Consider the following 115,343-nt stretch of genomic DNA (forward strand, 5'->3'; position numbering starts at 1 on the left):
AATCGCTGATCCAGCAGATCCGCACGCGCGTCTTGCCTCGCCGTGGCGTATTCGCGATGCCCGACGAGATCATCATCACGAACGGCTGTCAGCAGGCCCTGTACCTGATTGCCGATTTGCTCTGCGACGATGATACGACGGTCGGATTCGAGAACCCGGGCTACCCCGATGCGCGCAACATCTTCGAAAATCGCAATGCGCGGCTGCTGCCGCTGCGCGTGGACAGCAACGGCATCGCGCCGGAGGCACTCGACGATTCGCTTGCTCGTTGCGACTACGTGTACGTGACGCCGAGCCACCAGTGCCCCACGACGGCCACGATGCCGCTCGAGCGGCGGCGCGCGCTGCTCGAGCGCGCGCACAAGCACGATTTCGTCATCGTGGAAGACGACTACGAAAGCGAGAACACGTTTTCCGGCACGCCGCACCCAGCATTGAAGAGTCTCGATACGGCCGATCGCGTCATTTACGTCGGCAGCCTCTCGAAGACGTTCGCGCCGGGACTGCGCTTGGGCTATGTCGTGGGCCCGCGCGAACTCATCCGCGAGTTGCGTGCATTGCGGCGGTTGATGGTGCGCCATCCTGTGGGCTACGTGCAGCGCGCGTTCGCGACCTTCCTCGCCTTGGGACATCACGATGCGTTGCTGCGGCGGCTCGCGCACGCATACCGAGACCGCTCGCAAGCCCTAATGGCGGCGCTCGACGCGCATCTTCCACAAGCGCGCTACGTGCCCATCACGGGCGGTGCCTCGTCATGGGTGGAAGGGCCGGAGTGGCTCGATGCCGAGCGTCTTGCCGCCGACGCGCAAGCCGTCGGCGTACTGATCGAGCCGGGCAACGTGTTCTTTATGAACGACGACAAAGAGGCGCGACGCTATTTCCGCATGGGCTTCTCGGCGATCGCGCCGGAGAAGATCGACGCCGGCGTGCGCGCCCTCGCGCAGTGCGTGGACGCACAGGCGACCGGTATCTGATGGTGCGGGCGCGGGCGCCCGTCAAGACGCGCGCTGATAGTAGATGTTCTGCGGATGACGGGCGTCCGCGAAAAAGAACCAACGTTCGGCGAGCAGCCCGGCATACTGAATGACAAATGCGCCGCTTAGCGCGACGGCCGCCGCGCCCGGTCGCGCTGCCCACACACCCGCCCCGATCAGAACCATCGGCACTGCGAACGCTCCGGCCAAAAAGCCCACCTTGACGACACGCAGCGTATCGCCGCCGCATCCGTGAAAAAACTCGCGCGTATTGAATGCGCTCGCCGTGAAGCCGCGCGAAGTTTGCGTCACCTTGGTATTGCGGATGCCCGTCGCGCTTTGAACCGTCGACTTGGGCTTCAACCGGACGTTGCGCGCAAGCGAAGCGAGGCGTGTCGCGCAGCCCGCGAGCGTCAGTGCGCCGGCGCACGATGCCAGGCCCGCCATAAGCGTCGGGGCGAGCCATGCGGCGCAAGCCGTCGCCAGCGTGCATCCGGATGCGCACCCGAGCAGCACGAAATTCACGAGCGTAAGCGGGCTCGCCCACTCTTGCAGAAAACGGAGACACGCATAGATCATCGCCGTGCAGACGAATAGCGCGAGGCTGGCTGCGGCGGCGAGCGCGCCGATCGTCAGCTCGAGCGCAACACTTGCTCCTACCCAATGCGCCGCGCCGTATGCCGCCGCGAGCGCCAAGAACATGGGCAACGCAATGCATTCGCGCGATAGCCACGACGTACGCCACATCGCGATCGCCCGCCACGCGCGCTCCGGATGGCCGAGGTGGAAAAACGACGCGACGAGGCCTAGGATGCCGAGCACGACCGCCAGCGCCGCACCGCAAACGTAGAACGCCGAAGGCACTTCGAGCCCCAACATCCCCGAAGCGACTTGCACACCGACGAGCGCGAGCAACAGCCCCTGCGCTGCGCCGCACAGCGTAGTGAGAAAAATGACCGAGAAAGCGGGCCGCATGAATAGACTCCGTCAATACCGATAAGGGAACATTTAGCGCGAACCGGCCGCTATCGATGCACCGCCAAGGCCGCGAGATCGATCTCGCCGCGTTCGAAACGTGCTTCGAACGACTCGTCGCGTGCGCTCGCACCGGTGCCGCACCCGCCGCCTTTACCGCAACCGCACGACGATTCGGTCTTCACGCGCGGCAGGTAATGATTCGAAGGCTTCGTGTCCCACTCGGGCATCAGTTGATAGCCGCCGCGTTCGCGAATCGCGCGCGACACGTCCGATTCAGGGTCGTGGATATCGCCGAAGATCCGCGCCGACGTCGGGCAAGCAAGCACGCACGCAGGCTTGCGATCGCGTTCCGGCAGCGCAGGATTGTCGATCCGGTCCGCGCACAGCGTGCACTTCGTCATCTCCTTGCGGCCCTCGTCGAGTTCGCGCGCACCGTAGGGACAAGCCCACGCGCAGTACTTGCAGCCGATGCACTTGTCGTAGTCGACCAGCACGATACCGTCGGACTTGCGCTTGTAGCTCGCGCCGGTCGGACAAACGGGCACGCACGGCGGGTCCTCGCAATGCAGACACGATTTCGGGAGATGAATCGTGTCCGTCATCGGGAACACACCGGCTTCGTATGTCTGCACACGATTAAAGAAGGTGCCCGACGGGTCGTCGTCATAGGGGCGAGCGTCGGTCAGGCTGCCCGCCTCGCCCGACGTATTCCATTCCTTGCAGCTCGTCACGCAGGCATGACACCCCACGCATACGTTCAGATCGATGACCAGCGCCATCTGCGTCATTGCTCGTCTCCCTGTTTGCGGCGTGCGTCGCGCGGCGCCTCGCCGAACGAAGCGGCCCGGCGCAACCGCGCCGCGAATTCGCCCTTGCCCGCGAAATAGGCTTGCACGCGTTGTACGACGTTCGTCGTCCCGGGCATCGGCCGCATCGGCGCGAACTGCGGTAGCGTCGTCGCCGCCTCGGCCTCGGCCGGGTAGATGCGCACGCGCACGTCATACCAGCCGGCTTGGCCCGTGATCGGATCGGAATTGGACATGCGCTCGCCGGTACGCGTATCGCTCGGCAACTCGTCGGCGATGACGTGGTTCAGCAAGAAGCCGCGCTGGGATTCCCCGGCGTCGGGACTCAAGTTCCAAGCACCGGCCGCCTTGCCGATCGCATTCCAGGTCCATACGGTTCCGGGCTCCACCGCCTCGCTATAACGCGCCCGGCAACGCACCTTGCCCCAAGGCGACTCGACATAGATCCAGCCTCCGTCCTCGATCCCCTCGTTCGCAGCCGTCGCCGGATTGACGAACAGATGGTTCTCGCCGTGAATTTGACGGAGCCACGCGTTTTGCGAATCCCACGAGTGATACATCGCCATCGGCCGCTGCGTGATCGCCGCTAGCGGGTAGCGATCGAGATCGGTCACGTCGCGCTCGAGCGGCGGATACCAGAACGGCAACGGGTCGAAATAGCGCTCGATGCGTGCGCGCAAGTGCTCAGGCGGCTGCCGCCCCGCGCGCTTGCCTTGGGCGGCGAGCCGAAACGTCTGCATCACCTCGGAATAGAGCTGGATCACGATCGGCACGTCGAATTTGCGCATCCCGTTCTCGACGGCCCATTGCATATACGGCCCGTTGCAGTTGCGCATGTACTGTAGCGATTCCGGCAATCGATGGTGGTAGACGCAATTGTTCTTCGCGTATTGCTCCCACTGATTCGGGTTCGGCTCGCCCACCACGGCTTTCGTCCCGTCCTTGCCGCGCCATCCGATCAAAAAGCCCGTGCCGGAATCCGGCGCCGTCTGAAAGTTGACGACGAAGTCCGGATAGTCGCGAAACTTGCGCTTACCGTCGGCTGTCGTGAAAGCCGGCAGCTTCAGACGGCTCGCCAGCTCGATCAGCACTTCTTGGAAGGGCTTGCATTCCCCGGTCGGCGGCACCACGGGAACCCGCACCGAATCCACCGGACCGTCGAACTCGGAGATCGGTCGGTCCAGCACCGACATCACGTCGTGCCGTTCGAGGTATGTCGTATCGGGCAAGATCAAATCCGCAAAGGCGGTCATCTCCGATTCGAATGCATCGCACACTACGAGGAATGGGATCTTATACTCGCCGTCCTCGCGTTTATCGACGAGCATCTTACGGGCTTGCCCGGGATTCATCGACGAATTCCACGCCATGTTCGCCATGAAGATCAGCAGCGTATCGATCGGATACGGATCGCCGCGCCAAGCATTCGTAATCACCGAATGCATGAGCCCATGCACTGCGAGCGGGTACTCCCAGGAGAATGCTTTGTCGATACGCGCGGGCGTGCCGTCTTCGTGTACGAAGAGATCGGAGGGCGCCGCCGGCCAGCCGAGCGGCCCCGTGGCGAGCGGCGTATTGGGCTTGATTGCGCCGGGATCGTTCGGCGGCTTCGCGGACGGCGGCGCCGCGCGCGGGTACGGCGCCTTGTGACGGAAGCCGCCCGGACGATCGATCGTGCCGAGCAGCGACATCAACACGGCCATGGCGCGAATCGTCTGAAAGCCGTTCGAGTGCGCGGCCAGTCCGCGCATGGCGTGAAACGCGATCGGCGCACCTTCGACGGTATCGTGCGTCTTTCCCCAAGAATCGGTCCATTGAATCGGCAGCACGATACGCTGCTCGCGCGCGGCCGTGGCCATCTCGCGCGCGATCCGCTCGATCGTGTCCGCGGCGATCCCGGTGATATCCGCCGCCCACTGCGGCGTACAGTGCGCCACTTGCTCGCGCAGCAACGCAAACGAAGGCGCAACGGGCGTTCCGTCGGCCAGCACGTAGCGGCCCTCGAGCGCGGGCCTCGCATCGGCGGCGTGATTCGGCACGGCCCGGTTCGTGACCGCGTCCCACCATAGATGGTCCTGCGGAAAGAGCGTATTGATTTCGGGCACGCCGCGATCGCGCACGAATAGCCCGAACGTGTCGCTCTCTTCACGCAGATCGACGAGCTCTCCCGCATTCGTGAAGCGCTCGACGAAGGCTCGATCGTAGGCGTCGTGCTCGATGAGCTCGCGGATCAGCGCCATGAACAGCGCGCCGTCGGTACCGGGACGAATCGCGATCCATTCGTCCGCAATCGCCGCGTAACCGGTGCGCACCGGATTGATCGCAACGAAGCGCCCACCGGAACGCTTGAATTTCGACAGCGCGATCTTCAACGGATTGGAGTGATGATCTTCCGCCGTGCCGATCATGAAAAACAGTTTGGCGTTGTCGAGATCCGGGCCGCCGAATTCCCAGAACGACCCGCCGATCGTATAGATCATGCCGGCTGCCATGTTCGCCGAGCAAAAACCGCCGTGTGCCGCATAGTTCGGTGTGCCGAACTGCTTGGCGAACAAGCCGGTCAGCGCCTGCATTTGATCGCGGCCCGTGAACAGCGCGAACTGCTTGGGGTCGGTCGCCCGCAGATGAGCAAGGCGCTTGCCCAACATATCGAACGCCGCATCCCACGAAATCGGCTCGAACTGCGCGTCCCCGCGCTCGGTGCCGGCCTTGCGCAACAGCGGCCGAGTGAGCCGGGCAGGCGAATATTGCTTCATGATCCCCGAGGAGCCTTTCGCGCAAATTACGCCCTGGTTCAAGGGATGATCGGGGTTGCCGTCGATATAGCGCACTTCGCCGTCGCGCAGATGCACGCGTATGCCGCAACGGCATGCGCACATGTAGCAGGTCGTCGTCTTGACCTCGAGCTTCTCGTTTTGCGTGCGCGCATGATGATCCATCGTGGCTCCTCTTTCGCGGATAATGTCGGCGCTCGCACCACGGGCGGCGACTTGGTGCGTCTATGCTACGTGCGAGCGGCAGCGGCAAAAAGTCGTATTCGATGATTGAAACTATCGGCTGGCGCTATAGATCGTCGCTGCCCATACGAGACGAGTTCTTGTTCGTCGAGGTGCCTCTTCCGCCGAAGAACGCAAAAATGGATCGATCGCCGCCGTAACGGCGATCGACGAGGGTGCGGTAAGGCGTAACGCGCAAGCCCGTCAGGGCCGTTCGTCGCGCCTGAAATATTGGAGGTAAAGCAGACGCTGCCCGATTCGCCGAAACGGCGCGAACGGATGACCCGGCAGCGGGCTCGTGAAGATCGGTAGCGTTAGATGCGCGCTCTTGCCCGCGATTCGCTCGGCAAGCCGGCGGCCCGCTTGCTGGGAGTACGACACGCCGTTGCCGCCGTAACCGAGTGCGTAATAGACCGACTGTCTGGGATCGGGCTGACAGATACGCGGCATCATGTCGTGACTCACGTCCACCCATCCCCACCACGAGTAGTCGATTTGCACGCCGCGCAATGCCGGGAACTTGCGGGCCATGCCTTCCTTGAGCAAATCCAAGTGCCGAGGATGAGGTGCGTCGCGACCCGTTATCGCGCTGCGGCTGCCGATCTGCAAACGCCGGTCCGGCAAAAAACGATAGTAAAAGCGCAGTGTGCGCGTATCGGTCAGCACTTGCGTCGTGCGGAAGTTGCAGGCGCTAATTTCCTCGTCGGTCAGCACGCGCGTGACCATCGAATTCGAAAGAATCGGCATCACCTTGCTGCGCAACGACGGGTGCAACGTCTGCGCCGTATAGGCGCCCGTCGCAATGCCCACGGCTCGGGCCCGCACGATGCCGCCGGGCGTACGCAGATGGTGGATGCCATTGATCGTTTCCCAGCCGAGCACCGGGCTGCTCGTATGCACTTTTGCACCGGCCGCGCGCGCAAGACGCAGATAGCCGAACGCAAGCTTGGCCGCGTGAATGCCGATCCCTTCGGGTTCGTGCAGCGCACCCGCGGCCTCGTGATCGTTCAAAAACTCACGGCGGAACGTCTCGGCGCTAAGCAGCTCGGACGGATAACCGAACACGTCCTTCCAGACCTTCGCTTCGGCCGCGAGCTTCTCCATGATGCGCGGGCGATGCGCGATCAAGAAATGGCCACCCGGCTGCGGATCGCAATCGATCTCGGCCACGAACGATTTGAAATGATCGAATCCTTGCAGGATTTCCTCGTGCAGCTTCAAGGCGATGCCCTTGCCCCAGCGTTCGACCCACTGCGAACGCGATAGCCGGCCCGATGCGTTTTGCGCCTGTCCGCCGTTACGGCTGCTGCAACCCCAGCTCGTTCGGTTGGCCTCGAGCACCACCGCCTTGATTCCGTGCTCGCGCGCTAGGCACAACGCCGTCGCCAGCCCCGTGTAGCCGGAGCCGACGATCGCCACGTCGACATCCATGTCCTTCGTAACGGGGCCGTCGTCGGGCGGCGGGCTCCCGGCAGTCGCAATCCAGTATGTCGGCGCGTAGTCTCGTCCTTGCCCCGGCCCCGGCGATACGAGCGGGTCGTAAGTCGGATCGTAGCGCCGATCGGCGGCATCGCCCTGCGCGAAACCGCTCGTGGCACGCTCGACTGAGGTGTATTCCATGTACCTATCTCCTGATTGTTCTATTCGATCGACCTTGCGTTCAGGCATCGACGCGGCGATCCGATCTGTCGAGGAAAGTGTAGGTAGGCAGATTTCAGCGAGGTAGAACCAGTGAGGGGTATTCACTTGGACCAGGACGCGTTTAATCGAAACGCGGCGCAATAGGCGCAAAACGTGCCTTCGGCAGTCATCAGCAAAAACCAGCATATCCGCCGCCGGCTTCTTGGCTCACGCTGTGATTTGAAACAAATTGGTTCATTGGCGCCGCCGGTCGCGCGCCGATGCTCGTCGCATCGCAGGAGACCCATGTCCGCCCCCGTCACCGAACCCCTATCCGCGCCGGCCGAGGATGCGCGCGTGTTGCGTGCGCTTGCGATCCTCGAGGCGTTGGCATCGGCCGGGCAACCGTACACGCTGTCGCAGTTGGCCGTGCGCCTGCGCATCCCCAAAGCCACCTTATTGCGGATGATCGAATCGCTCGAATCGCGCGGTTACGTCATGCACGTTCCCGATTCGCGCGGACGCGATCGGGCCATCACGCTCGGGCCCCGCGCCGCGCAATTCGCGCTCTGCACGCTGGCAAACAATACGTTCACGCGCGCGTGCAGGTCGGTTCTGCGCGCGCTCGTCGAAATCCTAGGCGAGACGTGCAACCTGACCGCGCTCGACAACGATGCGGTGCTGTACGTGGAGCGCGTCGAAACGGCCGAGCCATTGCGGCTCGAAATGCGTCCCGGCATGCGGGTGCCGTTGCATTGCACCGCGAGCGGCAAGCTATTCCTTTCGCAGATGACGACGCTGGAACGCAATGCGATGCTCGAACGGCTGACGCTTAAGAAGATGACCTATCGCACGTTGATCGATCCGCGGCAACTCATTGCCGAACTTGAGCGCCTGGGCCCGCGCGGGGTCGGCATCGACAACGAAGAATTCGTGCGTGGAATGGTCGCCGTGGCGGTGCCGGTTCGAGCCGCCGACGACGGACACGTGCTCGCCTCGCTCGCCGTGCACGCGCCGACCGCGCGCGCGACGCTGGACGATTTGCTCGAGGCCGTGCCGCGCATGCGCGAAGCGGCGGCGCGGCTCGCCCCGCTGCTGTCGGTAAGCGAAGGTTAGCCGAGGGCAGTCGCAAAAGCGCAAGCGCAGCCCGCCCCGCCCCTCGAGGCCACCTCTGCCTCAATGCGCGAGGATGCCCATCGCCTGCTTCTTCAACTCGAGAAAATGCGGCTCGAAAGCGACTTGCGGCGTGCGCGGCCGCTCGAGTTCGATGGGTACATCCAAAGCAACGCGCCCCGGCCGGGACGAAAGCACCACGAGGCGCGTGCCGAGAAAAATCGCTTCGTCGATATCGTGCGTGATGAACACGATCGTGCACCGCAACTGATCCCACAGCGCGGTCAGGAACGTTTGCATCGCGCTGCGCGTTTGGGCGTCGAGTGCGCCGAACGGCTCATCCATCAGCAACACCTTCGGCTTCATGACGAGCGCGCGCGCGATCGCCACGCGCTGCTGCATGCCGCCCGAGAGTTGATAGGGCCTGTGCTGCGCGAAGTTTTCAAGTCCGATCGTGCGTAGGATCTCGTTGGACGCCCGGTGTCGTTCGTCCTTCGGCACCGAATGCAGCGACAAGCCGAACTCGATGTTCTCCTGCACGCTGAGCCATGGAAACAACCCCGCCTGCTGAAAGACGACCACGCGATCCTCGCCGGGCTGCGCCTTCACCTCGCCGTCGATAAAGATGTTGCCGCTCGAGGGCAGCGTCAAACCGGCCAGCAGATGCAGCAATGTCGTCTTGCCGCAGCCTGAAGCCCCCAGCACGGTGACGAACTCGCCGCCTTGGAACTGTAGATTGATGTTTTCGAGCGCCGACACGGCGCCGAACGTCTTGTACAGGGAATCGATGACGATATTCAAGGGCCTCTCCTGCTAACCGGGTAAGTCTGCGCATCGATCTTGCCGAGCGGCTGCGCCGCCCGGCCGCTCGAGAAGCGGTTCAATGCGAGGTTCAATGGGCGAGCGACTGCGAATACTGCGGTGCGACATTGTTTTCGAAGCTTGCGGGCTGGCTTTGAATGCGCCCGATCGACTGCAATACCTTGGCCGTGTTAGCGAGCGTTTCATAGGTCGCCGACGTCTTCACCCCCGCGCCCGATCCCATGACCTTCGGCGTCGTTTGGTCGGCACCGGAAAAGAGCTCGTAGCCGGCCAGCTCGCTTTGCGCAACGGGCACCGTGACGCCGGTTTGACGCGCCATCTCGGCGATCGCTTTTTCGCGATCCTTTTGCGTGACCTGATAGCCCGCATCGAGCGCCGCCACGAAGCCGCGTACGAGATCGGGGTGCGCTTTCGCCCAATCGGCATTGGCGATGCAAACGTTATAGCTCGACGCACCGCGCGGCAAATCCCCATCGGTCTTGATCGCCTTGCCTCCCGCCGTGCGCAACGCACTGAATACGGGGTCCCAGACGATCGCCGCATCGATCGCCCCCGTCACCCACGAAGTACGCATTTGCGGCGGCGCCATATTGATTTGCGTGACCGCCGAATACGGCACATGCGCCTCGGCGAGAAACGTCGCCAATTCAAACGAGGCCTGCGAGCCGGCCACGATCGCGATCTTCTTGCCTTGCAGACCGGCCACGTCGTGTATCCCGCTTTCCGGCTTGACGACGATCCCGGCCGCGTTCGTATACCGTTCCTGGTTATAGACGATCGTCATCGGCAAGCCCTGCGCGATCGCGGTGACGAGCGGCGGCACCCCGAGCCCGCACATGAACGACAAGCTATTCGACGCGAGCGCGCTCATCGCCGCGGGCCCCGAGCTGAACAGCTTGTACTGGACGTCGGCATTCATATGATGCTCGAACAGGTGCTCGGCCATCGACACCATGTACGGATCGGCGCCGTTGTCTTCGTAGCCGATGATGACCTGCGGTTTGCTTTGCGCGTGGATAGAGCCGGCGCTCAATGCACAGCCGAGCATCATGACCGCGACGGCGGTTCGGATCGCATATTTCGTTTTCATGCTTCGTCTCCTCAGAGGGTTCGAATCACTCGTGGCCGCGCCAAGGCACGATCCAATTCTCGAGCTTGCGTATCACCAACTCCATGGCATAGCCGATCACCCCGATGATCACGATGCCCAGAATCACCACGGCCACTTGCAATGCTTGTCCCGCGAATTGCACGAGCCAGCCGAGTCCGCTGCTGGCGGCGATCAGTTCCGCCGCGACCAGGCAGGTCCAGGCGACACCGATCCCCACGCGCATCGCCGTGAAGATCTCCGGCATCGCGGACGGCAGCACGATCCTGCGAAAGATTTGCGCGTTGGTGGCACCCAAGGTGCGCGCCACGGCAATGCGCAGCGGCGGCGTGCTCTTCACGCCCGACATCGTGCCGATGATGATGACCGGGATCGTGCCGACGAGAATCAGGATGGCCTTGGGCAACTCGCCGATGCCGAACCAGACCACGAGCAGCGGAATATAGGCGAGCGGCGGCACCGGCCGAACGAACTGCAATAGCGGATCGATGATGTCGAAGACGATTTTGTTGCGCGACATGAGCAGGCCGATGGGCACGCCAATCAAGACGGCCCCGACGAACCCGATGACGATGCGAAAGCAACTGATCAGGATGTCGTCGAGCAACGATTGTCCGCCGTAGCCGTTGCGCACGATCTGGACGAACGCTTGCCAGACCTCCACAGGCGAAGGCAGCGCGAACGGCGGAAAGAAGCCGGCCATCGACACCGCCTGCCAGATCACGACGCAGATCGCAATGACGGCCGCCGTCAACCAATACGAACTCATGCCGGCCCGCGCGCGGCGCAATTTGGGTTTCGGCTCGCTGGACGCTTCTCGGCGCTCCATCGTTTTACCGTGTTCGGGAAGGGCTCTTACTCTCACTGACGTCTCCTGAAGTTCTCGATGCGATGCTCAAGACAACCCACTAAAAGTATAGTCAGCGCGCCCGAGCATCCCGCTCTATCCGGAACCCTCCGCTCGCTTGCCTGCGTGTTCGTTTAGTGAAGGATTGTCAATCAATAAGGTAGCCGGTAGTGCCACGTCAAAGGTTCCGATGGGTCCAGCGCTAAGGCCCGCCCCTGGCCCTCGCCCGCGCGGTTCTCCGCCCGCTGGCCCCACGAAAATGCACGCACTGGCGCTACCTTCGTATACCCGCACCCGTTAACGTCTCCTTATCGGTCGCCCGGGTATCTCGCGTACCCCGGCCACCGCCCGCATCGCGCATTCGACAGGAGACATGTATGACCGACGCATCCCTCGCCCCATCCAACGTCACGGCCAAGACGCTCGCGGCGTTTTCCGACGCCTTTAACCGCCATGACGCGAACGCGTTGATGGGCTTCATGACCGAGGATTGCGTATTCGACGCTGCCGCGGGACCCGAGGTGCACGGCGCACGCTTTGTGGGCCGCGATGCGGTACGCGCCGCATTCGCTGCCGTTTTCGCGAGTTTCCCCGACGCGCACTGGGGCCAGGGGCGTCACTACGTCGTCGGCGAGCGCGGCGTGTCCGAATGGGTCTTCACGGGCACGCACACGCAAGGATGGCGGATCGAAGCCGAAGGCTGCGACTTGTTCGAGTTTCGCGACGGGCTCATCGCGCGCAAGCGCGCGTTCCGCAAGGAGCGCCCGAAGCAGCCAGTTTGAGGGGCCTAGCTTCATATCGCCCCGTTCAAACCGAGCGTTTTGAAACGAATCATTTCATTTCATTCCGAATTCGCCCGGGTCTTCAGGGAATGACTTGACCCGAGTCCGGCACTGCCTAGTATCTGGAACGACCTAGTTCCGTCAAATGACCATCGGAGACACCCTATGAGCGAGCAATCCACCCCCCAGCGAGCAACGGCCAACGGCCCGCAAGACATGACGCCGTCCGAAGCTTTCGTCGAAACGCTCGCGGCCAATGGCGTGACCGACATGTTCGGCATCATGGGCTCGGCGTTCATGGACGCCATGGACATCTTCGCGCCCGCGGGCATCCGCTTGATCCCGGTCGTGCATGAACAAGGCGCCGGGCACATGGCCGACGGCTATGCGCGCGTATCGGGCCGCCACGGCGTCGTGATCGGCCAAAACGGACCGGGCATCAGCAACTGTGTCACAGCGATCGCGGCCGCGTATTGGGCCCATAGCCCAGTCGTGATCGTCACGCCCGAAGCAGGGACCATGGGCATCGGCCTGGGCGGCTTCCAAGAAGCGAATCAATTGCCGATGTTTCAGGAGTTCACGAAATATCAAGGCCATGTCACGCACCCCGCGCGCATGGCCGAATTCACGGCGCGCTGTTTCGATCGCGCGCAGGCCGAGATGGGCCCCACGCAGTTGAACATTCCGCGCGACTACTTCTACGGCAAGATCAAAGTCGAGATTCCGCAACCGCGCAAACTCGACCGCGGCCCGGGCGGCGAACAAAGCCTGAACGAAGCCGCCGAGTTGATCGCCCAGGCGAAGTTTCCCGTCATCATCGCGGGCGGCGGCGTGGTCATGGCCGATGCCGTCGATGAATGCAAGGCATTGGCCGAGCGCTTGGGCGCCCCCGTCGTCAACAGTTACTTGCACAACGACTCGTTCCCCGCCAGTCACCCGCTCTGGTGCGGGCCGCTCGGCTATCAGGGCTCGAAAGCGGCGATGAAATTGCTCTCGCGCGCCGACGTCGTGATCGCGCTCGGCTCGCGTTTGGGGCCGTTCGGCACCCTGCCCCAGCATGGGCTCGACTACTGGCCGAAAGACGCGAAGATCATCCAGATCGATGCCGATCACAAGATGCTCGGGTTGGTCAAGAAGATCTCCGTCGGCATCTGCGGCGACGCGAAGGCGGCCGCCGGCGCGCTCACGCAGCGTCTGGCCGATCGCGTGCTCGCGAGCGATGCCACGCGCGGCGAGCGAGTGGACCAGATCGCCGGGGAAAAAGCCGCTTGGGAGAAGGAGCTCGACGGTTGGACGCACGAACTCGACGGCTACAGCCTCGACATGATCGAAGAGCAAAAGCACGAGCGCACGTTCAACGGCGGCCGCTATCTGCATCCGCGCCAGGTGCTGCGCGAGCTCGAGAAGGCGATGCCGCCGGACGTCATGGTCTCGACCGACATCGGCAACATCAACTCGGTTGCCAACAGCTATCTGCGCTTCGAGAAGCCGCGCAGTTTCTTCGCGGCGATGAGCTGGGGCAACTGCGGCTACGCGTTCCCCACCATCATCGGCGCGAAAGTGGCGGCGCCGCATCGTCCGGCCGTCTCCTATGCGGGCGACGGCGCGTGGGGCATGAGCCTCATGGAAACGATGACGTGCGTGCGTCACGGGATTCCCGTGACGGCCGTCGTGTTCCACAACCGGCAATGGGGCGCGGAAAAGAAGAATCAAGTCGACTTCTATAACCGCCGTTTCGTTGCCGGCGAGCTCGATAACCAAAGCTTTGCGGCCATCGCTCGGGCGATGGGGGCGGAAGGCATCGTCGTCGATCAATTGGAAGACGTCGGGCCCGCGCTCAAGCGTGCGATCGATATGCAGATGAACGAAGGTAAAACGACGATCATCGAAATCATGTGTACGCGCGAACTCGGCGATCCGTTCCGCCGCGATGCGTTGTCCAAGCCCGTACGCCTGCTCGACAAGTACCAGGATTACGTCTGAGGATTGCCGTGAAACCCCTGAACCGCATCATCGAGGCCGCGCGCATGTCGCCGATGCGCATCGTGCTCAGCGAGGCCGAAGATTCGCGTGTGCTCGCCGCCGCCGTTCGGGCGAGCCGCGAGGGGATCGCACGGATCGTCTTGGCCGGTAATCCGGACGCGATCCGCGCAGCGGCCGCGCACGAGGGCCTCGACTTGGAGGACATCGCGCTCGTCGATCCCGAGGCATCGGAATGGCGAGCGCCGTTCGTCGACGAGCTCGTAGCGCTGCGCGGCAGCAAAGGCATGACGCGCGAGCGGGCGGAAAGCGAGGTGCTGAGTCCGCTGGTTTTCGCGGCGTTGATGGTGCGGTGCGGCTATGCGGACGGGTCCGTGGCGGGGGCCGTCCATACGACGGCGGACGTCGTGCGCACCGCGATCCAGTTGATCGGTATCGAGCCCTCGTTCAAGCTCGTATCGAGCTTCTTTCTGATGATGCTGTGCGAGCCGTTCCATCGCTACAAAGGCGGGCTCGTGTTCTCCGATTGCGCGCTCGTCGTCGATCCTGACGCGCAGCAGCTTGCCGAGATCGCGATGGCCGCCGCCGACAGCGCGCGCAGTCTCTTGATGGAAGAGCCGCGGGTGGCGATGCTCTCGTTCTCGACGAGCGGCAGTGCACATCATGCGCACGTCGACAAGGTGATCGAAGCAACGCAGCGCGTCAAAGCGCTGCGCCCCGGCCTTGCCATCGACGGCGACGTTCAACTCGATGCGGCAATTGTCGCCGAGATCGCGGAGCGAAAGATCGAGCACTCGCAAGTGGGAGGACACGCGAATGTACTCGTCTTCCCGAATCTGGACGCCGGCAACATCGGCTACAAGCTCGCGGAGCGAATCGGTGGCGCGAAGGCGATCGGACCGTTGCTACAGGGGCTGAATCACCCCGCCAACGACCTTTCGCGCGGCTGTAGCGCGGAGGACGTCTTCCACGTGATTGCCGTGACCGCCGTGCAAGCCCAAGCGGCGCACGAACGTCGGAGCCATCGTTCCACGGAGCCGCACGCGGCTTGAAGTACTCACCGTGACTAACGCGGCGCGCTAACGGCGCGCCGCGATCCATTGCGCCAGCGCCACCACGCGGCCCATATCGAGCGGCGCGGCGGGATCGAGCGTCGCGCAATCGCGATAAAAGTGCATCGGGTTTCGCCCCAATCCGAGCCCGATGACTTCCACATCGCCCGCTAGCGCTTGCCGCTCCAGCACGTCTTTCAGATGCGCGTCGAGGTAACGCGCACCGCTCGCCTGCACGGTTGCCGCATCCATCGGGCTGCCGTCCGAAATCACGACCAAGATACGGCGAGCGCCGGCGTGCGCGGCAAGCCTCGCACATGCCCATTGCACCGCTTCCCCGTCCACCCCTTCGCGGAACAGATCCGGTTTGAAGAGTGCCGCGATCGACGCGCGTGCGCGCCGCCAACTGTCCTCGGCGCCCTTGAACACCATATGGCAAAGCTCGTTGAGCCGCCCGGGTTGCGGCGGGCGTCCGCGTGCGAGCCATTCGAGCCGCGCGCGACCGCCGTTCCATGCGCCGGTCGTATAACCGAGCACTTCCGTCGCGACGCCGGCTTGCTCGCAAGCACGCGCCAAGATATCGATGAGCATTGCCACCGGTTCGATGTGCGCCTTCATCGAGGCCGAGCAGTCGGCCAGGAAACCGACGATGCAATCGCCGCGCGGACGCATCCGCTCCCTCACGAATACGCGCCGCTCGGCCGGCGAGGCGACGATTTGCGCAAGGCGTCTGCCGTCGATCCGTCCATCGTCCTCGCCGAACGACCACCCGTCGCGCTCAGGAACCGCAAGCGCCGCGCGCAGCACACGCGCAATGCGCACGACGTTGATGCGCTGGGCGGCAATGCGCTCATCGAGCCGTTCGCGGTATTCGCGCAGCAAGGCTTCTCTGACCAGGGTGCTCGCGCGCACCTCTCGGTCGAATCGGGTCGTATAAGCGCGGTAGCTCGGCGCGTCGGCCGGGCGAAGCCGGCTCTCATGCTCTCCCGCGCCGCCCGGCGCCGAGTCGTTGCGCTCATCGAAGTCGAAATCGAAATCGACCCACAACGAAAAGGACGTCAAGGCGTCGAGGGGTTCACGCGCGGCGGCTTCAGTATCGGTCGCGAACATCGCACGTTCGCGCTCGAGCATCGAAGCGACGCACTCGGCTAGTGCGCAGGCATGCGCCGCATACGCCGCTTGATCCTCGCGATGCCGGCGCAGCGCTACGAGCTGCGCCCCGATCGCAGGCACGATGGCCGCGCGCGTGGCCTCGATCACGTCTTGCGTTTCCTCGAGTACGGGCCAACCGGTCACACGCGACCACACGATCTGCACGACGGTATAAACGAGGATGCCCAACTGATCTTCAATGCGTCCCGCACGGCTGTACGCACCCAGCCAACCCTCGAAGCGAAGGCGGAGATTGTCCGCAAGACCGCGCATCGCGGGCGGCGCGAGTGCCTCGCACCGGATCTGCTCGAACAACTCGAATAGGACCCGCTCGACGGGAGCCTCGGGGGACATCGATCGATGCAACGCGGCGTCGGAAAACATGAGCCGCATGGCGGCGCCGTCGGCGACGCCGCGCAGTGCCGAGAGACGCTCCTCGAACGCGTTTGCGCGCACGTGCGGCGCGTAAAGCGGCAACGGTCGCGACTGTCGGCAAAGACAGCCATCCCGATAGTGCAATGCGCGATCGCCCGAGAAGGCACGCACAACCGCCGCGCACAGCGCCTCGTTGCGCAGCGCGACGCCTAGGGCATCGGTCGCGTCGCTCATACGCGAGGCGACGGTGCACGGCCGTCCGATTCGCGTTGCACCGCATCCGGCTGCAACTCTGCGCCGAAGCATCGCTGATACAGTTCGGCGACGATCGGCCGCTCGGATTCGTCGCATTTATTCAGGAAGGTTAGGCGAAATGCGAGCATGGGATCGCGAAAGATCAGGCTGTTCTCCGCCCAATCGATGACCGTTCGCGGCGACATGAGCGTGGAAAGATCGCCCGTGGCAAAGCCCTTGCGAGTCAACGCCGCCATGCCGATCATCGCCTCGACGAGCGCCCGGCCCGCGTCGTCGGCCATGTCGGGCACGCGCGCGAGCACGATGCCGGCCTCTTCAAGCGGATCCAGATAGTTGAGCGTCGCAACCACGTTCCAACGGTCCATCTGCGCGTGATTGAGCATTTGCGTTCCGTGATACAGGCCGTTCAGATTGCCGAGGCCGACCGTGTTCGTCGTGGCGAACAAGCGGAAATACGGATGCGGGCGGATCACCCTGTTTTGGTCGAGCAGCACGAAGCTGCCGTCGCGCTCCAGCACACGCTGAATGACGAACATCACGTCGGGACGCCCCGCATCGTATTCGTCGAAAATCAGCGCGACCGGACGTTGCAGCGCCCACGGCACGATCCCCTCCTGAAACTCCGTGACCTGGCGCTCGTCCCGCACGACGATCGCATCCTTGCCGACGAGATCGAGCCGGCTGATATGGCCGTCGAGATTGACGCGCACGCAAGGCCATCTCAAACGCGCGGCGACCTGCTCGATATGCGTCGACTTGCCCGTGCCGTGCAAGCCTTGAACCATCACGCGCCGATTGCGCGTGAAGCCGGCCAAAATCGCCAACGTCACTTCGGCGTTGAAGCGATAGGCCGCATCGATATCGGGCACATGCTCGTCACGCTCGGAGAACGCCGGCACCAGGAGATCGGTGTCGATGCCGAATTGCTCGCGTACCGACACCGTGCAATCGGGCGCCGCCTGCATAAAATCCTTCGTCACGCTTTCTCCCCGCGATCGCTCGATCGCCAAGCCGCTTAACGCCTACTCTCGCAGAGGGAGTCTATCGGCCCCCCGCACCGGTCGATAGGGCCAGTCAGCCGGTTTCGGCTGGTACAGCCGCGCAAGGCGCCTTTTGATCCCGTTTCGATACTTTCCGTTTCAGTTTGGCGACGCGCGGCGCTTGCGCGCTTGCGCGCGCCGCCGCCATCCATGACATTGAGGCGAAAACCCAGAGGGGCTGGTCATGGAACTGGAAGTCGACTACTTGATCGTCGGTGCGGGATCGGCTGGCTGCGTGCTGGCCAATCGCTTGAGCGCGGACCCGCGCAATACGGTGTTGCTGCTCGAAGCGGGCGGCGCCGACACCAATCCGTGGATTCACGTGCCGGTCGGCTACTTCAAGACGATGCACGACCCCGAACTCGATTGGTGCTATCGCACGGAGCCCGACGAAAACGTCGATGGCCGCCGCATCGATTGGCCGCGCGGAAAAGTCCTGGGCGGATCGAGTTCGCTCAACGGCCTGCTGTATGTCCGCGGGCAGCGCGAAGACTACGATCGATGGGCCGAACTCGGCAATCGGGGATGGGGTTACGCCGACGTGTTGCCGTACTTCAAAAAATCGGAGGACCAAGAGCGCGGGGCTGACGCTTATCACGGCGTGGGCGGCCCGCTCAAAGTCTCCGACCTGCGCCTGCGACGGCCGATCGCCGATCGCTTCATCGCGGCCGCGCAGGAAATCGGCATCCCGTTCAACCCCGATTACAACGGCGCGAGCCAAGAAGGCGTCGGCTACTTTCAGCAAACCGCGCACAAAGGCTTTCGCTGGAGCACGGCCAAGGGCTTCTTGAAGCCCGCGCGCGCACGTACCAACCTGCATATCGCCACGCGCGCCCAAGCCTGTCGCGTGCTGATCGAAGGCAATACGGCAGTCGGCGTCGAGTTCATGCGCGACGGCCGTCGCACGATCGCGCGCGCACGTGCCGAGGTCATCCTTGCGGCGGGCGCGATCGGCTCGCCCCAGCTTCTCCAACAATCGGGTATCGGCCCGGCGAACCTGCTGCACCGTGCCGGCGTATGCGTTCATCGCGATCTGCCGGGCGTCGGTGCGAATCTGCAAGACCATCTGCAAGTTCGCCTCGTGTTTCGGACGCGCGAACGAACGTTGAACGACGAAGTCAATCATCCGCTGCGCAAAGCTTGGATCGGCATGCAATACGCGCTGTGGCGCACGGGGCCGCTGACGCTCGCCGCCAGCCAAGTCGCGATCTTCACGCGCTCAAGCCCGGCCGCTACGCGGCCCGACATCCAATTTCACATGCAGCCTTTGAGCGCGGACAAACCCGGGCAAGGCGCGCATCCGTTTTCCGCCTTCACCTCGTCGGTTTGCCAACTTCGCCCTTTCAGCCGCGGCCGGATCGAGATCCGCTCGGCCGATCCGCTCGACTACCCACTCATCCACGCCAACTATTTGTCGGACGAACGCGACCATCCGGTTGTCGTCGGCGCGATCAAGGTCGCCCGCCGCATCGCCGCGGCGCCGTCGCTCGCGCCGCACATCGTCTCCGAGTACGTGCCCGGTATCCAGTACGCAAGCGATGCCGAGTTACTCGATGCCGCCCGGCGATTCAGCCAGTCCATCTATCACCCGGCCGGCACCTGCAAGATGGGCCACGATCGTCTGGCCGTCGTGGACGACCGGTTGCGGGTGCATGGCGTTGCGCGCCTGCGCGTGGCGGATGCGTCGATCATGCCCGAACTCGTCTCGGGCAACACCAACGCACCGGTCATCATGATCGCCGAGAAGGCCGCCGATATGATTCTCGAAGATCGTGACGGCCGTGTCGTATCGAAACCCGAACATATCGAAGCCGGTGCGTAAGGGACAAGCTTAGCGACGCCAACGCAGCGGCCGGCGCAGCGTGTGCCGCTCCATCCGCACGGCGGGCACCGCATCGAGGAACGCGAAGGCGCCGCGCTCGGCCACCCCCTCGCTGCGCTCGCGTTCCTCGTCGGCGTCCACGGTTCGATCGGTATCGATGAACAGCGCCGCCACGGCCCCGATCGCAAGCAGCCCTGCGGAAACGGCGAACGGTATGTTATAGCTTCCCGTGTGCTCGATGAGATAGCCGAAGACGACCGGCGAGAGCATCCCCGCCACGCCGAAGCCGGTGTTCATCATCCCGCCCGCGGTCCCCGCATACTTGCCGGCGATATCGAGCGGCAGCGTCCACAAGACCGGATTGGTGATTTCGAGGAAGAAGAAGGACCCGGTCAGCAGCCAAACCGCAGTCAACGGATCGGCCACCGAAATCATCGGCAGCAAAAATGCGAGCGAGCCGCCCAGGCCCACGACGAGCACGGAACAACGCGCCAGCCGTAGCCGCCCCGTTGCCTTGAAGATCCGGTCTGACACCACGCCACCGAGCGTATCGCCCACGACACCGGCTAACAGCGGCAATGCGGTGAACAGCGCGAGATGCTTGAGATCGAAACCGCGCGACTCCTTGAGATAGGACGGCAGCCAGGTCAGGTAAACCCAAAGCAGCCAGCCGTAGCAGAAATCGACGAAGGTCACGAGCCACATGCGGCGAATCAACTTGCGCCAGGGCGTGACGCAGCGCTTCGCACGTTCGCAATCGCCCATGCGATAGCCGATTTCGGCCGTTTCATCGGACGTAATGCGCCGATTCTGCTCGGGCGAGTTCGTGAAGACGAACAAGTACAGGACGGTCCACGCGAGGCTGGCGATACCGAGCAAGATGAACGCGTCGCGCCAACCGCCCGCCACGACGACCGCCAAGACGAGCGGCGGCGTCACCGCGCCGCCCAAGCGCGCGAAACTGTGCGTGATGCCTTGGGCGAAGCCGCGCTCGCACACCGGCATCCAATAGGTGAACGCACGCGTGGCCGTGGGAAACGCCCCGCCCTCGCCGATCCCGAGCGCGAAGCGCAGCGCCACCAGCATGGCGACGCTGCCAGCAAAGCCCGTGGCGAGCGTCGCCGCGCCCCAGATCAACGAAAGCACCGTCAGCACGAGCTTCGGACCGAATTTGTCCGACAGCCAGCCGCCCACGATCTGCATGGCCGCATACGGATAAGCGAACGCGGAAAACACGAGACCGAGTTGGACCGCCGACAGCCCCATCTCATGGCGGATCAGCGGTCCGGCGACCGCGATGTTGACGCGGTCGATGTAAGAGATGAAATACATCAGACACATCACCGCCAAAATGATATGGCGCGTTTTGACGCGCTGCGCACGCTCTTTCATGCTGGTGTCTCCTACCGTCTCTATCGTTGAGTTTCGTGCATGGCGGCGCGAGCGTCGATGCGTGGCCGCCCCAAAGCGCTCGCTCGTATCAGTCGGGGGCCGGCGCCACCAATTTCAAGCGCTGCACCTTGCCCGACGGTCCGCGCGGCAGCTCGCTGACGAAGCGGATTTCCTTCGGCGTCTTGTAGCGGCCCAATTCGCGCAAGCAGTGGGCGAGCAGTTCCTCGGGGCCGGGCCCGCCTGCTCCGCTCGCCGCACGCGGCACGACGAACGCCACGATCTCCTGGCCATAGGCCGAGTCGGGCACGCCCACCGCGGCCGCATCGAGTACGCCGGGGTGACGCAACAGCGCCTCGTCGATTTCGCGCGGTGCGATGTTTTCGCCGCCTTTGATGATCAGTTCCTTCGAACGGCCGTTGATGTAGAAGTAGCCGTCCTCGTCGCGATAGCCGAGGTCGCCCGTGCGTAGCCAGCCGTCGATCGTGAAGGCCTTGGCCGTCTCGTCGGGGCGCTTGTAGTAGCCGCGCATGACTTGTTCGCCTCTGAGCACGATCTCGCCCGGCTCATTGGGCGCGCATTCGCGCCCGTTGCGATCGATCACCTTCGCCTGCGCGCCCGATGGCAACCCGATACTGCCGATACGCCGCCGAGCCGGTTCGTAAGGATTGCTAAATACAGGCGCCGCCGTTTCGGTCATCCCCATGGTTTCGATGATCGGGATCCCGAAGCGCGACTCGAACGCGCGGTGATGATCGCTCGGGAGCGCCGCCGACGCGCTGCGGCAAAACTTCAGCGCGGACAGATCCAACCCGCTCGGTTCCTCGCCTCCGAGTAGATAGGCGACGATGGTCGGCACGACGTTGATCCAAGTACAGGCGTGGCGGGCCACGTCGCGCCAGAACGTGCGCGCCGAAAAGCGCGGCGTCATCACGACCGACCCTGCGTGAAAAAGCGGCGCGAGCAGCGTCACGACCAAGCCGTTGATGTGATAGAGCGGCAGCGACGCCAGAACCCGATCCTGCGTTCCCAGCCGGTGTTCGTCGCTGATGTTGCGTGCGTTCGAAAGCAGGTTTCCATGGCTTAACAGCACGCCCTTGGGCGCGCCGGTCGTGCCCGAGGTGTACATCAACAACGCGATGTCGCTAGGTCCGCAACGAGGGTCCGATACGTCGGATAAAGCGTGGTCGCCGCCCTCGTGAGCGGTGCATGGGGACAAAGCGGGCAATTCGAGCGCATCGGGCGCGGTATGGACGGTCGCGACCTGTCCGCACGATTCGACGCAGGCCGCGGCCAAGGCGTCCTTCGTTTCGTCGCAAACGAAGATCATGCGGCTATCCGAGTGCTCGACGATGTAGCGGAGCTGCGAGGGCTGGCACAGCAAGTTCAACGGATGCACCACGAGGCCGCTGTACATGGCGCCGAGCAAGAGCGCCGCAGTCTGAATGCCGTTCGGCATGAACACCGAGACGACGTCGCCCGGACTCAGCCCCGCCAGATGAAATTCGGACTCGAGGGCCCTGCAACGCTCGCGCAACATGGCGAAGGTGACAGCGGTACCGCTTGGTTCGTTGCCGTCGCCATCCTCCAAGCCGTTCAGCAAGAACGGTTTGTCGGGATACTGCTTGGCACGCGCGTCGATTAGTGCACGCATCGTCATAGGCGTACTCATCGACCGACCCTCCCGAAATACGCGCCGAGTAGCGCATCGACGTCAGGGACTTGCTCCTTGACCGGATACGCAACGCGCGTCACGTTCAAGTACTGGCGGAACGTCAGATTGCTCGAGAAATTGTTTCGCCCCCACGTCCCGCAGCCCATCGACAGCGAAAACGGCAGTCCGTTGTCGAAGTTGCCGCCCGTCGCGAGACAGTGCGCCTGGTTGACGATGACGCGCGCGACCGGCAACCGCTCGCCCAAGCGGACGGCGAGTTCCGGCTTCGCCGTATGCAGCCCGACCGAGTGGCCCGCCCCCATGTACCCATAGATATTGCGGACGATGCAGGCCGCATCGGTGAAATCGCGAGCTCGATACACCGCCAACACAGGGGCGAGCTTTTCCCCCGAGAACGGATGCTCGGCGCCGAAGCCGTCCTCCTCCACCATCAAAAATCGCGGCTCGCGCGCGGCGACGTCCTCGAGTCCCGCCGTCTGAGCGATCCGCTTCGCACACTTCGCCGTGCAGCGCTCGGAAAGCTTGCCGTCGTGCCACATCGCCGCTTGCAGGCGTGCCTTTTGCGTCGCGTCGAGCAACACGCCGCCGCTGCGTTCCAGTTCGCCAAGCATGGCGTCGTAGACCGCTTCCTCGATGACGACGCTGTTTTCCGACGAACAACTCGTCGCGTTGTCGAACGTTTTGGAGCGGGCGATGTTGTGCGCCGCATCGCGCAAGTCAGCTGAGCGCTCGACGATCGAGGCCACGTTTCCCGCGCCCACCCCGAACGCCGGGGTGCCGCTGGCGTAGGCCATGCGGACGTTCGCTTGCGAGCCCGTCGCGACGACCAGATCCACCTGTTGCATCAGCGCGGCGGTAGCGGCCTTGCTGACCGGCTCCGGGACGATCTGTACGAGCGCCGGGTCGAGCCCGGCTTTCGCGAACTCCGCGTGGATGAACTCGATCAGCAGCGCGCACGACGAATAGCCTTTCGGCGAAGGCGCGACGATCACTGCGTTGCCGCATTTGAGCGCGTTGACGATTTTGTTCGCCGGCGTGGCCGCCGGGTTCGTCGATGGGGTGACCGCGGCAACGACGCCGACCGCCCGCGCAATCTCGACGATTCCTTTCGCGGGATCGCGCGCAATCACGCCGCACGTGAGTTGCCCGTGCAGGTCGCGCAAAAGCCCCAGCGTCTTGCGAAAGTTCTTGCGAAACTTGTCGTCGGCGTCGCCGAGCCCGGTGTCTCGCACCGCCAGCTCGGCGAGCGCGCGATTGCGCGTGGGCTCCATGATGGCCCAAGCGGCGGCCGCGGCCGCCGTGTCGAGCACCGACTGACCGGCAAACTCGAACCTGCCTTGAGCCTCGCGGGCGCGGGCAACGAGTTCGGCGATGCGCTGCTCGATCTTCTCTCGTGCCTGCACGTCGGCGGTTTCGGCTGTTGTAGCCCTAACGTTCATAAACGGCGCTCCGATCGAATCAATAATGAATTGGCGTACTGCCAATCTATTCGGCGCAAGCGCCCTTGCCTGTCCCGTTTCCCGCGCATTCGTCGACAACGACCGACGGCGCAGCGAAAACATCGAATTTCGGGACTTCCCTAAGTCCCGAAAGCCGCGCGATCCGATACACAATGCGGTAACGAGTGGCGCGATCGTCAGAATCGGGAGACGGGATGTCGACATCGAATCAATCGAACGCCGCGGCGGTACGCGCGTTTCGCGTACTGGAGACGCTGGCGCAGGCGGGGCAACCGCTTTCCATGGCGGAGCTCGTCCATGCGCTCGGCCTGCCCAAGCAAACGGTGCATCGCATCCTCGTTCAATTGACCGATGCTTGGCTCGTCACGCGGGGCGCCGGCGACAAACGCTACGAATGCTCGCCGCGCGTGCGCATGCTGGCCGTCAACGTACTCATGCATGCGGGGCCCGCGGCGGCGCGCCATGTGTTGCTCGAGCAGTTGGTGGCGAAGGTGGGCGAGACCTGCAACTTGACGATGCTCTCGGGCAACGATGTGGTCTACGTCGATCGAGTCGAGACGGAATGGCCGTTGCGCATGCACCTACAGCCGGGGTCCCATGTGCCGTTGCATTGCTCGGCGAGCGGCAAGCTATTGATCAGTTTTTTGCCGAAGGACCGGCGCGAAAGGATGATCGAAACGTTGCCGCTGCGCGCTTATTCGGAGCGAACGATCACCGATCGCGACGCGCTGCGCCGAGAACTCGCCGCGACGCGCCGGCGCCGCCTCGCGATCAACGATCAAGAACACCTGCAAGGGCTCATCGCGATTGCGGTGCCGGTCTTGCTCGACCGTAACCGCGCCTGCGCGGCGATCGCGGTGCAAGCGCCGGTCGGCCGCGTGACGCTCGACGATCTGCTGGCATTCGAGCCGGAGCTGCGGCACGCGGCCGAGGAAACGGCGAGAACCTTCCGTGCGTGACGCCGGCTCGTCGCTGCGTTACGACGCGCTCACGGCATGCTCGTCGCCCGAGGCCGCATGTGCGCTGCGGCCACGTTCGATCGCGCGTGCCGAGTAGGCCGACACGAGCGCCGAAAACAACACATAGGCGCATACGGTCCACCACTTGCCGCCGCTCATCTTCCAAAGCGCCGTGGCAATGATCGGCGTCAAGCCGCTCGCGAAGATCCCCGAAAACTGATAGACGAAAGAGATGCCCGTATAACGAACACTAGCGTCGAACAGTTCGGAGAACAGCGCGGCTTCGGGACCATAGACCATCGCGTAGCAAATACCGAACGGTATAACGATCGCCAGCCAAATCAACGCAGTATTGCCCGGATGACGCTCGATCAACCAGAACGCGGGATAGACCGCCGCACCGCACAGCAGCGATCCCCACATATAAACCCGGGCGCGGCCGATGCGATCCGACAGCGCGCCGAACAGCGGAATAAAAAAGCACATGACGAGCGCGGCCATCATGACGCCGACGAGTGCGTCGGTGCGTTCCATCCCGATGTGTTGCGTGAGGTAGCCGATCGAGAAGACCGCGAAGATATTGAAAAAGACGCCGTCGATGTAACGTGCGCCCATGCCGACCCACAACTCGCGGCGATAGTTCGCGAGCATTTCGAGGCACGGCAGTTTCGCCTCGCGGCGCGAGCGCTTGAACGCCATGAATTCCGGCGTTTCCATCACTTTCAGGCGAATGTAGAGGCCGATCATGACGAGCAACAGCGAGGCGCCGAACGCGAGGCGCCAACCCCATGCGAAGAATGCGCTTTCGGAGAGCAGATGCGAGACGGCCGCGACCATGCCGGAGGCCAGGCATAGGCCGATCGACAAGCCGATCTGTGGCAGGCTCGCGTACAAGCCGCGCTTTTCAGGCGGGGCATACTCGTAGGCCATCAATACCGCCCCACCCCATTCACCGCCGAGTCCGATACCTTGCAGCACGCGCAGCGACAGGAGCGCGATCGGCGCCCATATGCCGATCTGCGCGTAGGTCGGCACCAACGCGACACCGGCGGTCGAAACACCCATGATGAACAGCGTGAGGATCAGCGCCGACTTGCGGCCGATGCGGTCGCCGAAGTGTCCGAACAGGACGCCGCCCACGGGGCGCGTAACGAATCCCACGGCGAACGTGGTGTAGGCGAGCAGCGTGGACACGAGCGGATCGCCGCTCGGGAAATACAGCTTGTTGAAAATGATGCCGGCCACTACGCCGTAGAGAAAAAAGTCGTACCACTCGACCGTCGCGCCGATCACACTGGCCAGTGCGACGCGGCGAATCATGCGGGAATCGATACGGGGATCGGATCTCATGAAACGGCTCCTCCAATGGATGTCCGTATTCGTGGGCCCCTTGGTCGTCTCCTCCGGGGCAATGGTCGTCCCGGGCGGCGAAGTGTGGCTGAGCGCGACTCGGTCGGTTCTTTCTATGTACCGAGCCGAAATCTAGGCTTCAAGAGAAAACGGGAAGCGCAATCCGTTATGGGACAAAAGAGGGAAAACTGTTTCAGTTTGGAAAGCGCGAGGACGTGGCGGCGCGGCGCCTCGCCGCGCGATAACGGCAAGGCGCCCTTCCTGCATGTTCTAGCGATTACGAGTGAGTCGCGACGATCTTGCGGATGACGTTGTTCAACGTATCGGCCACATAGACATTGCCGGCCGCGTCGACATTGATGCCCTCGGGATCGTAGAACGAGGCGCTCGCGCCCTGGCCGTTCGTCATCCCTTGCGCGCCCGAGCCTGCAAGCGTCGTCACGTTACCGGCCGCGTCGATCTTGCGAATCAGGTTGTTTCCGCTATCCGCGACGTACACGTTGCCGCTCGTGTCCAGGGACACGCCGGACGGCGCGCTAAACGATGCGGCCGTGCCTTGCGCATTGACGGAACCTTTAGCGCCCGAACCGGCGAACGTCGTCACGTTGCCGCTCGCATCGATTTTGCGAATCACGTTGTTTCCGGAATCGGCCACGTAGAGATTGCCGCTCGCATCAAGGGCGAGCCCCCGCGGCGACTTGAACGAAGCGGTCGTACCCAATCCGTTAGCGGATCCTTGGGCGCCGGAGCCCGCAAGCGTGGTCACGTTGCCGCTCGGATCGATCTTGCGGATTAGGTTGTTGCCCATGTCGGCCACGAATACGTTTCCGCTTGCATCGACGGCCAAGCCCGTCGGGAAGTTGAACGAAGCGGCGGTGCCTCGTCCATTGGCCGCCCCCCCAGTGCTCGAACCCGCGAGCGTGGTCACATTGCCGTTCGGATCCATCTTGCGGATCAGGTTATCGCCCGAATCGGCGATATAGACGTTCCCGCTAGCATCCACGGTGAGCCCATTCGGAAAATCGAAATGCGTCGTCGCCGCCAGCGTCGTCACGTTTCCGCTCGCGTCGATCTTGCGGATGAGATGGTTGCCGGTATCGGCCACATAGGCATTGCCCGCCGCATCGACGAATACACCGCACGGGTCGTTGAAGGTCGCTACCGCGGCCTGCCCGTTCGCGGCCCCCCACGTACCCGTTCCCGCGAGCGTCGATACTTGCTCCACCGTGACGCTCGCGGCCGGCGCGCTTCCCGAAGAAGCGCTAACGGACGAATTGCCGCCGCCGCATGCGGTCAGCGAAAACGCGAGAACAGCCGCCGCGGCGAATTCGCCGGCTCGGCGCAACGAGGGATGAGTGCGCATGGGGTAATGCTCCTTTATGCATCGAATAAACGGGGCTTCTCTCTATTGCGCCCCGATGGACTTTATAAACGCACCCGCGTTCATCCATACGCCGCTCGATATAAATCGAGGACATAACGAATTGCAATCGCAAGGGTGCTGCTTTCGGAAATGCTCGATTCGGCCGCACGCCAGCCGGATCGACAACGTCAGGTGGGCACGCGCGCACGCGGCGTATCGATCCGCCGCGACCGCTGGCCTATAGGCGCGCGATGTCCGCGGCTTTTGCGTATTAAGGTATTGGAAAGCTTGCCGATGAAGCCGTCGCATTGCGCGACGCATCGAACGATTGGTCTACCGCTTAGCATCTATCTACGCCCCGGAATGGCATTGGGTCATTAACGGTCTCACGGACACTTTGTAAGAGTTCTTCGACTCATTTGGTGCCGAATATAGCACTGCGCGATATGCCCCGTGTACGGCTTCGTCAAAAACGATACGCGCTCGACAATCGGGGATTGACAAACTGTGAGCGAGCCGTATTGGTCGCACTGAAAAGCCGCCCTGCCCTAGAGGGCGCGATAAAAAAGCCCGGAAACACACGTTTCCGGGCTTGAGGTCCACCAACGAGACAGATGGCGGAGGAGACTACCTTGAGTCGGCGCAGCGCCGACGATGCGGCGCAGCGCGATGAATGGTTTCTAAATAGCCCAGCCGCCGAGGTAGAACGCGACCAACACGATCGCGATCGACACCGTACCGACATTGAGCTTGCGAACCTCGCCGCTGACCAGACGCCCGATCACGAGCGTCGCGAAGCCGAGCATGATGCCCGTCACGATATTGGCCGTCAGCACGATGAAGACCGCGGTGACGAGTCCGGACATGGCATCGATCGTGTCGTCCATATGCAGCTTGCTCACGTTCGAGAGCATGAGCAGACCGACATACATCAGCGCGGGCGCCGTCGCGTACGAGGGCACGAGACCGGCGAGCGGCGAGAAGAACATCACGACGAGGAACAACAAGCCGACGACGGCGGCAGCCAAACCCGTCTTCGCACCGGCTGCCACGCCTACGCTCGACTCGATATAAGCCGCCGCCGGTGCGCCGCCGAGAAAGCCCGAGAAGATCGAGCTCAACGAATCGGCCGTCAACGCGCGGCCTCCATTGATGATGCGACCGGTCTCGTCGAGCTGGCCCGCTTGCCCCGCCACGGCGCGAATTGTGCCGGTCGCATCGAACACGGCCGTCATCACGAGCGCAAAGACGCTCGGCAGCACCGCCACCGACAAGGCGCCTTTGATATTCATCGCGCCGATCAACGAAGCGTGGCCCGCCGAGCTCAGCGAAGGCAGCGCGAACACGCCGTGATACTTCACGCTCGGATCGAGGGCCAAGCCGATCGCCGAGATGCCCACCACGACGAGCAAGATGCCGCCGGGCACGCGGCGCTTTTCAAGGCCGAAGATCGAGGCCAGACCGATTACCGACATGATCACGGGGAACGCGCTGACATGCCCGAGGGCGAGCGGCAAGCCGCCGCCCGGGTTCTTGATCACGAGGCCGACGTCGTTCGACGCGATCAAGAGCAGGAAGAGCCCAATGCCGATACCCGTGCCATGCGCGACGCCCGCGGGCAGATTGCGCAAGATCCATGAGCGTACCCCGGTGACGGAGATAGCCGTGAACACAAGCCCCATCAAGAAAACGGCGCCGAGCGCGACGGCGGGCGAGATGCCCTTGCCGAGCACGAGACCGAACGCGGTGAATGCCGTAAGCGAGATCGCGCAACCGATGGCGATCGGCAGCTTCGCCCACAGCCCCATCAATAGCGAACCGAACGCAGTCGTCAGGCAGACGGCGACGAAAACGGCGCTCGTGTCGAACCCCGCGTTGCCCAGCATGCCCGGTACGACGAACACCGAATAGACCATCGCGAGGAAGGTCGTAATACCCGCGACGATTTCACGACGCTGCGTGCTGCCCTGCGCGGAAATCCCGAAATATCGATCGATGACACCCATATGGCCGAAATCGTCTCTAGCGCCGACGCGGACCGTCGACTGCGCGGGGGTATCACTCATGAGCTTGCTCCTTTATCAGCGTGCTGAAACGGCCTTGCAACCGTCGTCAGGTTTGTCTCGGATCTAGTAGGTTTAGGCTGGTCGGCAACGTCTGGGGATCGGACGGGCGTATGAGCGCCTCATCGCTTCGACACCGTGGCCTGGTCGTTTTAGCGCCATACGACGCGCTCTTTTATCGCCACGTCATTCGCACTTCGCCGTTGCGAAGGTTAGATGAAGGGCCGTGGCCGGCCTATCAGAGGAGGAACATGCAGCACATGTCACAGCGCTTATATCCCCATGAAACCGGGGTTTCATCGCCGCGGACCGCGTGTTTACGCCTAGTGTGAAACCGTGATGACGATTATTTGGCAGTGCCGATCAAACACGCCCGCGAGTGCGGGCGTGCGTGGCCTTGATTTGGAGGGACAGAGTGCGAGTGCGTTACACCGGCGAAGGATTGCGCTCCGCGAATCCTTCCTGGTGCCAATACGGGTACACAGGGCGGACCTTGCTTGCCTCATCGAGTCGTGCGACTTGTTCGGCGGTCAAATTCCAGCCGACGGCGCCTAGGTTCTGCCGCAGTTGCTCCTCGTTGCGCGCGCCGATCAAAACCGTGGAAACGGTCGGGCGTTGCAGCAGCCAATTGAGCGCGATCTGCGCGACGGTCTTGCCCGTCTCTTCGGCGATCGCATCGAGCGCATCCACGACGCGATAGAGATATTCGTCGGGCACCGGCGGTCCGTAATCGGCGGTCTTGTGCAGCCGGCTCACGGCCGGAATCGGTTGGCCGCGACGGATCTTGCCGGTGAGCCGCCCCCAGCCGAGCGGGCTCCAAACGACGGCCCCCACGCCTTGGTCGAGCCCGAGCGGCATCAACTCCCATTCGTAGTCGCGGCCGATCAGCGAGTAATACGTTTGATTCGCGACGTAGCGCGGATAGCCGTGGCGATCGGCCACGTCGAGCGACTTCATCAAATGCCAGCCGGAGAAATTCGACACCCCCGTATAGCGAATCTTGCCCGCGCGCACGAGATCGTCGAGCGTGGACAGCACCTCTTGCACCGGCGTTTTCGCATCGAAACCATGAAGCTGGAACAAGTCGATGTAGTCGGTCTGCAACCGCTTGAGCGAGGCGTCCACCGTCTTGATCAAATGATGGCGAGACGAGCCGACGTTGTTCGGCTCGTCGTCGAACCGAAACGTCGCCTTGGTCGATACGAGCACTTGGTCGCGGCGGCCCTTTAGCGCTTCGCCGAGAATCGATTCCGACGCGCCGCGCGAATAAACGTCGGCGGTATCGAACATCGTCACACCGGCGTCTAGACAGATATCGATCAGGCGGCGCGCCTCCGCGACATCCGTCTCACCCCAAGCTTTGAACAACTCGCCCTTGCCGCCGAACGTGCCCGTACCGAAACTGAGCACCGGGACTGTCAATCCCGACGCGCCGAGATGCCGATATTCCATGCTGCCCCCCTTAACGAAGAACGAGGGGCTAGGCTACCGCAATCGGGGCAAATCTGCTCGCAAGCACTCCGGGAATGCCCTAGGGCGATGCCGTACTGAACCCGCCCTATGCATGGGGGATTTTTCGAAATGTCCGGCGCAATTCCATACGAGGGGAATATGGGGTTTGATAACGAGAGAAACTAATTCGCCCCCGCAATTGGCTCATTCCCTGAAAAACCCGCCAATCGATCTCCCGCCCGGGCGGAGCGAAAGATAGACCACCCTGTAGGCAAAACGCATTACACGCAATTACACCTTGCCGACAGGTTCCGTCTTTCCTATGATCAAAGTCCATCTATAGGGATTTCGTCGAATCCACTGACGGAGTCGCCCATCCGTGCGGCGCGGCCCGCGCGTTCACTAAGGGCGTAGGGAAATGGCAATTCTAAAAAGCGAGCTGACGGGGCAATCATGCTTGCTGAGGGCAACGCATGTCCTCGGCCGCGACGCAACGCGTTGTGACACCGTTATTGCACTTCCCTTCGTATCGCGCATTCATGCCACCCTTCGCTGGAACGCCCCCCGATGGGAATTGCATATTCACGGCCGCAACGGCGCGCTGGTCGGGGGCACATTCGTCGGCGAGGGCCGGCACGTCGTTTTGCAACTCGGCGACGTGATCCATTTCGGCAGCCCAAGCTGCGCGCCATGGCGCGTATCGAATCTCGATGCACCGGCCGACGCCCCCGCGCACGACACGACCGCCGCACTGCCCCGCCTCGCTCAGTTCGAGCCGAGCGCACAGCGAATCGAACTGCACGTGAGCCGCGACGAAGAACATGTCGCGGCCATCTTGCATACGCGCGGCGCGGCGCTCGATCTCGGTATGCGTGCGCATCACTATTGCCTCGTGACGCTTGCGCGCAAGCGCCACGCGGATGCCCTGGCCGGATATGACAACGCGTCGCAGGGATGGGTCGAGCTCGGCGCGCTCGCGCACATGCTCGGTCTCGACCTGTCGCATGTGAACGTTCAGATTCATCGCGCGCGGATGCAATTCGGCGCCGTGCTGACACCCGGCTCGCCGGAATTGGTGGAACGCCGGCGCGGAGGCGTGCGTTTCGGCGCCCTGCCGTTCAGTATCGTGCGCGCCGATCTGCTCGAATGCCAATCGCCCGTGGACGATGCGCCCGGAACCTGGGCCCCGCCGCTATCATTCGCCGCATCCGAAGTCGCGCGCGCCTCGGCGAGCTGAGCCCGCCATGTCTCGTGCTCCCGCCCTCCTAGGCGCCGCGCCAGGACCTGCCGGACCGCTGCCCGCCATACCGGCGCCGCCCGATGCGCCACTCGTCGCCACGCACCGTTACCGGGTCGGCGCGCCGCTCGGCGAAGGGGCCACAGGCGTTGTATACGAAGCCTGGCGTGTCGACACCGGGGAGCGCGTCGCCATCAAGCTATTGCGCGAGGATGCCACGCGCGATGCGGACGAGCGCACGCGCTTGCGCGCGCGTTTCCGCCGCGAGACGCAGCTATGCGCGCGGCTCACGCATGCCCATATCGTTGCATTGCTCGATAACGGCGAGACGTCCGACGGGCGGCTCTTCGCGGTATTCGAACACGTGCCGGGCCAAACCTTGCGCGCAATGCTCGCGGCGGACGGTCCGTTGCCGGCCGAGACCGCGGGCCATTTGATGGCGCAGGTGCTCGACGGACTCGCGCATGCCCACCGCGGCGGCGTAGTTCACCGGGACCTCAAGCCGCAAAACGTGATGGTGACGCGCGTCGACGGCGCGCTCCAAGCCAAGATTCTCGACTTCGGCATTGGCGCGCTGCTTCCGAACGCACAGCTCGGGGACGAGCTCACGCTCACGCGGACCGACGAAGTACTGGGCTCGCCGCAATATTGCTCGCCCGAGCAACTGCGCGGCGAGCCCCCCACGGCAAAAAGCGACCTCTACGCCTGGGGCCTGGTCGTCATCGAATGCTTGACGGGACAACCGGTCATGCAGGGATCGACGGTCGCCGACATTCTCTATCAGCAATTGAGCCCCGTCGACGTCGGCTTGCCGCCCGCCATCGCCGCGCATCCGCTTGGCGCCGTGTTGCGCGAAGCGCTCAACAAAGATCCGAAGCAGCGCGCCGAATCGGCCGAAGCCCTCGCGGCCCGGTTTCGCGCCGTGCATTTTGCCGCGCTGGTCGGTGCGCTGCGCTATCGTCCCGCTCGTCGCCCGCCCGCCGCGTTGACGCGGCAAGAGCCCGACGCGCCCAAAGCGACGACGGAGCCGGCCGCCGAGTGCCGTCAAGTTACCGCGCTTTGCTGTAGCGTCTCGATCGCCGCTGAAGAAGCGGCCGATACGCAAGGCCTGCCAGAAGAATCGCTCGACGCCTATCAAGCGCAATGGCTTACGCGTTGCACCGACATTGCGATCCGGTATGGCGGGCACGCGGCCGGCATGCTCGGCGACTTGCTGCTCTTTTACTTCGGTTATCCGGACGGGATCGATCGCCCCGCTCAACGCGCCTGCCGCGCGGCACTCGAAATGACCCGTCATGCGGCGCAGTCGACCGGGCGCCCCGCGCCCCCGGACACGCAGTCGATATCGGTCGCACCCGACGCACCTGCCATGCGAGTCGAGATCGCCGCCGCGATCCACACCGGCACCATCGCATCCCACGCCGGCACGATGCACGGCGGAATCACGGCGGGTGCCGTCGTGCGCTTGCAGCGGATGGCGCAGCCTGGGCACATCTTGCTTAGCGAGCAGGCCGCCCGGCGCGTCGAGCGCCATGTCGATTCGGTATCGCTGCCGCTTCGCTTCGTGCTTCCCGGCACGCCGCCGCAACCGGTGCGCGAATTGTTGGGCGAGCGCTACGAGCATGCGCCGTTCGACGCCCTCGAGCACGGCGCCGCGCATCCGATGGTGGGCCGCGAGCGCGAATTGGCCGCGTTGATGCGCGCATGGGAAAGCGTGCAATCCAACGTTCGCACGAGCGCCGGCCCACAGCGGATGACGCTCGTCGTCGGCGATGCGGGGATGGGCAAATCGCGTCTCGTCCACGAACTGCGCGAAGCCGTGCGTTCGCGCGGCCACGGCTATGCCGATTGCGCCTGTCTTCCCGATCAGACGAACCACGCGCTAGCACCGCTCCTTCGCTTCGTGAAGACGCGATGGCACCTCGACGTCGAAGACCCTAACGCTAGCGACCCGCTGCTTGCGCTCCAGCATGTATTGCAGCTCGATCAAAGCGAGCAGGCCGCGGCCCGAGCGACGCTTGCGGCATGGCTCGGCCGGCCGCTCGGCGCGGACCTGTCGCGGTGGTCCGGCGCACGGCAGCAACATGCGCTCTTCGATATGCTGTGCCAGCTTCTCGCGTCGCTGAGCCCGGACGGCCCGGTCCTGCTCATCGTCGAAGACGTGCAGTGGATCGATGACGTCACGATCGATTTTCTCGATGCGCTCACGCGTCATCCGTGCTCGGCGCGCATTTGCGTCGTCCTGACTTCACGGCCCGAAGCACTCGAGCGATGGAAGCATCGAGCGGAGCGCATCGCGCTCAGAAGACTGCCGCGCGCCGCGGCGCACGAACTCGCCACGGCGCTCATGCCGGGAATCGATGTCGATCCGCGCTCGCTCGACCGCCTCGTGCGTCGCGCGGACGGTATTCCGCTTTTTGTCGAAGAACTCGTTCGAGAACTCGAATCGCGCGGCGCATTCGCCCGCTATGCCGAAGCCGATGGGGTGCCCGCGGCGGTCGAGACGGATCCGCTGCCCGGCAGCTTGCGCGAAGTGCTCGAACTTTCGCTCGAGCGCGTGGACGGCGCCCGCGATACCGTCCAACTTGCCGCCGCGATCGGCTTGGAATTCGATGCGCGCTTGCTAACGAGCGCATCCGCACACAGCTCGTCGGTCGTCGAAGACGATCTACGGCGCTTGCTCGAGGGGCGCATTCTCTACGCGCAGCACCGCTTGAGCGGCGTCGCATTCGTCTTTCGGCACGCGCTGCTACGCGATGCAGCCTATGAATCGATGCCGGCCGCGGCGCGGCGCGCATGTCATCTGCGCATCGCAAGAGCGCTGTCGAATGGCGCGCACGAGACGGATCAACTCGAACGCTGTGCGGCGACCGCCGGGCATTTCGCGCGCGCGCAGGCGTTTTCCGAAGCCGTTCCCTTCGGCATGGCCGCGGCCCGACGTGCGCTGGAACGTGCGTTGCACGACGACGCGATCCATTACGCCCGCACCACGCGCGATTGGCTAGGCCAGTGCGACTATCCGGGCCACGATCGCGATTACGTCGCGCTCGATCTCACGCTCTCGCACGCACTTATGGCCCGGTACGGATGGGGCGCGCCGCACGTACGCGAGAGCGCCGATAGGATGCTCACGCGGGCCGCCGCGTTGCAAGATCCCACACTCGCCGGCAGCGCGCTTTGGACGATCGCTTTGCACCATCACGTGGCGGGCGACCGCGGCGAGTCGCATCGTATCGGCGCGCAACTGACGCACCTCGCGCGCACCTCCGGCCGGGACGATCTCGCGGTCGTCGCCGACACGATTTGCGCCATGAACTATTGGGTGGACGGCGAGTACGCCCAGGCCCGAAGCGCACTCGAAGCCGCGCTCGACGCCTATCGCCCCGCGCGCGACCACGATCATCGCCGCATATTCGGGCTCGATACGAGGGCCTGGGCCATGTCCTCGCTCGCGGGCGTGGTGTGGTGCATCGACGGCGACGACGCGCGCGCGGTCGAACAAGCCCGCAGCGCCGTCCACGCCGCCACGTGCAGCGACCACCTGCCCACGATCGGCGTGACGATGATGTACATGGGTCGCATGCAGCAATGGGTCGGCGACCGCGAAGGGGCGCGCGTGACGTCGTCGGCCATCTTGGAGCTGTCGAGAATTTACGGGTTGAACGCCGTCGAACGCTACGCCGCGATCCTACAGGCATGGTGCGTCGACGATCTCGAGACGGCGGTCGCGAACGTGGATGCGCTCAAGCAAACGGGCTGCATGCTCGGTCTCACGTTCTATGCATCGCTCGTCGCCGAATTGGACGTACGACGCGGCAATTTCGCTCATGCGCTCGTCGTGCTCGACGAGTGCCTTTCGCTGTCGGAGTCGACAGGCGAACGCTACTACCTACCGCAACTGCTCGTCATGAAAGCGCGATATCTGCGTGAACGCCATGACGAAAAATCGTTTTTGGCCGCGCGAGAAAGTTGTGTGCGAGCGATCGCCGCGGCCCGCCGGGGTGCGATGCGGCACATCGCCGACATAGCGCAGACAGAACTGCGCATGCTGCAAGAAGCAGCCTATTCAACCACTGGAGAAGCGCAATGACCTCACCCACGATCTTGCCGTCTTACGATCAGTTTCTCGAGTTTAGAGCCGTCATCATCGAAGCGATCGCACTCGCGTGGCGCGATCCCGCCTTTCTCGCGGAGTTGCGCGAGGACCCGAAGCACGCGCTGAAGGAACGCTTCAATTACGAGTACCCCGCGCAAGTCAACTTGAAAGTGCAAAACGATACGTCGACCTGGATGCCCGGACTCACGGGCGGCTGGAAAACGAATCAATTCAATGCGCTCGAACTCGTTTTTCCGCCGGCGCCCGAAGCCGATCAAATGACCGTGGCACTTGCCGCATACAACGCTAAGCACCTGAATCCCATCTCTTTGGCGGAGCACTGAAATGGCAGCGAACAACGGCATCCCGAGTTTCGAATCCTTGCTCGAACTGCAAGAGGTCTACCTACGTGCGATCGCTTTGGCTTGGCGCGATCCCGAGTTCAAACAAGCGCTGCTCACCGACGCGTCCGATGCGCTCGCACGTTATCTCGGCTACGAAGCCCCTTGGCTGCTGGAGCTCAAAGTGAAAGATCCCGGTCCCAAGTATGGCTGGGACCCTAAGACGCGCACCTGGTCCCTGCCGCCGCATACGATGACGTTCGGCATTCCGACACGCCCGTCCGACGTCGTCGAGGAGCCGATCGCACTCGCCGCCTATAACGATGCGGGGCCCGCGTACCTGTTCACCTGCTGCTAGCCGCGGCGCAGCCGCGAAGCCACAAACTCGAGTCGCGGCGAGCGCGTGATCGACGCGTTCGCCGCGACTCGAGTACGAACCCCGCGTGCGCCAGCGCGCGTTCGATCGAAGCGGAGCGCGCATGCTCGACGATCTCTCCCGCAAGTTGCGTTTCAAGCCGCACCTGCTGCTGCTCGACGACGGCCCGGATACGCTCTATATCGTCGACGAATTCAAGCGTTCCGTCCTGAACGGCGCGATCTTCCCTGCGCTTGCCGAGTACGTGCGCGATGCGCGCTCGATCGGTCAGATCCTCGCCGCGCTGGCGCCGCGCTTTTCCGACTGGGACATCCTACGCGCGCTCGACCACTTTCTTCAGCGCGGTTATTTGCGGGCGGACGAACCCGACATCCTCGATCCCGCACGCGGCTATCACGAGCGATCCGGTCTCGACGGCGACCGCGCGTGCGCAACGACGCAAGGCCTTCAGGTGGAGGTCGAAGCCTACGGCGTCGATCCCGCACCTCAAATCGAGGCCTTACGCGCATGCGGCATCGAACTCACGACCGAGGCGACGCTCGTGATCGCGCTGTGCGACAGCTATACGCGCCCCGAATTGCTGATCGCAGCCGAGCGAGCCGCCGCTCGCGGGGCCCGCTTGCTGCTCGTGGGTCCCACGGGCGTACAGCCTTGCATCGGTCCGCTACTCGGCGCGACAGGCGATGCCTCTTCCCCTTGTATCGCTTGCGTACGCTATTGGATCGGTCTGAACCGGCCGGTCCAAGCATTGCTCGCGCGCCGTCACGGCGAACGCGCGGCCCGTATGCCCGTCGCCTGTAGCACCGCGAGTCTGCATATGCTGGCGTCGCTCGTCGTTTCGTTCGTGGAACGGCTCGCCGTCGATCCGATAAGGCGCGCGCACGCGAGCAACCACCTATTGGCGGTTCGCACCGATAGCTTCGAGACGGCTTGGCATCGATTGATTAAGCGCCCGCAGTGCCCGTGCTGCGGCAATCCTTCGCTCATGCGCGAGCAGGCCTTCCGCCCTCGCGCGCTGGCATCGGCCCTGACTGGCGCCCGGCCCACCGGCGGATACCGGCAGGCGGACGCCGAAACGATCCTCGAGCGATATCGGCACTTGGTTTCTCCGTTGACGGGCGCGGTCGCTTACCTGCACCCGATGCCGGGGCGACACGCCGGCTCGCGCTACGTCTATGTCGCCGGCTACGTCGTTTGTCCGCGTTCGCCGGCTCGCGGCAATCGCTTCGACCGCATTTGCTCGGGCAAAGGCGCAACCGAGGCGCAAGCCCGCGTCAGCGCCCTTTGCGAAGCGCTCGAGCGTTTTAGTGGCGTCTATCAAGGCGACGAGGCGACCGTTCGAGGCAGCATCCGGCAATTGGCCCAGCACGATGCACAAGAGGGAGAACCCATCCCTCCGAATGCGCTGCAACAATTCAGCGAACGTCAGTTCGAAGCGCGCGAAGCCATCAACGCCACGACGGACGACGTGCGCAAGCATGTGCCGCCACGCTTCGGCCTCGACGAGGTAATCGATTGGACGCCGGCGTGGCCGATCGGCGGCGGCGCGAAGCGGCTCGTGCCGCTGAGCTATTGCTTCGCCGAAACGCCCGACATGCAGGCGGCGAACGTCTGCGTGCACAATCCCAACGGCAGTGCGGCGGGCAGCTCGTTCGAGGAGGCGGTGTTGCAAGGGCTGCTCGAGCTTGTCGAGCGCGACGCGGTGGCGATCTGGTGGTACAACCAGCTCGAACGTCCCGGCGTCGACATCGGAAGCTTCCACGATCCGTATTTCGATGCGCTTTGCCGCGAATACGACTCGATCGGCTGGCGACTCTGGGCAATCGACATCACGCACGATCTGCGTATCCCGACGTTCGCCGCGCTCGCGCATCACGCCGAGAGCGGACGGTTCTCTATCGGCTTCGGTTGCCATCTCGACCCTCGTATTGCGTTGCAACGGGCGCTGACCGAAGTCAATCAATTGCTCGACGTCGCCGCCAAAGCGCCGCCGCCTTGGGACCGAGAAAAGCTCTCGTCGGATCGCTTCCTCCACCCCGCGGCCGGCCAGCCGCCCACCGATGCGACGACATGGTTGCCGATCGGCGGCATCGATTTACGCGAGGATGTTCAAACGTGCGTGGCGCGCCTCGCGGCGCTTGGAATGGAGGCGCTCGTCGTGGATAAGACGCGGCCCGATATCGGCTTGAGCGTCGTGCAAACGATCGTGCCGGGCTTATGCCACTTTTGGCCGCGCTTCGGCGCGCCGCGACTTTACGATGTCCCCGTCAGGCAAGGCTGGCTTGCGAAGCCGCATGCGGAAACCGAACTGAACCGCGCGCTGTTATTTCTTTGACGCACGATTCTCACGGTGTAATCGATTGTAATCGCATTTAACTCCGCATTGCCATATCGTGTGTTCCAGGAGGCGACACGTCCGATGACCGAGGCGGCCGAAGTGCGCGTCGGTACGACGAGGTTTCGGAAGTGGAGCCTTGCTACGGGGAAGGCGCGACGGAGACCGGCCAATGAACAAAATAATCGACGTCGCGATCGTGTTCGATATACAAGCTTTGAACGAAAAATATCGTAATGTGAGCCGCAATCCGAATGCGCCGACAGCTGTCGACCATGACGATGCTTGTTTAATAGCGGCCATGCGGCATGTGCCAGATCTGGCGACGCAAGCCACCGCCGATCTGGCACTGACCGCCCTCGCGGGGGATATCATGCGCTGGCGGACGGTTTCCTTTCCGGGTAACGGCGCGCAGCACGCCGTCGTCTACAAACTCCAACGATTCGCGGGACTGCCGACCACGGCGGCAGCCGAGCCGAGGCTCGCTCGCGCCTGGCGGGCGCTTCCGCGTCTGCAACCGGACGGCACGGTCGATCCGCACGACGGCGACGGCACGCGCACGCTTAGTTACAGCGTGGATTGCCATGTGACAGGCACGGGGATGGAGCGCTATCAGGTCTGGTTTTATGTCGCCAAGGGTTCGCGCGGCGCAGCCTTGAACATACAGGGATATTTCTATTGGGACCCGTCGATCACGATTTACGGCGACCAGGCGCAGGCATTCGGTGAGCGGCAATGAGCCAGCCCTCGGCCTACGCTAGAGCGAGTTCGCGCTCAAGCAATCGAACAAGAACGAGCGCAGCGCGAATTGTTGGTCGCCGCTCACGGATTCGAATTCGAGCCCGTATGCGACCAAGCCGTCCGCCGCACCGCTGTGTTTCATGTTGCGCACGACGGCTACCGCCTCGAATTGCGTATCGAGTTGGGCGGTGCTGATCGGAAACGAAACGTGTACGTTCGAGCCGATTTCGCCTATCGGATGCGGGCTTAACAGCGACATGCCTTGCACGCTCAAATCGCGACCGAGGCCGAGCCCTTGCAGCTCGCCGTCCGAGCCCGCAGAGGTGTAACGGACGGCAAGCCGCGTGTGCACGCGGGCCGCCTTGCGCTCGCGCAGGGAGCGCACGGCACCGGGCTCGGATAGCACGAAATAGTGGAAAGGCTGATCGCAGGTCGCCAAAATCGTACAAGAGAAGGAATAGACCGCATGCGCGCCGATCGCCACCGCTTGGACATTCTCTCCTACCGACAAAACGAGCGGCAGCTTGCCCACCCTCGGCGCCGTCACAAATAGCGAGCGGTCGGGACTGAAGCCGATGACCCTGCTTCGCCGCATCGGACTCGTCGCCGCGAAGAAGCTGCGCATGCCGATTGGGGAGCCGATCGAGAGCCGCATCTGGGCGAGCGTGATGGGCTCGCCGCGCGCGTCGCCCGAACTCGGGTGTGCGCTCGTGATCGGCCTTGCGGCCCCTGTATAAAACGAAAAATGTTCGACGAGGAAGCGGCGTTCCTCCTCGCTCGCGATGATCGAACCGGCGCGCACGAGCAGCGTGCCGTTCTGATCGAGTAGCGGCCAAGCGAGGGGCTCTCCGATGGGAATCGGTACCTCGGCGCTGGGCTCCTGGTGCATGGGTTCGGGCGTTTCGCTCATCGATCGGTGCCGCCGAGGCAGCGCAATGATTTGTTCATACGATCCTACTCCAATCGGCGCCCTATTTTCGAGCAACATGATGTTTGGGCTCGTTGTTCATTGACGTTCGTCAAATTCGCACCTGCTACGCATTAGGCCCGTGCCTTTGCTTATACGCGCGGGCGATTGAATCGATAACGTCTACTTGTTATGCGTATCGTGCGGTCGGTCACAGCCGAGCCATCGCGAGCGCATGACAATGGTTGCGCTGGTGACCGACCTAGACATACCAACAAGGAAACCAATAACCCGTCCTCGCGGCCGCCCGCATAACAACCAGTGCAGGGGGTGAGCCGTGAATAGCCAGAGACCGAGGGCCAAAGGCCAAACTGTCCGCCGCACCGCAGCGACGATCGCGTTGCTCGGCGGCGTTATGCTTGTTCCGTGGGCGGCATACGCCGCGCGTACGGGAGCGCCGCCGATGAAGGCCGCGCGCGCGCCTTCTGCGCCGCCGCCCTCGCCCGCTTTAGCGCAAATCGACTTCGCTGCGATGGTCGACCGCTACGGCCCCGCCGTCGTCAACATCAGCACCGCGGCGCCGCCCGACGCCGCAGATCAAGCCGATCGGCAAGTTGCCGCGCCTGGGCTCGATAGCCTCGATCCCGACGACCCCGTCTTCGCGCTCGCCAGGACAGGGACGCCATCGCCCGCGCAGCCGAGCGTCGCTAGTACGCCGCGCGTCGTATGGGGTACGGGTTCCGGCTTCATCATCAGCGCGGATGGTGTGATCGTCACGACCTCGCATGTCGTGAACCGCGCCGAGCAAGTGACCGTCACGCTGACGGACAAGCGCCAATTTCAAGCCGACGTCCTTGCCGTCGATCCGCAAACCGATATCGCTTTGCTCCAGATCGAACATGGGTCGAAGTTGCCCGTTATGCGGCTCGGCGATTCCTCGCGCGCGCGCGTGGGCGAGCGCGTACTGGCGATCGGCGCGCCGGACGGTCCGCAAAACGCGGCCGCATCGGGGCTGGTCAGCGTGACGCCGCATACCTTGCCCGATGGTTCGACCTTCTCGCTACTCGAGACCGATATCGCACCCGAGCCCGACGACTCGGGCGGTCCCGTGCTCGATCGCAACGGCACGGTAATCGGCGTCGCCGTCCAAGTCTATGCGGACAATGGCCGCTATCGAAACCTGACGCTGGCGATCCCCATCGAGGCCGCCGTGAGGCTGCGTGCGCAATTGCAAGGACAAGGCAAGCTCGCCGGCGGCAGCTTGGGGGCGCACGTGCAGGACATCGATCCCGGACTCGCCGCTGCCTTCGGTTTGCCGCGAGAGATGGGCGCGCTTGTGACCGACGTGTCGTCGGGCGCGCGCGGCGGTATGGCTAGCGGTCTGAAACCGGGCGATGTAATCACGCAGATCAACGGCAAACCGATCCAGCGCCAAGCGGATTTGAACGACTATATTTCCGCGTTGCAGCCGGGCACCAAGGTCGCGCTAACCATCGTTCGCAACAAAAAGACGATGTCGCTGACGACCACGATCATCGCGGGACGCGCCGATTCGAAAGAATCCGTTGTCGTATCGGATGCGGGGGCGCTCGCGCGATTGGGTCTCAGCGTGCATGCACTGAGCGACGACGAGCGGCGCACGGCCGAGCTATCTGCCGGCGTCGTGGTCGATGCAGCGACTGGCGCCGCTGCGAACGCCGGGATCCAAGCAGGCGATATCGTGTTGTCGGTCAACAGCGAATCGGTGGCAACGCCCGAGGCGTTGGATAAAGTCCTTGCGCGCGCAGGAAAGGAAGTGGCGCTTCTGATCCAGCGTGACGATACACGGACGTTCGTTTCGCTTGCGGTTCGGTAGGGCGGGCGAGCGATACGCTCACCGCAAGATCGCACGCGGATGGAACGAAAGGATGTGGCGCGGGGAGAAGCGATCCGCGAGTTGGCGTGCAAGCCGCCCGCCAACTCGCCCACCACTCACTGGCAAGCGCCGTCCACGATTTCGTGTTCCTTGTCGCACTTAAGCACGCCGTCAAGTGACGTGATATCCGACACTGTGTTTTGATTGTCGAGGCAGGTCATTTCCACGCTGCGCTTCTTGGCCAGCGAGGTCACCACGAGCTTGCGAGTGGTCGTACCGTCGTCCGAACCCCCTTCGGTCGTTTCCATCAGCTCGTAGCGATAACCGCCGTTGTTGAAGCCAACGATGAACGTGCTCAGATCCGGTCGCGAGTATTCGTCATAGCCGAATCGCGCCAAGGAATCTTTCAGCTCTTTCGGATAGACAAGCTCGATCTTACTGAGCTGGCCAAATCGATATTGCAGGAAACTATCCTGCTCAGTGAAGCTCTTCGACGCGCAAAGCGATACCGTCTTGTGATTCTGCTTCAGCTCGCAACTGAAAACCGTCGTCTCCTCGGCTTTGCAAAGCCCCGCGGCGTGCGCGGCTTGCATCGCGAGCAACGAAATCGATAAACATCCAAAAACGCGTGTCAACATTGCTTTGCCTTTCTCACTTGTCATAGCTGCTCTCGTAGCTATCGGTCCAGTACATATCTTCGGCGAGGAATCCGGTCTCGTCCTTCATCAAGCGGCCGGCGCGAACCGATTCTTCTTTGGCGACCTTTACCGTCTTAGCCTTGCCTTTGACCGTGGTTTGATAGCTTTTGACTTCGTTTTTCGAAATCGATTCGACGGCGGCGCGCTCGTCCGCTTCGGATTCGAACGGTACCTTCAACTTTTTGTTTTTCGCGGCTTCGACCAGCAACTGAGGGTTGACCCCGCGCACCCTGCATGCAACCGCGAACGCAAGTGCAAGGCCCGACCGAATGTTATTCGTTTTGCAGAACGACAGCGTCGGATTCAGATACTGATCGACCGCGTATTCCAACTGCGCTTCCTGGAAGTCGGTCACCTTACCCGCGTCCTTGAAGCGCTGCGCCCACGTCCCCTCCCAAAGGTCTTGCTTCGCGCCGCCTACGGTAATCGCGATCGGCTGCACCCGCTTACCGCGAATCTCGCTACCGACAGGCAAACTATCTTTCGCGGCGTCCTTCGCGATCGCCTTTCCGTCCTTCGTCCCCGAGATTGCATGCCAATGCTCGAGGCCCGACGCATAGTTCACGCCGGGTACGTCGATACCTGTCGTGGTCAACGTAAGCAGCTCCTGCCAGTTGTCGCCGAATGTCTCGACGAACTTCTGGTGGTTCTTCTGGTTGCACTTCGTCAGAACACCCCCCAACGGTCCTCCGTCTTGGGTGAATTGGATCACGCCATATGACAACCCAATATGGACGATCCGCGAATAGCTGGTTTCGATACCTTTATGAGTACCGTGGCGACCGACGAACTCCTGGTCCTTGTTTTCCGCGGCGAACGGATCGCTCCCGCTTTCGCACATCGCCACCGCTGCGATGATTTTAAGGCGCTCGTTATGGTCGAGCTCGGCACCCTTGAACTCGATCACATGAGGCTTTTTGTTCAGCCGTGCGATTAGCGCGTCATGATCGTTGTTCGAATTTTTGTTCTTGCGCTTTGGGTCGTGTTTAGGCGCGCCGTGTGGTGGTTGCGGCGCGGGATGCGGCTGACCGTTAGGCCCGGGACCATGCGGCGGGCCGTTAGGCGCCGGACCATGCGGTACACCGTTGGGCGCATGCGGGGGGCCACTCGGCGCCGGCCCCTGAGGCGCGCCACTCGGCGCCGGGCCTTGAGGCGCGCCACTCGGCGCCGGACCTTGAGGCGCATCATTCGGCGCTGGGCCTTGAGGCGCACCGCTCGGCGCCGGATCTTGAGGCGCGTCGTTGGGTGCCGGCGCTTGAGCGGGATCGGCCCGCGGACTCAGCGGGACATCATGTTGTTGTTGCACTTCCGCGGCCTCCGCGGCCGCACGCAGTTTTTCGAGCAGATCGTTCGACAGATCGACCTGGCACATATTGCCCGTCAGATCGGGCCAGAGAGTCCCGGTATCGCTGAATTCGTCGCGAATATCTTGTTCGTCGATCCCGCGCCGATGGAAGGGAGGGAAAGCATCGCCTCCATCCGGCGCAAGCGGCGGGATCAACGGATCGTTGTCTTGCATCATATGTTTTTCCCACTCAACTTCTTCAGGATCTCGACACGCAAGATATCGGCTTTATCGCTGATCGCGAGCTGCGCGATGCCGTCGTGATCGGTCATTCCGGTGACGGCTTGTCCGTTCTTCAAATGCACGCGGATCGGTCTATTCGGAACCGCATAGCCACGGTTATCGACCACCCAGACAGGTTGATCGTAGAGGTGATTGATCGGCAAAGGCGGATAGTTGTAATCCATGCTCGCCGGCCCGCTGAAGCTGCGCTGTCCGCCCTTCACATCCACCGTCCCCGGCGCATGAATCTCGATGTTGCCGTCTTTGATGCGGATATACGCGCCGCCCGACGTCAGCAAGATTTCCTGCTTGCCCGCCAGCTCCACCGTCTGCGTCGCCGACACGACCTTCACCGCTTTCTGCGCGGTCAACTCAATCCCATCGGAATGGGCCTGCACTTCGATCTTCCCTTTCGCCGCAAAAAGCTTCATCCCCGCGTTCTGCACGAACAAACTCAGCTTCTCGCCGATCGAAGCGACTAACGACTTCCCGCTAGCGATATGCGTACTGCCACCGGTAACGACATTGACATGCCGATCCGCCGCCACCGTGGTCGACTGCTGCGTCGAGAGCGCGATCCCCGCGGGACTCGCCATCAGCATGATCGGATCGGCGAAACCGTTGGCACTCCCCGTACCGCCGCCCGCCGTCCTACCGCTGTCCGACGCCGTCCCCGCCACGCTCTTTTGCGTCGCATCGGTAAACGTCTTCAGTGCGTCGTAGCCTTCTTTCAAGCTTTCCGCTTGATGCTTGACGCTGGCGTCGGAGAGCGCTTCGACGATGCTTTCGGAATTGACGAGTTGCGCGCTGGCCGGCCGTACATCCATCGGCTGTTTCGCGGAGGCCGGATGGCTCGACACGTACAGCCCTTGCTCGGCGCGAATCGCGCCGTAAGCGCTCGATTTCAAATCGAAGCCGCTACCGAGATACGCCCCGCGGGTATTGCCGGTGTGATCGACGAGGTAGCCGAGATGCAGATGCGAGTCGCCGCTCGTCGAATACAAATGAACGCGGTTTTGCCCCGTCGAGTCGTCCATCACGAGCTGATTGAATCCGCGCCCGCCGTATTCCTTCGATCGAATCCCCGACAACAACCCGTTCGTGTGCCACACGGGCGGCGTCGCGCCGCCATGCATGCGGCCCAAGATGACGGGCCGATCGCAATCGCCGCCCATGAACCCGACGACTACCTCGTCGCCCTTGCGCAGCGGAAAATGCCCGCCGCGTTTCGAACCCGCATCGGGGAAAGCCGCGCGCACCCAGACGGACGCGCGCTCATCGCCCTCGTTGCGCCGATTCCAAGGAAACCAGACCTTCACGCGATTGAGCGAATCGGTGTAGATCTCTTCGCTATCGGGCCCGGACACGATGGCGTTTTGCAATTGCATGACGGGCTTGCGATGCTCGAGCGGGCTGCGAAACGGCGTGCGGCGACGCTGCGCTTCGATCTCGACTTGAAAGAATCCTTCGCTGCCGTCCGGGTGGCGAACCTTCACGCCACCAGCATCTCCGCCCGCCGCTTGCCGTACCTCTGACCGCAAGCTTTCGGGGAAGTCGGCGACATCGTCCATCCCCGGCAGGTTGTTTTGAATCGTCCAGGTCGTCGACAAAATCGCGAATTGCCGGTCTTGCTCGGGCTCCTTGTCGTGTACGGGATGCCCGCTAAGCGTGAACCAATAGCCGGGCATCAACGAACGGCAACTGCCGATCCCTTGGAAACGCTTCATTTGCGATTCCCAAGCTTGCACGCGCACGGTCGACTGATGTTCGCCGCCGTCGCGCACGCCCCACGTATAGGCGCCGGTATAGTCGTACACCTCGCCTTGCGCGGGAACGTCGTCGCGCGTACTCAGCGCGCCGTCCACCTGCTTGGGCAAATCGGGCCGCTTATAGTCGAAGGTGCGCGTCGTCAGCTTCGCGCTTTGAATCTGCTGGCGCTCCTTCCACTGCGTAAATCCATCCACCTCTTCGCGCAAACCGGTGCGCAAAAAGCGCACGGTCTTTTGTTCGAGTTCTGGGACGAAATACAGATCGTCCATCAGCACGAGCGTATGCGACTTTCCATCCTTCGCTTGTTCGAAGCGGCCGAAAACCCCCGCTTCCTCCAAGCTGCGATGAACGAAATTCCAGTCGTCTTCCCACTGCACGCGATTCGAATAGCGCGGCATCGCTTCGCGCAAATCGAAGCGATACGCCCCTCGCGCCTGCGGGTGCTCCTCGAAGACGTCGGCCACGATTTGCTCGCCCGGCTGCTCCTGCCAATCGCGCATATCGCGGCGTAGCGGCAGAAAGCACATCCAAGACGAAAAGCTCAATTGATAGTAAGTGAGCGCGCCATCGCCGCCCAAGCGGCTGAACGCTTGGGCATATCCGTGATGCGGCAGATACGAGCCATCCGTCTGCTGCAACCAGAGCGTGACCGGCTGACCGATGAGCGCCTTGAGGTCGATTCGGTCGCCGCGCGCCGAGGCGGCGTCCACGACGAACTCGAAATGGCGCCCGAGGCGGGACGTGCCCGTCGCCTGAAGCGGGACGAGCCAATCCTCGCCCAAAGGCGTATCGAGCTTGATTAACCGATTGTGTTGCGCATTGCCGTAAAACAGCGCGTCGAAAAGCGGGCCGAACTTCATGTCGGCACTCCTTATTTATACGCAGACCGCGGGAATTCGTGAGGGTTGAATTCTAATAGAGTGCACAGCGGAAATCGATAGTCTCCTATTCAGTCCCGCCCAGCACAAAACTAGACCAATCAGTATAGGAATATATTTCCGAATACATCATTACAATTTCATTTCAATCAATTACTTTGTTGCCGATTCGCGATCGCGTTCTAGCCGGATCGACACGGGAGCGCCCTCCCAGGCGCTGCGGCCCGCGACGGATGCCGCATGGTCAGGCGTTCCGATGCCTTCGAAAATCGATCCCAATCAAGCAAGAGCAGCCGGTCTTCGACCCATCGGCCTCTCGCCGCCTGACACAACAACCTGACTACCGGAGAGCAGCGCGAGCTATCGCAGTCAATGCGCGCACGTTCGAACCATGGATACGCATCCACCGATTCGGCTTAAAGCGAAGCAAGCGCGTGCGGCGCTCGTCGCTTGCGCCCTCGCCGTCCTAACTTATGCGGCTTTGCGGGCGCAGCCTTCGCCGCAAATCCGGATTGCAGCGGGCCCTGTCGGCGGCAGCTTCTACGAAACGGCACAGCAGTACAAGGCACACATCGAACGCAAGGGTTATCGCGTCGAGATCGTGCCGTTTCAAAACACGAGCGAAATCGAAGCGCGCGTCGCCGACGATCGCTCGCATTTGGATCTCGGTTTTACCGCCGACAGCCGCGAAGGGACAAGCAACGCAAAACTGATCTCGCTCGGCGACATTCAGCTCCAACCGATCTTCATTTTTGAAAATCGCCACACCGCGAGCGCGCACCCAATTCGGTCGATCTCCGACCTGCGCGGGCTATCGCTCGTGTTGCCGCCGCGCAATAGCCTAACCGTCGATACGATGCTGCGCGTGTTCTCGTCGGGCGGAATCGACGAAGCTAACACGCGCATCGCGTTCTACCCGCTAGGCGAGGCTATTGCCCGCTTGAAACAAGGCACATTCGACGCGGGCCTCTTCATCCTCGCTGCCGATAGCGATCTCGTCGCCGATCTAGCCAAAGATCCGAACCTCGTGATGGTCGAAGTCGCGCAACGCGACGCGTTGGCAGCTCAGTTGCCTTATCTGAGCGAAGTCACGTTGCCGGCGGGCATCTACGACCTCTCGCACAACATCCCGCCGCGCGACACCAAGCTTCTCGCGGCGACGATTTCCGTGGTCGCCCGGCGTGATATCGCCCCTGCCACGGCGTATGCGGTACTCGAAGCCATGCGCGAGGTTCATCGCCGCCGCACTTACGTGAGCGATGCCGGAGCCTTCCCGCGCTATTCGGGCAACGGGACCCAACCGGACCGTCTCGTCGACGACTTCTATCGAAACGGCACGCCATGGATCTATTCACATCTGCCCATGGCCGTCGCGAGCGTGTTGGATGCCTATTTGACGCCTTTGCTTGCCCTCTGGGTCGTGCTGAGCGCCTTGAACGTCGTCTACGAAATGGAGCGGATACGTGCGCTCGGCCACATCGCCCTCGCCCATGCGGCGATTTGGTGGATCCGGCGATACCGTCGCCGAGGCGCCGTCCCGCCCGAAGCCGCGCTTTCGCTGGCACGCAAGCTCGCGGGCCACCTGACGCCCGAGGCAAGAGGCAGCGCCCGCGTGCTCGCGCAATTGCGCCGAGCCATCGGACATTGACCACGCAAACGGATGTAGTCGTTCAACCAGGGGATAGACGACATGAAACCAAACCTCATCGCCGACAAAATGGCCGACACCTACGACCGGTATTTTCAAAACGACGGCTACCGTGTCCGTTATCCCCGGCCCAATCCTTCGACGCTCGCGTACTTGTTGCGAAACGGCGCGGCTGGCGCCGAGCGCATCTTGGATTTCGGTTGCGGCAACGGCCGGTATGCGCTGGCACTGCTTGCGCGAAGCAACGCCGATATCACCGGATACGACATCTCGGCCGCGTCCCTTGCGCAATTCGAGGACGAATTGGGCCGCACGCCCTACGCCGAACGCGTGCGGCTGGTCCAAGGCAACTGGTCCCGCCTCGGCCGTTCGCCGCGCTACGACATGATTCTCATGCTCTTCGGCGTGCTGTCGCATTTGGGCGACCGCGCCACCCGCATCGAAGCACTTAGGCGCATGCGCGGGTTGATTCGCGCCGACGGCCGCCTCATCGTATCGGTGCCCTCAAGCTTGCGCCGTCGACCGCGAGAACTCTTGAAGTGGTCGCTCGCACGCCGCTTACAGGTAACGTTCCCGCCACTCAGCGAAGACGGCAACATCTACTTCACGCGCCATGTGGACGGCCAACCGCTCACGTTCTTCTACCATCTATATTCGCCTAAGCAACTGCGCAGCGAACTCTCGGCCGCGGGCTTCGCCGTCCAAAGCTGCGAGGCCGAAAGTCTATTGCCGGAATGGTGGGTCTCGCAGTCGCGCACACTTTCCGGACTCGACCGACTCGCGGCTCGCCTACTGCCGCCCGCGCTCGGCTATGGGATCCGCGCGCTCGCGGTGCCGGTATGACGCAACGTGTTTGCGCTCGCCTGCGCGCGCGTCGTCGATCGATTGGCCGGCGGCTTGCGGCCGCCGTTCTTCGATTCGCCGCATGCCTGCTTCTCTATGCGGTCGGCACAGCCTACGCGGCCAATCGCCTCGATGCGATTCGAGCGCGCGGCGAACTCGTCGTAGGCGTCAAGACCGACTACCCGCCCTTCGGCATGCTCGCGAGCGACGCCAGCCAGGAAGGTTTCGAACACGACCTTGCGGCCGACCTGGCGCGACGGCTAGGAGTCCGCTTGCGTACGATCTCGGTGAGTGCAACGAATCGCCTTCAAGTACTCGACGAAGGCCGCGCCGACGTGACGATCGCGACACTCGGCGATACGGCCGAGCGTAGAAAGATGGCCACCTTGATCGAGCCCGACTACTACGCCTCGGGCGTCGCGCTCATGACCCGGGCAGACTCGACGATCGAGACTTGGGCCGACGTACGCGCAGCGACGGTTTGCGCCACGCAAGGCAGCTATTTCAATCACGAAATGGCGAAGCGCTACGTGCTCGATCTTCAAATCTACGCGAACGGGCGCGACGCCAAACTCGCCGTACGCGACGGCCGCTGCGTCGGATGGCTGTTCGACAACACCGCAATCGAAGGCGATCTGCGCTCGCAGGCTTGGCGCAACTATCGGCTCGCGCTGCCGGCGCAGCTATCGACGCCCTGGGCGATTGCGGTCGCTCGGAGAGAAAACGGCGGCGCGCTAGCGCGCTTCATCGGCGATACCGTGGCCGACTGGCACCGGCAAGGCTTCTTGCTTGCCTTGGAACGCAAATGGGACCTCCCGCCGTCGCCGTTTTTAGCCGATATGCATCAGCTCTGGACCGCGCGCGACAGCGCCGGCCGATACGTGTGCACGCGCGCGGCGGATGGGCGCTGGCCGGTTGCCTGCCGCAACCCCGCCTTCGTCACGTCGGCCGACGTCACAGGTTTGCGGCGATGGGGTCTCGCCTTCGCCGAGCGCACGGGCATTGATCTCACGTATCTATACGACAGCTACGAGCGGCGCCAATTCCTGCGGGCCGCAGCGCTTACGCTGTGTCTAACCGTATGTTGCGTGGCCGGTAGTCTTGGCTGCGCCATCGCATGGACCTTGCTCGCCGCCGCGCCCATCCCGTTCGCAGGCGCGGTGCTGCGGATCCTTGCGCTGCTCGCTCGAACCACGCCGCCCTTGCTGCAAATCTACGTCCTGACGTTCGGCCTCGGCGCTATCTTGGCCGCGCATTGGCATCTGCATCCGAGCGCATTTTGGATTGTCGTCGTATCGCTGAGCGCGTATACGGGCGCCGGCATCATGCGAACGCTTCAGGACGCCGCGCGCCACGAACGCGCACGTGCGCCCGATTTCGCCATTCGCCCCGCAACGCTCGGCTTGCTGTTGCGGCGCTCGTATCCCGCCGTCACCGCGCTGCTCGTGAATGTGACGAAGGCGACGATGATGGCAAGCGCGGTCGCGGTGCCGGAGCTTCTGTCCGTTTCGACATCGATCGTCGCCGAACACGGCAACGTGGCGACGATGATGAATACGCTGATGCTCGCGTTCGCCGGTTTGGTCTGGCTTGTCCTCCATCTGTTGCAGTCGATTGCGCGGAGGTGGGTCGATGCCGCAGCTTGAATTCGCCGCTCGATCCCTCGCCGCGTGGACGCCCTACCTCGCCGGCGGTTTCGTATGGAACGTCGCGATCTCCTTCGTCGCGCTGCTCGTCGGCCTCCCCGCCGGCTTTGCACTGGCTTCGCTTCGCCTTTCGTCGCGCCCCGCTTTATCCCGAACCGGACGATGGCTCACGACTGCTTCGCGCAACGTCCCCACATTCGTCTTTCAGTACTACTTAATGTTCATGTTGCCGAATCCGCTCGCATTGCCGTTCGTTGCGGTCGCGGTCCCGGCGCCGGCGTGGTTGAAAGCGTCCTTGGCCCTCGCGCTCGCGATAGCGGGATTTACGTCCGACAATTTACTGGGGCCGCTACGCGATTGGCGGGCCGGGTCCGCGCAACGTGCACGTCTATTCCTCGCGCACCTGACCCATTATTTCGTGGTGATCGTCATGGCGTCCTCCACGGCGTCGGTCATCGGTGTTCCGGAACTCGTCAGCCGTTGCAACACAGTCATCGCCGCGCTTGGCCGTAGCGACGCCATGCTCTGGGTCTACCTATACGGCATGAGCTGGTTTTGCGCCTTTAGTCTGACTATGTCCGTGATAATCCCGACCCTGTATTTTCATCTAACGAATCGTTAGGATCCCAAAGCAATCGTCGAAAGAATGGAAATGGCTTAACGAACCCTAAAGTAACGCCGCGCTTCGCCGTCAATAGAATGGCAACGCCAGCTTTCGTATCGCGCCGACATGACGAGGGACGGATCGAACCGACCCAGTATCTTTTCGTCCCCGGCGTATCGGCGCTGCCATTCATCTTAAAGAAGCGCCTTATGAAGCTCTCTCTGAAGTTACCCCTCGCCTTCGCCGCGTTCTTGCTGTTGCTGTTCGCGAGTGCCGCCTACGGTCTGTTCTCGCTGAATCAATCGATCAACGAGTACCAATCCGTCATACAGGGGCAAGTCGCCAACGAGCGCGAAATCGCAAGCGCCCTGTTCAACTTCAAGATGCAAGTCCAGGAATGGAAGGACATCTTGCTGCGCGGCAAGGATCCGGACAAGCTGACACACGGCTGGGAAGCATTCGAAAACGACGAGCGTACCGTCGACGCGCAATGCAAAGACCTGCTCGCCAAGCTCCCCGAGGGGGCCGCGCGAAACTTGGTCCAGCAATTCTTGAGTGCACACGAGACGATGGGTCAGGGTTATCGCAAGGGGCTCGAGGCCTTCAAGGCAGCCCAGTTCGATCCGACGGCCGGCGACCACGTGGTCGCGGGCGTCGATCGTCAGCCCGCGACGTTGCTGGCGCAGGCCGCCCATGAGATCGCCGCGCTCGCCGCGGACGCCTCGGCGCAAGCAGCCGTCAACGCACGCCGTGCGTCCATGATCAGTACGTCGCTTATGCTCGTTGCCCTCGCGGCCGGCCTGGCCGGTGCGATCGCGTTCAGTAGGACGATCACCCATCCGCTCAATCGCGCCGTCGGCGTCGCGCGCACGGTCGCGACGGGCGATCTTTCTACCGAGATTCACTCCGACAGCGCGGATGAGATCGGCGAGTTGCTCGTCGCACTGCACGAGATGCAAGCAAACCTCTCGAAAGTCGTCAGCAGCGTCCGGCGCAATGCCGAATGTGTCGCGGCCGCGAGTTCCGAAATCGCAGCGGGCAATCTGAACTTGTCTCAGCGCACTGAAGAGCAAGCGGCTGCGCTGCAAGAGACGGCAGCAAGCATGGAGGAGCTGACGGGTACGGTGCGGCGTACGTCGACCAATGCAAACGATGCGTCCTCGCTCGCCGAAAAAGCCTCGCTAATCGCCCATCAAGGCGGCGAAGCAATGGGCCGCGTCGTCGGGACGATGGGCGACATTTCGGCCAGCTCATCAAAAATGGGCGAAATTATCAGCGTGATCGAAGGCATTGCGTTCCAGACCAACATCCTGGCACTCAATGCGGCAGTCGAGGCGGCGCGAGCGGGCGAACAGGGCCGAGGCTTCGCCGTTGTCGCAGGTGAGGTTCGTACACTCGCGCAACGTAGCGCGAACGCGGCGCGCGAAATTAAAACACTGATCGAAGAGTCGACCGGGAGCGTACAGGCGGGTGCGGAAATCGTACGCGGCGCGGGTGGCGTGATCGGCCAAATCGTCGAATCGGTCCAACAGGTGACGACTATCGTGTCGGATATCTCCTCCGCCTGCTCTGATCAAACTAACGGCATCGAGCAGATCAACATTGCAGTCACGCAGATGGACGAAGTCACGCAGCAAAACGCCGCGCTCGTCGAACAGGCGTCGGCCGCCGCGCAGGCCATGGCCGAGCAAGCCGAAGCCCTGCGCTCGACAGTGGAAGTGTTCAAGCTCAAGGCCGCTTAATCGGTCGACCAGTGGCACGCTAAGTCTAAGCACCGCCTAACCGGTTGCTAGGCGCTTAAGGCAAGGCGCATCACGCCGAATCGTTTTGTTCGACGAGATGCGTCATCCCGCGCGCACGATCGTCCCGCGATGCACTCGCATTTGTATTCGAACTCGTACTCGCACTCGGTTGCGCCTTGGGTTGCTCATCGAGTACCGGGCGCCCAAAAATAGCGCCGAGCAAACCGGTGCGCCAAGCGAAGATCAACAGCGTCGTCGACAGCGTGCCCTCACCGATCACGCGCGCAAGCGCCATCCCCACCGCGCCGTAGGTCGGCGCGAGCAACAGTGCCGACGTGAGGTTGGCCGCTGCCGACATCAATCCTGCCACGGCCATCAAGCGATCTTTCTTACGCGGCAACAGGATATAAAACCCGACGAACTGATTGAACGCCGAGAACGGAAACATCCAGGCAAAGCATTGCAGGACGTGCGCACTCGGCTTGAACGCGGCGCCCAGGATCAGCGGCAACACGTACGGCGACAACACGAGCGCGCCCCCGAGCGCAAGAAATCCATAGCCGAGGAGCAACGCCGCGCCACGCCGCGTCGTCACGCGCGCGCCGTGATGATCGTTCTGTGCGATCTGCCGCGAGATCGTCGGAATGAAGACCTGCGAGGCCGGTCCCATGAGACTCAAGCCGATGGTAGCGAATCGTTCGGCCGCGCCGTAGTAGCCGACCTGCGTAGGCGTCGAAAGCAGGGTCAGCAAGTAGGTCGACGCCGACGTCAGCACGACCGACCCCGTCGAGTACAAGAACAGCATCGTCGAATCGCGCATGAGCCCGGGCACGCCGCGCAGACTGACCTTTGGCCAACCGATCTCCTTCACGGTCAGCTGGTACGCGATCACGGTCGTGCAAATGCCGGCCACCAGCAGGCTCGCGAGCACCATCGTCGAATCGCTCGGTCCGTGAACGAGCCATAAAACGAGTACGAGACTCATCGCGAAGCCAACCACCTCGAGAATGATCGGCGTGCGAAAACGCTGTCTTCCTTGAAATAGCCAGCTCACGTTGCAACCGTTGAGCACACCCAACAGCGTGGCGAATATTCCGATCAGCGGACGCTGCGACAGCACGGGCGAACAGAACGTGGCGACCAATCCGATGACGCCGCCGAGGCTGCCCATCGCCATGCGCGCGCTCATGTGCAGCGAGAAGATGTGATGGTGCTCGTGCTTTTCATGCACACGCGACGCGTCGCGCATGCCGACAAACGTGAAGCCGAAGCTTACGAGCATCCAGATGACGTTCATCAACGACATAGCCGCGAGCACGCGGCCGTACTCGGTCACGCCGAGCACACGCCCATAGAACGGGATGACCACCAGGAGGTACAAGTACCTCATGATGTAGCCGGCGTACACGAAAACGAGTACGCGGGTGTTCTCTTTCTTGTCCATAGCAATATTTCATAGACCGCCGCCCTTGAAGCGACGCGGACGCCGGGCTCGCAGGCCCACGCAACTCAGTGGGCAGCGCTGCTGCGGCGTGCTAGCGGATTGGAAATGAAGCGCACCACGTAGTCGGAAAGCGGTGCGTACGGAACGAGGCACAGGCACGACAGGCCGATGGTGGCGATTTTCTTCGCCACGCCCCAAAACGGGTTGGCGACGATCGAGTGCAAATAGTCGCTCGATTCGAACGCGAACCAACGCCAACGCACGATCAGCGGCGCGCCGTAGACCTCGCTGCAAAAAATGGCTTTTTCGTGCGAAAAATCATGAAACGCTTCAGGCAATTCGATCGAGAGCCGCTGACGTACGACGTATCGCAACGCGCCCCAGCGTGCCATATACGCCTTCGGGGCCTTCGTGTTCTTTTCGGAGTTCGCGAACGAAACGTCCTTCGGCGCGGATTTGTGAACCCGGTACGCACCTAACGACTGAGCGATGGAGGCAACTTGACCGACCAGCGCGACGCCGTAAATTGCGAAAAAATCCGCACCGTAACGGCCCTCGGACGTTTCGGGAATCGGGAAGAAACGGCGCAGCGCGCTCGTTTTGTAGGCGTTGCCCGAAGCCGGCGGCGATGGATAGAGCCAGCCTTGGCGCAGCAGCGTACCGCAATCGGACGGCGCATCCGAATGCGGCACTGTCACGCCCGTGGCCGTGCCGTCGCGCGAGATGACGTCGAGTCTGAACTGCACCTTCGCATAATCGCCGCCCTCGAAGCGACGCATGACCTCGGTCACCGCCGTCGGGTACAACAAGTCGTCGGCATCGAGCAGGATCAGATACTCGGTATCGACTTCGTCCAAGGCGCGGTTATAAGCCGACACCTGCCCGCCGTTCGGTTTCAGCACGGCACGGACCCGGGTGCCGTAACTCGCGATGATGTCGCGCGACCTGTCGGTCGAACCGTCGTCGACGACGAGCACGCGCGTCGCGGGATAGTCCTGCGCCAAGGCGGAATCGATGGCGTCGGCAAGAAACCGCTCGTAGTTATAGTTGCAGATCGCGATCGTGACGGACTTCATCGGCACGCAACTCCTTTTGGCAATCGTTCACTGAAAAATTCGTCCTCGGCAGCCGAGCTTGCTCGTCACGCTGCCTGCTCCCCTCGCCAAGCGGATGATTCGGCGACCCCGATGTGTTGCATTGCAGAATAAGCGACACGCATGGCAATCGCGGCAACCGGGCTAAAAACCCCGAGGTCTTGACCGATTAGGCGGACCGGCAATGCCCTATCGCGTCTTTGAGGGCAGCGTGACGATGCCGCACCAAAATTCGCGTATCGCATGCACCACGTGCCCGAATTTTTGAAAATCCACGGGTTTGGTCACGTAGCAATTGGCATAACCCGCATAAGTGCCCAGTACGTCCGACTCGGCGGTCGAAGTCGTCAAGATCACCACGGGGATGCATTGAAGCGAAGGGTCTCGTTTGATCTCGGCGAGCACTTCATGGCCGTTCTTACGAGGTAAGTTGAGATCGAGAATGATGAGGCCCGGTAGCCGGCTACCGGCATAAGCGCCCTCGTGACGCAGATATGCCAACGCCTCGACGCCGTCTTCGACCACGTGCAGCGGATTGAGTACGTCGTGGTACTCGAACGCTTCGCGCGTCATCATGACATCCGTGGGGCTATCTTCCACGAGCAAAATCTCGACCATCTCGCCGGCAAACGCGATCTCGGCAACCATGGCAGGTCTCCTTCGCAGGCGTACCCCATACCGCACGGGCATGCCTTTGCTTCGGATACTAGCAGACGGCCCCATTTACTCAAGGCGCGAAACGTTACAAACAGCCTGCACGTCTCATCCTCTCGAACCCCTCCATGGAATCGCTCAACATGCGTCCCCAAAAGTATTCATGACTCTCCGGGACGAAGCGCATCCGCCCGGCCCCCGGCGTGAACGTTAGTTCTCCGAAATACACTTGATCGCCCGTCGAATAGAGATCGACGCGCACGTAGGCGAAATCCTCGGCCAAGCGCGTCGCTACTCGCTCGATCTCGTTCCAGTTCGCGGGGCGCGGTACCGCGGCGTCGCTCGGGCGATAGCGTCCGAAGCGCACTTGCATGCGGCGCCACTGCTCGTCGTAGATGTCCCCGCGCGCATCGCCGAAGCGATCCGCGATGATCATCGTGTGAATCCGCGGTCCTTCGGGCCGGCCGCCGAATACGTGCACTTTCAAATCGGCTGGGATCTTGCCCGCGCCGTCGAGCAACAATTGCTCGAAATAGAGCCTCGGCTTGATGAAACGATAGTGCCGCTCGCGCAAGATGCGGTAGTAGTCGGTCGCCAGCCAGCGCTGCGCGAGCTCGCTTAGCGCCTCGAATGAGGTCTTCGATTTGTCGTGCACGACCTCGACGAATGCGCATCCATGATTGGCCTTCATCACGAACGACGTCGGCAACGCGTCGAAGACTTCGCGCGTAAAGGTCTCGGGCACTGCGATCAGCGGGATCAAATGCGCATCGCCGATTTTTTGTCTCACGTACTCGCGCACGGCAAGCTTATCGGTGAGCTCGACCCATCTTAGGTCGGGACGCAGGCATCGCAGCAAGATCATCTCGCTGTACGTCTTCGGCGGGTACAAACGCGCCCACCGTCCCATCTGCCGCCGGTGCTGAATCTGGACCACGGGGTAATCGGGCAAGAAGCGCTTCGCCGTGCGGGCAAGCACCTTCACGGCGCCATACAGCGGCGATCGACCCTGCGCTTGCGGCGCTACATGCAACGGCGGCGAGGGCGCAGCGCCGGGCTCCAATGGCGCCGCGCCGCTCGACTCCTGAAGCGCCGCAGCCTTGCCCCCGCCGGCATATAAGCGCTGTGTTGCGTCAACCTCATTCACGTCGGATCTCCTGTATTTATAGTAAATTGCCCCCGCTTCAACCGCCCCTCGGTCACGCCTTCGGCGACACCACAAGATAGGCAAGCTGAGCGGGCATTGCACCGACTCCGTCGTTCCCGGTTCGCGGGATCCGAAAATCGATCGACAAGGCGGCGCCATCGGACCTTGCCGAAATCGCGGCAGCGTCGCCCGTCAACGCATCCACCATCGTTACACCGAGATTGCCCGATTGGGCGCCGGGCCATCCATCGACGCGCACCGTTCTCGGCCCCGCGCTCGCCTTGACCTGAATGACAAGGTTCGCACCGGAGTGCAGCGCAAGCCCCGACGCGCCCGGACCGAATACGAGGCGGCCGTCGAAGGGAGCAAGCGCCGCGCCCGCTACCTGGTTCAACACCACGAGCGATCGACCGGAGACGTTATAGGTGCGCGGATTGCCACGATGCGTCAGGCGATACGGCTCGAATCCGTCCCAGTGATAAACCATCGATACGTACTTGTTCGGATCGTCCCATTCGTGATGGAGCGCCCAAACCGCGAACTTGAAAAAATACATCGGCAGGTAATGCGGGTCGCTCATATAGCGATCGCCGATTTCCGTCTGCCAGACACCGCGCGCGGGCCCGTTCGCGACATATCGTTCGAAGAGCGGCGTCAATGCATCGACGCCAAGGTAATGCGTGTCGAGATAGTCGACCCAATCGAGCATGCGCGCCCCCACCGCGGGGCTGCGATATTCGAGCCATTGCATATACGTCTCGAGGCCGCCCTGATCGGGCCAGCCGCCGTAGACGACATAGCCGCCGTACTTGCGCACGATGCGGGCGGCCGGCACGTGCACGCGCTCGACGTAGTCTTGCATCGCTCGGTCGTACGGCTTCGCCTGATCGGCGTGAGCGCTGAAGTTCTTGCCGTGCCAGAACGTCGCCTGCGCCGCCCCTCCGGACAATCGGCCGGCGGCCTCGTTCCAAATTTGAAAATACCGCACGTTATAGGGTGGCGCGCTGTAAGTACGCACCACCGCTTCGACATAGCGCGTCCAGACGCTTTCGTCTTTCGGTGCCGACCGCGTGTCCCCGGGGACGCTCGCATTCCACTTGGGCGTGTACCCGAGCAGCAACAGCGAGCCGATCCCGTTGCGCTTGTTCTGCACGATGACAGGCGGCAGATCGTGATCGAACGCCGCGCCCGTCTTGTCGACTTCGACCGGATCGTCGGGGGTGTTGCGCTGTCCGGGTCCAACCGAATCGCGCCCCCAACTGATCCCCATCGCGTGCCACATGGCGACGTCGGCCGGCGTTATCGGCCAACCGTTCGCACCGATCAACTGCGCCATCCGGCGCGCGCCGCCGAGCGCACGCGCGGCGCGCGCACCCGCGGTACCCGCGCTCGATGCCACGCCCGTCGCCGCCATAGCGGCGAGCAATGCCCTGCGCCGACGCGAAAATCCAAACGCTTCCGTCATGCAATACGCTCTTCGTTCATGGGCGCGCTACGCGGCTGATCGAACGGCGATCGCTGTCTCGGTTTCATACGTCTCCCCTCTCAGGATCTTGGTCAATTCCCGCGCCGAGCGGTCCCAACTTTGTGCGTGCGCGTGCCGCAAGCCCAATTGCTTATAGCTCGCGCGCAACGCATCGTCGGTCAACATGCGTTCGATCTTTTGCGCGATGTCGTCGACCGATTCGGCATCGCAATGCATCGCCGCGTCGCCGCATGCCTCGACCAACGCCGGGTGGCGCGACACGATCGCCGGGCACCCGCAGAACATCGCTTCGAGAGGCGGCAAACCGAATCCTTCGTACAACGAAGGAAACGCGAGGCAAGCGGCATGCTCGTAAAGCGCCTTCAGTTCGCCATCCGAGACATAGCCCGCCCGCACGATCTGCGGGTTCTCGGCGCTCGCCTCCGCGGCGAGACCGGACGAACCCGACTGTGCGAAGACACGCGTATTGGCACCGCCCACGACGACGAACTTCACGTCGCGCAGATGACCGAGCTTGCCGAGCGCGGCCAGCACGCGCGCGAGGTTCTTACGCGGATCGAGGCTGCCCACGATCACGCAATACTTCACGCCGGACAATCCCAACCGCTCGACGATCGCCGGCTCCGCGGCAATACGCTCGAAATGGTCCGCGCCCGGACGAACGACGCGCACCCGCGATTCGTCCACGCCGAGCAGCGAGCATATCCGGGCTTTCGAGAAGTTCGATACCGTCAACAAGATCGGGGCGTAGCGAATCAGCATCGAAAACTTGATGCGATACCACGTCCGGAACAGCCATGAGAAGGTGTGAGGCGTATCGTAGACGGCCATGTCGTGAACCATGACGACATGGCGCCGTTTGAAGACCGGGCCGCTGTTGCACAAACTGAGCAGCAGCTCGCCGCGCGTGGCGAGCGGCAATGCGATTTGCTCCCACAGATCGCCCTTGAGCCACGGCACCGGCCGCAGCCGATCGATCGGCGAGGCCGAATCGATCGCATTCTGGGGAACGGCTACCTCGATCTCGTCCGTCGCCGTTTGATTGGACCGGACAGCGCGCATCAGCTCGTAAGCCACGCGCTGAACGCCGGTCAGGCGTTGCGCCGTGAACTTGCCGTTGACCACGAGATGCATAGTGTTCCTAAGTGATTGTCTGTCGCGCAAGCGCGCGCATGCGGCCGTCAAACTCACGCTTGCGCGTCGAACACCGGCTCGGTGTCGTCGCCCGTGCCGTAGTACCCGTAGTAGCGGTGGCTGCGAGTCGGCGGAATGGCGTTGAACACCGCGCCCGCCACCCGGGCCTCCGAGCGCTCGAGTTTTCTGACCGTCTCGGCGATTTCCTCCTCGCTTTGCATACCCGAGCGCAACACGAGCACCGTTGCCCCGGCATCGCCTGCGATGATCGCGGCATCGGTCACGACAAGGAACGGCGGCGTATCGACGATCACAAGGTCGTACTCTTGGGAGAACTGCTGCAAGATCCCGCGGAAGTTCTGGCGCATCAAGAGCGCGGCGGGATTCGTGATGCGGCTGCCGCACGACATCAGCGTCAGCCCTTCCACGCTCGTACGGCGCAGCGCCTCATGCGGCTGCATGGCCCCCTTCAGGACTTCGGAGAGCCCGCCTCGATTCGGTTGGCCGAAGAAGTAGGCAAGATGGCCGTTACGCATGTCGGCATCGATCAACAGCACGCGCGCACCCACTTCCGCATGCAGCACGGCCATGTTCGCAGCGACGAAGCTCTTGCCGGCCGACGGCGTCGGTCCCGCCATCATCACGATGTTGTTCGGCGCGTGCGCCAGATCGAGCGAGAGCGCGGTGCGCACGCTGCGCAGCGCTTCGATCGTAGGGTCGTCCGGATAGCGATCGGCCAAGACTTTCGATACCCCGGCTCCCGGTGGGGCCGTGTGCGCAGCGACCGGTGCCTGGTGCCCGAGGCGTGCCGGCGTCCCCGTTGCACTACGCGAGGCCAGCGAGCGCCGTTGCAGCGCGCCGATTTCCTGATCCAAGCGCATTTGCTGCTGGCTATAAAACACTTCGCCCATCAACGGCACGCCCAGGCGCGCTTCGACGAATAGCGGATCGGTGACGCCCATCATCACATGACGGCGCACGAACACCGACATGGTTCCGAGCAACAGGCCCAGCACCGCACCGCCCGGCAAAATCAGCAGCGGTTCGGGCTTCACGGGCTTGAACGGCACTTCGGCTTCATCGACGATGTGCGCGCCGCCGGTCGTGCTCGCGCGACGCACCGACAACTCCTCGGCCTTTTGCGTCATGCCGAGGTAGACCGCTTCGGCCACTTTCGCATTGCGCGCGAGATCGGCGTTCTTGCGCTCGGAGGCCGGCATGGCGGTGAAGCGCGCATTGAACTGATCTTTCTGCGATTGCAACTGACTCAGTTGCTGATCGATGTTACGCACCCACCGGCTGTCGGGCGTGTATTTGTCGAGCAACTGCGTCCGCTGAATTTGCAGATCCGCGATGCGCCGATCGAAGTCGATGCCGCCTTGCAAATAAGCTTGCGCTTCGGTCGTCGGCTGCATGGACTGCGCCGAGGTTTGATACGAAGCTTGTGCTTGCTCGGCTTGCTCGAGTTCGGCGTGCAGGCGCGGCAGCTCTTTGTTGATGAAAGCGAGCGTTGCCGTGTCGTTGCGCTGGCGGGCGGCCACGGCCGTCGCCATATATTGCTGCGAGATCGCGTTGGCGACTTCGGCAGCCATGCCCGGGTGCGAATCGGTATAGGCGATTTGCACGAGGCCCGTGTCTTTCACCTTGTCGCTAACTTTCAGATCCTTGCTGAAGCGCTTGATCGCATCGAGCATCGCCCAGTGCTTGACGCCGAACTGGGTGCCCGGCCGCGCCACGAGCTGCGTGACTTGAATCGCGACGCCGTTGCTCGAACGCGCGAGCTCGCCCACTTTCCCGGTCAAGATCGCACCGCCGGGGCCCGCCAATTCGTAGCGGCCGCCTTCGAGCGCGGTCAATGTCAGATCGCGCTCCTCGAGCGAGGGCGGCACGGCCAACTGGCCGACATGGATCTGCTCGCCGCCCCATGCGTAAGAGCGCATGCCGAACCAAGCGGCCGCAGGCTGTCCGGGCGTGGCAAGCCGATTCACGAGGGTGCCGATGACCGGCAGCGTTTTGGGGGTGATCGTTACGTCGAACCGATATTTTTCGATGATCGGCTCGAGCACCGAGCGACTTTGCATCACGGCCATTTCAGCCGACGGAGACGGCGCCGGCGGCGCGTATTGCTGGCCCTGCTGTCCGTTCAAGGAGGAGAGCCCGAGTGCATTCGGTTCGGTTTGGTCGACGCGCACGAGGACATCCGCCTCGTACACGGGCGTAGCGAGAAATACGTAGGCAAGCGCCAACGCGGTTACGAATAATGCGACACCCAGCACCTCGAAGATGTGGTCGCGCAAAAGCCTCAAGATGTCACGTGCCGACATTTGGCTGCGTTCGCCGCTTGTTTGCACGTAAAGAGAATTTAGAGCCAAATCATTCACTGGCGTCGTCCTCGAAAATGTAGCGTTGTCAGGATCGCGTCCGCCTTTATTGCGCCTTTTGTTGCGTGCCGCCCTGCTGGTTGCGCACGGCATCCTCCAGCATCTCGAGCACGAGCTTCAGATCGGAGACGAGGATCGCGCAGGACTTCAGGCCCAGCACTTCCGCCGTCGCGATCGAATTTCGGACATGCTCCAACGCAGCGTCGTAAACGTTCATGGATCGAGTTCAAAAACGGTTGCTACGTATGCTCCGCCGGCAAACGCGTCGCGGCCGCTCGCAAAAAAATCGCTCGCGGCCGCGCCGTTCAGTTCGCGCGTCCGTAGACGTCCTCGAAACGGACGATGTCGTCCTCTCCGAGGTAGGCACCCGACTGAACTTCGATGAGCTCAAGGGGTACCTTCCCCGGGTTCTCGAGCCGGTGCTTGACGCCGAGCGGGATATACGTCGATTGGTTTTCGCCGAGTAGGAATTGCTCTTCGCCGCGTGTCACGAGCGCCGTACCGCGCACGACGATCCAATGCTCGGCACGATGATGATGAAGCTGCAACGAGAGCTGCGCGCCCGCCTCGACAACGATGTGCTTGACCTGGAAACGCTCGCCCTTGTCGATGGAGTCGTAGCAGCCCCATGGACGCTGCACCTTGCGGTGCGCATCGACTTCGGGACCTTGCTGGTCCGCGATACGCCCGACGATACGTTTGACGTCCTGCACACGCGAACGATCGACGACGAGCACCGCATCGGCCGTTTCCACGACGACGAGATCGGATACGCCCACGCACGTTACGAGCCGGCTTTCGGCGCGCACGTAGCACGAGTTCGCGTCTTCCATTAGCACACGACCGGATGCGACGTTGCCGTTCTCGTCTTTACCGAGCGCGTCCCACACCGAATCCCAGGAGCCGAGGTCGGACCATTCGGCATCGAGCGGCACCACCACGCCCTCGACGTCTCCGCCGCGCGCGAGGTTTTCCATAACGGCGTAGTCGATAGAATCGGACGGCACGTCGGCGAACAGCTGCTCGTGCGGCTTGAAACCTCCGGCCCCGTCTTGCCCGCCCTCGTAGGCGGCCGAGCAGGCGGCGAAGGTTTCAGGTTGCATCTGCTGCAAGGTCGAGAGCCAAACGCTCGCGCGCACCACGAAAATGCCGCTGTTCCAGAAATACTTGCCGGAGGCCAAGTAAGAACGCGCCACTTCGATCGGAGGTTTCTCGACGAAACGCGCAATCTTGCGTGCGGTACCGTCCACTTCGTCGCCCGGTTCGATGTAGCCGTAGCCGGTTTCGGCGCGCGTCGGACGAATACCGAGCGTCACGATCGCGCCGCGCTCCGCGTGACGCGAAGCCACCGCGACGGCGCGCTGGAACGCCGCCACATCCGCGATCATGTGATCGGCGGGCATGACGACGAGCACGGCATCGCCGCCATCCTCGAGCGCATGTAGCGCGGCCAGCGACAGCGCCGGCGCCGTGTTGCGCCCGCTCGGCTCGATGATGAAGCGCGCACGAATGCCGAGTTGCTCCAACTGCTGCGCACTAACGGCGCGATGTTCGGCGCCGCACACGATGATCGGCGACTCGTCGATCGCGAGCTCGACATCGGCGAGCCGCTGAAGTCGCCTGACCGTCATTTGCAGCAACGATCCCGCCCCGAGCACGTCGACGAGCTGCTTCGGGAAATGCTTGCGCGAGAGCGGCCAAAGCCGCGTACCCGAGCCGCCCGCGAGCACGACGGCCCGCGTTCGCAGCGCCGACTGCGCGGCCAGCGTATGCGGTGCGCGCAACTTCGTCGCCACACCGTTCATACGTGGTCTTTCTCTCGTTTCAACAGGAGTACTCATCAGCTTGTTCTCCTAGTGGGTCCATGAGCATGAAGTGCGGCGACGGCGCGCAAAAATGGCCCGACCCACCGCTTGGGTTCATGTTGCTGTGAAGCATAGCCAGACATGCTGATGCGCATTCCCGATGGTCGCAAAAGCCCGATGTGTTGACCGATTTAGTTGAGTGTCGACAAACATTACATTAGCCCGAACGCTTAACATCGGTAAATGGCAGATCGATGCAATTATGCGAATCGACAATCTTTCCGATTAATAGCCGACATTTTTTACCGAGCTCGGCCGCACAAGGCCTTCAGGCCTATCTCCCCGCCCACCGAGGAGGTGCATGAAAAAAATCCGCGTTTGTAAAAATTTATAACAAAAATATAAAAAATACTACGACGCATATATTTTCGAGACACGACCACCGGCGCCAAATACACGTCGATTTCGGCCAGCTTTTTCTACAAAAATCGACATGGCATCATGATGATTACGATGATGCACCGCAACACCCTATGTGTGTTCACCATGCGGAGGAAAGCTTCGTGGATCGCGCCACTGTACTTACTTCACCGCACGTCATGCGGCGAGAGATGACCTCGCTGGCCGACGCGCGCCATATCGGGATCCTCATCTTCGACGGTCACTGCCTGTTCACGACGGGTGTGATCAGCGAGGTCTTTCAATTGGCCAACGCACTGATGCGCTTTTCCAGCGGTCAGCCGCCGTATCGCGTGTCGTTGCTGTCCAAGCTTGGAGGTCCCGTGACCAGTTCCTCGTCGATCGCCGTAATGACTCAGCGGCTCGATGCGTATTCGGTCGGGGATTTTCATGCGTTATACGTCGCCAGTAACGACGTGCGTGTGACATCCGGCTTCGACGTCCAGCTCGCTCGCTGGCTGTCGGGGTCGAACGCGCCGGCACATGCGGCCGCGGCCGGAGCGCGCCATGCGTCCGCCTTCGGTGTCGATATCGCCGCACACGTGCGCCCTAGCGTGCCCGTCTTCTGGATCGGTTCCGGTTCGATGCCCGCATGGGCACTGAACCAAAAGGCCGCGCAAATGGCATTGACACAGATTGCGTCCGATCACGGCGAAGATATGTCGCTTCGGATCGCCAGCAGCCTGCCGCCGTCCGTCGGCGAGGTCGTCAAGACGCGCAGCGAAACGCCGAGTCTGAACACCACCGTCGACAAGATTCATGAGTCGACGCGCTGGATGCGAGAAAACTTCGGCAGCGACATTTCCGTTTCGGATGCGGCCGCCGTCGCCGCGATGAGCGTGCGCAACTACCTGAGGCGCTTCAAGAGCGAGTTCGGCGTCACGCCGCTCGAGTACCTGATGCAGCTTCGATTCGAGGCGATCTGCGCGATGCTCGTGGGCACCAAGCTGCCCGTCGACAAAATCGCGAGACGCTGCGGGATGGGCAACGGCGATCGCCTCGGGCGACTGTTCCGTAAACGCTACGGCGTATCGCCCACCATCTATCGCAAGCATGCGTTGAGTCAGTAGCGCGCGCTTTTCGCGTCGCGACGCGCTGATCGCTGCAAGGCGATCACCGACGATCACAGGTTGGGAGTGAACAAATGCGTGGACTGCAAGACCTATGGGCGCGGGTATTCGACGTCGGCATGATCGTGCTAGGCGCCCTGATCGCATCGCAACTGCGATTCGAAGACGTTGCCGACGGGCGCCTGTATTGGGCTTTCGTCGCCTTTTCCGCCACTTTGTCGCTACTCGTATTTCCGACGTTCGGCGTCTACGAGTCGTGGCGCGGCCGCTCGAAACGAGCGCTGATCCGCCAAGTCGCGTTTGCCTGGGCGCTCGTTCAGGTGGGCGATATGGCGCTGATGTTCTCGCTGCATATGGTCAACCTCGTCTCGCGCCTGTGGTTCGGGTATTGGTCCTTGCTGTCGGGCGTCGCGATGATCGGCGGCCGGCTTTGGATGCACGCACTGCTCGCCCGCATGCGCACGGCTGGCATGAACTTGCACCAAGTCGCCATCGCCGGCTGCGGCAGCCATTGCGACGACATCATCCGCAAAATCGAAATCGCGCCCACCACGGGTTTTCGTGCCACGGCGATCTATAACGTCAATCCCGGCGCCGCGCCGCTCGCGCATCCCGAGATTCCGGTCTTCGACGATCATGAAGCGTTCGCTGCATTCGTGCGCGAGCACGATCTCGACGAGGTGTGGCTCGCCCTGCCGTTGACGGAGGAAGCCGCGATCCTCAAGCTCGTGAACGAATTCCGCAACGACCTCGTCAACATCCGTTTCATGCCGGACGTGCGTACCCTCTCGCTCTTCGAGGGCAGCGTGACGAATCTATTAGGACTGCCGACGATCAATTTGATCGCGTCCCCGGTTCCGCCGAGCGCACTGATCAAGAAAGACTTGTTCGATCGGCTCTTCGCCGCCGCCGCACTGCTGGCGCTTGCGCCGGTGATGATCGCGATTGCGATCGCGGTGAAGCTGAGCTCGTCGGGCCCCGTCTTTTTCAAACAACGTCGTAAGGGCGTGGACGGCCGTGTCTTCACGATCTACAAATTCCGTTCGATGCGCGTGCATGTACAAAAGGCCGGCGTGCTCGAGCAAGCCAAGCGAGGCGATCCGCGCGTCACGCGCGTGGGCGCATTCCTTCGCCGTACCAGCCTAGATGAGCTTCCACAATTCATCAACGTGCTGCGCGGCGAGATGTCGGTCGTCGGGCCGCGTCCACACGCGATTGAGCACGACAACCTTTATCAGCCGATCGTTCAGGGTTACATCCATCGCTACCGCATCAAACCGGGCATCACGGGCTGGGCGCAAGTGAACGGCTTTCGGGGTGAAACGGAACGTGTGGAAAAGATGGAGCAGCGCGTCGCCCACGATCTTTATTACCTGCGCAACTGGTCGTTCCGGCTCGATATGCGGATCATCCTTGCGACGATCTTCAAGGGCCTGCGCCACACGAACGCTTATTGATGCATGGAGTGCCAAACAATGAAAATGACACTACAACAGCTTGCCCCGACCGGTAATACGACGCGCGCACGCGCCGCCAAGAGCTGCACGACGGCGCTCGCCGTGCTCTCGACGTTGCTCGCCGCATGCTCGGTGGTCCCGGGCCAGCATATGGAGACACCGCCGAGCCTGCCCATTTCGTCGACGTCCGACGGCACCGTGCGCGATGCCGAGCAGGTGCCCATCGTGCCGATCGACCTCAACCTGATCAAGCAATTGAACGCCGGCGGCGGCCAGATGCAGGTCGCCAGCCAGCTCGACTTGTTCGCGAAGCCGGGCCCCTACAAGCTCGGACCGGGAGACGTCCTGCAAATTACGGTGTGGGACCATCCCGAACTCGCCGCGGCGCTTGGCCAGCAAGTGCAAAACAACAAGACGACCGATCCGACGCAAGGCTTCGTGATCGACGATCAAGGCAATCTGACCTTTCCGTATCTGTCGCATCCGATCCATGCCGCCGGCAAGACCATCGGAGAAGTTCAGCGCCAGGTCAGAGCCGATTTGGGCAGGGAATTCCGCGAACCGCAGGTAACGGTGCGGGTGGCGTCCTACCGTTCGGCACAAGTGTACGTGGACGGCGAGGTGCGCAACCCCGGCGGCGAAGCGATCAACGATATTCCGATGACGCTGACCGAGGCGGTCAACCGCGCCGGCGGCTTTACGGCCAACGCCGACCGTTCGCATCTGACGCTCACGCGCAACGGCACGTCCTATCCGATCAACCTCTCGTTGATGACGGCCAACGGCAAGAACCCGCAGGAGATTTTGCTCCAGCCCGGCGATATGCTGCGCGTGACCTCGCGCGATCAGAATCAAGCGTACGTGATGGGCGAAGTCAATAAGCCGATCGCCGCCACGCCGACGACCGACGGCCTGCTTACGCTCAGCGATGCGCTGAGCCAAGCCGGCTTCATCAACCAGGGAACGGCGAATCCGCGGCAGCTCTATGTAATCCGCGAAGAGAACGGCAAGCCGCTCGTATACCACTTGGACTCGGCCTCGCCCGTTTCGATGCTGCTGGCCAATCAATTCGACCTGCAACCGAAGGACGTCGTCTACGTGGATAACGGCCCGCTTGTACGCTTCAACCGCGTGTTGAGCTTGCTGTTGCCTGCGATCAATGCCGGTCTGACGGCGGCAATCGTTACCAAGTAAGTCGAGGGCGGACGCGCGTGGCCTACGTTTCCCTGATCGCGCTGATTTTCAGCGTTACCAATTTCGTTCCGATCAGCGCGATCGGGTTCGTTCCTGTGCTGCTGTGCGGGTGGCGGTTCTTTGGGCGCCGCTATCCCGCCTTTATCACGCCGCTCGTCATCTTCGGCGCGTTCGCCATCGTCTCGACGCTCTACTACAACCCCGAATCGTTCCTCGAATTCGATTTCTACCGGCACGACGGGAATTTCTTCATTTCGTACATTCCCATCCTCGCGGGATGCGTATACACGCATCGTTGGGATATGAACAAGGTCATGCGGCGCTTTTACCTGTTCGCCGTGCTGATCAACGCGCCGTTCTATCTCTGGTACGTCGCCCAGAACGGTCTGCTCACGATCTTTCGTCATCCGGCCGATACGTTCGGCAGCTATTTCATCGCACGCAATGCCGCGGGCGGCTTCCTTGCGATCTTGCTATGTCTCGGCATCGCTTGCTATTCGATGAAGCGCAGCCGTTCTCTGCTTGCGCTGATGGGGCTCAACGCGCTGATGCTTTTTTCGACCTATAGCCGCGGGTCGATGTTCGGCATCCTCGTCTTGTTGCCGTACATCGTGTTCGGCCGCAAACGCTGGATGCTCGCGACGATGGTCGGCGGCCTCATCGCCGCATCGCTCGCGATCGCCGCGTATCACACGCACGGCTCGACCGACTACATGGGCTATCAGTTCAGCATTCAGAACGCCGACGAGAAGGTCGCCAACCTCGATATCCGATATGAATGGCTATGGCCGCGCGCCCTCGCCTATTTCCGTCAGAGCCCGCTCATCGGTATGGGTTTCGGCTCGTTCGACGATACGATCGGCTTCGTCGTGAATTACTTCGGCGCATTCGGACGGGCCGTCGGGATCACCGCCGAGCACAGCGATTCGCATGCGCACAACTCGTATCTGAACTTGCTGGCGGAACTGGGCATCGTGGGCCTAGCGCTCATGCTGGCCTTCTATTGGCGCCTCGTGACCTGGTGCCAGCGCGGCGCCTGGGCCGCCGCGCGCGAGAACGGTCGAAACTTCATCGCGTTCCGCTTTGTCGAGCTCGCGTCGGTGTGTCTACTCGCGATGTCGGCCACCGAGCACCGATTGACGACGCCGTCGAACATGCTTCCGATCGCGCTCGTCATCTCCCTGCTGTTGGCCTCGCGCGCACGCGTCACGTTCCCCGCTTTCGCGCGTCGGCCCGTCCCTACGGGGCCGCCGCGCATGCCGGTTCCCCGGCGCGGTCCGCGTTTCGCGGCCAGCCCGACACCGAACACCGGTCGTTAAAAAATAAAAAATGGCTTGGCGCACGACGCGTCAAGCCATTTTTTTCGCCGAGACGACCGGCGCCGATCGATTAATTGTCCGGGTTATTGCGCGTGAAGGTCTGGAACGAACCGTACGTCGGTTGAATCGGCGTAAGGTCGTCGAGCACGATGCCGTACGTATAGTCGCCGCTCGTCAGCTCGTAGTACATCACCGATTGAATCCCCTGCGTCTTGCGGGCCGCATAGAACTCACCCAATTGCTGCGTCACGTAGGTCGAACGGAACGTCTCGTTTTGCTCGGGGCTCGCGTTCCATTCGGTGATCATGAACGGCACGCCATAACGCGCCTTGCAGTACGAAGGCAGATTGAACCCCGGACCGGCACCGTCCGTGCCGACGTTAAAGATGTCGCCGTACGGTTGATAGTTATGCCAAGTCGTGATGTCCCAACGAACCGTGGGATAACCGCCCGAGCCGTCCGGCTGCACGCCGTCCCAGAGCATGTCGGACGCGGCGATATCGGCCACGCAGAAATTCACACCCACCTTCGCGCCGGGTTGGACCGATTTGATGCCGTCGATCATCCCGCGGATCGCGCCGCGCATGATCGGCCAATTCGCGTTGTTGAAGTCGGCATTGCTCGTACCGGCCGTCGCCGAATTCAAAATGATGGCGGGATCGCGCGTGAGTTCGTTGCCGCATTCGTACATCGTGACGCCGTACGGGGCCAAGGCCGTTGCAATGGCCGCCGCACCCGAATACGACGCGCTGTACGCAGCCGATTCGCTCGTATAGAGCGTGCCGGTCGAGTCGCGCAGACCGTAGTCGAGAAGCGAGAACAGCGTCATGCCCGCGCTTTGGAACGCCCGGGCCAGGGCCACCACCCGGCTTAGCTGCGTCGACGTATTGATACAGCCCACTCGATACGTCGTGCAGCCCAGGGCCTGTAACGCCGTCACGACTTGCGTCGGCGTGAACGGGTAGTCGTAGTGACCGTTGATGCCGTAGAACGCACCCGCGGTCGCGGCCATATTGATGCGCGGATCGCGGCAAGGCTTCCAGGTATTCATCCACGTCTTGACGTAGAACTGCCCGCCCGTGCCTTCTTGATAGATCATGCCGCCGTACCAGAGCAGCAGACTCACGTTATACGAGTACGGATCCTTGACGCCGTTCTTATAGATGTAGCCGTTCGACAGCGTGTACTGGTTGTTCTGCTTGTCGATGATGTACGGCGCAGGCGGAATCGCCGTGCCGTCGGCCGACGTGCCGCCAAGGCGCGGATCGAGGCACTGTACCCATGTCGTGCCCGTGTACTGGTAGAACGCCTTGCTCGTGTTCTCTTGATAGACCGAGCCGCCGTACCACAGCAGCATGATCACGTTGTACGAATTGGGATCCTTGACGCCATTCTTATAGATGTAGCCGTTCGAGAGAGTCCAAACGTTTGCGGCGTTGTCCACGAGAGAGGCAGCCGAGGGCACGGTCGTACCGTTGGGCGAAGCCGTGCTCGTCCCCGTCGTACTGGCATTGGCGACCGCGGTCGTACCGCTCGCCGCGCTCGACGCGCCGCTTGAGCCTGCGCCGCTCCCGCCGCCGCCGCAGGCGACGAGAACGTAGCTGCTTGCCGCCGCCGTCAGGCAGCCGAGGAATTGACGTCGTTTCATGTTACGGGGTCTCTTTGCAGCGTCGAGATCGGGCTCGCGCGAAACAGGGGATAAAGGCCAGCGGCTTTGCGAAGAACGAAATCGAGCTTTCCGAGCGCATTCGCGAACAACTGACAACAGTTAGGATTCCTAACTAAATTCGAAACTTTCAAGCCGTAGTCCGGCGCATCGTTTCGTATGAAGAACCGCTACGTTTTGCCCCGTTTCGATGCCTCGCGCGATGCGGGCGATTGCGGCAGCAACTTGTCGGCACTCAGTATCGGCGAATGCGCATACCGGCGAAATCAGCGTAGTCGGAACATTGCGTAGGTCATGCGCAGAATGTGTAGGATTCGTCCGACAGGAAGGCCAAGAAAAGCGCCGCGCGGTCAAACTTGCCGGAGCGTGTATTTTCGTATCTTTTTGTTACGGCTTGGCGACGCATTCTTACCGATACCACATAGGTGAATGCCCTAGTTTTCGAACAATGTTTGTCGGAAATTCGGAAAATATTCCTGATGGCCGAACACAAAAAAGGAATGGAATAAAAAAGAAATTCGACCCTTTATGTGTAGGGGTAAGCGCGGCGGATGACGATTTCGGTCGCTTCGTGCGGGCCCGAGGCGAGATGACGTGTGCTGTCCACTTAAGCGGGGCGCTGCCTCGAAGAGGCGCACGGTTCGTGTAGCGAAGCCGAGATTTGCGACAAATAACCCGCTCAATGCGCCACCTGGAGGACCGAACCGACCGGCTGCGTTAGGCTTGCGGATTGGAGCGCGATGCGCTGGCATGCAAGCATGGGTGATGAAGCTATTCAAGGCATTCAAGCGGCACTTGTTCATGAGCCTCGGCAATGCAATGCCGACGTATGGACCATTCAATCGCATCCGTCCGATCTTCTATCGCAGGGCCGGCATGGCGATCGGCACGAACGTGACGATCATCGGGCCGCTGAGCGTCGAACTCAGTTTGAACGAAGATACGATTCGGGGCATTTCGATCGGAGACCGTGCGTACTTGAACGCCGATACCCGGCTGGCTTGCCGCAATAGCAGGATTTCTATCGGTGCGGACGTGCAAATCGGTCCTCGCGTCTCGTTCGAGACGGCGACGCACGACATCGTGTTCGCCCCGAACGTCGGCCGCGGACTCGATCATCACGAAATCCGCATCGAAGACAAGGTTTGGATCGGCGCCGGTGCCACGATCTTGCCGGGCGTCACGATTCATGAGGCCGCCGTCGTCGCGGCAGGCGCCGTGGTAACCAAGAACGTACCGGCTTACACATTGGTCGGCGGTGTGCCGGCACGCAAAATCAAAGACATCGCGCGCGCGTAGTCATTCGCAAGCGCGATCCGGGGACCTACAAAATGATGCAGCTAACGCGCGCATGAAGCGCACATTCGGCGGCAACCTTAAATGGACCGGGGCGGCGCTGGCCCTGGTGAGCGCCACTGCCGCGGCGCAGTCGTATCGCGATTTCGCCCCCACCCCTCCGCCGGCGCCGAGCCGGCCGAGCACCCCACCGCGCCCACCGTCGCCGGAAAGCGACTCTCAGCAGGCCGCTGTTGCGGTGTTGCACGGTCTTGTTTTCGTGAAGGACGACGGGCAAATCGTCGTGCGATCGCAGAACCTGCCCGACGGAAAGCACGTTGCCGCGGTCAATTTGCCGGAGCTCGACGACGCGTTTCTTTCGGGCTTCGAGAAAGACATCGGTCATCCGTTGACGTTCGCCAGGTTGGCCGAGATCCGCCGCGCGGTTATCGAACGATTTCGAGGCACCGGGTTACCGCTGGTCGACGTCTACGTGCCGGAGCAGGACGTGAGCGACGGCATCGTGCGTATCGCCGTGACCGAATTTCATTTGGGCAAAGTCAGTACGCGCGGAAATCGCTACTTTTCGCAGGCCCAGCTTCTGCGCGAGATGCCGTTGCAAAGCGGCGCGCCGATTCACGAGTCGGACGTGCTGAGCGGGCTCGCGCTCTTGAATGGAAATCCGTATCGGAGTGTCGATGTCGTGTATGCGCCCGGCGAGACGCCGAACTCGACCGACGTGATCCTGCAAACGCAGGATCGGCTGCCGCTTCGGGTGACCGCGGGGTACGACAACGCCGGGACGGCCGATTTGGCGCGAGATCGCTTCTTCGCCGGCATCGACTACGGCAATTTGTTCGGCCTAGACCAAGAGATCTCGTATCAATATACGGCGAGCAACGACTTATTCAGCGGCAACCCGCCTATCGAAGGGCGGCCGAACCGGCCTCGTCTCGAAGCGCATTCGTTCAATTATTCGGCGCCGCTTCCTTGGCTCGACCGCGTCGAGCTGTTCGGCGTCTATGCGCGCAGTACGCCGCGGCTGCCGGATAGCTTCAATCAATCGGGGATTTCCGCGCAGTTCAGCTTCCGTTACGACCGGCACTTGCCGTTCGTCGACGGCTGGCAACAGCAAGTGCAATTCGGCTATGACTTCAAACGTTCCAACAACGACTTGGAGTACGGCGGCTTTCAGGTTTTCAACGCCAATACGCACGTGCATCAGTTTGTCGTCACTTACGATGCGACTAAAAACGACGCCCTCGGTCAGACGCATGCGAACGCCGCGCTCTTCGCAAGCCCGGGACATCTTGACGGCAACAATGCCGACAGCACATTCGGCACCACGCGCAACGGTGCGACTGCACGTTATACGTACTTGCAGCTTCTTGCCGAGCGCAGCTTGACGATCGGGGCCGGCTTCGTGCTTTCGGCACGGGGACATTTCCAATGGTCGCCGAATACTTTGCTGCCGAGCGAGGAAATGGGATTGGGCGGCGACGATACGATGCGGGGCTATGAGCCCTATAGCGTGCAAGGCGACCGCGGCTGGAATTTGCAGACCGAATTGCGTACTCCGCCGATCGCATTCTTCGGCGACGACGGCCCGGCGTTTCAACCGTTTGCTTTTGTCGATGCCGGGCACGTTTGGAACAAGCTCGATCAGCCGGGCGAGGTGCAGGCGGGAATGTTATCGAGCGTCGGCGTGGGGGTGCGTTTTCAGTGGTCGCGGTTCGTCAATGCGCGATTGACGTATGGGCAGCCGTTGCGGGCTGTCGTGCCTGGTGCGTCGAAGGCGCCTATCGCGCAGGTGTCTATCGTGATTGGGAGTTAAGGGCTCTTGCGGCTGAGCGATGCGATTATTTATCGACGACTGTTGACAGTCGCGGCGAACTGGCTACAATAGCGCCTTCGCTTTCGCAGCGAGCCCAGGTGGCGGAATTGGTAGACGCACTAGGTTCAGGTCCTAGCGGTGGCAACACCGTGGAGGTTCGAGTCCTCTCCTGGGCACCATATTTAAAAAGGTCAGCGCAAGCTGGCCTTTTTTCATTTCTTCGCCCAGGAAGCAAAGTGCCTGCGCACTTTGCGTGAGGACTCGAAAGGCTGCGCTTGCAAGCGCAGCCGGGGTCGCGCTCGTGTGACCGAGTCCTCTCCTGGGCACCATTTTTAAAAGGTCAGCGCAAGCTGGCCTTTTTTCATTATTGCGCCCAGGAAGCAAAGTGCCTGCGCACTTTGCGTGAGGACTCGAAAGGCTGCGCTTGCAAGCGCAGCCGGGGTCGCGCTCGTGTGACCGAGTCCTCTCCTGGGCACCAGAAAAATAGATCCAGATCAGTTACTGGATGATGTTCGCGATGAAGCCCGCTCTTGCGGGCTTTTTGCGTTTCGGGGCGCCTGAAACGTGCTCGCGTTCCGCGATGAGCCGATGTCGAACGAGTACGTTTCTGAGTACACGAAAGTTCGGGTTCGTGGAAACCTACTCTCCGCATGCCTCGCGCCTCTGCCGGGAAACTTCGCAGACGAGTCAGTTCCCCGTCACGTTCCCTTTAAGATGCCGGCCCCGGTGACGCAGGCGCATCACTCTTAATCAACTCGCGCAACAGCCCGTCAACGTCACGGGCGAGTGATGGTAAATCGTTTCTCACGACGTTCCAAACAATGTCGGGGTCCACGGCATAGTAGCCATGTGCAAGTGCATTGCGCATCCCGTAAGCACCGCCCGCATCTAGCGTAACCTTCGCCCCCCCGGACCTCCCAAAGAAGACGTCGCCGACTTAGTCGCAGTGATCAACGCGTCGTCGTCCGCTGCCTCGATCAGGCCACGAGGACAACGGATTGAATCCCTCAACCGGACGCAGACTGAGGAACAGCGAACGAGAGCGAACCGGTTTCTCTCAGATCGGAGTACTGACGAACATGCTCGTAAAGATGTTGCTCAAAACCGCTTCGGCCGAAGCTTCCGGCAGTTCGTTGGGCATGGCAATGCTGAAGTAGAGGATGCCGTCAATCAACGCGAGGACAGCGAGCGCGTGGTCGGAACAAGCGCCTGGCAATTGCACGTTAAGGTGCTCGCAGAACTGCTCGATGAAGTAGACGATCGTATCGCGCTTTTCCAGGCACGTGGCGTTCATGCGGTGCCTGAACTCCAAGTCACGCATGGCGTGCAGTCGTGCCTCAGCCCAGATTACGTAGTTGTTTTGGTCGCGATAGCGCTGCGCGTAAAACAAGGTGAACTGCTTTTTCAGGTCTTCGCCGCAGCGTCGAGCAAACGACAGCGAGTCCGTTCGCGATGCTCTTCGCGCGTCAATCGTTTGCGTGGCATGTGAGAAGGTGTTCGGCCATCTGGGATATGGGTTTCGTTGCGCCATTGGATTTGGACGTCCAGTCCTGCAATGCAAGCCGCTCGCCTATTCCACGGGTTGATATGCTGGGTGTCGACCGTGTACTTACCTCAGCGCATCCACACATGAATCACTCCCGTGGCGAAAGGAATCCTCAACAACGGCCAAGGGGCAACGACGATGGCGAAGTCCATGTTCCGCCTTCGGCACTACATGTGCGTTCGATTGTTATCTGATGGCTACCGCAGCCTCGGATTCGCTGGGTTGCCAGCCACCACCGAGCGCCTTGAAGGCCGCCACCGCTGCGCGTGCTGATTCCGTTTTGGCCTGCACCCGCTCATCGGAGGCGCGCAGCAAGCTTTCGTCGGCCTGTAGGACTTCGATGAGACTGACCACGCCTTTTTGATAGGCTGCAAACGACGCCGCTCGCGCGCGACCCAGCGAGTCCACGCCCTGGGTGAGCACAGCAGCCTGCTCCTCGCGCTTGACCAGTGCAGAAAAAGCGTTCTCTACGTCTTCGGTTGCATGGAGCGCGGCAAGCCGATACGCCGCCAACATCTCGGCCTCCTGGCCCTTGGCCTGGTTGATCTGCGCATTGATGCGATTGAAGTCAAACAGACGCCAGCGCAGCCCCAGCATGCCTGCAACTTGATTGGCGCCGCCCGTGAAGAGATTGCCACTGGCCACGGATGTCGCGCTGCCGATCAATCCACTCAGGGAGAGCTTCGGGTAATACTCAGCGATGGCGACACCAATACGCGCATTCGATGCAGCAAGGCGTCGCTCGGCGACGATCAGGTCGGGCCGGCGCCTGAGCAGATCACCCGGAGATCCAGTGGCCGCGATCTGCGGCGCGACCGGGATGTCGCTCGCTTTCATCAGCTCCGTCCGATGTGTGCCGGGCTGCGAGCCCAGCATCACATCCATCGCGTTCATGGCCGCGTCAAGACTCGTCTCGAGGACCGGGACGGATGCACGAACCTGGGCAAGCGCCCCCTCGGCCTGACTCACTTGAAGCTCGGCCGCCAACCCCTTGCTGTACAAAAGATTGATGGTTGAAAGTAGTTCCTGCTGCGTCTGCACCTGATGCCGAGCAACGTTCAGACGGGCTTGCAGTCCACGGATGGTGATGTAGATATCGGCGGTCTGCGCCGCCACCGCCAATCGTGTGGCCACCGCACCCGCTTCCGAAGCCTGGTACTCGGCAAGCGCCGCTTCCCGTCCACGACGCAAGCCTCCGAACACGTCCACTTCCCAGCTCGCGGTGAGGTCGGCTTCGTATTGATTGCCATAGCGGTCAAAACCAGGGGTCGAGTTCAAGACTCGTCCCAGGGGCGTTTCTACGGACTGGTAGACTCTGGCCGCCTGACCGCTGAGATTACCGGACGGCAGCAACGCGGCATTCGCTGCCCCAAGCCCTGCACGCGCTTGTGCAATGCGGGCGGATGCCTGCGCGAGGTCGAGGTTTTGCTCCAGCGCGAGTGCCACGAACCGTGTCAGTTGCGGATCGCCGAAACCCGTCCACCAGGTGACGAGATCGGCACTGGCCGTTGCAGGTCGCCGATCGACCGCAGCCTGGCCCTGGAACCGCTCCGGCATGGGTACGTTGGGCCGAACGTAATCGGGGCCGACGGCGCAGCCTGCCGAGAGGCAGGCGACAATAAGCACGGCAAGGATGTGTTTGGGCAGCATGAGCTTCTTCCGGTGAAGGAGAATGCAATGGGATGAATGTGACTATAATACACTTTAGTCACTTGTTGTCGATTCTTGAGAGCAGCGGTAAGCTGCTAACCATGAAAAATGCAATCACCTATCCCGTTTCGGCCCGCGGCCCCGCCGACCATGAGGTGCGCGACCAGATCGTTGCTGCCGCCACCGAGCACTTCAGCCGATATGGCTACGAGAAGACGACCGTCTCCGATCTCGCCAAAGCCATCGGCTTTTCCAAGGCCTACATCTACAAGTTCTTCGAGTCCAAGCAGGCCATCGGCGAGATGATCTGCGCGAACTGCCTGCGCGAGATCGAGAGCGAGATCAAAGCGGCCGTCGAAGAGGCCGACCGGCCGCCAGAGAAGCTGCGGCGAATGTTCAAGGCGATTGTGGAGGCAAGCCTTCGCCTGTTCTCCCAGGACCGTAAGCTTTATGAGATTGCCGCGTCGGCCGCCACCGAGCACTGGCAGGCTACGCTCGCCTATGAGGAGCGCATCCAGAAATTGCTTCAGGACATCCTACAGGCGGGCCGACAGAGCGGGGACTTCGAGCGGAAGACTCCTCTCGATGAAACCGCGGCGGCGATCTATCTGGTCATGCGCCCTTACCTCAACCCGCTCATCCTGCAGCATAGCTTCGATTACACCGAGGAGGCGCCGGCACAACTGTCCGGCTTGGTGCTCCGCAGTCTGTCGCCGTAACGTGATAAAGCGAATGTGACTGTTGACTGCATTAGTCACTAGAACCATAATGAAAGCCATCATCACTTCGTCGATGGGACTTTCATGCGCTCGCGCCGCCTCGCCACCTCTACCGTTGTCTGTGCCTTGCCGTTTGCGTTGGTCGCTTGCAGCGGAAAGGCACCCTCCGATCCGCGCACCGAGGCACCGCTGGTGCGTGTCGCCACCGTCCAAGGCGCGACCGCCGCATCGCGTTCGTTTACGGGAACCGTAGCTGCCCGGGTGCAGAGCGATTTGGGTTTTCGCGTTTCCGGCAAAGTGCTGGAGCGGCTCGTGGATGCGGGTCAAGTCGTCAAGCGCGGCCAGCCGCTGATGCGCCTCGATCCCGTTGATCTGAAGCTTGCCGCACAGGCCCGGCAGGAGGCGGTCACCGCCGCGCGAGCACGGGCACAGCAAACCGCGCAGGACGAAGAGCGCTACCGCGACCTACGCGGCACCGGCGCAATATCGGCTTCGGCGTACGACCAGGTCAAAGCGGCGGCCGATGCCGCCAAAGCGCAGCTCAGCGCGGCTGAGGCCGACGCCGACGTCGCGCGCAATGCAACTGGATACGCCGAGCTGGTGGCGGACGGCGATGGCGTCGTGATGGAAACATTGGCCGAGCCGGGCCAAGTCGTCAGCGCGGGACAGCCCGTGGTGCGCCTCGCCCACGCCGGGCGTCGCGAGGCCGTGATCCAGCTACCCGAAACGTTGCGCCCAGCCATCGGTTCGATCGCGCAAGCCACACTGTTCGGCAACAGCAGCGTTAGCGAACCGGCCACCCTTCGTCAGCTCTCGGATGCGGCGGACCCGCGTACCCGCACCTTCGAAGCACGTTATGTGCTGCAAGGTGCGTTGGCGGATGCCCCGTTGGGCGCTACGGTAACGATACAGCTGCCGGATGCGCGTTCCGCCGCGCAAGGTGGATGGCAAGTGCCGATAGGCGCCCTGCTGGATACGGGCAAGGGACCCGGGGTGTGGGTCATCGACGGCGAACCGGCAAAGGTTTCCTGGCGGCCGGTAACGGTCGAACGTCTTGACGACGAAAGCGCTCGTGTTGTTGGTCAATTGAAGCAAGGGGAAAGGGTCGTCGCGCTCGGCGCGCAGTTGCTGCGCCCAGGTGAGCAGGTACGGTTGGCGCGGCAAGCCGTCGCCGTGGCTTCCGAGGGAGGCCGTCCGTGAGTGAAGGCCGTTTCAACCTGTCGGCGCTCGCCGTGCGCGAGCGCTCCATCACCCTGTTTCTGATCTGCCTGATCTCGCTTGCCGGTCTCATCTCGTTCTTCAAGCTGGGGCGCGCGGAAGACCCGGCGTTCACCGTCAAGGTGATGACCATCGTCACCGCGTGGCCTGGGGCCACCGCGCAGGAAATGCATGATCAGGTCGCCGAGAAAATCGAAAAGCGCATGCAGGAGCTGCGCTGGTACGACCGCACCGAGACCTACACGCGGCCCGGCCTGGCCTTCACGACCCTGACGTTGCTCGACAGCACCCCACCGTCGGAAGTGCAGGAAGAGTTCTACCAGGCACGCAAAAAAATCGGCGACGAAGCCGCCAACCTACCGGCTGGCGTGATCGGGCCCATGGTCAACGACGAATACGCGGATGTCACCTTCGCACTCTTTGCGCTGAAGGCCAAGGGCGAGCCGCAGCGCCTGCTCGTGCGCGATGCCGAGTCGCTGCGCCAGCGGTTGCTGCACGTGCCGGGCGTGAAGAAGGTGAACATCATCGGCGAGCAGGCCGAGCGCATCTACGTCCAGTTCTCCCACGATCGCTTGGCAACGCTGGGCGTAAGTCCGCAGGATATATTCGCCGCACTCAATGGCCAGAACGCGCTGACGCCAGCCGGCTCCGTCGAAACCAAGGGTCCGGAGGTATTCATTCGCCTGGACGGCGCCTTCGACAAGCTGCAGAAGATCCGCGATACGCCGATCGTGGCACAAAGTCGTACGCTGAAGCTTTCCGATATCGCTACCGTCACGCGCGGTTATGAAGATCCGGCGACATTCATGATCCGCAACAACGGCGAACCTGCGCTGTTGCTAGGCGTCGTCATGCGCGACGGTTGGAACGGGCTCGAACTCGGCAAAGCGTTGGACGGCGAAGTCCGCGCGGTCAACGCCGAACTGCCGCTGGGCATGAGCTTGACCAAGGTCACCGATCAAGCCGTCAATATTCATTCGGCGGTCGACGAGTTCATGCTCAAGTTTTTTGCCGCGTTGCTGGTGGTCATGCTCGTGAGTTTCGTGAGCATGGGCTGGCGCGCGGGCTTGGTGGTTGCAGCGGCCGTACCGTTGACGCTGGCCATCGTGTTCGTGGTGATGGCCGCGACCGGCAAGAACTTCGACCGCATTACGCTTGGATCCCTGATCCTGGCGCTCGGCCTGCTGGTGGACGACGCGATCATCGCCATCGAAATGATGGTGGTGAAGATGGAAGAAGGCTACAACCGCGTGGCCGCCTCCGCCTATGCCTGGAGTCACACCGCCGCGCCCATGCTGTCGGGCACGCTCGTGACGGCCGTCGGCTTCATGCCCAACGGTTTCGCGCGGTCCACCGCCGGCGAATACACCAGCAACATGTTCTGGATCGTTGGCATCGCGCTGATCGCATCTTGGCTTGTCGCGGTGATTTTTACGCCCTACCTGGGCGTGAAGATGCTGCCCAACTTCAAAAAGGTCGAAGGTGGCCATGGCGCAATCTACGACACGCCGCGCTACAACCGCTTCCGTCAACTGCTCACGCGCGTCATCGCGCGCAAATGGCTGGTCGCCGGTTCGGTCGTGGGGCTTTTCGTCTTGGCTATTCTTGGCATGGGGGTGGTCAAAAAACAGTTCTTCCCGATCTCGGACCGTCCTGAAGTGCTCGTCGAGGTGCAGATGCCCTATGGCACGTCCATTTCGCAAACCAGCGCCGCGACCGAGAAGGTGGAGACGTGGCTGGCTAAACAGAAGGAAGCCAAGATCGTCACGGCTTACGTCGGGCAAGGTGCGCCACGCTTTTACCTGGCCATGGGGCCGGAATTGCCCGATCCGTCATTTGCCAAGATCGTAGTGCGCACGGACAGTCAGGAAGAACGCGATGCATTGAAACAGCGACTGCGCCAAGCCATCGCCAACGGTCTCGTTCCGGAGGCGCGCGTGCGGGTCACTCAACTCGTATTCGGTCCGTATTCGCCGTTCCCTGTCGCCTATCGTATCTCTGGCCCGGATCCGGACAAGCTGCGCGGTATCGCAGCCCAAGTCGAGCAAGTGATGGATGCCAGCCCGATGATGCGCACGGTCAATTCAGACTGGGGCACGCGCTCGCCCACGCTGCATTTCACCTTGCAGCAGGATCGATTGGAGGCGCTCGGGCTGACGTCCAGTGCCGTGGCCCAACAACTGCAATTCTTGCTGACGGGTGTCCCCGTCACACAGGTGCGTGAGGACATCCGAACCGTACAGGTTGTGGCGCGTGCGGCCGGCGACGTTCGGCTCGACCCGGCAAAGATCGGCGACTTCACGCTGGCGGGCGCGGGTGGGCAACGCATCCCGCTATCGCAGGTGGGCAAGGTCGAAGTGCGCATGGAGGAGCCGATCATGCGCTGGCGCGATCGCGTGCCGACGATCACAGTGCGGGGCGACGTCGCCGACAATCTCCAGCCGCCCGACGTGTCGACCGCGATGACGAAGCAGCTGCAACCGATTATCGCCAAGCTGCCAGCGGGCTACCGGATCGAGCAGGCCGGTTCCATCGAGGAATCGGGCAAAGCGACGAAGGCCATGTTGCCGCTGTTCCCGATCATGCTGGCGGTCACGCTCGTCATCATCATTTTCCAGACACGTTCGATCTCCGCGATGGTCATGGTATTCATGACGAGCCCGCTCGGCTTGATCGGCGTGGTCCCGACCCTGATCCTGTTCCGTCAGCCGTTCGGCATCAATGCGCTGGTCGGCCTCATTGCGCTATCCGGGATTCTGATGCGCAACACGCTGATTCTGATCGGGCAGATCCATCAGAACAAGCTGGCGGGATTGGATCCTTTCCATGCAGTGGTCGAGGCTACGGTGCAGCGCGCCCGGCCTGTGATTCTCACGGCCATGGCGGCGATCCTCGCCTTCATTCCGCTGACGCATTCGGTGTTCTGGGGGACGCTCGCGTACACACTGATCGGCGGTACGTTTGCTGGGACGATTTTGACCCTAATGTTCCTGCCCGCCATGTATTCCATCTGGTTCAAGATCAGGCCGGGTAGTACAGCTGATCCACAAGGAGGCAAGCACGAACGGGCACAACCTGCGGAGCAGATGTTTGAGGACTCGTCCGCCAACCAGAGATAAATAACGTCACTCTCCAAAGGAACTACTATGTCGAATTCGATCGTTGTCGTTGTTACCGGCGTGTCATCGGGCATTGGACGTGCCACCGCAGAAAAGTTTGCCAAACGGGGCTGCAAGGTATTCGGCACCGTACGCAACATTACAAAAGCACCGTCGATACCCGGTGTTGTGCAGGTCGAGATGGATATCCGTGACGACGCTTCCGTCCAACGTGGATTCCAGAGCATCATCGCGCAGGCCAAGCGCATCGATGTGCTAGTCAATAGCGCGGGCGTGACCCTGCTCGGTGCGACGGAAGAAACATCGCTTGCCGAAGCGCAGTCGCTGTTCGAAACCAACGTCTTTGGAATCCTGCGCACGATACAGGCGGTACTGCCACACATGCGCGAGCAGGGTTCGGGAAGAATCGTCAACGTCAGCTCGGTGCTGGGCTTTCTTCCGGCTCCGTACATGGGGCTCTATTCGGCCTCCAAGCATGCTGTTGAGGGAATGTCCGAAACCCTGGATCACGAGGTGCGCAAGTTCGGCGTCCGCGTTGTACTGGTCGAACCTTCCTACACCAGGACCAATCTGGATCTCAATGCGCCCCATGCGGCTTCAAAAATCTCGGCCTATGACGACGACCGCGCGGTCGTGTCACGTGCAATTCAGAAGAGTGTCAACGAGGCGCCGGCACCGGATGGTGTCGCCACCACGATTGTCGATGCCGCTTTGGGCGCATGGAGAATGCGGCGCACGCCGAAAGGCCAAGCCTCTCTTCTGAGCAAATTGCGTCGCTTCATGCCTGCTGGACCAGTCGATACGAGCCTGCGGAAAACATTTGGGTTGGTTTGAAAGCGCACCTGAATTCATCACGGCCAGAACTCAATGATCTTTGTTCTCAGTGCCGCCATCCGACTAATCGCTCATCGCCTCGACAGCACGTGAGGCTGCTGATGGCTATATCAATAGCCGGAGTCGATACGCAGGCTCACCAAATAGGGAATCGTTGTCCGGTTTTTATCCCACGGCAAAGGAGCGTTCACTGGGATAAACCGCGCGACGCCTGCATTCAATGAGCCGTCTTCGGGGCCTCGATGATTTCGATCATGTCTAGTGCGCGGAAATCATCTGGATTGCTAGTGAGAAGCGGCAGATGATGTTCATGAGCCTGAGCAGCGATCCAGAGATCGTTATAACGCGGGCGCGGGCTACGGCCCGCCGCCTTCATCATGGTCGCGAGCAGCCCGAATGATCGAGCGGTCTCTCGCGTCACTGCGAGCACCGACATCCGTTCGATGGCACGCAGAAATGCAGTGCGCTCTGCTCGCTCGCGAACGTCGCCTGGAAGTTGCGCGCCGAATTCCAATTCCCCAAGCGAGATCGCGGAGACATGGACCAATTGGGACCCAGCGACGTTGTAGATCGCTTCGGAGTCGAGAGCGCCTTTACTGAGATCGATCCAGACACATGTATCGACGATTACTTCTGCCACGGATCACGCACCTCGTCGTCGAATTCAGCATTTCGGATATCAGCCATGTACCGATCGGCAACCTCGGGCGACATCTTTGGGATGCGCTCGAAGGCGTCGCGAAGTGTGACAGCCCGCTCGGGCGGGTTGATCGTGCCAAGCACGGTGTTATTGCGAGTGATGGTGACCGATTCCCCGCGCGCCAAGGCGTCGAGCACCTGGTTCGTACGGCGGGCGAGATCGGTGGCGGTTACAGTAGTCATGAGCCCCCCGGTCAGAATTATGCGTATTTTACGTAATTTGCGTAATTTGTCCAGTCCTCTGACTTGCTTGCGAGCGTGCCGTGGTTGTTACGGTTCTCCCCGTAAGCACGGTCGGCTCTCTCTCGCGTCGGTCAAGTCTCGGCAGCCTTTCATCATGTCCACAATCGTCTGCGTACACGTCCGGTGTACCGGTGGCCTGCGCGCTGCTTACCTATTACGCGCCATAGGTAAACTGGCGCTGGTGTTTAATGGCCAACAGCGCGACGCGCTCCGATGAGTGCGCATAGAGCACCACGTATTGCTCCAGGACAAATTCACGCAGATCCGGTAACGCAACCTCGGCCGCAAGGCGTTGCGCGCGTGCCAGGCGCAACCTCGCCTGGGCAGAGCGCGCAGCCAGGAACCGAGCATAACGGCCGCATCCTGGCGACCAACCGAGCATCTGAACCATCTCAACTAGCTCGGCCTGGAGCCGTGCATAACGTACCGCAGCCGTATCCGCATCCTGCTCGACAAGAAAACGTCGAGCTTCATCGAGCGTCGCAAGAAAGTTGGGCGCCGCCTCGACAACTACCCGGGCCATCAGAACTTCATCGGCGTCGTCAACGCCCGCATCAACTCATCGTTGCCGACCCACTGACCGCCCACCAGCTCATGCAAACCTGCCTCCGCCTCATCGAGCAGCACGAAGTTCGCGTGCTCAACCTCCAGCGCGTGGTAGTAGTCAAGCTTCTTGGCGTCAACGAGCGCAACAAAGGACGTGCCGTTTTTGGTTAGGACCTTCTCCGCACCGCCTACGACTTCGTCGGCTAACTCGGTTAGTCGTGCTCGCGCTTCGCTAATCGGCACCACGTCACAGGCTCGCAAGCTCATTACCGCCCCCAATTAACACATTCTGTACACTATCCGTTAAATTATAATGTAAATCGAACCCGCCCTTGAGGCAAGGGTAGCTGATCTTGTTCATCGTTCCGCCCAGGAAGCGATCTTCTCGACGCGGAGTCTCGGGTCGAGGTCAGAGGAATGACCGGTTCCCGACAGAGGAAACCGGCTGAATGAGGCCAAGTTCGGCCCGTGATGAGTCTCGACGAAGCAAAGCCGGCGGCATAAGCGACGGCGACATCAATTCCTGGCACAAGAAACCGGATAGGCCCAGTCCTCTCCTGGGCACCATATTTAAAAAGGTCAGCGCAAGCTGGCCTTGTTCATTTCTTCGCCCAGGAAGCAAAGTGCACAAGCACAAAAGCTAGTGCCTGATGAAGACTGACTTCAATTCAGTGTAGTCATCGATAAAAGCCGAGCCGAACTCCCGAACCGGAGCACCGGGACGCCGTTCGCTTTCGGCACGAGCGTCCCATACCCGCTCACGACCCGTTCTCGCATCAGAAAATTTCTTTCGCTTTGATACAATGACGGAACATAAACGCATGGGTCCGGCGAAGGGCCGCAGGATACGTGAACGGTCAAGAAGACATAGCGGTGCAGGAACGCGCAGGTCGCGACGGGCAACCCGGCGCGCTCGGTGAAAGGCTGCGCAGATTGCGAGGCAGCGCCGGCTTGACGTTGCAGCAGTTGAGCAAGCGCTCGTCCATTTCTATCTCGACGCTTTCCAAGATCGAAAACGGACAGCTCTCGCCCACCTACGAAAAGATCGTAGCGCTCGCTATCGGTCTATCCGTCGACGTCAGCGAGTTGTTCGGTCAGACGCCGAAGCCGGTTCCGCTGGGGCGACGCAGCATCACGAAGGCGGGCGAAGGAATCGTGCACGAGACGCCCCAATATGTGTACGAAGTGCTGAACGGCGACCTCGCCGACAAACGATTCGTTCCCCTTTTCACGACGATCAAAGCGCACAGCATCGGAGAATTCCGCAACCTGCTCAGTCATGCCGGCGAAGAGTTCATCTACGTCCTCGAAGGTACCGTCGTCGTCAATACCGAGTTTTATGCCCCTTACAGCCTGAACAAGGGCGACGCGATGTACTTCGATAGCGCGATGGGGCATGCCTGCGTCTCCGGCGGCGATGAAGACGCCAAAGTCCTTTGGGTCTGCTCCCACGTTACGTTGGGCTAGAACGGCGCGGCCGCCAACTACGTGACGGGCGCGCGCCGAGGCCGCTATCGTTCGGCTTATCTGACCGTCTTGACCGGGGTCCACTTGCCATTAACGACCTGATACAACGTCGTCGACGGATGCGTCAGCGCGCCCGATGCGGTGAACTGCACATCGCCGGTGATGCCCGCGTAATCCAGCGCGTGCAGCTTCGGCAGGAAATCCGCGGGCACTGTCGAGTTCGCAGCCTCCATCGCTTTGATGGCGGTCCACGTTGCGTCATACGCAAAAGGTGCATACGACAGCATCGCCGAACCGAACTTCTGCTGATACTTCGCCTCGAATTCCTTGCCGCGAGGAAGCGAAGCGATCGGCGAACCGTACTCCCATGCCATCGCACCGTCTGCGTCCGCGCCGGCAATATCGAGGAACGTCGGCTCGACAACACCTCCCCCACCTACGAATTGCGCACGGATACCGAGCTGCTTCATCTTCTTCTTCACCATCCCGGCCTGCGGATTCAGTCCGGCAAAAAACACGAGATCGGGGTTTAGACCTTTGATGTGAGTCAGTTGCGCGCTGAAGTCGACGGCCTTGTCATTCGTATATTGTCGATCGACGATATCGCCGCGCGCGGCCGTCACCGCCTTGACGAATTCGTCGGCCTCGCCCTGTCCGAAAGCGGTGCGATCGTCGATTACGGCAATGCGCTTCGCCTTCGTGACGTCGACGGCGTAGCGGCCTGCCGCACCGGCGTTCTGGGCGTCGGTTGCGATGATGCTGAAGACGTACGAGCTACCTTGCTGCGTGATCGTCGGATTCGTGGCAGCGGGCGTGATCATTGGGACGTGGGCGCTCGAGTAGACCTTCGACGCCGGAATCGTCGTTCCAGAGTTGAAGTGTCCAATGACGACCGACACGCCCTTGTCCACTAATTGCTGCGCAACCTGCACGCCGGTTCGTGGATCGGCCTGATCGTCGCCCGCTTCGACGACAAGCTTTAGCGGCTTGCCAGCAACAGTGATATTCGATGCGTTCGCCTCCGAAACCGCGAGCTTGACCGCATTCTCGATGTCCTTGCCGTATGCCGCGTTATTGCCGGTCAGCGGGACTGCCACGCCAATGCGCGTGACGTCGTCGGCGTTTGCCGCACCGCTCAAGACGAGGCCCGCAGCAGCCGCGATCGCAGTGAACCGGATCTTGTTCAGAACACACATGTGCATCTCCATGATGAGTCGGGCGATTTCGAAATTTCAGCCCGTTTATGCGCCGGCGTTCGCCGGCTCGGGTCGGTGGATAAAAAGGGGCGGCGACTCAAGGGCCTACATATGCGTCGTACGCTAGCGATGCGGCCGCGAGATCTTCGAGTGCTGTTCCCACGGCTTTGAAAACCGTGATTTCGTCATGTGCCTGCCGCCCTCGGTGTTCGCCGCGGCAAAGCTGCGTGAGCGTCGCGCGAACCGACGCTCGATCGAACACGCCCGATTGCATGGGCGACAACAAATCGCCGGCCTTCATTAGGGCTTCGTCCGTATCCACGAATACCGAGGTACCTGCAAAGCAAACGTCGTCGGATTCGCGCATCGCCGGCGTGAATCCGCCGATCAGATCAAGGTGGGTGCCGGGCCGCAACCATGCGCCGTGGATAAGCGGTTGCGTCGACAACGTCGCACACGAGACGATGTCGGCGTTTGCAACCGCGCGCTCCAAATCGCGCACGCGTTCCGCGGAAAAACCGCGCGTGTTTAGATTAGTGACCAGCGCGTCGGCGCGGCCCGTATCGATGTCCCATACGGCAACCGTCTTGATGGGGCGCACCGCTGCATAGGCGTCCGGAATCAAAGAGCCGACACGACCGGCCCCGACTACGAGGAGGTCAGTCGATTCGGGCCGACTCAAAAAACGCGCTGCGAGCGCGGAGGCAGCCGCGGTACGCCTGGACGTAATCGCATCGCCGTCGAGCATCGAGAGCGGCACGCCTGTCTTCGCGTCAAGGAGGATAAAAGTCGAATGAAGCCCCGGAAGCGAGCGGCCTGTGTTGGACGGAAAGACAGAAACGGTCTTGATACCGAGGCGTCCACCCTTTTGCCACGCCGGCATGAGCAATAGCGTTCCAGGCAGATCGGCTGCGGCGCCTTCGATCGAATGACTGTGACGAAGGGGCACCGTGCAGCCGTTCACGAACATTGCGTCGATCGCATCGACCAAGCGGTCGAACGGCAGCACGGTTGTGGTCTGGGAAGAGTCGAGGATAAGCACGTCGGGAAAGCTCCGGCGAAAGTGGGACCTCAAGCCGCCGCGGCGTCGTTCGAACGCCGCATGGAAAACCTCGAGGGTGAAAACGGCGCAAGATCGATCTCGGTCTGCGCGCCTTGAATCGCCTTGGCGATGAGACGTCCGGTCTGCGGGCCGAGTGTCAGGCCAAGATGGCCGTGGCCGAACGCAAGAAAGCAGTTCGATTGACGTGTCGAGCGCCCGATCACAGGGATGGAATCCGGCATCGACGGGCGAAAGCCGAGCCATCGCGACTCGACCGGCAGTCCCGCCAGCGTCGGCACAAGACGCTTCGCGGCGGCCAATGTGCGATCGATACTCCGGTATCGAGGCGGCGCGTTCAGTCCGGCGAATTCGACACTGCTCGTCATCCGCAAACCGCTGTCGAGCTGGGAAAACACCACCGATTTTTCGTGCCAAAAGAGCGGCGACTGTAGCAGCGTGCGATCGCTCGCATCGAGCATGACGTGATACCCGCGTTCGGTGTCGAGCGGGACCTTCTCGCCAATTTCAGCGGCGAGTCGCTTAGACCACGCTCCACAGGCGATAACGAAGACATCGCCGTCGATCGCTCGATCCGTCATCTGCGCGCCCGTCACTCGATTGCCCGAAAACCGGAAGTTCCGAACGGTGTCCTGGATGAACTCAACGCCTTGCTCCGCGCAGCCTTGAGCGATTCGCCTTACGTATTGCCCGGGGTTCTTCACCTGCTGACAGTCGGAGAACAAGGTCGCCTTCGCGAACACGCCGTGGAAACCGGGAGCCAGCGCGTCGAGTTCGGCACGGCCGAGAGGCCGCATGGCTACGCCCCAGTCAGCAAGCGTGGAACGTTCGGCCGACTGGCTCAAATAGGATTGCTCCGACTGATAGGCCTTGATCCACCCGGTAGGAACGAGTAGCTGCGTTGCCGAGCAAGCGGTCGCTAACTCGAGATGCGCGTCGAGGGCCGTCGTCAGAATCGAGTTCAACGCGAGCGTGGACCGCAGCGACGCGCTCGGGGCACTGGCTCGTACAAAGCGGACCAACCAAGGCAGCAGCGCGGGGAGGTAGCGCCAGCGAAGGCGCAGCGGGCTGTCCGGCGACAGCAGCAACGAGGGCAACTCGCGCACAAGCGCGGGGGTCGCGAGCGGAAGCGTTTCGCAGACGGCCAAAATGCCGGCGTTGCCGAAGCTGGCGCGCCGGTCCTGAACGTCCGGATCGATCACGCGCACCCGATATCCGGCGCGGCGCGCGAAAAAGGCGCAACTGAGGCCGACGATCCCGCCTCCGATCACCACTACTGTCTTCTGCTCTTGCATTGCATCGGCCCGTCATCATCGAACTGGGGAACTGAGCGAGCAATGTATCCCAAAAAACTTTCCTTACATACTAGTATTTTTCCTATACGAAACTTTTTATCATCGTTCCTGGTTATGCGCGTCGCTGTCCGGCCCGCGACGAGCGTCGACCAATCCCTGGCTCCCCACGACCTGAACTGCCCGGTCAGTGCCTCCCCGTCGCGCCACGCTCGGCGCGACGGTCGACGACGTTGAAGAACCGCCCCGCCGCGATCCCCTAACCCCTCGGAAAGATCCTTTCTACTTCGCGTCTTAATCGGCCGCGATTTCGGCCATATAGTGATTTCAGTACTTCGCTATCGGTACCGCGACCTTGACCACCCTGCCCGCGCGAATTTGCCGCCCCCTGTGAGTGGACACGGCAGCCGACGAGGTCATGAGAGGAATCAAAGCGTTTCTGGAGACATGGATGTACGAAGACCGAATTCGTTGCGCCGCATTACGCCCGAAAATCACGACGGCCGCCGAGGCGGCGCGACTAGTGCGCAACGGCATGCGTGTCGGCGCGAGCGGCTTTACGCGCGCCGGCGACACGAAGGCCGTACCGCTCGAACTTGCGCGCCGCGCGCGCGAGGAGAAAGAGCCGCTGCGCATCACGTTGATGACCGGCGCATCGCTCGGCCATGACATCGACCGCATGCTGACCGAAGCCGGCGTACTCGAGCGTCGACTGCCGTTTCAAGCCGACCCCACGCTACGCCGCGCGATTAACGCCGGCGAGGTGATGTTCGTCGACCAGCATCTATCCGAAACGGTCGAAATGTTGCGCGCCAATCTGCTCGGCAAGCTCGACATAGCGATCATCGAGGCCGCCGCCATCACGGAGACGGGCGCCATCGTACCCACGACCTCGGTCGGCAACTCCGCGAGCTTCGCCATTCTCGCGGAGAAGGTCATCGTCGAAGTCAACCTCTCGCAGCCGCTTGCGCTCGAAGGCATGCACGACATCTGGATCCCGGGCCGCCGTCCGCTGCGCGAGCCGCTGCCCATCGTGCATGTTCAGGATCGGATCGGCACCCCGGCGATCGAGATTCCGCCCGAGAAAATCGCGGCCATCGTCATCACGAACGAGCCGGACAGCTCCTCGACCGTGCTGCCCGCCGACGAAGAGACCGCGCGCATCGCCGGCCATCTCATCGAATTTTTGATGCATGAAGTGACGCATGGTCGCATGCCGGCGCAACTGCCGCCGTTGCAAGCCGGGATCGGCACGATCGCCAATGCGGTGCTGTCGGGCTTTGCGCACTCGCCGTTCGAAGCGCTCACGATGTACTCGGAAGTACTGCAAGACTCCACGTTCGATCTGATCGACGCCGGCAAGATGGTGTTTGCCTCCGGCTCCTCGATCACGCTCTCCGCGCCGCGCCAAGCCCAGGTCCTCGCCGAACTCGACCGCTATCGCGACAAGCTCGTCCTGCGCCCGCAAGAGGTCAGCAATCACCCAGAAGTGATCCGTCGTCTTGGGTTGATCGCACTCAATACCGCCCTCGAATGCGACATCTACGGCAATGTGAATTCGACGCACGTGGGCGGCACGCATATGATGAACGGCATCGGCGGCTCGGGCGATTTCGCGCGCAATGCCGCATGTGCGATCTTCGCGACGAAGTCCGTGGCCAAGGATGGCCGCATCTCGAGCATCGTGCCCATGGTCCCTCACGTGGACCACAACGAACACGATGTGGACGTGATCGTAACGGAGCAAGGTCTCGCCGACTTGCGTGGCCTTGCGCCGCGCGAACGTGCCAAGCTCATCATCGAGCGCTGCACGCATCCAAGCTATCGCGACTTGCTGCGCGACTACTATAACGATGCGCTCAAGCACGGCGGCCAGACGCCGCACGATCTCGCGAAGGTGTTCGAGATGTATGCGCGCTACAAGGAAACGGGCTCCATGCTTCTTAACGGATAGATGCAAGTGGGAGGCGTCTCGGTCTGCCCCTTTGCGATGCACCCGAGCTTTCCTACGCCGCCGCCCCCTTCGTCCACTCGTAAAGACGACGCTCGCGCAATTGCAGCGCGACCACCCACGCCGTGAAGGTCGCGCCGACGAACCAGCCGATATCGACCGCCCAGATTACGCCGTCGATTCCCCAATGCCGGCTCAAGAGCGCGGCTGAGGGCACCCTTGCCACCACATAGGACACGATCGTGCAGAGCAGCGGCACGGTAGTACGCCCAAGGCCGTTAAGGAAACCGTGCGCAACGGCCATCAATGTGAACAACGGAAAGAACGGATACGTGATGACGATGTAGCGATCCAAGATCGCCGCGACCGCTGTGGACCGGGTGAACAATGCGCCGATATCTGCATGCAGCGCAATGACGATCGACATGACCGCGAACGTCGCCCAGATACTGCACAATAAGCTCAGCCGGACGGCACGCCGGATTTCGGTGACTTCGCCCGCGCCGCGTCGCTGGGCGACGAGTACCGTGACCGCACCTGACAAGTCAAGGAAGACCCGGCTCGTCACGGTTTCGAGCCGCGCCGCGATAGATATAGCGGCCAACGCAACGGCGCCGAACGGCGCGACCAGGGACGTTAGCACGAAGTTGCCCAGTGCAAGGAAGACAAACTGGATACCCATCGGATATCCGAGCCGCAGCGATCCCTTCATCTGCGTCACGCACGAGGCCCAAGAAGCGCGATATCGGTGGATCGCGTAGTGGTGCATGGCAAGCGCCGCGCCGGCAAAGCTCGACAACGCGCTAGCACCCACCGTACCGAGCGCCGCTCCGCGCACCCCTAACCCACACGCGCCCACGAGCAGCCATGCCAGCGCGATGTTAAGCACGCTGCTGCCGGCGAGCACGGGCATGATCAGGCGCGGGCGCCCCATCCCGCGAAAGACCGCGGTCAATGCTCCCTGACAAAAGATGGGCAGCAACCCGATCCCGAGGGTATGCAGATAGACGATACTTCCCGCAGCCGTGGCTTCGGGGATACCGATCGCGGTCAGCATGGCGTCCGCACCCAGCGCGATCAGTGCGATGCACAGCACGGACCAAATGAGCACGAACGCAGCCAGCGCGAGTATCACGGCCTGCCGCGTCCCGTCCTCTTCGCGCCCCGTCAGTGTGGCGATCCTAATCGTAAAACCATTCAGCAAACCCAGAAACACTGAACTCACCAGATAGTAGACCGGTTGCGCGCCACCGACCGCAGCCAAACCCGATACACCGACATAGCGCCCGACGATCACGCTATCCGCAATGAGATACGACTGCTGGACAAGGTTGACTAGCGTCATCGGCAAGCTCAGGGCAAGCAGCGCACGCATTACCGGGTCTCGGGCCCATCGGAAAACACACTTCACACGATCCTCTCTTTCCGCCTTGCGTCGGGGACGAGCGGTATATCCCGACGGTCGCGGTACATCGGTTAGCGGAGTTCTCCGAATGCTTCGAGCGAATCGACAATCGCGACTACGGTCCGCTGCATGAGCAAGTCTGCGACGTCGAACTCCACTCCTAGACACATGGCGATACTAGATGCAACTGAGGTCGCCATTAACGAGTCACCGCCGATCGAGAAAAAATCGCCGGTGACATCGATCGCGTCGTAGCCTAATGCATGCGCGAAGCAACGCGCTACGACGACTTCAGCATCGCGATACCGTCCGTCGATTCCGCCCTCGAGCTTGAGCTCGACGGCTTCGATCTCCTGGCGCTTGGCCTGCGCGGCGGCACGCAGCCGCTCCTGAAGACTTTCTTCGGCGTCCGACATCTTTTTTGCGACACCATCGCTCAAACGCACGTCGAACGACTTGAAGATGTGAACCAGGTTTCCGTCGTAATTCACTTCGCCGGCGAATACCCTACGCCGTTTAGAGCGCAGCGCCCGATCCAAGATTTTGATCGCCGCCTCTGTCGGCAAGGCCTTGAACGTCGTATCCATCCAAGTTCCCCCATCGACAGCCATACCGGTGTCGCGCCAAGCGACCCAATCGATGGAGACCACGTGTGTGTCGTCCGCGCGCGCCGCACGAGCTAAGGTGTCGAAGTAATAGTTCGCTGCTGCATAGTCACCCTGCCCGGATGCAGGAAAAACCACCGCGACCGACGAAAAGTACACTACGAAGTCAGGCGCTTTCGTCCCACATGCGGATTCAATGATGTTCGCGCCTAGAATTTTCGGCGCGACCACAGCGCGAAAGTCCGCAAGCGATCGCAACGAGATCATGTTGCGACCGGGAATGCCGGCTGCGTGCACGACGCCGTCGATCGTGCCGACCGACCCAGCGATTTGCGCCAGAACGGCGGCGAGCGCTTCGGGATCACCAACATCGACCGCGAATCCGTAAACTCTAGCGCCCGAGCGTTCAGCATCCCGCAAGACGCTCACGGTACGCGCAGCGCGCCAGCCGTGTACGTCTTCGTCGATGCTGTCCCATTCCTTCCGCGGTGGCACCCCCGATCGGCTGAGCAACACGAGATTGATATCCGGTTGTTGACGAACGAAATCTTCAATGATGGCCAGCCCAATCCCACCGGTGCCGCCCGTGATTAGATAAGTGCCGCCAGCCTTCAGATAAGCGCCTGGCCTATCGCACTCAATTTCAAGTAGTTCCTCGAATTCCTCACGGTACGACACGCCGTCGCGTAGCAGATGAAGCCCTGGCTCGTCGCGCATCAATTCGCGCCAAACCAGATCCGGGGAAGCTGTAGCATCCACGTCCTCCACCCGCGTTTTCAGGTACGGAAACTCCCGCCCAATCACTTTAGCCAACCCCGCCAAACTCGAGTTCTCGGGCGCTATGACCATCGCGCCGTCGTGCAGCGCGCACGCGTTTTGCGTTAATACCGACAGTTTCGCGCGCACGCCTGCTCTCATCAGTGCCTGGCTAAGCAAAAACAGGCTCTCCAAGTTCTTCCGGATACGGCGATCGACTTCTTGCACCGAAGTGCTCGGCTCGATTTCCAAGGCCAGCGCGTGCACGATATGGCTATAGTCATGCTCCACAACATGCGCAGCCACTCTTTGCATTCCCTCCGCAGTGACATCGAAGCCTCCCCTGTCCGGGCTACCGTGATCGCCCAGCTTCAAAACGGTAACGTTTGGCCGCTGTGCGACTGCAAGGCGCTGCTCGGCTCGGGTATCGGGATCGATGAGCACCAAAACGCCGCGCGTCTTCGAATTCTCGCTTCCCAACGGCTCGGAGCGGAATACGATGTCATGAGTCGACGGATGAACTTGATTACCAGGAAGGTTCAGACGCCCTCCAACGAGGTCCCCCCAATTGACTGGAAATTCCTGCCAGCACCTCTCCTCGTCATATGGATAAGGCGGCAAAGCAACAATGCGCCCGTGCGGCAACTCGGGCAGCGATACGCCGCCCACATAAGCAAGGAGGACGGGGTCGCTGCTCGTAACTCCCCAACCGGGAATCGACGATACAAATTCGGTGGCAGGCGTCCGACCGTCGCCGAGCGCGGCGAGCGCCTCACCTAGTTCGCTGATAGAAGCCACCCTGAGCGCCAATCTCAGCGCATGGTGCGAACGCGAAACGAGAGAGGTATAGCAGATGTCCGCGAGTGACGGAGTTTCGACCTGAGTCAAATGGCGAGCATAAGCTTGCACAAGCATACGAAGCGAACGTTCCGAATTCGCGCTCAATACAAACAGCTGCGAAGCCGGAACCGAAATCGGATCTGACGGCTCGGGCGCCGTTCCAAGCACAATATGACAATTGGTACCACCGATCCCGAACGCGCTGACACCGGCGTAGCGCGGCCCCGGGCCTGACTGCCAGGTTTCGTTGACAGTCGGAATGCGGATCGGACCTTCGGAAAAATCGATGCGACGGTTCGGTTGTGTGAAATTCGCCAACGCTGGAATCGTGGCTCTGTTTAGCACCAGCGCGGCCTTGATAAAGCCGATGACGCCGGATGCCTCGAAAAGATGGCCGACGTTCGTCTTGGCCGTGCCCACTGCGCAAAACATCTTGTCCGCCGTATGCTGTGCGAACGCGTGCTTCAGCCCATTGAACTCGATCGGATCACCGATCCGCGTCGCGGTACCATGCACCTCAATGTATCCAATATCGCGCGGATTAACGCCGCTATTCGACCATGCATCGAGCAGCAGAGCCGTCTGGGACTTGCTGTCCGGCGCAGTAATCATTTCCGATCGTCCGTCGTGGTTAACCGCGCTACCCGCAATAACCGCGTAGATCTGATCGCCACGCGCCAACGCATCGTCGAGCCGGGTCAATACAATAGCACCGGCACCTTCACCGAAGCCGGTTCCGTCCGCTTGTTCGTCAAACGTACGCGTATTGCCGTCGGAAGACTCTATACCCAATGCGCGCTCAGAGCTTTTGAGCGGTGCCAGGATGATACGCGCGCCGGCCACGATCGCGACATCGCAGTCGCCCAGCAGCAACGCATTTTTCGCCTCGTGGATTGCGACCAACGTAGCGGAACACGCTGAGTTCACGACTAAACTGGGCCCATGCAGGTCCAGTTCGAACGAGATACGGTTGGCCAACATCGTCCCCATATTACCGGTGAGGCAGAGCGGCGTCAGCGATGGATCGGTGCGCGTCAGGTAGTCGACGTAGGTTTGCCCCGGATTCACAGAATAGCCGACGTACACGCCCACACGCAGTGCCTTGGAGCGAGCGCCACTGAATCCCGCGTCTTCCAGCGCGTGATACGACGTCTTGAGCAACAAACGCTGCACGGGATCCGCCAATGCTCCCTGACGGGGCGTGATCTTGAAAAAGCCGTAGTCGAACAGGTCGATACGGTCGAGATAGCTGCCGTTGTGGAACTTGAGCGAGGTATCTAGCAGCGGCTTGACAGCCGCGTTCCGAGCGTACTGCACATAGTTGACTATGTCGCGTTTACGGCGCTCCGGAAATACTTTTGTAGTCGTCGCCTGACGGCACGTCATTGCCCAAAATTCGTCGATGTTGTGTGCGCCGGGCAGGTCCACCGCCATGCCGACGACTGCAATGTTGCTAGCCATGACCACTCCCTTCAATTGGCAGAGATATGTTCAGAGAGACGCATCAACGTACTGCCATTGACTTCGTCGAACGAGGTAACGCCGCATTGCCTCAATCGCCGCACGGCGGCGACCCATTCCACCGGCGCGCTGATCTGATCGCGTAGGATGCGCCTTATCTCTGACACCTCCACGCTGGTGCCAGTAACACTAGAGACGACTGGTTTGGTCAGTGGGCCGAATTCGATCTCTGCGAGATGTCGGCCGAATGTCCTTTGCGCCTGGGCCATTAGCGGGCTATGGAAAGGCCCGCTAACATTCAGCGGGACGGCTTTCGTCGCGCCTGCGGTCGGTAGCAATCGAGCGCATTGCTTAAGCATCGTGCGCTCTCCGGCGAGCACGATTTGCTCATCGGAATTGTGGTTTGCTATATAGACCGCGGCAAACCCACATTCGCCCAAAACTTCGGATACCGCTTCGCGAGTGAGGCCGAATACAGCCAACATCCCGCCATCTTCGATACACGACATCGCCTTGCCCCGCAGAGATACGAGCTTGAGGCAAGAGATAAGATCGATCGCTCCCGCTGCGACGAGTGCGTTGAACTCACCGAGACTATGTCCCGCGTAATAGTCACTGTCGCGACCGGCTCCGCGCGCTTCGAGATGTGCCAACGCATTGACGAATACGATGGCGGGCTGCGCGTACTCCGTTCGTCGCAACTGCGTCCCGGAGCTATCAAGGCAAACGGAGACAAGATCGTAGCCGAGGGCGTTCGATGCATCGTCGCAAAGTACGCTGTGATCTGCGAACAGCTCTGCGCCCATGCCGGTGCGCTGAACACCTTGCCCCGGAAAAAGTAAGGCACGCATTATCGTCCTCCATACTGAAGTGATCCAGCGGGCGGCATTCCAGTCTGCCGCTCCGTAACGATCCGGGCGTGGGCACTACGTGCCGCCGCGCATTCGTCCTTAAGCTGCCGTAGCAGCACCTCATCCTTGTTACGCAGTTCCGCCAAGCCTCGCTGCACCAGCCCCATCGCAATCGGATCAGGCTTGGCATACAGGTTGGTCACGGCATCGAGCATGGCGCAAGCAGTCCTGACTGTCCCCCTGGCAAGCGCCTTGGCCTCGGCGGAATGTGTCGTTCGTTTCAGGAATCGGCCGAACAATAGCCGCGATCCGGCGATCATCGATAGGGCGTTCAACCCCGAAGCTGCAAACAGATGTGGGAGTCGCTGCAACTCGGTTGGAATTGCGTCGCGCAGTACGTCATAGAGTTCATGATCGTCGCGATTGAGATCGAGAGTGTCGATGTAAATGCGCTCCGCGAGGTCGACGCACGACTCGCTCGTGCTCATCTCAACCATCGTCACGTCTGCGAACCATTCCGAGGGGCTCGTTTCATATCCCTTAGTGATGGTCTCGTCATCAACCGTGAAGTTCGCGAATTCGTGGTTGAGTGTAGCGTCGTCTCGGATAAGCAAATCACCGGACGAGCGTGCCGCTCCACATAACAAAAATGAATGCGGCAAAAAGCCTTCCACCGGCACGCCCATCGCGCGGAGGTAGTCGGATTGATATGGAATTTGTGAACGCGGCGCGAAGAACGACAAAGCATCGTCGTGCGCTATCGCCCCCCGTGCCAGTGCGTAAAAGTCGTCGAACGGAAGCGTGCCGTAACGCCTCACGCTCACACCAAGGATGCTCAATGCCCGCTGCTCGACGTAATCATACTCATACGACCAACGATACAGCCCCTTCCGATAGACATGATCGTATATTCGACCCGTATCAAAAAACGCCGAGCAATACAATAAATCAACGTCCGCATTTCTTGAATACAGCAAAGCAAGAATCTGATGAGCCCTGCAATTCAGATGAATTACTGGATCTTGGCTAACGATTCTATCGACATAAGATACCGTTTTCATCTCAAATTTTCCACGAACCGATCATAAACATTTTGCCAACGATAGCCCTATGCGCGGCCACATAAAACCACGCACAATTGCTACAAAGGTGGGCTCGCGCTGGGACCGAACAAGCGGAGCGCTGAGTTGGGCCATCCCCCTCTATATCGCACTATTTATGCAATACGCGTAAGATGCACCAGATCGATGCAATTGATGCAATTGATGCACCAAATTAGAAATCCACCAAATACATTGAGAAAATCGATAACAACTTAATACAACAAGATCATGGAAAGCCTAAATTACAAGCACCGACATGTAAAATAAAATTATCAATTTAGACGATTTGCTCTATATGCATATTTGTCACAAACTCACCACCACACATCGAAGGCTGATTCAAAATATGAACACTGACATCGAATACGCTCAACCGAAATCACAGTATCCAGCCTCACTCCCATTCACAATCCGAATGGCAGTTGACAAAAAAGCTCGTCGTGAATGTATACACAGCGCAGGAATCGAGCCGTAGCTGCGCTCCTTGCGACGCAATCGGCAATGCACTACTCCAAGATAAAGCCGAACAATACGTGGAATGTTGATATGATCGGAAGCGGTTGATCACTTCCCCATCACGCATCTCTACCCGCATCGCAGCAACAACGCGGGATGAAAGACAGATCGATCCAGCCGGTGACGGGGCATCGGCGGCTCAGGCGATTTCGCGCGCAATGCCGCATGTGCGATCTTCGCGACGAAGTCCGTGGCGAAGGATGGCCGCATCTCGAGCATCGTCCCCATGGTCCCGCACGTGGACCACAACGAACACGACGTGGACGTAATCGTAACGGAGCAAGGTCTTGCCGACTTGCGCGGCCTTGCGCCGCGCGAACGTGCCAAGCTCATCATCGAGCGCTGCACGCATCCAAGCTATCGCGACTTGCTGCGCGACTACTATAACGATGCGCTCAAGCACGGCGGCCAGACGCCGCACGATCTCGCGAAGGTGTTCGAGATGTATGCGCGCTACAAGGAAACGGGCTCCATGCTTCTTAACGGATAGATGCAAGTGGGAGGCGTCTCGGTCTGCCGCTTTGCGATACAACCGAGCCCTCCTCTATTTCACCGTGGCGGATTTTCACATTCCCGTTAAACAACCCGTCCGCTTAAGCCTAGTCAAACTAGTCCGTTCACGGTATTTCAGTTGCACGCAAGCGCTCGCAGCCTTCAAAGCGACATTCGCCGATTGCTGTCAGAATAGCCTCGAAAAGCATAGGCGCGATTCCGAACACCGATGCGCGCGGCTGCTACCGCGGCGAGACAGCGCATCCGGAGATGTTCATCGACCGGCTCTCGCCTATTTCGCGACGGATGTGATTTCCAGAATGGAGCACGACGGTTATGCCCACGCTTGACGAGCAGATTGCGCGCGCAATCGAAGATAGTCAAAAAAGCGGTGAACTCAAATGCGCAAAGAGTTGGGGAAAATCTCAGGAAGAAGACCCGGGATTCCACGAGACACCCGACGAATTCCGCCTTCCGTTCAAGATTCTTAAAGACGCGGGACACATTCCGCCGGAAGTTGAGATGCTCAAAGAGATTGCGGCCTTGATGGAAGAACTGAATGCGCTTTCTCCCGGCGACCCGCGCTACGACGTCAAGAAAACGCGCCTCGCGGATCTTCGGCTCAAGACGGCGATACGTCTCGAAGCTATGCGCTGTAGTGGGCGCATTTGAGGGCACCCGATCCCGGTCCGACTACCGGGTAATGTCGCTTGAGGTGCTGTCCAACAGCCTGAATGCCGTTTACCGCGCCATCGCGATATGCGCCGCGAGCAAACGCCTCTTGCATCGCGCCGCAAATCGCCTCCCACTCGCGCGCGCCGACGCGTGCGTGAACCGCGCGATCCGCCACGATCTCGACGGCGCGATCGGCAAACAACACATAGATCAACACGCCGTTGTTGTGCTCGGTATCCCATACGCGCAGTTGCGCGAATACCTCGAGCGCCCGCTCGCGCGGCGATTGATTGCGCAGTAACGCGGCGCTATGGAGCGCACCTTCGACGGCGAAACATACTTCGCCCACGTGTTCGGCGTTGCACGAAACGACGGCCGCTTCGATTGCGCGTAGTGCATCTCGATCGAATGCCCGCGCAAGCGTCGCGTGAGTCGTCAGCAAGTGCCTGAGCGCACGCCGTGCGTCCATCTTCACCACCTCCCCGATGCACCGCCGCCGCCGAAGCCTCCGCCGCCACCACGGAAGCCGTCGTGCCGATCCCCCGAGTCGCCGCCACGGCCAAACCCGTGAGTGCCGACGTAGCCGCCTATCCCGGTGCCGGTCAGCGTCAGTACAAACGCGATCACGCTCACCGCTATCGTCACGAGCAGCCCGGCCGTCAGCAACCATGCCGCGATCGCCGCCCCGCCCGCGGCGATCGCCGCGCCCGGTAGCCGGCCGAACAAGGCGCGCAGCACCCCGCCGAACACGACGACGAGCATGAAAACGATGGGCGCAAGACGCCAAAGATCGGTCGACCCGCGCGCGCCGAGATCTTTCGGAGGCGGCAGGGGTTCGCCCTCGGCCACACCGATCATCCGATTCACGCCCTCGGCAATACCGCCGTAGAAGTCGCCTTCACGGAAACGCGGCACGATGATCTCGCGGATGATCCGGCTGCACACCGCGTCGTTCAACGCCCCTTCCAAACCGTATCCCACCTCGATCCGCAGCGTGCGATCGTTCTTGGCCACGATGAGCAACGCACCGTCGTCGACCGCGCGACGCCCAAGCTTCCATTGCTCGACCACACGCAACGAATATTGTTCGATCGTCTCGGGTTCGGTCGTCGGCACGATCAGCACGGCGATTTGCGTGCCCTTGCGCTGCTCGAATTGCGCCAATGTGCTCTCGAGCGCGACCTTTTGATCAGGCGTCAGGGTGCCGGTCAGGTCTGTTACGCGGTCAGTCAGCGGCGGCACCGAAACTTGCGCACCCGCGACGGACACGCCAAGCAGCGTCATCCCGACAGCGAGTAAAGCCAACCATTTGCGCAGCACGTTCAATTGGTCGTTCCTGCCGAAGCGGGCCGCGCCCCCGCTGGCGGCGCATTGAAATCGACGCGCGGCGGCTTCGCGATCTCCGCTTCGTTCGCCGCCGAGAAGTTCGGCTTTTCCTTGAACCCGAACCACTTCGCGGTCAAGTTCGAGGGAAACGACCGGACCGTCGTGTTGTACTGCTGAACGGCCTGAATGTACCGATTGCGCGCAACCGTGATCCGGTTTTCGGTGCCTTCGAGCTGGGCTTGCAAGTCGCGGAAATTGGCATCCGATTTCAACTGCGGATAGCTTTCCGATACGACGAGCAAGCGCGAAAGCGATGTCGTCAATTGACCCTGCGCTGCTTGAAATCGTGCGAAGGCATCGGGATTGTCGAGCACATCGGGCGTCACCTGCACCGAGCCGACACGAGAACGCGCCTCCGTGACTTGCCTCAGCACATCGCGTTCTTGCTGCGCGTACCCCTGCACGGTATTGACGAGATTGGGCACGAGATCGGCGCGCCGTTGGTACTGATTGACGACCTCCGACCAACTCGCCTTGGTCTGTTCGTCTTGCGCCTGTAGCCGGTTATAGCCGCAGCCCGTCAACAGCAGCGGCACGAGCATCGTCACCACGAGCCATATTCTTCGCATCCCGCTCTCCAGAGGCCGAGCGGCAGGCGTGACGAGTGGTCACTCCGCCGCGAATCCGTAGATCAATGTGGCACGCGGCGAGCGACAGCGTCTTGATACATCTCAACGAAGCGGCGCGCGGCGATGGTGCGCGCGATACCGCTACGCACCGGACGCCGTCAATAGATTTCGAACAGCCCCGCAGCGCCCATCCCGCCGGCGATGCACATGGTGACGACCGCGTACTTCACGCCGCGCCGACGGCCCTCGATGAGGATATGCCCCGCCAAGCGCGAACCCGTCATACCGAACGGATGGCCGATCGATATCGCACCTCCATCGACGTTGAGACGCTCTTGCGGAATCCCCAAGCGTTGCTGACAGTAAATCGCCTGCGATGCGAACGCCTCGTTGAGCTCCCACAGTCCGATGTCATCCATCGTGAGCCCGTGGCGGGACAACAGCTTAGGCACGGCAAACACCGGGCCGATACCCATTTCGTCCGGCTCGCACCCGGCGATCGCAAAGCCGCGAAATGCGCCGAGCACGTCGAGGTTCGCTCGCTGCGCCGCTTTCGACTCCATCATCACACAAGCGGATGCCCCGTCGGAAAGCTGCGAAGCGTTGCCGGCCGTCACATATCGATCGGCGCCTTTGACGGGCGCGAGTTTCGCCAACGCCTCGTAAGTCGTGCCTCGACGGTTGCACGTATCGGCCGACACTGTCACTTCGCGCTCGCTCACGACGCCGGTCTCTTTGTCGGTCACGGCCATCGTCGTGGTCACCGGAACGATCTCGTCCTCGTAGCGACCCGCCAGTTGGGCAGCCTCGGTGCGTTGTTGACTCTGCACCGAGAAGCGATCCTGCGCCTCTCGGCTGATACCGTAGCGATGCGCGACCACATCGGCCGTATCGATCATCGCCATATAGAGCGCCGGCTTGTGCTGCGCGATCCACGGGTCGAGGCCGCTCGCGCCGTCCTCGCGCGTGCGAATGCCGGAAATACTTTCCAACCCGCCGGCAATCATCGCCTGTGCACCGTCGATGACGATATGTCCGGCCGCCATTGCAATGGCCTGCAAGCCCGAAGCACAAAAACGATTGACCGTCGTGCCCGCAATCGACGAAGGCAATTGCGCGCGAATCACAGCTTGGCGTGCGACGTTGCGCCCGGTGATTCCTTCCGGGTAGCCACAGCCGAGAATCGCGTCTTCGATCAGCGCCGGATCGATTCGGGCACGTTCGACAGCCGCGCGCACCGCGAACGCCGCGAGCGTCGGGCCGGGGGTGATATTGAATTCGCCGCGATGCGCCTTAGTCATCGGCGTACGCGCAGTAGAGACAATGACCGCTTCGCGCATAGTTTCATTCCCATCTAAAGTGCCGCCGGGCGGCAATTGCCGGAAGGTATTGCGCAATGACACGCCGAGCGCTGTTATCGGTTGCCGCGAATCCTGTCACGGCGAAAAACTTCATGTCAATTCATTTCCGATAATGGTTCGCATAGCGAACTCAGGCATATCTTTATCGCAACTTCATTCAATGACCGCATCCATCGGATGATTTGAAATATCGGTCCGCAATGCGAACCCTTTGACGAGGGCAAATCGCGCCGACGAGCCCGGCGAGGATCAAGAATGCGGCGGCTCGGTAAACGCTCGATAGCACGTTCGGCTTATCGATTGGCCGTTCGGACATGAATTGAGCGCTGGATCGAAACGCCAGCACCACCCGCGCGATGGAGGAACGCCGCATTCGCGCCATGATCGGATCGCTAGATGCATTCGATCATGGCGCCGCGCTTCGATGACTTACTGAGTCGGAAGCGCGTAGGCGATCACATAATCGCCGAGTTTGGTCCCGAACGAGCCGTGGCCGCCCGCGGCAATCACCACGTACTGGCGGCCGTTCACCGAATACGTCATGGGCGTCGCCTGGCCGCCGGCGGGCAAACGGGCGCGCCAGAGCTCCTTACCGTCGTTCACGTCGAAGGCGCGAATATAGTTATCGGCCGTCGCACCGATAAACGCCACGCCCCCCGCCGTCACGATCGGGCCGCCCAGCATCGGCATACCCAGCTTGAACGAGAGCGGGATCGGCGAGCTGTCGCGCGTCGTGCCGATGCGCTTTTTCCAAACGATTTGGTTCGTCTTCAAGTCGATCGCGGCCATGTAGCCCCATGCGGGCTGCTTGCAGGGCAGACCGAACGGCGAAAGAAACGGGTTCAACGTCACGCCGAAGGGCACGCCATATTGCGGCTGTATCCCCACCTCGGTGCCGCTGCCCTTTGCGCCGGCCACGGGCTCCATCGGATTGCCGGGGCCTCGGGGGATGAGACGCGAAACGAACGGCAGCGCGATCGGATTGGCGATCGCGATTTGGCGATCCGTATCGACCGCGATTCCGCCCCACTCGAACATGCCGAGGTTGCCCGGGAAAACCAACGTCCCTTGAACCGAAGGCGGCGTGTAGATGCCCTCGTAGCGAAGACGATGGAACATCACCCGGCATACGAGCTGGTCGTACATCGTCGCGCCCCACATGTCCGCGCCGGATAGATTCTTCTCCGGGCGGAACGTGAGCGCGGAAAACGGCTGCGTCGGCGCGACGTGATCGCCCTGCGCGGCGCCTTGCGGCACCTGGCGCTCGGGGGCCGGCACGACGGGCGTGCCGGTACGCCGGTCCAGTACGTACAGGTTGCCGGTTTTCGCGGGGGCGTAGACGACCGGGATGGTTTTGCCGTCCTTGCCCGTAATGTCGGCGACCGTCGGCTGTGAGGGCTGGTCCATATCCCAGAGGTCGTGATGCGTGCTCTGGTAGAACCATGCGAGCTTGCCTGTCGATGCATGCAACGCCAGCAGACCGCTCGCATAGCGTTCCTGCAACGGCGTGCGGTTACCGCCCCAGATATCGGGCGTCGAGACGCCCATCGGCAAATACACCAGGTCGAGCGTCGGATCGTAGGCGGCCGGCGCCCATGAGTTCGGCGAATTCCATGTGTAATGGCCGCCCGGGCCCGGCATCGCGTTCGGATCTTGCGCGCCCGGGTCGAAAGCCCAGAGCAGATTGCCCGTGCGCACGTCGAAACCCCGGATCACGCCCGACGGCTCCCGCGTGGAAAAGTTATCCTCGACCGAACCCGCGACGACAATGACCTTGCTCGTCACGACGGGCGGCGAGGTCGGCTCGTACATGCCGGGCGTCGTCACCGGCTCGTTGTGTTGGAGGTCTAGATCCCCGTTGCTCGCGAAGTCGGCGCAGCGCTGGCCCGTTTGCGCATCGAGCGCGTAGAGATGACCGTCATTGACTGGGAGGAAGATCCGACGCGTACACACACTCGCTGCCGCGGCCGCGTCCCTTGCCGACGCGGCGCCGGGAGCCGTTGCGGTTTCCGTTGCCGTTCCACCGGCGCCGGTCGCCGAAAGGTCCGCGTACGACACGCCGCGGCAGGTCACGTGCTGGAATGACGGATCTGCCTTCAGCTTCGGATCGAATTTCCATTTCAGTTGGCCCGTGCGCGCGTCGAGTGCGAACAAAATCTGATGGGGCGAGCACAGATAAAGCATGTCGCCGATCTTAAGCGGCGTGACCTCGTTCGTAATCTCGACCGGGTCGTTGGGGCCTTTCATATCCCCCGTCCTGAACACCCAGGCCACCTTCAAGTTTTTCACGTTCTCCGGCGTGATTTGCGCGACCGGAGAGTAGCGCGTGCCCTGCTCGGTGCGGCCGTAAGCGGGCCAATCGGCCGCATCGGCACCGCTCGCGGGAGCCGGCGCCGCCTGAGCGCTCACGGTTCCGTTGACGGTCTGCGGATCGTTGAAGACGGCATATACGAGTACCCCGCCCCAAATCACCAACGCGCTCAGCAGCGCACCGACGGGAATGCCTCGCGGCGGCATGAGCAGTGGGCTCCCGACGAGCAGCAGCCACAATCCGAAAATGACGAGAACGTCGCAGCGCGGCACGAGCGCCCAAAAATCGGGCCCCGATTCCCAGAGCCCCCAACCGGCGGTGCCGACAAGCACGAGCGCATAAAGTACAAACGCGCCGGGATGCCGGTGCCAAAGCAGCCACGCGACGGTAGCCAGCGCAATGCCGGTCGCGAGGTAATACGGCGTACCGCCGACTGCAAGCAGCCATACCCCACCGATGAGAAGGTAAATAGCCGTGAGACCGCAGAAAATCACGGACAACACGTTGACGATACGTACGGGACTGGATGGGGTCGACATGCTGGTTTCAGCCTCTACCTCGGTGACGTTTGGAGAAATGGCACCGCCGCTTTGACGGTGCGCCGCGCCTGACTCACCGCGAGGCTACGCAAAAATCGTTCCGCATCGGCTGCCGATCCGGGCGAGCAATGAGGGCTGTCGCTAAGCGGCCGCGCAGCGGCCTTCGCTAGAGCGGCCGTTGTTTCGGCGAATCTTGTCCCGTCAGCTCGTTGCGCACCTCGGTGACGCCGTCGGTCGTCAATCCGTCGTCAGTCGACGCAACGACCGTACCCAAGCACAGCGCCCATAGCAACGCGATAGGCATTCACTCGACAAATGGCAGAAAGAATATTGCTCTTTAAAACAAACCGAATTGACGACTATCGAATTTCGATACACCCACGCTAATGAACGGTCAATTTCCAGCGCATACAGAAGGCGAAAATCGATTTTGTCTCAAAAATACGAATTTACGTCCGAAATACCCCCTCGATTGTGACATTTAGCAGTTGATTTCCCGCAAAACAATCATATGATCCTTCAGTCCTTGACCGCGCGCCGATTGCATTGTCTTGCGAGATAGGATCACGACGGAATCGCATTCCGCGCCGGAATATCGACAAAAGACACGGGGCTTCATGAAAACCAATCGAATGACTCATTATTTGGCTCGGCCGAAACAAAGGGTGTCGCTCATCGTAGCCGCGATCGCCGCGCTTTATGGGGCATCGCCGATAGCGAATGCCGGTACGTTGCCAGGCGGGGGGCGTTTCGTCGGCGGTACGGGGACGATCGCCGGCAACGGGACGTCGCTGACGATCAACCAAAGTTCGACGCGCGGCGTGATCGACTGGGATAGTTTTTCGATCGGGCAAGGCAATCGAGTCGTCTTCGATAACGGTAACGGCGCGACGCTCAACCGCGTGACGGGCGGCAATCTTTCGATGATCCTCGGCACGCTCTCCGCGAGCGGAAGCGTCTACCTGATCAATCCCCAAGGGGTCGTCGTAGACTCGAGCGGCAAGATTTCGACCGGAGGCCGATTCGTCGCCACGACGCTCGATACCGATGACACCGCGTTCATGAAAGGCGGCCCGCTGACGCTGACGGGCAACTCCGCTGCGCAAGTCCTGAATCTCGGCCATATCGGCTCGAGCGGAGGCGATGTCTTCCTCATCGCCAACAGCCAAGTGGTCAACCTCGGCGAGATCAGTGCGCCCAAGGGTTCTGTGGAATTGGCCGCGGGGCAAACCGTGCTGCTCCAAGATTCCTCCACCAGCCGTCAAGTCTTCGTGACGACCGGCAGCCGCGGCGGCGTCACCAACGTCGGTGCGATCGACGCGGCCCAGGTCAGCTTGCAAGCAGCCGACGGCAACGTCTTTGCCTTGAGCGGCAATCATTCGGCCATCCGCGCGACCGGTACCGCTACGCGCGACGGCCACGTCTGGCTCGTCGCCGATACGGGCGCCGTGGACATGGAAGGCACGTTCAGCGCGAAGAACGCGGACGGTACCGGCGGTACCGTCGATACTGTCGCCGGTACCTTCGTGCCCGACGGCATCGGCGCCACCGTGCAAGCCGGCAAGTGGAATCTCGCTACGCAGAGCTTGACGCTTTCGCAACCGATCGCCGCGACGCTCACGAATAGTCTCGGCACGGGTACTTCGGTGAACGTCAATACGACGCAAGGCAATATCGATGTCGCCGCCGACCTCGGCTGGTCCGGCAACGCGTCGCTCACGCTTGGCGCCTATGGTTCCGTCTCGGTCGATAACGGCGTGACGATTCGCAATCAAGGCGCAGGCAACCTGACGCTGCGCGCCGATGCGAGCGGCATCGACAACGGCAGCTCCGTGACCAACAACGGGACACTGGACTGGTCTGCAAGCACGGGCATCACGCGTGCGCTCTACGACATGAACGGCACCTACACCGCCGGCACGCAATTGGCGAATGCCGCGTGGACACCTCCGGACGGCAGCGGACTCGTGACGCAGATGACGGGCTATAAGCTCGTGAATACGTACGCCGATCTGCAAAACGTCTCGCAAGATTTGAAGGCTAACTACGCGCTCGGAAAAGATATCAATGCGACCGGCGGCCAGTTCACGCCGCTCGGCAACGCAACCACGCCCTTCACCGGCCAATTCGACGGCATGGGTCATACGATCGATCAACTCACCATCTATCCGATCGTGAGTAGTCAACCCTACGAACAGCCGCCCGGCCCGACGGGTCTTTTCGGCGTCATCGGCACGGCGGGCGTGGCCCGCGACTTGAACATCACGAACGGCAACGCGGACCCGATCAACTTCACCTATACATGGTCGCAAGCCGGCCTGCTCGCCGGCATCAACCAAGGCCATATCGCGAACGTCTTCGTGAGCGGTCAAGTAGGTACTGCCGACGCGGTTCAAATCGGTGGGCTGGTGGGTCTTAACCAAGGCTTCATCGAGCGCTCCGCCTCGGCCGCCTACGTTAGCGGCGGAACGAGCTATATCGGCGGGCTCGTCGGGCAGAACGAGGGCACGATTTCGCAGTGTTACGAGACCGGCGCCGTCTCGGGCGCGCCTCATCCGACACTGCCGGCAGGCCTCGTCGGCGTCAACACAGGAACGATCAAGCAGTCGTTCGTCGCGGGTCCGCTTTCTGGCGATTGGCAGGCCGCGCCCGGGGCCATCGCGGGCGACAATACCGGCACTATCGCGGCCGACAACTACTGGAACGTCGAAACCACCGGTGTGGCGGTCGGGGGATACGTGCCGCAAGCCAATGGCCTCACCACGGCGCAGATGAGCCAGGCATCGAGTTTCGCGGGCTGGGATTTCGGCCCGAACGGCGCTTGGGTCATGCCGGCCGGTGCGACGCATCCCGTCCTGCGGTGGCAAACGGACGGCGTACCGAATCAGTAACCGTGATCGTCGCAGCACAATTCAATAAATATAAACAGCCTCATGAAACTGATTCAAGTCCGTCCTACTCTCTTCAAACGTAAGCGCCTCGCTTCGCTTGTCCCCGTTGCAATCGCCATCGTCTACGGCGGATCGTCTTCGGCTCACGCCGGCGCGCTGCCGAACGCTGGCCATTTCGTCGCCGGAAGCGGCACGATCGCCGGCAACGGAACGTCTCTAACGATCGACCAGAGCTCGTCGCGCGGCGTGATCGATTGGAAAAGCTTTTCGATCGGCGCAGGCAATCGCGTCACGTTCAACAACGGCAACGGCGCGACGCTTAACCGCGTAACGGGCGGTGACCTTTCGATGATTCTGGGGTCGCTCGCGGCCAGCGGCAGCGTCTACCTCGTCAATCCGCAAGGCATCGTCGTCGGCCCGAGCGGCACCATCGCGACAGGAGGCCGCTTCGTTGCCGCAACGCTCGATGCGAGCGATGGTGCGTTCATGAAAGGCGGCCCGTTGACCCTGACGGGCAACTCGGATGCGGTCGTCGTCAATCTCGGCCACATCGGATCGAGCGGCGGTGATGTGTTCTTGATCGCGCACGACCAAGTCCTCAACTTGGGACAAGTGTCGGCGCCGAAAGGCTCCGCCGAGCTAGCCGCAGGCCAGAGCGTGTTGCTTCAGGATTCGTCCACGAGCCGGCAAGTGTTCGTGAAAGCCGGCAGCCGCGGAACCGTCACGAACATCGGCTCACTCGATGCGGCGCAAATCAGTTTGCAAGCGGCCGACGGCAACGTGTTCGCCTTGAGCGGCAATCATTCCGCGATTCGCGCAACCGGCACCGCCAAGCGCGACGGCCACGTTTGGCTCGTTGCCGATAAAGGCACCGTGGACATGGAGGCATCGGTCAGCGCGAAAAACGCCGACGGTATGGGAGGTATCGTCGATACCGTCGCCGGGACGTTCGCTCCCGATCAGCTCGGTTCGACCGTGCGAGCCGCGAAATGGAATATCGCCACGGCGCGCTTGACGGTCACGCAGCAGATCGGTGCGACGCTCGCGAACAGTCTGAACGCGGGCACCTCGGTCAACGTCGACACCGCACAGGGCAATATCGAGGTCGGCACGAATCTGCGCTGGACAGGCAATGCCTCGCTCACGCTCGGCGCTTACGGCTCGGTCGCCGTCGACAAAGGCGTGACGATTCGCAATCAGGGCGGCGGCAACCTCATGCTGCGCGCCGATGTCTCCGGCATCGACAACCAGGGCTCCGTCATCAACAACGGCACGCTCGATTGGTCCGCTAGCACGGGTATCGTCGGTGCGTTGTACGACATGAACGGCAGATACGCGCCGGGCACCCTGCTCGCCAATAAGGCATGGACGCCGGCGGCGGGCAGCGGGCTCGTCACGCAGATCACCGGATACAAGCTCGTCAATTCCTTCGGCGATTTGCAGCGCGTCTCGCAGAATCTAGCGGGCAACTATGCGCTCGGCAAAGACCTGAACGGCGTCAGCATCACGCCGATCGGCACGCTCGCCACACCGTTTTCCGGTCAATTCGACGGGATGGGGCACACGATCGGCGGTATCAACATCAATGCCGTGTACGGTCAGGCGGACGGCTTGCCCCTGCCGTCAGGACTCTTCGGCGTGATCGGAAGCGCAGGGGTGGTGCGCGATCTGAACGTGTCCGGGTCGTCGCAATGGATCGCGAATTCGACATACACGATGGCGCCGGCCGGACTCGTCGCGGGCATCAACCAAGGGCATATCGCGAACGTCTTCGCGAGCGGGTCGGTGTTCTCGTTCGACGAGATGCAACTGGGCGGTCTCGTCGGACGAAACACGGGCCTCATCGAGCGTTCCGGCGCCAGCGTCAATGTCACGGGGCGTGAAAGCTATATGGGCGGTCTCGTCGGCCAGAACGACGGCACGATTTCTCAATGCTATTCGACGGGCACAGTACAAGGGATGATGCATCCGTCGGTGCCCGCCGGTTTGGTCGGCGTCAACACCGGCACGATCAAGCAGTCGTTCGCCACAGGCCAGGTCTCGGGGGATTGGCAAGTCACGCCCTACATCGGCGCCATCACGAGCGGCAACTCGGGCACAGTGACGTCGGACAACTACTGGAACATCCAGACGACAGGCGTGGCCAACGGCGGCGGCGCACCGGCCGGAAACGGACTGACCACGGCGCAGATGAGCCGCGCGGCGAGCTTCGTCGGATGGGACTTCGGGACAAACGGCGCCTGGGCCATGCCGGCCGGTGCGACGCACCCTGTTCTGCGATGGCAAGTGGCAAACGGGAGCCCTGCGCTATAGTCACGGCTCACTCGATTTGCTAGCCGCCCGCATGACTGACTCGCCTCTCGAAACCGGCCAACGGGCCATCGCTATCCTCGAACCGCTCGAAGCGATACGCGAGGCCACGGGCCGGCGGCACGCTGCGCTCGAGCACGCGATGCCGCTCTCGCGCCAAGATGCGACGCTCGACGATTACGGCGATCATCTGATACTGCTAAAGGCGTGGCTCGTGCCGATCGAAACGTGGCTCGCCGAGTTCGACGACGGCGCGCAGAATCCGTGCATACTCGCGTCGATCGAACGCGCGCCGCTCATCGACGCCGACCTTAGCGAGCCGTCGATGACGCCGGCGCCGGCGATGAAGGCCATCGCGTGGCGCCCTCGTCATACGAGCCAGGCCTATCGTTGGGGCGTGACCTACGTGATCGAGGGCTCGCAACTGGGCGGCAAGGTGCTGGCGAGCCGCTTGGGTGCGCGACTCGCGCCCCATCCGCTGCGCTATCTAGGCGCATCGGGCGCAGCGGTCGGCGCACGGTGGCGAACATTCATCGCCGCGCTGCAAACGGCATTGACCGACGAAAGCCAGATCGAAGAAGCGTGCGACGGCGCGAGCGATGCGTTCGACGCATTGATCGATATCGTGGACGCCTTCCCAATCAACTCGCGTGCGGCGGAGGCTCGTTGAGCACGGCCCAAAACATGCCGAGGTCGTTGATCGCGGCCATGAAGTCGTCGAATTCGACGGGCTTGACGACATAGGCGTTGACGCCGAGATCGTAGCTGCGCAATAGATCTTTTTCCTCCCGCGAGGACGTCAGCATGACGACGGGGATTCGCTTGAGTTTGTCGTCGGCGCGCACGGCGCTGAGCACTTCGTGGCCGTCCATTTTCGGCAGCTTCTTGTCGAGCAAGATCACGGCGGGGTTCTCGTTCAAGCGCGCCGCGTATTGCCCTTCTCTACGCAAGAAATCGAGGGCCTCCACGCCGTCGCGCACCGAGACGACGGGATTGGCGATGCGGCTTCGCTCGAGCGCGATCATCGTCAACTCGATGTCGTTCGGATTGTCTTCAACCAGCAGGATCGGTCTTAACACGGGCGTTTTCCTCTTGTTTCGAATCTTTTAGTACCGGCCTGAAGGGCTGGCCTTGCGAGAGCGCGGCGAGACGCGCGAGCGCATCGCTGGCCGTTTCCTCGTCTTCCACGATCTGCGGTTTGAATATGCGCGGCAGCGAAAAGTACACCGTCGCGCCGCGCCCCACTTCCCCGACCGCCCAAGCCCGGCCGCCATGACGCTCGACGATGCGCCTCACGGTCGCAAGGCCGATCCCGGTACCTTCGAATTCCTCGTAACGATGAAGCCGCTGGAAGACGCCGAAGAGCTTATCGACATAGCGCATATCGAAGCCGATGCCGTTGTCGCGCACGTAAAACACGTCTTGATCGGCCAGCAAACCGTCGCCCGGCTCGCACCCGATCTCGATGACGCTATGACCGCTCTGCTCGCGGCACTCCCCTTCTCGCGTGAATTTCAGCGCGTTGCCGATCAGATTTTGAAACACGACCTTAAGGAGCACGGGATCGGCCACGACTTCGCGCAGGGAGCCGATTTT

Annotated in this window: 87 protein-coding genes, 1 tRNA gene and 1 pseudogene (2 of these 89 cut by a window edge); 37 read left to right on the forward strand and 52 right to left on the reverse strand. The window is 61.8% G+C overall.

The window, feature by feature from the left end; genetic code table 11:
• Positions 1-974 carry the 3' portion of a PLP-dependent aminotransferase family protein gene (locus AB1286_RS03145; protein ID WP_430361888.1) on the forward strand. It extends 556 nt beyond the left edge of the window, so 974 of the gene's 1,530 nt are visible here — the last part of the coding sequence; its start codon lies beyond the left edge, outside the window; the stop codon is at positions 972-974.
• Positions 975-995: 21 nt separating this feature from the next.
• Here the strand turns inward: AB1286_RS03145 and AB1286_RS03150 are convergent, their stop codons facing one another.
• The 4 genes from AB1286_RS03150 to AB1286_RS03165 form a co-directional block, all read right to left on the reverse strand.
• On the reverse strand, positions 996-1,949 hold the full coding sequence (locus AB1286_RS03150) for a dimethyl sulfoxide reductase anchor subunit family protein (protein ID WP_430361889.1): 954 nt from the start codon (positions 1,947-1,949) through the stop codon (positions 996-998).
• 50 nt (positions 1,950-1,999) lie between these two features.
• Positions 2,000-2,740 (reverse strand): 4Fe-4S dicluster domain-containing protein, encoded by a 741-nt coding sequence (locus tag AB1286_RS03155; RefSeq protein WP_430361890.1) that lies wholly within the window; start codon positions 2,738-2,740, stop codon positions 2,000-2,002.
• Entirely contained in the window at positions 2,737-5,697 is a 2,961-nt protein-coding gene (locus AB1286_RS03160; RefSeq protein WP_430361891.1) for a molybdopterin oxidoreductase family protein, read from the reverse strand. The genes AB1286_RS03155 and AB1286_RS03160 overlap by 4 nt, the downstream gene beginning before the upstream one ends.
• A 261-nt stretch (positions 5,698-5,958) precedes the next feature.
• Positions 5,959-7,374: an NAD(P)/FAD-dependent oxidoreductase gene (locus AB1286_RS03165; RefSeq protein ID WP_430361892.1), complete on the reverse strand. Its 1,416-nt coding sequence runs from the start codon at positions 7,372-7,374 to the stop codon at positions 5,959-5,961.
• Positions 7,375-7,680: 306 nt separating this feature from the next.
• On the opposite strand from AB1286_RS03165, the gene AB1286_RS03170 reads away from it, so the two are divergent.
• Positions 7,681-8,490 (forward strand): IclR family transcriptional regulator, encoded by an 810-nt coding sequence (locus AB1286_RS03170; protein ID WP_430361893.1) that lies wholly within the window; start codon positions 7,681-7,683, stop codon positions 8,488-8,490.
• A gap of 60 nt (positions 8,491-8,550) precedes the next feature.
• On the opposite strand, the gene AB1286_RS03175 is transcribed toward AB1286_RS03170, so the two are convergent.
• From AB1286_RS03175 to AB1286_RS03185, 3 genes are all read right to left on the reverse strand, one after another.
• Positions 8,551-9,288, reverse strand: coding sequence for an ABC transporter ATP-binding protein (locus AB1286_RS03175; protein WP_430361894.1), 738 nt, complete (start codon positions 9,286-9,288; stop codon positions 8,551-8,553).
• A 91-nt stretch (positions 9,289-9,379) separates the two neighbouring features.
• A complete protein-coding gene (locus tag AB1286_RS03180; RefSeq protein WP_430361895.1) occupies positions 9,380-10,399 on the reverse strand; it encodes an ABC transporter substrate-binding protein in 1,020 nt (339 codons plus the stop codon).
• 25 nt (positions 10,400-10,424) lie between these two features.
• Positions 10,425-11,282 (reverse strand): ABC transporter permease, encoded by an 858-nt coding sequence (locus tag AB1286_RS03185; RefSeq protein WP_430361896.1) that lies wholly within the window; start codon positions 11,280-11,282, stop codon positions 10,425-10,427.
• 359 nt (positions 11,283-11,641) lie between these two features.
• On the opposite strand from AB1286_RS03185, the gene AB1286_RS03190 reads away from it, so the two are divergent.
• From AB1286_RS03190 to pta, 3 genes are all read left to right on the forward strand, one after another.
• Positions 11,642-12,046, forward strand: coding sequence for a nuclear transport factor 2 family protein (locus tag AB1286_RS03190; protein WP_430361897.1), 405 nt, complete (start codon positions 11,642-11,644; stop codon positions 12,044-12,046).
• A 165-nt stretch (positions 12,047-12,211) separates the two neighbouring features.
• On the forward strand, positions 12,212-14,029 hold the full coding sequence (gene xsc / locus AB1286_RS03195; protein WP_430361898.1) for a sulfoacetaldehyde acetyltransferase: 1,818 nt from the start codon (positions 12,212-12,214) through the stop codon (positions 14,027-14,029).
• An 8-nt stretch (positions 14,030-14,037) separates the two neighbouring features.
• Complete coding sequence (gene pta, locus AB1286_RS03200) at positions 14,038-15,078, forward strand: phosphate acetyltransferase (protein ID WP_430361899.1); 1,041 nt, start codon at positions 14,038-14,040, stop codon at positions 15,076-15,078.
• Between the two features lie 27 nt (positions 15,079-15,105).
• Here the strand turns inward: pta and AB1286_RS03205 are convergent, their stop codons facing one another.
• The gene (locus AB1286_RS03205; protein WP_430361900.1) at positions 15,106-16,839 is read right to left on the reverse strand and encodes a cobaltochelatase CobT-related protein; all 1,734 of its coding nucleotides are present in this window, start codon (positions 16,837-16,839) and stop codon (positions 15,106-15,108) included.
• Positions 16,836-17,825, reverse strand: a complete 990-nt coding sequence (locus tag AB1286_RS03210; protein ID WP_430364973.1) for an AAA family ATPase — start codon at positions 17,823-17,825, stop codon at positions 16,836-16,838. The genes AB1286_RS03205 and AB1286_RS03210 overlap by 4 nt, the downstream gene beginning before the upstream one ends.
• A gap of 259 nt (positions 17,826-18,084) precedes the next feature.
• Between AB1286_RS03210 and AB1286_RS03215 the strand changes: the two genes are divergently transcribed.
• The gene (locus tag AB1286_RS03215; protein WP_430361901.1) at positions 18,085-19,722 is read left to right on the forward strand and encodes a GMC family oxidoreductase; all 1,638 of its coding nucleotides are present in this window, start codon (positions 18,085-18,087) and stop codon (positions 19,720-19,722) included.
• 9 nt (positions 19,723-19,731) lie between these two features.
• Here AB1286_RS03215 and AB1286_RS03220 read toward each other — a convergent pair whose 3' ends face one another.
• The 3 genes from AB1286_RS03220 to sauS form a co-directional block, all read right to left on the reverse strand.
• Positions 19,732-21,114, reverse strand: coding sequence for an MFS transporter (locus tag AB1286_RS03220; RefSeq protein WP_430361902.1), 1,383 nt, complete (start codon positions 21,112-21,114; stop codon positions 19,732-19,734).
• A gap of 88 nt (positions 21,115-21,202) precedes the next feature.
• Entirely contained in the window at positions 21,203-22,783 is a 1,581-nt protein-coding gene (locus tag AB1286_RS03225) for an AMP-binding protein (protein WP_430361903.1), read from the reverse strand.
• On the reverse strand, positions 22,780-24,225 hold the full coding sequence (gene sauS / locus AB1286_RS03230; RefSeq protein ID WP_430361904.1) for an acylating sulfoacetaldehyde dehydrogenase: 1,446 nt from the start codon (positions 24,223-24,225) through the stop codon (positions 22,780-22,782). Before sauS ends, AB1286_RS03225 begins: the two co-directional genes overlap by 4 nt.
• A gap of 215 nt (positions 24,226-24,440) precedes the next feature.
• Here sauS and AB1286_RS03235 point away from each other — a divergent pair, with 215 nt between their 5' ends.
• Positions 24,441-25,205 carry an IclR family transcriptional regulator gene (locus AB1286_RS03235; RefSeq protein WP_430361905.1) on the forward strand — a complete coding sequence of 255 codons (765 nt, stop codon included), beginning with the start codon at positions 24,441-24,443 and terminating at the stop codon, positions 25,203-25,205.
• Positions 25,206-25,223: 18 nt separating this feature from the next.
• Here AB1286_RS03235 and AB1286_RS03240 read toward each other — a convergent pair whose 3' ends face one another.
• The 4 genes from AB1286_RS03240 to AB1286_RS03255 all read right to left on the reverse strand — a co-directional run bounded on the left by AB1286_RS03240 (position 25,224) and on the right by AB1286_RS03255 (position 31,433).
• Positions 25,224-26,555, reverse strand: coding sequence for an MFS transporter (locus AB1286_RS03240; RefSeq protein ID WP_430361906.1), 1,332 nt, complete (start codon positions 26,553-26,555; stop codon positions 25,224-25,226).
• Between the two features lie 277 nt (positions 26,556-26,832).
• Positions 26,833-27,918 (reverse strand): NHL repeat-containing protein, encoded by a 1,086-nt coding sequence (locus AB1286_RS03245; protein ID WP_430361907.1) that lies wholly within the window; start codon positions 27,916-27,918, stop codon positions 26,833-26,835.
• A gap of 680 nt (positions 27,919-28,598) precedes the next feature.
• On the reverse strand, positions 28,599-29,984 hold the full coding sequence (locus AB1286_RS03250; RefSeq protein WP_430361908.1) for an NCS2 family permease: 1,386 nt from the start codon (positions 29,982-29,984) through the stop codon (positions 28,599-28,601).
• Positions 29,985-30,407: 423 nt separating this feature from the next.
• Positions 30,408-31,433: an aldo/keto reductase gene (locus AB1286_RS03255; RefSeq protein ID WP_430361909.1), complete on the reverse strand. Its 1,026-nt coding sequence runs from the start codon at positions 31,431-31,433 to the stop codon at positions 30,408-30,410.
• Positions 31,434-31,851: 418 nt separating this feature from the next.
• Between AB1286_RS03255 and AB1286_RS03260 the strand changes: the two genes are divergently transcribed.
• The 6 genes from AB1286_RS03260 (at position 31,852) to AB1286_RS03285 (ending at position 40,557) form a co-directional block, all read left to right on the forward strand.
• On the forward strand, positions 31,852-32,670 hold the full coding sequence (locus AB1286_RS03260) for an FHA domain-containing protein (RefSeq protein WP_430361910.1): 819 nt from the start codon (positions 31,852-31,854) through the stop codon (positions 32,668-32,670).
• Between the two features lie 7 nt (positions 32,671-32,677).
• Positions 32,678-36,760 carry a TOMM system kinase/cyclase fusion protein gene (locus AB1286_RS03265; RefSeq protein WP_430361911.1) on the forward strand — a complete coding sequence of 1,361 codons (4,083 nt, stop codon included), beginning with the start codon at positions 32,678-32,680 and terminating at the stop codon, positions 36,758-36,760.
• Positions 36,757-37,110: a BMA_0021/BMA_0022 family TOMM bacteriocin gene (locus AB1286_RS03270; RefSeq protein WP_430361912.1), complete on the forward strand. Its 354-nt coding sequence runs from the start codon at positions 36,757-36,759 to the stop codon at positions 37,108-37,110. The genes AB1286_RS03265 and AB1286_RS03270 overlap by 4 nt, the downstream gene beginning before the upstream one ends.
• 1 nt (position 37,111) lies before the next feature.
• The gene (locus AB1286_RS03275; RefSeq protein WP_430361913.1) at positions 37,112-37,465 is read left to right on the forward strand and encodes a BMA_0021/BMA_0022 family TOMM bacteriocin; all 354 of its coding nucleotides are present in this window, start codon (positions 37,112-37,114) and stop codon (positions 37,463-37,465) included.
• A gap of 121 nt (positions 37,466-37,586) precedes the next feature.
• Positions 37,587-39,818, forward strand: a complete 2,232-nt coding sequence (locus tag AB1286_RS03280) for a TOMM precursor leader peptide-binding protein (RefSeq protein ID WP_430361914.1) — start codon at positions 37,587-37,589, stop codon at positions 39,816-39,818.
• Between the two features lie 172 nt (positions 39,819-39,990).
• Positions 39,991-40,557 (forward strand): AidA/PixA family protein, encoded by a 567-nt coding sequence (locus tag AB1286_RS03285; RefSeq protein WP_430361915.1) that lies wholly within the window; start codon positions 39,991-39,993, stop codon positions 40,555-40,557.
• 18 nt (positions 40,558-40,575) lie between these two features.
• On the opposite strand, the gene AB1286_RS03290 is transcribed toward AB1286_RS03285, so the two are convergent.
• Positions 40,576-41,469, reverse strand: a complete 894-nt coding sequence (locus AB1286_RS03290; RefSeq protein WP_430361916.1) for a flagellar brake protein — start codon at positions 41,467-41,469, stop codon at positions 40,576-40,578.
• A gap of 412 nt (positions 41,470-41,881) precedes the next feature.
• On the opposite strand from AB1286_RS03290, the gene AB1286_RS03295 reads away from it, so the two are divergent.
• Complete coding sequence (locus AB1286_RS03295; RefSeq protein ID WP_430361917.1) at positions 41,882-43,321, forward strand: trypsin-like peptidase domain-containing protein; 1,440 nt, start codon at positions 41,882-41,884, stop codon at positions 43,319-43,321.
• Positions 43,322-43,437: 116 nt separating this feature from the next.
• On the opposite strand, the gene AB1286_RS03300 is transcribed toward AB1286_RS03295, so the two are convergent.
• Genes AB1286_RS03300 through AB1286_RS03310 form a run of 3 tightly spaced genes read right to left on the reverse strand, consistent with a single transcriptional unit; the run spans position 43,438 to position 48,216 of the window.
• A complete protein-coding gene (locus AB1286_RS03300; protein ID WP_430361918.1) occupies positions 43,438-43,959 on the reverse strand; it encodes a hypothetical protein in 522 nt (173 codons plus the stop codon).
• Between the two features lie 13 nt (positions 43,960-43,972).
• Complete coding sequence (locus AB1286_RS03305; protein ID WP_430361919.1) at positions 43,973-45,541, reverse strand: hypothetical protein; 1,569 nt, start codon at positions 45,539-45,541, stop codon at positions 43,973-43,975.
• The gene (locus tag AB1286_RS03310; RefSeq protein WP_430361920.1) at positions 45,538-48,216 is read right to left on the reverse strand and encodes a type VI secretion system Vgr family protein; all 2,679 of its coding nucleotides are present in this window, start codon (positions 48,214-48,216) and stop codon (positions 45,538-45,540) included. Before AB1286_RS03310 ends, AB1286_RS03305 begins: the two co-directional genes overlap by 4 nt.
• 409 nt (positions 48,217-48,625) lie before the next feature.
• Between AB1286_RS03310 and AB1286_RS03315 the strand changes: the two genes are divergently transcribed.
• The 5 genes from AB1286_RS03315 (at position 48,626) to AB1286_RS03335 (ending at position 54,717) form a co-directional block, all read left to right on the forward strand.
• Positions 48,626-49,882 (forward strand): TAXI family TRAP transporter solute-binding subunit, encoded by a 1,257-nt coding sequence (locus tag AB1286_RS03315; protein WP_430361921.1) that lies wholly within the window; start codon positions 48,626-48,628, stop codon positions 49,880-49,882.
• A 42-nt stretch (positions 49,883-49,924) separates the two neighbouring features.
• On the forward strand, positions 49,925-50,725 hold the full coding sequence (locus AB1286_RS03320; RefSeq protein WP_430361922.1) for a class I SAM-dependent methyltransferase: 801 nt from the start codon (positions 49,925-49,927) through the stop codon (positions 50,723-50,725).
• Positions 50,722-52,371 carry a transporter substrate-binding domain-containing protein gene (locus AB1286_RS03325; RefSeq protein WP_430361923.1) on the forward strand — a complete coding sequence of 550 codons (1,650 nt, stop codon included), beginning with the start codon at positions 50,722-50,724 and terminating at the stop codon, positions 52,369-52,371. The genes AB1286_RS03320 and AB1286_RS03325 overlap by 4 nt, the downstream gene beginning before the upstream one ends.
• Positions 52,358-52,993: a polar amino acid ABC transporter permease gene (locus AB1286_RS03330; protein WP_430361924.1), complete on the forward strand. Its 636-nt coding sequence runs from the start codon at positions 52,358-52,360 to the stop codon at positions 52,991-52,993. Before AB1286_RS03325 ends, AB1286_RS03330 begins: the two co-directional genes overlap by 14 nt.
• A gap of 191 nt (positions 52,994-53,184) precedes the next feature.
• The gene (locus tag AB1286_RS03335) at positions 53,185-54,717 is read left to right on the forward strand and encodes a methyl-accepting chemotaxis protein (RefSeq protein ID WP_430361925.1); all 1,533 of its coding nucleotides are present in this window, start codon (positions 53,185-53,187) and stop codon (positions 54,715-54,717) included.
• A gap of 70 nt (positions 54,718-54,787) precedes the next feature.
• Here the strand turns inward: AB1286_RS03335 and AB1286_RS03340 are convergent, their stop codons facing one another.
• The 9 genes from AB1286_RS03340 to AB1286_RS03380 form a co-directional block, all read right to left on the reverse strand.
• Positions 54,788-56,161 carry a lipopolysaccharide biosynthesis protein gene (locus AB1286_RS03340; RefSeq protein ID WP_430361926.1) on the reverse strand — a complete coding sequence of 458 codons (1,374 nt, stop codon included), beginning with the start codon at positions 56,159-56,161 and terminating at the stop codon, positions 54,788-54,790.
• Positions 56,162-56,226: 65 nt separating this feature from the next.
• Positions 56,227-57,237, reverse strand: coding sequence for a glycosyltransferase family 2 protein (locus AB1286_RS03345; RefSeq protein ID WP_430361927.1), 1,011 nt, complete (start codon positions 57,235-57,237; stop codon positions 56,227-56,229).
• A 207-nt stretch (positions 57,238-57,444) separates the two neighbouring features.
• A complete protein-coding gene (locus tag AB1286_RS03350; RefSeq protein ID WP_430361928.1) occupies positions 57,445-57,903 on the reverse strand; it encodes a response regulator in 459 nt (152 codons plus the stop codon).
• Between the two features lie 94 nt (positions 57,904-57,997).
• Entirely contained in the window at positions 57,998-59,056 is a 1,059-nt protein-coding gene (locus AB1286_RS03355) for an ATP-grasp fold amidoligase family protein (RefSeq protein ID WP_430361929.1), read from the reverse strand.
• A 52-nt stretch (positions 59,057-59,108) separates the two neighbouring features.
• On the reverse strand, positions 59,109-60,521 hold the full coding sequence (locus AB1286_RS03360) for a hypothetical protein (protein ID WP_430361930.1): 1,413 nt from the start codon (positions 60,519-60,521) through the stop codon (positions 59,109-59,111).
• A gap of 27 nt (positions 60,522-60,548) precedes the next feature.
• The gene (locus tag AB1286_RS03365) at positions 60,549-61,676 is read right to left on the reverse strand and encodes a glycosyltransferase family 4 protein (protein ID WP_430361931.1); all 1,128 of its coding nucleotides are present in this window, start codon (positions 61,674-61,676) and stop codon (positions 60,549-60,551) included.
• Between the two features lie 53 nt (positions 61,677-61,729).
• Positions 61,730-64,000 carry a polysaccharide biosynthesis tyrosine autokinase gene (locus AB1286_RS03370; protein WP_430361932.1) on the reverse strand — a complete coding sequence of 757 codons (2,271 nt, stop codon included), beginning with the start codon at positions 63,998-64,000 and terminating at the stop codon, positions 61,730-61,732.
• Positions 64,001-64,103: 103 nt separating this feature from the next.
• Positions 64,104-64,274: a hypothetical protein gene (locus tag AB1286_RS03375; protein WP_430361933.1), complete on the reverse strand. Its 171-nt coding sequence runs from the start codon at positions 64,272-64,274 to the stop codon at positions 64,104-64,106.
• A gap of 88 nt (positions 64,275-64,362) precedes the next feature.
• Entirely contained in the window at positions 64,363-65,862 is a 1,500-nt protein-coding gene (locus AB1286_RS03380) for a mannose-1-phosphate guanylyltransferase/mannose-6-phosphate isomerase (RefSeq protein WP_430364974.1), read from the reverse strand.
• A gap of 563 nt (positions 65,863-66,425) precedes the next feature.
• Between AB1286_RS03380 and AB1286_RS03385 the strand changes: the two genes are divergently transcribed.
• The 4 genes from AB1286_RS03385 (at position 66,426) to AB1286_RS03400 (ending at position 71,361) form a co-directional block, all read left to right on the forward strand.
• Positions 66,426-67,391: a helix-turn-helix domain-containing protein gene (locus tag AB1286_RS03385; protein WP_430361934.1), complete on the forward strand. Its 966-nt coding sequence runs from the start codon at positions 66,426-66,428 to the stop codon at positions 67,389-67,391.
• Between the two features lie 74 nt (positions 67,392-67,465).
• On the forward strand, positions 67,466-68,848 hold the full coding sequence (locus AB1286_RS03390) for an undecaprenyl-phosphate glucose phosphotransferase (RefSeq protein ID WP_430361935.1): 1,383 nt from the start codon (positions 67,466-67,468) through the stop codon (positions 68,846-68,848).
• A gap of 18 nt (positions 68,849-68,866) precedes the next feature.
• Entirely contained in the window at positions 68,867-70,042 is a 1,176-nt protein-coding gene (locus AB1286_RS03395) for a polysaccharide biosynthesis/export family protein (RefSeq protein ID WP_430361936.1), read from the forward strand.
• A gap of 17 nt (positions 70,043-70,059) precedes the next feature.
• Complete coding sequence (locus tag AB1286_RS03400) at positions 70,060-71,361, forward strand: O-antigen ligase family protein (protein ID WP_430361937.1); 1,302 nt, start codon at positions 70,060-70,062, stop codon at positions 71,359-71,361.
• A gap of 70 nt (positions 71,362-71,431) precedes the next feature.
• Here the strand turns inward: AB1286_RS03400 and AB1286_RS03405 are convergent, their stop codons facing one another.
• On the reverse strand, positions 71,432-73,009 hold the full coding sequence (locus tag AB1286_RS03405) for a hypothetical protein (RefSeq protein ID WP_430361938.1): 1,578 nt from the start codon (positions 73,007-73,009) through the stop codon (positions 71,432-71,434).
• Between the two features lie 783 nt (positions 73,010-73,792).
• Here AB1286_RS03405 and AB1286_RS03410 point away from each other — a divergent pair.
• The 3 genes from AB1286_RS03410 to AB1286_RS03420 all read left to right on the forward strand — a co-directional run bounded on the left by AB1286_RS03410 (position 73,793) and on the right by AB1286_RS03420 (position 76,315).
• Positions 73,793-74,326: an acyltransferase gene (locus tag AB1286_RS03410; RefSeq protein WP_430361939.1), complete on the forward strand. Its 534-nt coding sequence runs from the start codon at positions 73,793-73,795 to the stop codon at positions 74,324-74,326.
• A 52-nt stretch (positions 74,327-74,378) separates the two neighbouring features.
• Complete coding sequence (locus AB1286_RS03415) at positions 74,379-76,136, forward strand: ShlB/FhaC/HecB family hemolysin secretion/activation protein (RefSeq protein ID WP_430361940.1); 1,758 nt, start codon at positions 74,379-74,381, stop codon at positions 76,134-76,136.
• A gap of 92 nt (positions 76,137-76,228) precedes the next feature.
• Positions 76,229-76,315 (forward strand) — tRNA-Leu (locus AB1286_RS03420).
• 530 nt (positions 76,316-76,845) lie between these two features.
• Here AB1286_RS03420 and AB1286_RS03425 read toward each other — a convergent pair.
• From AB1286_RS03425 to AB1286_RS03435, 3 genes are all read right to left on the reverse strand, one after another.
• Positions 76,846-77,004, reverse strand: coding sequence for a HepT-like ribonuclease domain-containing protein (locus AB1286_RS03425; protein WP_430361941.1), 159 nt, complete (start codon positions 77,002-77,004; stop codon positions 76,846-76,848).
• 189 nt (positions 77,005-77,193) lie between these two features.
• Positions 77,194-77,667: a TetR family transcriptional regulator C-terminal domain-containing protein gene (locus AB1286_RS03430; protein ID WP_430361942.1), complete on the reverse strand. Its 474-nt coding sequence runs from the start codon at positions 77,665-77,667 to the stop codon at positions 77,194-77,196.
• Positions 77,668-77,868: 201 nt separating this feature from the next.
• The gene (locus AB1286_RS03435; protein WP_430361943.1) at positions 77,869-79,332 is read right to left on the reverse strand and encodes an efflux transporter outer membrane subunit; all 1,464 of its coding nucleotides are present in this window, start codon (positions 79,330-79,332) and stop codon (positions 77,869-77,871) included.
• 101 nt (positions 79,333-79,433) lie between these two features.
• On the opposite strand from AB1286_RS03435, the gene AB1286_RS03440 reads away from it, so the two are divergent.
• The 4 genes from AB1286_RS03440 to AB1286_RS03455 all read left to right on the forward strand — a co-directional run bounded on the left by AB1286_RS03440 (position 79,434) and on the right by AB1286_RS03455 (position 85,222).
• Positions 79,434-80,051: a TetR/AcrR family transcriptional regulator gene (locus AB1286_RS03440; protein WP_430361944.1), complete on the forward strand. Its 618-nt coding sequence runs from the start codon at positions 79,434-79,436 to the stop codon at positions 80,049-80,051.
• Between the two features lie 84 nt (positions 80,052-80,135).
• Positions 80,136-81,251 carry an efflux RND transporter periplasmic adaptor subunit gene (locus AB1286_RS03445; protein ID WP_430361945.1) on the forward strand — a complete coding sequence of 372 codons (1,116 nt, stop codon included), beginning with the start codon at positions 80,136-80,138 and terminating at the stop codon, positions 81,249-81,251.
• The gene (locus AB1286_RS03450) at positions 81,248-84,388 is read left to right on the forward strand and encodes an efflux RND transporter permease subunit (protein WP_430361946.1); all 3,141 of its coding nucleotides are present in this window, start codon (positions 81,248-81,250) and stop codon (positions 84,386-84,388) included. Before AB1286_RS03445 ends, AB1286_RS03450 begins: the two co-directional genes overlap by 4 nt.
• A gap of 27 nt (positions 84,389-84,415) precedes the next feature.
• On the forward strand, positions 84,416-85,222 hold the full coding sequence (locus AB1286_RS03455) for an oxidoreductase (RefSeq protein ID WP_430361947.1): 807 nt from the start codon (positions 84,416-84,418) through the stop codon (positions 85,220-85,222).
• Between the two features lie 217 nt (positions 85,223-85,439).
• On the opposite strand, the gene AB1286_RS03460 is transcribed toward AB1286_RS03455, so the two are convergent.
• The 4 genes from AB1286_RS03460 to AB1286_RS03475 form a co-directional block, all read right to left on the reverse strand.
• Positions 85,440-85,862, reverse strand: a complete 423-nt coding sequence (locus AB1286_RS03460; RefSeq protein ID WP_430361948.1) for a type II toxin-antitoxin system VapC family toxin — start codon at positions 85,860-85,862, stop codon at positions 85,440-85,442.
• Positions 85,850-86,104, reverse strand: a complete 255-nt coding sequence (locus tag AB1286_RS03465; RefSeq protein WP_430361949.1) for a type II toxin-antitoxin system Phd/YefM family antitoxin — start codon at positions 86,102-86,104, stop codon at positions 85,850-85,852. Before AB1286_RS03465 ends, AB1286_RS03460 begins: the two co-directional genes overlap by 13 nt.
• A 214-nt stretch (positions 86,105-86,318) precedes the next feature.
• A complete protein-coding gene (locus AB1286_RS03470; protein WP_430361950.1) occupies positions 86,319-86,687 on the reverse strand; it encodes a hypothetical protein in 369 nt (122 codons plus the stop codon).
• Complete coding sequence (locus AB1286_RS03475) at positions 86,687-86,977, reverse strand: type II toxin-antitoxin system Phd/YefM family antitoxin (protein WP_430361951.1); 291 nt, start codon at positions 86,975-86,977, stop codon at positions 86,687-86,689. The genes AB1286_RS03470 and AB1286_RS03475 overlap by 1 nt, the downstream gene beginning before the upstream one ends.
• A gap of 582 nt (positions 86,978-87,559) precedes the next feature.
• On the opposite strand from AB1286_RS03475, the gene AB1286_RS03480 reads away from it, so the two are divergent.
• Entirely contained in the window at positions 87,560-88,177 is a 618-nt protein-coding gene (locus AB1286_RS03480; RefSeq protein WP_430361952.1) for a helix-turn-helix domain-containing protein, read from the forward strand.
• Between the two features lie 56 nt (positions 88,178-88,233).
• Here the strand turns inward: AB1286_RS03480 and AB1286_RS03485 are convergent, their stop codons facing one another.
• The 3 genes from AB1286_RS03485 to AB1286_RS03495 all read right to left on the reverse strand — a co-directional run bounded on the left by AB1286_RS03485 (position 88,234) and on the right by AB1286_RS03495 (position 91,728).
• The gene (locus AB1286_RS03485) at positions 88,234-89,373 is read right to left on the reverse strand and encodes a branched-chain amino acid ABC transporter substrate-binding protein (RefSeq protein WP_430361953.1); all 1,140 of its coding nucleotides are present in this window, start codon (positions 89,371-89,373) and stop codon (positions 88,234-88,236) included.
• Between the two features lie 97 nt (positions 89,374-89,470).
• Positions 89,471-90,415 (reverse strand): ornithine cyclodeaminase family protein, encoded by a 945-nt coding sequence (locus AB1286_RS03490; RefSeq protein ID WP_430361954.1) that lies wholly within the window; start codon positions 90,413-90,415, stop codon positions 89,471-89,473.
• A 29-nt stretch (positions 90,416-90,444) separates the two neighbouring features.
• Complete coding sequence (locus tag AB1286_RS03495) at positions 90,445-91,728, reverse strand: NAD(P)/FAD-dependent oxidoreductase (RefSeq protein ID WP_430361955.1); 1,284 nt, start codon at positions 91,726-91,728, stop codon at positions 90,445-90,447.
• A 448-nt stretch (positions 91,729-92,176) separates the two neighbouring features.
• Here AB1286_RS03495 and AB1286_RS03500 point away from each other — a divergent pair, with 448 nt between their 5' ends.
• Positions 92,177-93,679 (forward strand): acetyl-CoA hydrolase/transferase family protein, encoded by a 1,503-nt coding sequence (locus AB1286_RS03500; protein ID WP_430364975.1) that lies wholly within the window; start codon positions 92,177-92,179, stop codon positions 93,677-93,679.
• Between the two features lie 52 nt (positions 93,680-93,731).
• On the opposite strand, the gene AB1286_RS03505 is transcribed toward AB1286_RS03500, so the two are convergent.
• The 4 genes from AB1286_RS03505 to AB1286_RS03520 form a co-directional block, all read right to left on the reverse strand.
• Positions 93,732-95,021: an MATE family efflux transporter gene (locus AB1286_RS03505; protein ID WP_430361956.1), complete on the reverse strand. Its 1,290-nt coding sequence runs from the start codon at positions 95,019-95,021 to the stop codon at positions 93,732-93,734.
• A gap of 131 nt (positions 95,022-95,152) precedes the next feature.
• Positions 95,153-98,743 (reverse strand): SDR family NAD(P)-dependent oxidoreductase, encoded by a 3,591-nt coding sequence (locus AB1286_RS03510; RefSeq protein WP_430361957.1) that lies wholly within the window; start codon positions 98,741-98,743, stop codon positions 95,153-95,155.
• Positions 98,744-98,754: 11 nt separating this feature from the next.
• The gene (locus AB1286_RS03515; RefSeq protein WP_430361958.1) at positions 98,755-99,594 is read right to left on the reverse strand and encodes an ACP S-malonyltransferase; all 840 of its coding nucleotides are present in this window, start codon (positions 99,592-99,594) and stop codon (positions 98,755-98,757) included.
• On the reverse strand, positions 99,594-100,655 hold the full coding sequence (locus AB1286_RS03520; RefSeq protein ID WP_430361959.1) for a hypothetical protein: 1,062 nt from the start codon (positions 100,653-100,655) through the stop codon (positions 99,594-99,596). The genes AB1286_RS03515 and AB1286_RS03520 overlap by 1 nt, the downstream gene beginning before the upstream one ends.
• 685 nt (positions 100,656-101,340) lie before the next feature.
• On the opposite strand from AB1286_RS03520, the pseudogene AB1286_RS03525 reads away from it, so the two are divergent.
• Both AB1286_RS03525 and AB1286_RS03530 read left to right on the forward strand, forming a co-directional pair.
• Positions 101,341-101,703: pseudogene (locus tag AB1286_RS03525) on the forward strand (acetyl-CoA hydrolase/transferase C-terminal domain-containing protein); the annotation flags it as partial.
• 338 nt (positions 101,704-102,041) lie between these two features.
• Positions 102,042-102,377 carry a DnaJ family domain-containing protein gene (locus tag AB1286_RS03530; RefSeq protein ID WP_430361960.1) on the forward strand — a complete coding sequence of 112 codons (336 nt, stop codon included), beginning with the start codon at positions 102,042-102,044 and terminating at the stop codon, positions 102,375-102,377.
• Here AB1286_RS03530 and AB1286_RS03535 read toward each other — a convergent pair.
• The 6 genes from AB1286_RS03535 to AB1286_RS03560 all read right to left on the reverse strand — a co-directional run bounded on the left by AB1286_RS03535 (position 102,352) and on the right by AB1286_RS03560 (position 108,850).
• A complete protein-coding gene (locus AB1286_RS03535) occupies positions 102,352-102,849 on the reverse strand; it encodes a TPM domain-containing protein (RefSeq protein ID WP_430361961.1) in 498 nt (165 codons plus the stop codon). The two genes, AB1286_RS03530 and AB1286_RS03535, sit on opposite strands and share 26 nt — an antisense overlap.
• Before the next feature lie 2 nt (positions 102,850-102,851).
• Entirely contained in the window at positions 102,852-103,706 is an 855-nt protein-coding gene (locus AB1286_RS03540; protein ID WP_430361962.1) for a TPM domain-containing protein, read from the reverse strand.
• Positions 103,703-104,335, reverse strand: a complete 633-nt coding sequence (locus tag AB1286_RS03545) for a LemA family protein (RefSeq protein ID WP_430361963.1) — start codon at positions 104,333-104,335, stop codon at positions 103,703-103,705. Before AB1286_RS03545 ends, AB1286_RS03540 begins: the two co-directional genes overlap by 4 nt.
• A gap of 158 nt (positions 104,336-104,493) precedes the next feature.
• Positions 104,494-105,675, reverse strand: a complete 1,182-nt coding sequence (locus AB1286_RS03550) for an acetyl-CoA C-acyltransferase (protein WP_430361964.1) — start codon at positions 105,673-105,675, stop codon at positions 104,494-104,496.
• 450 nt (positions 105,676-106,125) lie between these two features.
• Positions 106,126-108,546, reverse strand: coding sequence for a glucose/quinate/shikimate family membrane-bound PQQ-dependent dehydrogenase (locus tag AB1286_RS03555; RefSeq protein ID WP_430361965.1), 2,421 nt, complete (start codon positions 108,544-108,546; stop codon positions 106,126-106,128).
• A gap of 166 nt (positions 108,547-108,712) precedes the next feature.
• A complete protein-coding gene (locus AB1286_RS03560; protein WP_430361966.1) occupies positions 108,713-108,850 on the reverse strand; it encodes a hypothetical protein in 138 nt (45 codons plus the stop codon).
• Between the two features lie 361 nt (positions 108,851-109,211).
• Between AB1286_RS03560 and AB1286_RS03565 the strand changes: the two genes are divergently transcribed.
• The 3 genes from AB1286_RS03565 to AB1286_RS03575 are packed head-to-tail and all read left to right on the forward strand — an operon-like array spanning position 109,212 to position 114,417.
• Positions 109,212-111,437 (forward strand): filamentous hemagglutinin N-terminal domain-containing protein, encoded by a 2,226-nt coding sequence (locus AB1286_RS03565; protein ID WP_430361967.1) that lies wholly within the window; start codon positions 109,212-109,214, stop codon positions 111,435-111,437.
• A 42-nt stretch (positions 111,438-111,479) separates the two neighbouring features.
• A complete protein-coding gene (locus AB1286_RS03570; RefSeq protein ID WP_430361968.1) occupies positions 111,480-113,750 on the forward strand; it encodes a filamentous hemagglutinin N-terminal domain-containing protein in 2,271 nt (756 codons plus the stop codon).
• A gap of 31 nt (positions 113,751-113,781) precedes the next feature.
• Positions 113,782-114,417, forward strand: coding sequence for a biliverdin-producing heme oxygenase (locus AB1286_RS03575; protein WP_430361969.1), 636 nt, complete (start codon positions 113,782-113,784; stop codon positions 114,415-114,417).
• Here the strand turns inward: AB1286_RS03575 and AB1286_RS03580 are convergent.
• A complete protein-coding gene (locus AB1286_RS03580) occupies positions 114,389-114,826 on the reverse strand; it encodes a response regulator (protein WP_430361970.1) in 438 nt (145 codons plus the stop codon). The genes AB1286_RS03575 and AB1286_RS03580 overlap by 29 nt on opposite strands.
• Positions 114,801-115,343, reverse strand: partial view of an ATP-binding protein gene (locus tag AB1286_RS03585; RefSeq protein WP_430361971.1) — the final stretch only. Its footprint extends 1,872 nt past the window's final position; 543 of the gene's 2,415 nt are visible here — the last part of the coding sequence; the start codon falls outside the window, past its right edge — the gene reads right to left on this strand; it ends in the stop codon at positions 114,801-114,803. The genes AB1286_RS03580 and AB1286_RS03585 overlap by 26 nt, the downstream gene beginning before the upstream one ends.

The organism is Trinickia sp. NRRL B-1857 (genome assembly GCF_050470685.1).
In the GTDB taxonomy this organism is placed as follows: domain Bacteria; phylum Pseudomonadota; class Gammaproteobacteria; order Burkholderiales; family Burkholderiaceae; genus Trinickia.

Bases quoted from the DNA above. Each gene is read 5' to 3' on its own strand.
- AB1286_RS03150 (WP_430361889.1), bottom strand. From the start codon at position 1,949: ATGCGGCCCGCTTTCTCGGTCATTTTTCTCACTACGCTGTGCGGCGCA.
- AB1286_RS03155 (WP_430361890.1), bottom strand. From the start codon at position 2,740: ATGACGCAGATGGCGCTGGTCATCGATCTGAACGTATGCGTGGGGTGT.
- AB1286_RS03160 (WP_430361891.1), bottom strand. From the start codon at position 5,697: ATGGATCATCATGCGCGCACGCAAAACGAGAAGCTCGAGGTCAAGACG.
- AB1286_RS03165 (WP_430361892.1), bottom strand. From the start codon at position 7,374: ATGGAATACACCTCAGTCGAGCGTGCCACGAGCGGTTTCGCGCAGGGC.
- AB1286_RS03170 (WP_430361893.1), top strand. From the start codon at position 7,681: ATGTCCGCCCCCGTCACCGAACCCCTATCCGCGCCGGCCGAGGATGCG.
- AB1286_RS03180 (WP_430361895.1), bottom strand. From the start codon at position 10,399: ATGAAAACGAAATATGCGATCCGAACCGCCGTCGCGGTCATGATGCTC.
- AB1286_RS03190 (WP_430361897.1), top strand. From the start codon at position 11,642: ATGACCGACGCATCCCTCGCCCCATCCAACGTCACGGCCAAGACGCTC.
- xsc (WP_430361898.1), top strand. From the start codon at position 12,212: ATGAGCGAGCAATCCACCCCCCAGCGAGCAACGGCCAACGGCCCGCAA.
- AB1286_RS03205 (WP_430361900.1), bottom strand. From the start codon at position 16,839: ATGAGCGACGCGACCGATGCCCTAGGCGTCGCGCTGCGCAACGAGGCG.
- AB1286_RS03210 (WP_430364973.1), bottom strand. From the start codon at position 17,825: ATGCAGGCGGCGCCCGATTGCACGGTGTCGGTACGCGAGCAATTCGGC.
- AB1286_RS03215 (WP_430361901.1), top strand. From the start codon at position 18,085: ATGGAACTGGAAGTCGACTACTTGATCGTCGGTGCGGGATCGGCTGGC.
- AB1286_RS03220 (WP_430361902.1), bottom strand. From the start codon at position 21,114: ATGAAAGAGCGTGCGCAGCGCGTCAAAACGCGCCATATCATTTTGGCG.
- AB1286_RS03225 (WP_430361903.1), bottom strand. From the start codon at position 22,783: ATGAGTACGCCTATGACGATGCGTGCACTAATCGACGCGCGTGCCAAG.
- sauS (WP_430361904.1), bottom strand. From the start codon at position 24,225: ATGAACGTTAGGGCTACAACAGCCGAAACCGCCGACGTGCAGGCACGA.
- AB1286_RS03235 (WP_430361905.1), top strand. From the start codon at position 24,441: ATGTCGACATCGAATCAATCGAACGCCGCGGCGGTACGCGCGTTTCGC.
- AB1286_RS03240 (WP_430361906.1), bottom strand. From the start codon at position 26,555: ATGAGATCCGATCCCCGTATCGATTCCCGCATGATTCGCCGCGTCGCA.
- AB1286_RS03245 (WP_430361907.1), bottom strand. From the start codon at position 27,918: ATGCGCACTCATCCCTCGTTGCGCCGAGCCGGCGAATTCGCCGCGGCG.
- AB1286_RS03250 (WP_430361908.1), bottom strand. From the start codon at position 29,984: ATGAGTGATACCCCCGCGCAGTCGACGGTCCGCGTCGGCGCTAGAGAC.
- AB1286_RS03255 (WP_430361909.1), bottom strand. From the start codon at position 31,433: ATGGAATATCGGCATCTCGGCGCGTCGGGATTGACAGTCCCGGTGCTC.
- AB1286_RS03260 (WP_430361910.1), top strand. From the start codon at position 31,852: ATGGCAATTCTAAAAAGCGAGCTGACGGGGCAATCATGCTTGCTGAGG.
- AB1286_RS03265 (WP_430361911.1), top strand. From the start codon at position 32,678: ATGTCTCGTGCTCCCGCCCTCCTAGGCGCCGCGCCAGGACCTGCCGGA.
- AB1286_RS03270 (WP_430361912.1), top strand. From the start codon at position 36,757: ATGACCTCACCCACGATCTTGCCGTCTTACGATCAGTTTCTCGAGTTT.
- AB1286_RS03275 (WP_430361913.1), top strand. From the start codon at position 37,112: ATGGCAGCGAACAACGGCATCCCGAGTTTCGAATCCTTGCTCGAACTG.
- AB1286_RS03280 (WP_430361914.1), top strand. From the start codon at position 37,587: ATGCTCGACGATCTCTCCCGCAAGTTGCGTTTCAAGCCGCACCTGCTG.
- AB1286_RS03285 (WP_430361915.1), top strand. From the start codon at position 39,991: ATGAACAAAATAATCGACGTCGCGATCGTGTTCGATATACAAGCTTTG.
- AB1286_RS03290 (WP_430361916.1), bottom strand. From the start codon at position 41,469: ATGAGCGAAACGCCCGAACCCATGCACCAGGAGCCCAGCGCCGAGGTA.
- AB1286_RS03295 (WP_430361917.1), top strand. From the start codon at position 41,882: ATGCTTGTTCCGTGGGCGGCATACGCCGCGCGTACGGGAGCGCCGCCG.
- AB1286_RS03300 (WP_430361918.1), bottom strand. From the start codon at position 43,959: ATGTTGACACGCGTTTTTGGATGTTTATCGATTTCGTTGCTCGCGATG.
- AB1286_RS03305 (WP_430361919.1), bottom strand. From the start codon at position 45,541: ATGATGCAAGACAACGATCCGTTGATCCCGCCGCTTGCGCCGGATGGA.
- AB1286_RS03310 (WP_430361920.1), bottom strand. From the start codon at position 48,216: ATGAAGTTCGGCCCGCTTTTCGACGCGCTGTTTTACGGCAATGCGCAA.
- AB1286_RS03315 (WP_430361921.1), top strand. From the start codon at position 48,626: ATGGATACGCATCCACCGATTCGGCTTAAAGCGAAGCAAGCGCGTGCG.
- AB1286_RS03320 (WP_430361922.1), top strand. From the start codon at position 49,925: ATGAAACCAAACCTCATCGCCGACAAAATGGCCGACACCTACGACCGG.
- AB1286_RS03325 (WP_430361923.1), top strand. From the start codon at position 50,722: ATGACGCAACGTGTTTGCGCTCGCCTGCGCGCGCGTCGTCGATCGATT.
- AB1286_RS03330 (WP_430361924.1), top strand. From the start codon at position 52,358: ATGCCGCAGCTTGAATTCGCCGCTCGATCCCTCGCCGCGTGGACGCCC.
- AB1286_RS03335 (WP_430361925.1), top strand. From the start codon at position 53,185: ATGAAGCTCTCTCTGAAGTTACCCCTCGCCTTCGCCGCGTTCTTGCTG.
- AB1286_RS03340 (WP_430361926.1), bottom strand. From the start codon at position 56,161: ATGGACAAGAAAGAGAACACCCGCGTACTCGTTTTCGTGTACGCCGGC.
- AB1286_RS03345 (WP_430361927.1), bottom strand. From the start codon at position 57,237: ATGAAGTCCGTCACGATCGCGATCTGCAACTATAACTACGAGCGGTTT.
- AB1286_RS03350 (WP_430361928.1), bottom strand. From the start codon at position 57,903: ATGGTTGCCGAGATCGCGTTTGCCGGCGAGATGGTCGAGATTTTGCTC.
- AB1286_RS03360 (WP_430361930.1), bottom strand. From the start codon at position 60,521: ATGACGGAAGCGTTTGGATTTTCGCGTCGGCGCAGGGCATTGCTCGCC.
- AB1286_RS03365 (WP_430361931.1), bottom strand. From the start codon at position 61,676: ATGCATCTCGTGGTCAACGGCAAGTTCACGGCGCAACGCCTGACCGGC.
- AB1286_RS03370 (WP_430361932.1), bottom strand. From the start codon at position 64,000: ATGTCGGCACGTGACATCTTGAGGCTTTTGCGCGACCACATCTTCGAG.
- AB1286_RS03375 (WP_430361933.1), bottom strand. From the start codon at position 64,274: ATGAACGTTTACGACGCTGCGTTGGAGCATGTCCGAAATTCGATCGCG.
- AB1286_RS03380 (WP_430364974.1), bottom strand. From the start codon at position 65,862: ATGAACGGTGTGGCGACGAAGTTGCGCGCACCGCATACGCTGGCCGCG.
- AB1286_RS03390 (WP_430361935.1), top strand. From the start codon at position 67,466: ATGCGTGGACTGCAAGACCTATGGGCGCGGGTATTCGACGTCGGCATG.
- AB1286_RS03395 (WP_430361936.1), top strand. From the start codon at position 68,867: ATGAAAATGACACTACAACAGCTTGCCCCGACCGGTAATACGACGCGC.
- AB1286_RS03405 (WP_430361938.1), bottom strand. From the start codon at position 73,009: ATGAAACGACGTCAATTCCTCGGCTGCCTGACGGCGGCGGCAAGCAGC.
- AB1286_RS03410 (WP_430361939.1), top strand. From the start codon at position 73,793: ATGAAGCTATTCAAGGCATTCAAGCGGCACTTGTTCATGAGCCTCGGC.
- AB1286_RS03415 (WP_430361940.1), top strand. From the start codon at position 74,379: ATGAAGCGCACATTCGGCGGCAACCTTAAATGGACCGGGGCGGCGCTG.
- AB1286_RS03425 (WP_430361941.1), bottom strand. From the start codon at position 77,004: ATGCGCAATGCACTTGCACATGGCTACTATGCCGTGGACCCCGACATT.
- AB1286_RS03430 (WP_430361942.1), bottom strand. From the start codon at position 77,667: ATGGCGCAACGAAACCCATATCCCAGATGGCCGAACACCTTCTCACAT.
- AB1286_RS03435 (WP_430361943.1), bottom strand. From the start codon at position 79,332: ATGCTGCCCAAACACATCCTTGCCGTGCTTATTGTCGCCTGCCTCTCG.
- AB1286_RS03440 (WP_430361944.1), top strand. From the start codon at position 79,434: ATGAAAAATGCAATCACCTATCCCGTTTCGGCCCGCGGCCCCGCCGAC.
- AB1286_RS03445 (WP_430361945.1), top strand. From the start codon at position 80,136: ATGCGCTCGCGCCGCCTCGCCACCTCTACCGTTGTCTGTGCCTTGCCG.
- AB1286_RS03455 (WP_430361947.1), top strand. From the start codon at position 84,416: ATGTCGAATTCGATCGTTGTCGTTGTTACCGGCGTGTCATCGGGCATT.
- AB1286_RS03465 (WP_430361949.1), bottom strand. From the start codon at position 86,104: ATGACTACTGTAACCGCCACCGATCTCGCCCGCCGTACGAACCAGGTG.
- AB1286_RS03470 (WP_430361950.1), bottom strand. From the start codon at position 86,687: ATGGCCCGGGTAGTTGTCGAGGCGGCGCCCAACTTTCTTGCGACGCTC.
- AB1286_RS03475 (WP_430361951.1), bottom strand. From the start codon at position 86,977: ATGAGCTTGCGAGCCTGTGACGTGGTGCCGATTAGCGAAGCGCGAGCA.
- AB1286_RS03485 (WP_430361953.1), bottom strand. From the start codon at position 89,373: ATGTGTGTTCTGAACAAGATCCGGTTCACTGCGATCGCGGCTGCTGCG.
- AB1286_RS03495 (WP_430361955.1), bottom strand. From the start codon at position 91,728: ATGCAAGAGCAGAAGACAGTAGTGGTGATCGGAGGCGGGATCGTCGGC.
- AB1286_RS03500 (WP_430364975.1), top strand. From the start codon at position 92,177: ATGTACGAAGACCGAATTCGTTGCGCCGCATTACGCCCGAAAATCACG.
- AB1286_RS03505 (WP_430361956.1), bottom strand. From the start codon at position 95,021: ATGACGCTAGTCAACCTTGTCCAGCAGTCGTATCTCATTGCGGATAGC.
- AB1286_RS03510 (WP_430361957.1), bottom strand. From the start codon at position 98,743: ATGGCTAGCAACATTGCAGTCGTCGGCATGGCGGTGGACCTGCCCGGC.
- AB1286_RS03515 (WP_430361958.1), bottom strand. From the start codon at position 99,594: ATGCGTGCCTTACTTTTTCCGGGGCAAGGTGTTCAGCGCACCGGCATG.
- AB1286_RS03520 (WP_430361959.1), bottom strand. From the start codon at position 100,655: ATGAAAACGGTATCTTATGTCGATAGAATCGTTAGCCAAGATCCAGTA.
- AB1286_RS03530 (WP_430361960.1), top strand. From the start codon at position 102,042: ATGCCCACGCTTGACGAGCAGATTGCGCGCGCAATCGAAGATAGTCAA.
- AB1286_RS03535 (WP_430361961.1), bottom strand. From the start codon at position 102,849: ATGGACGCACGGCGTGCGCTCAGGCACTTGCTGACGACTCACGCGACG.
- AB1286_RS03545 (WP_430361963.1), bottom strand. From the start codon at position 104,335: ATGCGAAGAATATGGCTCGTGGTGACGATGCTCGTGCCGCTGCTGTTG.
- AB1286_RS03550 (WP_430361964.1), bottom strand. From the start codon at position 105,675: ATGCGCGAAGCGGTCATTGTCTCTACTGCGCGTACGCCGATGACTAAG.
- AB1286_RS03555 (WP_430361965.1), bottom strand. From the start codon at position 108,546: ATGTCGACCCCATCCAGTCCCGTACGTATCGTCAACGTGTTGTCCGTG.
- AB1286_RS03560 (WP_430361966.1), bottom strand. From the start codon at position 108,850: ATGCCTATCGCGTTGCTATGGGCGCTGTGCTTGGGTACGGTCGTTGCG.
- AB1286_RS03570 (WP_430361968.1), top strand. From the start codon at position 111,480: ATGAAACTGATTCAAGTCCGTCCTACTCTCTTCAAACGTAAGCGCCTC.
- AB1286_RS03575 (WP_430361969.1), top strand. From the start codon at position 113,782: ATGACTGACTCGCCTCTCGAAACCGGCCAACGGGCCATCGCTATCCTC.